We start from the raw sequence: 107637 nt of genomic DNA, 5'->3' as shown, positions 1-107637 counted from the left end.
CTAAATCCAATGAACTATTAGAGAATATCACGCAACGTCTAAGCTGTTAATTGATTGATTATTTATATAATACGAGGTGACTAGGTTGTGAGCATTAACCCAAAAGCCATGACTATTCCTGGGTTGAAGTGAACCCCCGAGATTGGACAACAATCTCGGGGGTTTTACTATGACTAAATTTAATTTAGAGTTACGGATTTCTATTGTGACACAATATTTAACGGGTATTAGTTCCATTCAATTGGCCAGAAAATACCATGTTGCCAACAATGAAACGATTCTCCTATGGGTTCATCGCTTTAATCGTTTTGGCATTGCAGGATTAAAACCGAAACCTATGAATTTGGAATACTCTAGTGAGTTCAAGATAGAAGTATTAAACTGGAAACAACAGCACAAAGCTTCGCTTCCAGAAACAGCACTACATTTCAACCTCTCTTCACCAAGTACTATCTGGCAATGGCAAAGAAAGTTTGATTTAGAGGGGCTCAGTAGACTAAATAGAGTGAGAGGAAATCCAAAGACTATGTCTAAACATAAAAAAGTGACCAAACCCACAACGGCACAAATCCAAGCACGCCACGATAAAGATGAGTTAAAGCAACTCAAGCAAGAAAATAAGATGTTAAGAATCGAGAACGAATTTTTAAAAAAACTCGATGCCTTAGATCACGAAAAATCAGCTCACGAGAAACCGTGACCTTAATTGATGATCTGAGGCGGGTCTTCAAAACGTCGATTAGTTTTATCCTTAAAGCCGTTAAGGTACCACGTAGCACGTACTATTACACTAAGCACAGTCAGGGACGAAAATATGAGGATGACCAGGTTATCCAAGCCATTGATGAAATTCGGCAAACAGATGCCAAGTATACTCAAAAATACGGTTACCGTCGCATAACGTTAGTTATGCATGAACAGGGATTTAAAGTTAATCATAAACGCGTCCTCCGAATTATGAAGGAGCAAGGCTGGACATGTCAGGCCTTTAATAAGCAAACTCGCAAATATAACTCATACAAAGGAACTGTTGGTAGAATCGCCAAAAATAAGTTACACCGTCGATTCAAGACAGATCGACCATATCAAAAACTCGTCGCCGACGTTAGTGAATTTCGATACGGTCAGATGAGTCAAAGCGAGCGAATCTATTTAGAACCCATCATGGATTTATTTTCGGGTGAAATTTTGGCATTTAACATTAGCGCACACCCAACTCTTGAATTTGCGTTGAAACCACTAAAAGAAGCATTAGATGGATTACCTGAGCTTCCTTATAGAACAACGGTACACACAGATCAAGGATTTCAGTATCAACATAAACAGTGGCAAAAAACGCTTAAAACTCATCATACCTTTCAGAGTATGTCCCGTAAGGCGACTTGCTTAGATAACGCCGCCATGGAATCATTTTTTCATCTCATGAAAGCAGAGATGATGTATGAACACTTCGAAAATTCAGAAAGTCTCGCGCAAGCGATGACTGAATGGATTGAATTTTATAATAACCGTAGAATCAGGACCAAACTAAAAGGCAAGTCACCGGTACAATACCGAGAACTTGCCAATCAGTTAGCAGCTTAATTTAGTTGTCCAAACTTGTGGGTTCACTTCAGGTATGGAATAGTCATGGCTTTTGGGTTAAGCGGAGCAAACTGTTTTTTGTCGCCCATTTTAGCTATTAATATAACGACAAAAAGATCGGGATTAGTTGCGCTTGGTACAAGTTGGATATAATTGCCTGGAACGTGGTGGCTGCGGCTGTCAGTCAAAGTACGGTCTCACAAGCGGCTTTATCTAAGTTGCCAAATCACGACGAAGGTAAATAACACCGCTGAGCCAATTCTGGGCCGCCCGGCGTTAATTACTAGCTATCATGTTAATACGTTGTAAAAGGTAGGCGCCGATTTTAATGATTATCCAACGTAGTGGTTGCCTTTTGATTAAGTAGACTAGACTAAATGGTAAAGTTGACCGTAAATGAATAAACTCTTGGCGGTTGCGTTTAAAATCGGAAATACTAGGTTATTAATAATTGCCATCGCGATAGTTAGTAGCGTCGTGGTTATAATCACGACTAATTAAATTCAACCACAAAAAAAAGTCCGTTGTGAGGCAACGGGCTTAGGTTGTTTTAAAAGTACCAATCAACAATGAAACTTCTTAGGTCGCGTCATAATCAATAAGCGCACGTTGCAAGTATTGATTGAAGCCAAGGACTAGCGTGATGACAGTCATGCTAGTCCTTTTGTGTCGTCACACAAACGACCCTATACATATAGTATACGTAAATGTAGCGTTTAGTCAATTAAAGTCATACGGCACTTGGCTAAGTTTAAAACTGGAAACGTTAGGTTAAAAATAACCAGTGTAGTACAATTAAATTGGCAACAATTTCTGTGTGCGATTGCTGGTGGCGCGTCCTAAATATAGGAGGTGTTGCCAGTGGATGAGTATTTGCTTGGCAATTTAGTTAGGAGACGGGTCTTCAGTTTGTTCTTTATCAAGCTGAACGTCGCAAAAGCGTTGAGAGAATTTCGAAAATTAGTACACGACGTTCAGTTAGTATTGATCGTTGCTATGGTTATTGCCATTGCAATTATCGGTACTGTCATCGTGCTAAGCGCGACTAATTAGAGATCCAGCCACAAAAAAAGTCCGTTGTTTGTACCAACGGGCTTAAGTGGTTTTTAGCTTCATTTAGCAAGAAACTTCTTAGGTCGCGTCACAACCAATACGAGCACGAAGCAAGCATTGATTGAAACCAAGGACTAGCGTGATTCCCGTCATGCTAGTCTTTTTGTGTCATTACACAAACGACCCTATACATATAGTATACGTGAATGTAGCGTTTAGTCAATTAAAGTCATACGGTACTTGGCTAAGTTTAAAACTGGAAACGTTAGGTTAAAGATAACCAGTGTAGTACAATTAAATTGGTGGCAATTTCTGTGTGCGATTGCTGGTGGCGCGTCCTAAATATAGGAGGTGTTGCCAGTGGATGAGTATTTGCTTGGCAATTTAGTTAGGAGACGGGTCTTCAGTTTGTTCTTTATCAAGCTGAACGTCGCAAAAGCGTTGAGAGAATTTCGAAAATTAGCACATGACGTTCAGTTAGTATTGATTGTTGCTATGGTTATTGCCATTGCAATTATCGGTACTGTCATCGTGCTAAGCGCAACTAATTAAAGATTCAGCCACAAAAAAAGTCCGTTGTTTGTACCAACGGGCTTAAGTGGCTTTAAAATGTAATAATTATCAGAAGCTTCTTAGGTCGCGTCACAACCAATACGAGCACGAAGCAAGCATTGATTGAAACCAAAGGCTAGCATGAGTCCAAATCATGCTGGTCTTTTTGTGTCGTCACACAAACGATCTTACAGCTTTATTATACTTGATTACGTTTTCCAGTCAACTAAAGCAAAGCAGTATTGACGGTTGAGAAATGGCTTTTGGAGTTTAATGGGATCGCGTGATAAAATAGTGTCCATTAATCAGTGGACATTTAAAAGAAAGCGCTAACAATATTAACTGATATATTTGAAAGCAAGGAGGTCAGCCAGCATGCGCGCAACGACTTATCAAATGATTTTAACTTATTTAGCGAGTCAGTCACAGTACGTTAAAGCCCAGACTGTCGCGGATTATTTTGGGGTTTCTGCCAAAACGATTTATCGGGCTATTCGTTATCTTAATACGTTAATGGCTCAACCGGTAGTTATGACGGTCAAAGGGAAAGGGGTCAAGCTGACGCCTAATCTGGATCAGGCGGCTTTAACCACGCAATTGCAAGCAACGGGGTATCCAGCGGCGCAACGGCGACGATTGTTAGCTTTGGAGCTGCTCTATCGGTCACCTAATCATCAGCGTTTAGCGGACTGTGCGGCACACTTTTTCGTCAGTGAATCGGTTATTAGCATGGATTTGGTTAAGCTGGCGCAACAATTACAATCATTTCAATTGAAGGTCAGTCGTAGTGCGCATCATGTGACCATCCTGGGTAACGAAACGGCGGTACGTAAGGCAATCTTGGCACAAACTGATCAAATGCGTGCAATGCAATTAATGGATGCCAGTAGTTCTAACCGGGTTATGGAACCAGCTAATCAGATTGACGTCTTGTTCATTACGAACGAGATTGAAAAGATTGAACGGCTGCTCCAAATTAAACTACCGCATCCTTACGATATCAATTTGTTTACGCATTTGCATATTTTGGTCCAACGTACGCGTACGACCGGGACCGCCCGGCTTTCACAAGTGCAACTGACCGCCAATGAACAACAGTTGATTACTGCCAATGACACTGTTTATCAAGTGTCAAAAGTGATCAAGCAAGATATTGAACAGTTTTTAAACGTTAGCTTGTCGGCAGTAGAAGCGTTCTATGTGTTTGAGTATTTAATTTCGTCACATTACTATGAACGGCTACCCAAAGGGCAAACGCAATTACCGCTAACGGCGCAAGTGGTCGCGCGCTACCTCCAATTAGTCCCGTTATTTTTAACGCATCCGCTTGATTTTAGTCCGATTCGACCGGCGTTAACCGCGCATATTGGGCCAATGTTGAATCGACTGCAACAACAAATTGTGATGAAGAATAATCTGTTAACGGCTGTTCAAATGGAATATCCGCAACTGTTTGCGGCCGTGCAAAAAGCCTCGCTTAAAATCTCAGCGGAGTACCAGTTAGCACCGGTGCCATTAGATGAAGTTGCGGCGACAACGGTGTACTTTGCCACTGAAATGGAACGGCATCCGTATCAGCTGAAAACGCTAATTATCGGGGATACTCGGATTGGGACAGCCGAGTTATTGCGCAGTAAAGTCACGCGTTTATATCCGGAATTGCAAGTTGTGGGCGTGCAATCCAAGCGAGACTTTGAACAACATCCCGTCCCAGCCGTCGCGTTATTACTGGCGACGACATTGGTTGACAGCGACTTGCCAACGGTCATGATTAGTCCCATCTTGGGTGCTAGTGACCGGGCACAAGTTCGGCAAAAGATTCGTGAACTACGGGTGGCTCGTTAGTGAAGGGGCCACCCGCAACTTAAATGAAGTAAAGGTGGCTCAACAACATGCGATTTGATGAAATTGATCAGTTAGCCGTGAATACGGTGCGAATGTTAGGTATTGATAGTATTGAGGCGGCTAAGTCGGGGCATCCGGGGATTGTCTTGGGGGCTGCACCGATGAGTTATGTCTTGTGGAATTATTACTTAAAAGTTGATCCGAACCAACCGAATTGGGCTGACCGTGACCGCTTCGTCTTATCGGCTGGTCATGGTTCGGCGATGCTCTATAGTCTGTTGCATCTTAGTCATTATGAGGTCAGTTTAGACGATTTGAAACATTTTCGGAAGTTAGGGTCGAAAACACCAGGTCATCCGGAATATGGGGTGACGCCCGGGGTAGAAGCAACGACCGGACCATTGGGCCAAGGCTTCGGGATGGCAGTTGGGATGGCGATGACCGAAAAGCATTTGGCCGCGCAATATAATCGGCCAGGATTACCGATTGTTGATCACTATACCTATGTGGTCGCGGGTGATGGTGACTTGATGGAAGGGGTATCGCATGAGGCCGCTAGTCTGGCTGGCCATTTGAATTTGAATAAGTTAGTTGTTTTGTATGATTCCAATGATGTCGTGCTGGATGGTCCGCTCGGCAAGAGTTTTAGTGAGGATGTGGCAGCACGCTTCAAGGCTTACCATTGGAACGTCTTGCAAGTCGCTGATGGGACCGACTTGGCTGAGATTAGCGATGCCTTGCAAGCCGCTAAATCAAATCAACATGGGCCAACTTTAATTGAAGTTAAGAGTACGTTGGGCTATGGATCACCACAAGCTGGGACGCACAAAGTTCATGGGTCGCCATTAGGTCAGCAAACGACCGCCACTAAGTCAGCATTAGGCTGGGAACAACCGGCTTTTACGGTCCCAAGTGTGGTCGCGGATCGATTTACTAACGAAATTGTGGCTCGCGGCGAAACGGCCCAAGCAACTTGGCAAGCCTTATTCGATCGTTATCAGCAGCAACATCCGGTCTTAGCACAACAGTTCCAAGCAGGACTGATGAGTCAGCTACCAGCTAATTGGCAAACGCCTTTGCAAGCAGTGCCGGCTAAAGGGGATGAGGCTACTAGAGCTAGTAGTTCACGGGTCTTGCAAGCTGCTGCGCAAACAGTACCAAACTTATGGGGCGGCTCGGCCGATTTATCATCATCTAATAAGACATTCATCCAAGGTGAACAATGGTTTAGTAATAATCAGCCGTTGGGACGTAACATTGCGTTTGGCATTCGGGAGTTCGCGGAAGGTACGGTGATGAATGGCATTGCGCTACATGGGGGTACCCGGATTTTTGGCAGTACGTTCTTGGTTTTTGCAGACTATATGAAGCCAGCAATTCGCTTAGCGGCGTTGCAAAAGCTGCCCGTGATTTATATCTTTACGCATGATAGCATTGCGGTTGGTGAAGATGGGCCAACGCACGAACCAATTGAGCAAGTTGAAAATCTGCGTAGTATTCCAGGTCTGACGGTCATTCGACCAGCAGATTTGCGGGAAACCAAAGCCGCTTGGCAATTTGCATTAAGCCAAACGACGGGACCAACCGCCTTGATCTTATCGCGGCAAGCCTTACCACAATTGACGGTTAAGGCACCAGCGGCATTGCAATTGCTGGACGGTTATATTGCCGCGCCAGCCAAGCAGTCAGCGGCGTTGACAATTCTGGCAACTGGGTCAGAAGTCGGTTTGGGCTTACAAGTTCAAGCTGAACTTGCAGCCCAGCAGATTGATAGTCAGGTCGTTTCGGTACCGTCGTATGAACGCTTTAACCAGCAGCGTGAAGCTGATAAGCAAGCGCTGATTGGTGATTCAGGTCATCCGCGGGCGGCGATCGAATTCGGCGTCGGCAATTACTGGCACCGCTATGTTCAACAGCCGGAACTGGTCTTTGGAATTGATCAATTTGGTGCGAGTGGATCAGTGGACGAGGTGTTGCGCAGTTTTGAGATGACCCCAACCGTGATTGCTCAGCAGATTGTCGCGGCGATGGGTTAAAAAGGAAGTTTAAGGGTTAGAAGTCTTGATTCATAATGAATCGAGGCTTCTTTTGTGACTAGCTGAAGATTGGCGTGACTTGGCAAAAGTGTTGAAGCCGTTCGATCGATTAGATCACGACGTTCAGATTGTGCTAATTATCGCAGTGGTTATTGTCATTGCGATAATTAGTAGCGTCGTGGTTATAATCACGACTAATTAAATTCAACCACAAAAAAAGTCCGTTGTGGGACAACGGGCTTAGGTTGTTTTAAAAGCAACAAGATATTATAAAACTTCTTAGGTCGCGTCACAATCAATAAGCGTACGTTGCAAGTATTGATTGAAGCCAAGGACTAGCGTGATGACAGTCATGCTAGTCCTTTTGTGTCGTCACACAAACGACCCTACTCCTACATTATACGTGATTAGGACCACTAGTCAATTAAAAGACGATTCTGTTAAATGGGTTGATAGTCTTATTTCACTGCACCAACGGCATCAATAAAACGGGTAGCAATTTCAAGCGGCCGTGTAATCGCGCCCCCAATGACCATCCCGGCTGGATGCAAGCTAGCAACTTGTTGGGCCTGTTGCGGTGTGTGGATTCGGCCTTCCGCGATGACATCGATGTGATGATCGATTAATTGTTGAATCAGTTGCATATCTGGTCCGGCTAATTGCGGACTTTCAGCTGTATAGCCGCTTAAAGTCGTCCCAACAAAGTCAATGCCACACTGCCAAGCATTCAAACCTTCTTCAAGCGTCGCGGTATCGGCCATGAAGAGTTGGTGTGGGTATTTCGCTTTAACTTGGGCAATGAAGTCATTAATGGTTAAGCCATCATGGCGTGGACGTAAGGTACAATCGAGTGCAATAACGGCCACGCCAGTTGCGGCTAAGGCATCGACTTCCGCCATAGTTGCGGTGATAAAGGGTTTTTCGGGCGGATAGTCTTTTTTAATAATCCCAATAATTGGGAGATCCACTGCGGCTTGAATTTCTTGGATATCGCGAATTGAATTAGCGCGGATCCCAACGGCACCTGCTTGCTGGGCGGCCTTAGCCATTAACGGCATCACGCCCCCGGTTGGGCTATATAGCGGTTCGTTCGGCAGTGCTTGGCAAGAGACGATGACGCCGTGGCTTAGTTGTTTTAAAAGTTGTGGTTTAGTTATCATTCCAAAATCCTCCATTTTTAAAAATATATGGATTTTATCTCCAAAACAACCATAACATGTAATTGCTACTTGGTAAAGCGCTTTCTTGTTATTTTGGAGCAATTATCCAAGAATAGCGTATAATATGACCCAGAAGGATGGTGACGGAGATGCGTTATGATCACTTGATTCAGGAACATTATCCAACCTTAACGCGGTCAGAAAAAAAGGTTGCGGATTACGTCCTCAAGGTCGGCAGTCAGTTGATGTACGCCACGATGAGTGACATTAAAGCCGCCACCAAAGTTGGGGATGCCACGATTATCCGCTTTTGCCAGAAGTTAGGTTATAGCGGCTTTTCGGATTTTAAAATTGAAATTGCCAAGGAAGACTTTACCCAGCAGGAGCAGACGCGGCCGACTGATTATTACGATGAGATTAGCCAACACTTGCAGGAGGCTTTAACTGCGACGGCGAAGCTCATTGAACCGGCCAGATTGAATCAGGCCATCGATTTGTTGAGTCAAGCACACAAGGTCTACATTTTTGGGGTCGGTGGTAGTGGTCAGGTCGGGGCCTCATTTGCCGCGATTCTATTGCGTGTGGGTATTCAGGCAACTCCGGTTGGCGATCCGCATATTCAAGCTCAGATTGCGTCATTACTCGCACCTAGTGACCTAGTGATTGGCTTGTCATTGACGGGACGCACGAAGGACACGTATGATTCGCTGAAGATTGCTAAGGATAATGGTGCGCGGATTATTGCGATAACGAATAATCTAAATAGTCCGGTGGCTAGCTTAGGGGATGTCATTCTACAGACCGCGATTGAAGAGTTCTTAAACGGGGGCTCTGTAGCGGGGCGCATCTCGCAATTGTATATTTGTGACGTCTTGACGCAAGGGTATGAAAATCGCAATCAAGTGGATGCAGTGGCTTTGCGAGAGAAAGTTTTGCGGTCGATTATTGATAAAAGTATTGATTAAAAAGTGGCTAGTCTCAATCTTTATTTGAAGCTAACGCTTTTGTTCAGGTAGAAAGCGAGGCCCAAGATGTCGAAAGAATCAATTATCCCCAAACCAAACGGAACTGTTCAGGTAGATCTAGCTACTTTTCAGCAATGGCAACAAGTGATGACGATGATTAATGCGGCTAGTTGTGGTGCGACGGATCAACAAGTGCAATTCGATACGGCTAAGATCGAAAGCATGCTGACTTATTGTGTTGGGTTAACGCAACCGGGTAAAACGGCGCAGTTAGTGACTCGTGCGGCTAAAGCAACGGCTAAGCTGATTGTGTCGCCAACGGTTGCCGGCGGGGCCGACTTGCTAACTGATGACCAAGCCCATGCCAAGCAAAGCCAACTCTCGGAAGCAACCATGCACCGTTACCACTTACATGCAGGTGACGTGATTACGGTGACGTTGAGCGCCGATGGTCAGGTCGCTGAGCTGCAAAAAGTGGGCCGAGTTGACCTGCACAATGACTTGGATGGCTTAGCGCAAGCCGTCGTCGAAGCTGGTGATGAGCTTGGATTACCAGGCCATTTGGTCGTTAGTCATAATCAAACGACGACGTTAACGGATGGCAGCGGAATGCCATATCCATACGTGATTCCAGCAGCGGTCGTGACAGCGTTCAAGTTAAAAGCAGGTGACCAGGTTGATTTGCGTTGGTATCATGATGAGCTAATGACGATGCAGGTTATTTGGCGATACTAATTGAATAGCTGTACACAAAAACACCCGTATTCCACGCGATTAAGCGCTAAGTACGGGTGTTTCTGGTTAAATATTTAAGAAATTAGCAAAACGTGAGCTAGTTTAATGGTTCCCATTTCCAGTTTTCAACTTCTGGTAAATCCGTACCTTCAGCACGAATGAAGTCATGATGCTTGTCGAGCATGTCGTTCATCTCTTGAACAAGATGAGCACCCTTTTCAGCATAAGCTGGGGTTGCTAAGATAGCAGCCTTAACTAAGTGGAACCGGTCGAGTTCATTACGGACCCGCATATCGAATGGGGTGGTAATGTCGCCTTCTTCACGATAGCCATGAACGTGTAAGTTATGGTTATGACGATCGAAGAAGATCGTCTTTACTAAGTCATCGTAAGCATGGTATGCGAAGATAACTGGTTTGTCTTTAGTAAAGAATGAATCAAATTCAGCATCAGTCAAGCCACGTGGGTCGTCTTTCTTCAACTTCAAGATATCGACAACGTTCACGAAACGAATCTTCATTTCTGGGAAGGCTGCATGCAAGATTGAAACCGCCGCTAAACTTTCAGTGGTTGGTTCGGAACCAGCAGTTGCAAAGACAACGTCAGGTTCTTCACCATTGTCAGTACTTGCCCAGTCAACAACACCAAGACCATCGCGAACTAAGTGTTTAGCTTCGGTCATCGTGAACCATTGTGGACGTGGGTGCTTGCTGGCAATGATTAAGTTAATCAATTGCTTGCTTTGGATCGCCTTGTCGAAGGTGGCAATCAAGGTGTTGGCATCGCCTGGTAGGTAAGCCCGAACGTATTTGGTCTTCTTTTCAGCCAAGTGTGAGATGATACCTGGATCTTGATGAGAGTACCCATTATGATCTTGCTGGAAGGCCGTTGATGAGGCAATCACGTTAAGTGAAGGGACATCAGCCCGCCATGGGGTTTCTTCATGCGAGTTCCGTAACCACTTGAAGTGTTGGGTTAACATTGAATCCACAACGCGTAAGAATGATTCGTAACTTGCAAAGAAACCGTAACGACCAGTTAAGTTGTAAGCTTCCAACATCCCTTCGTCCATGTGTTCTGACAACATGGAGTCGATGATGCGGCCTTCAGGTGCTAATAAAGCATCGTTAGGTTCGTGGATTGGTTCTAGCCATTGACGCTTCGTGTCTTCAAAAGCCGCACCTAACTTGTTAGATAAGGTTTCATCAGGACCCCAACCACGGAAGTTCTTGTTATCTTTGTTTAATTCGATTAAATCACGGATATACTTACCAAGTTCAGTCATATCTGAACCGTCTTCTTTACCGTGATCTTTGTTATCTAAAGCATAGTCATCGATATTTGGTGTAATTAAGTCTTTGGTTAACTTACCACCGTTAGTAACGGGGTTAGCAGCCATCCGAGCATTGCCTGCAGGTACTAATGAAGCAATTTCAGGTTTCAAAGTCCCGTTTTCATCGAATAATTCGTCTGGCTTGTATGATTTGAGCCAAGCGACCAACTTATCGGCATGTTCCATATGGTTACGGTCGACAGGAATTGGAATTTGGTGAGCCCGGAATGACCCTTCGATTGGTTCGCCGTCCCAAGTCTTAGGACCAGTCCAGCCTTTAGGTGCGCGGAAGACGATCATTGGCCATTTAGGACGAGATTCATCATGGTTATCCTTGGCATTCTTACGAATAGCATGGATTTCTTCGATGACTTTGTCCAATTCAGCAGCCATTTCTTTGTGCATCTTAGCAGGGTCAGTACCTTCAACAAAGTGAGGATCCCAGCCTAAGCCCTTAAAGTAGTCTTCAAGTTCTTCATGTGATTCACGTGAAAGGACAGTTGGGTTAGAAATCTTGAAACCATTTAAGTTCAAGATTGGTAAGACAGTCCCATCGGTGATTGGGTTGATGAACTTGTTAACTTGCCAAGAAGTTGCCAATGGGCCAGTTTCGGATTCCCCATCACCAACAACGGTAGCGGCAATTAAGCCAGGGTTATCAAGAATAGCACCGGCACCATGCAAGATTGAGTAGCCAAGTTCACCACCTTCGTGGATCGAACCTGGTGTCTTAGGATCAGCATGGGAAGCCACGCCGCCTGGGAATGAGAATTGCTTGAATAAACGCTTCATCCCGGCAGTATCTTGGGTAATCTTTGGATAGGTTTCAGTATAAGTCCCATCTAAGTAGGAGTTTGAAACCATGACTTGGCCACCATGACCTGGTCCTTCAATGTAGAACATGTTCAAGCCATACTTATTAATGACCCGGTTTAAATGGGCATAAATAAAGTTTTGGCCGGCAATCGTCCCCCAGTGGCCGATTGGATGGACTTTAACGTCCGTAGCCTTAAGTGGTTCTCTTAATAATGGATTATTTAATAGGTAGAGTTGACCAACAGAAACATAGTTGGCAGCCCGCCAGTACGCGTCAACGCGGTTTAAGTATTCATCTGAAGAATAATCAACAGAATTGTCTTTGGTAATTGTTTCACTCATCGTTTTGCAACTCCTTTGCAAATCTTTGTTTTATTTATCATTACGGTTATTATGATAGCGGTTTCAAAAATAAAGTCAAGGCTAAGTGCATAATTTTTATAAATGGAGTGTAAGAATAATATTTCATGTAGTGATTAAAGATACTGAAGCCGCTTTTAATTCGGAAATAAGTTCGGGTTCCAGTTTCGTATCTGAGATTAAGACATCAACATTTTCAACGCTTGTTGTTTTATATAAAGCATTCTTTTTGAATTTTGTGTGATCTGCCAAAACAACTTTAGTTCTACAGTGTGTCATCATTTTTTTTGATACTTCAACTTCTTCAACATAATGGTTAGTAATTCCTGCTTGTATACTAACTCCGCCACAGCCAAAGAATCCAATATCAGCATAAATGTTATGGATGTTGTCTAAGGTAACGGGACCAGATAAAGAGCCTTCACTGGTTCTCATACTTCCACCTAAAACGACCATCTGAATGCTTTTAATGAATTGTAAAGTGTTTACGACAAAAGATGATGTGGTAATGATAGTCAGGTTGTGCAGTTGACTTCTTTTGATTGCTTCGGCCACTTGGAAGGCAGTAGTACCATAGTCGATAAATACAGAATCACCATCATGAATTAAGTTAATGGCTTCGTTTGCAATTTGTAGTTTTTCGGTTGTTTCTTGATGCTGTCGCTTGCCATACCTTGTTTCACTAACACTTTCGGGTAAGGTGGCACCACCTCGGATAGCCTGGACCAATCCTTGCTGGTCTAGGGTATATATATCCTTTCTAATAGTTTCTCTAGATATATTCAAATCCTTACTTATGTCAGCAATTTTAATGATTTGCTGCTTGTTAAGTGAATCTAGAATATACTTTTGCCTTTGCATAACATCCATACAGTATCATCTCCACACATTGATTTTAAAGAAATACTATAACACTTTGCGTTATTTTGCAAAGCATGTGTGTATGTGTTATTGACAAGTTACTATGAAGATAAAAAAATTAACATATAAAAATATATAAATAAATAACGCTTAACAGCGGGGATATTATAGCTAATTAATTGATACGACTGAATTGGCAAAATTAAATTGCAATGCAAAATTAGATAGTGAAGAAAATCACTTGTGAACAAATTTAAGAAAACGCTTGCAAACAAAATGCAAGATGATACAATTTAGTCATGAAAGCGATTACAACACGTACATGAAAGGAGTGAAAGATTTTGGCATCTGATAGCACTGTTGAAGTAAGTGATTATTTAAGAGATCAGCTAATCTTTCTACACACATCATTTAAGACGACGGAGGAACTTTTTACTTCGGTAAATGAAGTCGCCAAAGAAAATGGATTTGTAACGGATGAATTTTTACCGAAGATAATTAAACGTGAGGCAACTTTTCCAACTGGATTACAACTAGAACATCGTGGTGTTGCAATTCCACATACTGATGCGGATACGATCAAAAAAGAATTTGTAGCAGTGGTCGTGAATGATGCACCAGTAAAGTTCAATAGAATGGATGATCCAGAACAGACTGTAGATGCCAAGTTAGCATTCGTATTAGGCTTAAATAAGCCACATGCACAGCTCGAGATGTTGCAAGCATTGATGGCTATTATTCAAGATGATTCGTTAGTTCAACAATTAGAAGAAGTATCAACTGTGGAACAAGTTCATAACTTGCTAAGTAAATAAAAAAATAAGAGGAGTTTTCTATTATGAATAAAAAAGTAAATGTTTTGGTAGCATGTGGCGCTGGTATTGCAACATCAACAGTTGTAATGAGTAAGGTAGAAGAATTATTTAAAGAAAATAATATTGATGTTAATTTAATGCAAATTAAAATTGCTGAAGCAAAGTCAAAGCAAGATGATGCCGATATGCTGATTTCAACTACTGTATTGCCAACTACTTATAGCATCCCAACAATCAAAGCAATGGGGTACTTAACTGGTTTAGGCGTTGATAAGCTTAATAAGGAAGTAATTGATACGGCTAAAAAAATTCAGGATGAAGCAAATTAACGTATATTAGCTTGATGGAGGGATAATGATGCAACAAGTCGGGAATGTCGTTCAATATATTTTGAACATGGGACCATCTGTAATGCTCCCAATCATGATTTTTATTATTGCACTTGTTTTTAGAGTAAAACCTGCTAAAGCATTGCGTTCAGCGTTAACAATTGGTATCGGGATGGTTGGTATTAACTTAGTTATTAACTTGTTAACCACCAATATTGGCCCTGCTGCCAAAGCGATGGTTAAGCGTTTTGGTTTTCATTTAACAATTGTCGATGTTGGCTGGCCGTCAGCAGCAGCTGGTGCATGGGGTCAACCAATATCATCAATTTTGATTCCAATTTTGTTAGTTGTTAACCTTATTTTGATTATGTTAAAAGTTACCAAGACTTTGGATATCGATATTTGGAACTATTGGCACATGGTGGCAGCTGGTTCTGTTGCGTACATCGTAACTAAGAGTTGGGTGTTTAGTATTATTTCAGCAATTTTATATATGACATTCTGTTTAATCATTGCCGATCGTACCGCTCATAGTGTTCAAGATTTCTATGGCTTGGAAGGTATTAGTTTCCCGACGGGTTCTAGTGATGCCTTTGGTTTAATTGGTATTCCTATTGCATGGGTTGTTTCTAAGACGCCTGGTTTGAGAAACTTGCACGCTGACTCAGAAACTATTCAAAGAAAATTCGGTATTTTTGGCGAACCGATGATGATGGGTATTATTATTGGTGCTGCTATTGCAGCCTTAGGTGGCTATGATGTTGCCGGAATTTTGAAGATGGGAATTAACATGGGTGCCGTAATGATGTTAATGCCACGGATGGTTAAGTTACTAATGGAAGGTTTAATTCCAATTTCAGAATCAGCTCGTGATGTCTTGACTAAACGCTATGGTGAAGGGCGAGAAATCTATTTAGGTATGGATGCTGCTCTTTCAACTGGTGCACCTGCTACCTTGGCAACTGGTTTGCTGTTAGTTCCAATTACACTATTCATTGCAGTTATTTTACCTGGTAACCGAGTATTGCCTTTCGGTGACTTAGCAACCATTCCATTCTATGTATCGTTGATTGTTGCTTCACGTAAAGGTAATATTATTCATTCTGTTATTGCTGGTGCTATTGTAATTACTTTGGCATTGTTAATGGCTACTGACTTTGCTACTGTTCACACTGCAATGTTACAAGGGGTTGTTCAATTGCCAGCTGGTTCTGCACAAGTTTCATCACTTGATATGGGTGGGAACTTCTTGAACTGGATTCTGTTGAAATTAGCGTATGTATGGAATGCTGTCTTTTAAATTTAAATATATGTCTTAGAAGAGGTTTTTTAAATGAAAGCGTCATTGTTAACTGATCTAAATAAATTTGAAGTTCGTGAAACTGAGATTAAAGATCCTAAAGCTGGTCAAGTTCAAGTTCAAGTTATGGCTGCTGGGACCTGTGGCTCTGATAGTCATAAGATGAAGTCGGGATGGAAGTATGGCTTTCCTTCAATTATGGGGCATGAATTTGCTGGCAAAGTTGTAAAGCTTGGTTCTGGTGTCGACGATGTATCGTTAAATGAACGAGTTGCGGTTGCACCATTTATGCCTTGTTATCATTGTTATTACTGCAAGGTTGGTATGTTTCAAATGTGTGAAAATTATTCCATGTTAGGTCAGCAAGAAGATGGTGGATTTGAGCAATTTGTTAATGTTCCAGCAGAAAACGTCCTCGATATCGGTAGCATGAGTTATGAAGAAGGTGCTCTGATTGAACCGATGGCTGTGGCAGCTCATGCGGTGTTTGGCATTCATGCTGAAATTGGTGATAGTGTTGCTGTCTTCGGTTTGGGAACTGTTGGTGACTTAGTTGTTCGGCTTTTAAAGGTTGCCGGTGTCAAAGATATTATTGGAATTGATATTGATGATGAAAAACTCAAAAAGGGAACTGAAGAAGGTTGTACCCATGTAATTAATTCAGCCAAGGTTAACTTAGTAGAAGAAATCAATCGAATTACTAATAATCGTGGTGTCAATATTTCGATGGAATGTGCAGGCTCAAAGATTACTGAAGAACAAACTATGCTTGTCACAGCACGCCGTGGAAAGATTGGATATGTTGGTATTGCTTATGCTGATGTTACTTTACATCAACAAGCATTTGAAAGTATCTTTAGACATGAATTGACACTTAAAGGTTTTTGGAATTCCTATTCTGCACCCTTCCCAGGTAAAGAATGGACAACATCAATTGATTTTGTAAATTCTGGCAAAGTTAAGATTGATGATTTAATTACTCATAAGTTTACATTAGATCAGATGCAAGAAGCATTTAATATGATTACAACTCGTTCTGAATCATATAACAAAGTAATGTTCTACCCGAATGGCATTAAAGACGGGGAAAAATAAGTTATAAATATTAACGGAGGCGCTATTAGATTATGGATGATGTAGCAACGAAAACAATGGAAGCGGTTGTAAAAACGGAACCTGGTTACGATAATATGGAACTGAAACAAATTCCAATTCCTGAAGTTACTGGGGATAAGGTTCTGCTGAAAGTAGCATATACTGGGATTTGTGGGACTGATATTCATACTTTTAAGGGTCAATATGCGAATGCTGTGACTCCGCTGGTTTTAGGCCACGAATTTTCTGGTAAAGTTGTTAAAGTTGGACCTGATGTTAAGAATTTGAAGCCCGGTGATCGAGTTACTAGTGAAACAACTTTTGCAACCGATGAAACCTGTGTTTATTGCCAAGATAAAGAATACAACTTATGCCCTAACCGGGTTGGTATCGGGACGAAAGCGAACGGCTCAATGGCTAACTACGTCTTGACCCGTGAAGAAAGTGCTCACGTCTTGCCAGATAATGTTTCTTACAAGATGGCGGCCATGTCTGAACCATTAGCATCATGTGTCCATGCCATGTATCAAAAGACGCCATTTACGTTGCATGATACTTTGTTAATCATGGGACCAGGACCAATGGGCTTGCTCTCATTGCAAATCGCTAAGGAAATCGGGGCTAAAGTCTTCGTTTCTGGGATTACTAAAGATGCTGATCGGCTCCAAATTGCTAAAGAATTAGGTGCAGACTTAATCATCGATACCCAAACTCAAGATTTGGCTAAGATTATCATGGACGCTACTGATGGTGTTGGTGTAACTAAGGTCTATGACTGTTCTGGTGCGACACCAGCAGTTAACGCGGCCTTACCATTAATCCGTAAGGGTGGGACTTTCCAACAAGTCGGCCTCTTTGCAAAGCCAATGAACGAATTGGACGAACGTTCAATTATCCAGCATGAAATCACTTATCGTGGTTCACGTTCACAAAACCCATACGACTGGCCAATTGCGTTACACCTTGAAAGCAAAGGTGCAATCAACCAAGACGCGATGATTACTAAGGTCTTTGACCTCGAACATTGGCGTGATGCCTTTGATGCGATGATGGCTGGTAAGGAATTAAAGGTTGTTATTGCTTCAAATCCAGACGATCCAGATTTAGCCGACTAGTTAATATTTAAACTTTTACGATGACATATTAAGAAATAATTGAATTACAAACCTCCTTAATAAGGTGCTGGGGCCCATTGGTTCTAGCACCTTTTTTAGGAAACTAGTATGAAGAATGAGGAGATTATTTAATGGCATATACAAATGTTTTATTTGATATTGATAATACGTTAGTTAATTCAGCTTTTCTGATTGCTGAAACCTTGCAAAAAAGTACTCTAAAAGAAGGAATAGATATACCGGTCTCTAGATTTAGAAGTTTAATTGGTATGCCTGGTGATGAGATTTTGAAGAGATTTGGAGTCGAAAATTGGCAAAGAGTCTTAGAACGGTACAGTGTTGATTTTTCAAAGAATATGTATAAGCTAAGTTATTTTACAGGAATTAAAGAATTATTAGAAAAATTAATACAAGAAAAAATTAAAATTGGAGTGGTGACGTCAAAAAACAAGAAACAATTTTTTGACGAGACAAAATTGTTCCCAGAAATTGCTGATTTAAAGATTATAACTACTTCAGATGATACTGAGAAGCCTAAGCCGAGTGGAGATCCTCTATTGTTTACTATTCATCATCATGATTTGCGTAAAAAATCAACTTTGTATGTTGGTGATAGTATGTATGATATGCAAGCCGCATATGAAGCTGGTATAGATTTTGCAGCTGCCTCCTGGGGAGCTTTACCTGGGACTAAATTTGAATTTGCTAAGTATGTGCTAAAAAGTCCAGCTGATTTATTAACATTAATATAGTGAAAAGTAAATGGTGATTTATCTTACGTTGGATAAATTGCCATTTATTCATTAATGTAACGCGTTGTGCTAGGTTAATTCACTCAATCATTGATTCTAAGTCCACCGTTTCCTTGCTGTAATTGCTCATGAGTTTTGATCGTGTTCCAAAGAAAGATCGTTGATAGACGGCTATCCAAGTCACTCATTGTATCAGTTCCTGGGTGCTCAAAGTGACCAACAGTATTCAAATTGTTAAAAGCTGTTTCAATATGTCGTCGTTGGCTCTTTAAGAATGCCGGGTTAGTTCGATCATTTGGTCGCATATTTTACACAATGGAAACCAAAGATGAATGCCATAGGTCTGTTTTAGAAATTTTTGCAATGGTCGGCTTAAATAACCGCCATCTGCTAGAACATATTTGGTGGGACTCTTATTTAATAATTCAACGGCTGCCTTATGGTCGTCTATGGAAGTCGATGTTAATTCCCAATTAACAAAGTAACCACCGTTAGTCAAGACGGCGTGTAATTTGAATCCATAATAATAAGTCTGTTTGGTGGCGTTATAGCCTTTATTGACAATATTTCGCAAGCCTTTTGCTTGATTGCTGTGCCGCGCTGAAACTAAAGTAATTGGCGCACTATCAATGATTTCATAAGCTGGCTAATGTACAAATTCATTCAACATCCAAAGTCGAATTAGCTTTTCTGCACCCTTCAATTGACAACAGCGCCGATTGTAGCGACTTCTTTCTGGGATAACGATTCCTGAAGCCACTAACATTTGATGGAAATGCGATTCACTGGATTCGTACAAATCAATTCGAGTCAACATACAAGCCAAAATGATAAGATCACTAACCTTAAGCTCACGATAATTACAACGATACCGGAACTCTTTCGTTAGCTTTTCATAGAAATGTTTGATAATTGACACGGATTTCATGACAGAAATTTGAATTGGATTGAATTTTGCGATAACTTTAGGGAGGCCTAGCATTTACGATTCTTCTTTCTTGGTTTAGATGCCTTAGAAGTTACCGCAAATGCGGGCTTTTTGCATGCTTTAGACCCGAGTTCGCTATTTAATTTTTTGGATTATTACAAACCTAGCACTACGCGGTAATTAATAAAATAATGGTCAAGTTAATGAAAACGTTTTCGTAAAATGCTATACTACACATGCAATTGGTTTATTCAATTATAAAACAGTGTCATGCGAGGTGGGAAGATAATGGAAAAACATACCCTAACGTTAGCAGATGTCGCAACAAAAGAACGGCAATATTTAGAAACAATTTTTGCTATCGGTGATGGTCATTTTGGGGTTCGAGACTCAATTCCGTTTACAGGTAGTCGAGCTAATAAGCTACCAGTCATGCTAGTCAATGGCTTTTTTGAAACAAATCCTATCGTTTATGGGGAATCGGCATATGGCTATGCTAAGGAACATCAGACAATTGTTTCCTTAGCAAGTCCACGTAATTTTGATCTAGCAACTAGTAAAAGTAGTTCGGCTAAAGACGGTGACTGGTCGGTGACGTTAGCGCAAACCGAGCTAGATTTTGAAACAGGAGAGTTGCGAGAACTTTATGATATTACAACAGTTGAGCAAGAAAAATTCCGGTTAGCAGTAGTCTCAATAGTCTCTCTTGATGGATTACATCAGATTAAGCTAAGTTATCAGCTAACTTCGCTTAACTATGAAGGGGAATTGCGGTTTAATCGACCATTATTTGTAACCACTGAAGATGGTGCAAATAGTGATGATGATCCGCGGATTGCCCTACGAAAAGCGCAACTAAAAACGACTAACATGAGTTTGGATAAAGGTACAATAAGTTGGAATTTAACAACAGGTACAACTAATCAGACTATTGCAGAGCGTGATGCGGTGGTCGAGCTACCTAAGAATTTTAAAGAAGCCGAAACTAAGAATGGGTTTAGTGGTCATGGCCAAATTGAAATTGGGCAGACGGTGACGTTTGAATTTGTTAGACAAATTAGTGAAATTGATAATGGACTTAATGAAATTTCAAAACAATATGACTTTGTGTTGACTAATACGGCCATTCTAAAGGAATTTTGGCAGACAGCTCAAATTAAAATTGATGATACTAAATTACAAAAAGGCATCCAATACAATTTGTTCCAGCTATACCAGTCAGCCGGTAAAAATGGTTTGGCTAATATTGCTGCTAAGGGTATTACTGGTCCAGGCTATGAAGGTCATTATTTCTGGGATACTGAGATGTATATGCTACCATTCTTTATCTATACGCAACCCCAAATTGCTAAGCAGTTACTAAGCTATCGTTATCGTGTTTTACCACAAGCACGTAAACGAGCTCGCGAACTAGGTGTGACTGCCGGTGCACTATTTGCTTGGCGAACAATCAATGGTGAAGAAGCCAGTGCCTACTATCCTGCCGGAACCGCACAATATCATATTAATGCTGATATTGCGCATGCTATAAAATTGTATTTTGATGTGACGGGTGATGAAGACTTTTTACAACAAAAAGGTGCCCTTGTTGTGTTAGAGACGGCGCGTTTTTGGTTAGCTTATGGTAGTTGGAGCCTTCGTGATGGTCATCAAAAGTTTTGTCTATATAAAGTGACTGGACCAGATGAATATACGGCCTTGGTAGATAATAATTATTATACGAACCGCTTGGCTAAAGAGAACCTAGCCTTTGCTGCTTGGTTAATTAAGCATGGGTATTTAACAGCTAGCCAAAAAGAAAACGCTTTATTTGAAGAGGCTGCAAATAATATGTATCTTCCATATGACCAGCAACTAATGATTACTGAGCAAGATGATGAGTCGCCGGCGATGCCAACTTGGCCATTCGAAACGACACCAGCGACTAAGTATCCGTTGCTATTGAATTATCATCCGTTAATGATCTATCGGCATAGGGTCAATAAACAAGCCGATACACTTTTAGCCGAGATGCTCTTTCCAAATGATCAGGAGCAAGCTCAATTACAACGTGATTTTGACTATTATGAAAAAATCACCACGCACGATTCATCTTTATCACGTTCAATTTTTAGTATCTTGGCCAGTCGTCTTCGGTTGACTGATAAAGCATATGATTACTATATGGATACAGCGTTGATGGATTTGGTCGATTTACAAGGTAATGCTAAGGATGGTTTGCATGAAGCTAATTTAGGTGGTAGCTGGTTAGGGTTAACATATGGTTTTTCTGGATTATATGTTAGTGACGGTAAATTACATTTGAGCAATCAGCTACCTGAAAAAATCGATGAGTTGGTTTATCGAATCAGATTTCAAAAACGGTTGTTAGAAATACAATTACATTTTAGGGAGATCAAAGTTGTTTTAATTGAAGGTCAGCCGTTAACAGTTGTCATTAATGGAAAAACAAAAAATATTAACTAATGTAGAGGAGAAAAAACAATGGTTAAATTTTCAGATATTAAAGGATTTGTTTTTGATTTAGATGGTGTGATTACTGATACATCAACGTTTCATAGTCAGGCTTGGCACCAGGTGGCTGATAAGGTAGGTGTTAATTGGGATGCTGAATTAGCAGATGCCCTAAAGGGAATTAGTCGGATGGATTCATTGAACTTAATTTTAAAACGGGATAATAGAGAAAATGATTTTTCAGATGACGAAAAAGTCCAACTTGCTACTGAGAAGAATGATAATTATTTAAAACTTGTTAATCAGATGACGCCGGCTAATATCTTGCCAGGAGTAGAAGATTTCTTAATAGATTTGAGTGATAAAGGTTATTTGTTATCTTTAGCGTCAGCGTCCAAAAATTCACCACTAGTATTGAAGCACTTAGGATTAGGGCACTTCTTCTCCAAGTCTGTTGACCCAGCAACCCTGAAAAAGGGTAAGCCCGACCCTGAAATCTTTCGCAGAGGAGCAGAACTGCTAGATCTAGATCCAAGTCAATGTATTGGTGTAGAAGACGCGGCGGCCGGAGTGCAGGCGATAAATAGTGCTGGAGAAGTGTCGATTGGTATCGGTGATCCTAAGGTCTTAGCGTCAGCTGATATCAATTTTGTTGATACGACTAAATTGAATTTGGGTAATATTGCTAAAGCTATGGGTTAGTTAGAATAGTAAGGTCATGTAAGGGATAATTCGTAGAGAATTATCTTTTTTAGTAATTCATTTAATAAGCGAACTTTAAGAATGCAAAGAATTTAAAATTAAAATAACTGTAAGCGCTTGCAAAATTCTGCAATAAGCGGTATATTCACATTGTTAACAAAAACGTTTTTGTAGAAGCTAAGAAGGGGGCAGTTACATGAGAAATAAATACGTGCAGTTACGTATTTTAGCCGGCCTAATTGATGTCATTGTGGTATATGTCCCAACGGTTATTCTAGCAATTCTATTTTTAAAGGCTAATTTTCGAACTGCCGATATTATTGGTCAGTTGGGGTTTGTGGTTTATAACATTGTTTTAATTACCAGCAATCATGGGCAAACGCTTGGAAAGAAGATTGCCCGTGAATATGTGTTAGTGAATGATGAACTACCGGATAAAGCACTGATTGCTGGAATCAGAGAAGTGACTAAAGCAATTTATTTCTTACCATTTGTTGGCTGGATTTTCGGTATTCTCAGTATCACGCTATGTTTCTTTAAAGGGCGGATGTTGCATGATTACTTTGGTAATAGTGAGGTCGTACTAGAGAAGGACATGCTAAGGATGGAGAAGTGAGTTGCAATGAAATTACCATTAACTTCAATTAACACCGGGGGCTTGCTCACGATGCTACTCATAACAGTCATCTATGCAGTTGTTATTGTCTACAAGCATCGTGATCGCAATGATATTCGTCAAATATATAAGTGGTATTTATGGTATTTATTGCCATTTTTAATGCTAGCAATTATTTTGAAATTACAAATTACGTTACAAATAGGAATTTATTTAGCTGGCGCTGGAATTGTATTGCACCGTTCCAATCGCTACTTTTATAGAAACTGAGGGGAGCACGTTAGTATGCAACTTGGAGTTAAAACTGATCCGAAGAATCAATGGTTACTTACTGAGAATAAATTAAATACCCGACAGCTTGGTAAGGCAGAAGCCTTGATGTGTTCAGGAAATGGGTATATGGGGATTCGTGCCACAACTGAGGAACGGTATGTGGGTGAACGTCGGGATATGTTTATCGCTGGCAGCTTTGATTCTTTTGCAGATGAGGTTGCTGAGTTACCTAATTTACCAGATGTCGTTGGGATGCAAATTGAAGTTAATGGTCATCAATTAAATCTAAATCAGGGCGAGGTTAGTGACTATCAACGACAAATCAATTTGAAAAATGGCTTATTAACTCGGACATTCAAATGGACGATCGACGATCAGAGTTATCAATTTAAATTTGAACGCTTTGTTTCGATGGATAACTTACACTTGGTTGTTTCAAGAGTAACGGTAACAGCACTCACTACTAAAATAATTGTTAAAATAAAGTCTGGTATCGATGGGCAACAAACCAATAGCGGAACTCAGCATCTGGTTGAGGGCGCTAAGCGGTTGTTTGATGATCATTATATGCAGTTATTGACTAAAACTGGTGAATCAAATATTAATTTTGCTTTTTCGACTTGTCATAACTTTTTTGATGAATTATCAAATCCTGTTCAGATGAAACAACAAATGGAACTAGGCCGGCGACAAATCTTTTGTAAATATCAAGCAGAATTAGAACAAACTGAGTCGTTAGTAATGGTCAAATATAACACGATTGTGACTGACCGTGATCGTGACTATGATGGTCAACAGCTTGAGGACTTACAACAATTTGGGTTGCGGGAGTTGAAGACTAGCAGTGAGCAATCTTTTGAAACACTTTTAAGTCATTCCGAAGCAGCTTGGCAGGAACGTGTCTGGAAGTACGGCAAGGTCGCTATTAAGTCGTCAGATTCAAACGATCAAGTTGCCATTAATTTTGCACGCTATCAACTAGCGATTTCAACGCCTGAACATGACAATCGAATGAATATTGCGGCTAAAGGACTAACTGGTGAAGGCTATAAAGGCCATGCATTTTGGGACACTGAAATCTTTATGCTTCCTTATTATATTTTCACAAAACCAATAGTTGCCAAGAAACTGATTGAATATCGTTACCTTGGTCTCGCGGGGGCACATCGTAAAGCTAGTGATAATCAGTATGAGGGAGCCCAATTTCCATGGGAAGCGGCTTGGCCATCAGATGGTGAGTCAACACCGGTTTGGGGTGCTGCTGATATTGTCACTGGAAAAGCAATGAAGATTTGGTCTGGATTTATTGAACAGCATATAACTAGTGATGTGGCTTTTGGTGCGTTGGAATACATTCATGCTACCGGTGATCAACAATTTGCCTTAGATAAAGTTAATGAAATAATTTTGGATACAGCTAAATTTTGGCAGAGTCGACTTGAATACAATTCAACCGCTGATCAGTATGAAATTCATGATGTCATTGGTCCGGATGAGTACAAAGAACATGCGAATAATAACTCATTTACGAATTATACGGCACAATGGACAATTCAAACGGCAATCCAAATTACGGATGATTTAAAAGCTAATCATCCAGATAAGTATCACGAACTAGATCAAAAGTTGAATTTGAAAACAACTTATGATAAATGGATTGCCTGTGTTGATAAAGTTTATCTTTTAAAGCCAAACGCACAAGGTATTATTCCACAAGATGATACGTATTTATCAAAGAAGACTATTGATTTGTCGAAGTATCGTAATGCGGAACATGTTGGTGGTATTTTCGATGATTATAATTTGGACCAAGTTAATCAATTACAAGTGACGAAGCAAGCCGATGTACTACTGCTATTATATTTGTTTGAACAAAAATTTGACGCACAAGAGAAACGATTGAACTGGGATTATTACGAACCTAAAACCACGCATGATTCATCGCTATCGCTTTCAACACATGCGATTTTAGCAGCAGATTTGGGTATGCAACAAACAGCTTATGAATTTTTCCAACGTGCTTGTCAGATTGATTTAGGACCAGATATGCAGTCATCAGACGATGGCACACATTCAGCGTCATTAGGTGGTATTTGGAATGCAACTGTTTTTGGATTTGGTGGGGTACGGTTACTAGGTGATCAATTACGGATTGAACCACATTTGCCAGCTAATTGGTCGCAATTGAGTTTTGATATTTATTGGCAACAACAAAAGGTTCATATCGAGATTCAAGCAAATGAATTTACAGTCTCAACGATCGATGCAACGAGACCAATTAGTTTTAATAGTCAGAATCAAACTTATCAATTAGCACAAAATGAAAGCGTAACCATTTCTTTAGCTAATATGGAGGGGACATTATTATGAAAAAATGGATTAAAGGTTTAGGCGTAACGTCAGTTTTGGCACTTTCAGTAGGGTTGTTGGCCGCTTGTGGTAGCAGTAAGTCGTCATCAAGTACTAAGACCACCAATTTTAAAGGGCAAACAGTTAAAGTTGGTATTTGGTATGGTAGTGACCAAGAACGTGAAGGTATTAATAAAATTATTAAGGGTTTTGAAAAGAAAACCGGTGCCAAGGTACAAACCAAAGTATATACCAACTTTAATACGCAAATTCAAGCAGATTTATCTGGGCATACAGCTCCAGATGTCTTCTATATGGATTCTTCCATGTATCCATGGTTTAAGAAGCAAGGGGTACTAGCTAAGCTTGATAAAAAGCAAATGCAATCATCCAAATTCTATCCTAATTTAATTAAGGCTTTTGAAACTAAAGGTGGCCTTTATGGGGTTCCAAAAGATAACTCGACTTTAGGTCTACTAGTAAATAAAAAGATTATGAAGAAGACTGGTGTTAAGGTTTCAAGTATTCCACAAAGTTATAATGGTTTAATTAAATGGTTGCCAGGGTTCCAAGCTAAGCTGGATAAAGCCTATGGAAAAAACAAAGTTAAAGCAATGACATATGATCAAGATATGGCTCGGAATTATACAATTATGGCTACTAATGGCGGTCAACCATTAACGAACGATGGTAAGGCTAACTTAGCTAGTTCCAAAGTGCTTGATAACATGAAGTTATATCAAAACTTAGTTAAAACTGGTGCTGTTGCAACTGCAAAAGAATTAGGCTCGGGAGACAACGGAACGGCTTTCGGGACTGGTAAGGTTGCGCTTACCGAGGAAGGAAATTGGACTTACAACGTTCAAAAGAAACAATATAAGACTGATTTTGAAGTTTTACCAATGCCTAGTTATGAGGGCAAGCGTCGTGGGATGATCTTCACTGTTGGCTGGGGCGAGTATGCTGCAAGTAAAGTGAAACCATTGGCAAGTGCTTGGATTGCTTATGCAACTAGTAAGGAAGGTATGTCGAAGTGGGTTAAATCTACTGGGACAATGCCTAGTCGCTCAGATGTTGCTAAGGACGTTAATTTAACTAAGGATTCAAATATGAAGACTTGGTTAAATGCAACTAATTATTCAACTGTTTGGCAAGATGGGACAACTTTAACTACTGTTAATACATCTTATCAAAACTTTGTTGCTAAAGCTTTAGAAGGTAAAGAATCAATGAAAGCAGCAATGACATCAGCTGATAAGCAAGCAAATGCTGCAATTGAAAAAGCACATTAATAATTGTTAGAACAATAGGACTGTTAACGCAGTCCTATTGTTTCGAAGAAAGGTGAATTATATGGAAATGCAAAAGAAGTCACCTAAGCCAGCTCGTGGACTCAATGGGAAGCACGGTCAAATTTGGCAAGCTTATATATTCTTAGCCCCTGCCTTTGTTATTGCGGCTGTTTTCTTTATTGCAGCCATTGTATTTGCACTATTTATGTCGTTTAACCATGTCAATATGATCTCGCAACAGTTTGAATTTTCAGGATTGAAAAACTATATTGATGTTTTTCAAGATGATGTTGCGATGACGGCACTTAAAAACACAGCTATTTTTTCAGCAATCGTCGTGCCCATGCAAACGATTATTGCATTACTGATTGCCTATGCACTTAGTACCCGTGGGATTAAGGGTAAGAAACTATTCCGATTAGTCTATTTCTTGCCAACACTAACTTCTAGTGCTGCGTTAACCTTAATCTTTATGTTTATTTTTAATGTTACTGGACCATTAAACAATTTCTTGATTTCTATGGGGCTTTACCAACATCCAGTTAACTTTCTGCAAAATCCGGCATATTCTTTAAAGGTCATTATGGTCATGAATATTTGGTCAACGGTGCCCAATTACATGACGGTTTATCTCGCGTCGTTGGTTGATCTGCCAGAGTCGTTCTATGAAGCCGCAGAAATTGATGGTGCTTCGGCATGGCAAAAATTACGTTACATTACGATTCCATATTTGCGCCCAATTACAACCTATGTCTTGTTAACTGGTATTATCGGAACTTTCCAGATGTTTGATCAAGCTTATATCTTCTCAAACGGATCGGGTGGTCCAGATAATTCAACGTTGACAATCGCTTTAATGGTTTATCAATATGCATTTGGATCGATGAATACTATGGGATATGCTTGTGCTTTGGCAGTTGTCTTGACCATTATTATCTTCGTTGTTTCAAGGTTAACTGAACGATTAAATGGTAGTGAAGGCTTGCGATAGGAGGTTATCAAAATGAAAGAAAAGTCTAAAATTTTAAAGGTTATTCTATATGCCGTTTTGATCCTATACGCGGTGATTACGCTTTATCCGTTCTTGTGGGCCTTGGCAGCGTCTTTCAAGCCTTTAAAAGAAATCGTTAGTGGTAATCCTGGATTATTACCACAGCATTTTACGCTTGACAGTTACAAGTATATTACAGGGACGTCATCACTATTTACGAGTTGGTTTATGAACTCGGTCATTGTTTCTTTGATTGGGACGATTGTGAACCTTTTCTTGAATACGATGGCTGGTTATGCACTTGCTCGACTAAATTTCCCAGGGCGGCAAAGAATCTATTATGGCTTTTTAGCCTTAATGATGGTACCAGCCCAAGTGTTATTAATTCCTAATTATCTTATTTTAATGAATTTAGGTATGCTGGATAGCTTTAAGTCTTTGATTCTGCCAGCGGCAATTAACATTGGTAATATATTTATGATGAGACAGTTTTTCCTCTCATTCCCAGCCGATGTTGAAGAAGCTGCCCAAATAGATGGTTTGGGAAGAATTTCAACGTTTTTCCGAATTGTAATGCCGTTAGCTCGGCCATCAATTGCAACGCAAGCTATCTTTGTTTTCATGGGATTTTGGAACAACTTCATGCAACCAATGCTTTATATCTCAACACCAAAGAAGTATACTTTAACATTAGGTTTACAGACATTTACAAATCAACAATCTGGTGTTCGCTGGGATCATTCCATGGCGGCAAGTATTATTTCAATCATTCCAATTATTATCTTGTATATTGTATTCAATGGTTACTTCTTACAAGGTGTACGAATGGATGGTGAGAAGTAAGGTAAAAATAATAAGAAGGTGTCTTTGTGAAAGCGGTTACTATTAAGGACGTTGCTAAACAGGCAGGTGTCTCAATTGGCACAGTTTCTCGAGTTTTTAATGGCTATCCCGATATCAGTGAAAGTACCAGGAAAAGGATATTTAAAATAGCCAAAGATGTGGGTTATTCACCTAATTTAGCAGCAAGGACACTATCATCCAAACGGCAAAAGACCATTGCTTTAATTTTTAATGATTTGGTCTATACACCGAAAACGACAATGCCAATGTCAATTTTGAATGGTGTGTATGATTATACACAATCGAAAGGTATTGAATTTGCTTTTTACGCAGTGACAACACAAAAACAGAAGCAAAAATCATTTGAACAGTTTTGTAGTGAACGGAATGTTAGTGGTGTAATTTTACAAGGATTACACGTGACAGATCCGTATTACGAGCAACTAAAAACAACAAAGATTCCAACGGTCCTAATTGATATGTACGTTGATAATCCGTATGTAGGCTCAGTATCAACTGATAATGTGGCGGCAGCTAAAGACGCCGTTAGTAGTTTAATTAAGTCTGGACGAAAAAATATCGATATGATGAATGGTAGTTATAACGCTACCGTTAGTGTGTGGCGGGAACAAGGTTATCATGAGGCGCTCGAAGCAGCAGAGTTACCCCCTAATTCTAGTTTAATTCAGTACGCCAATTATGATGAACAAATCGCTAGACTAATGGCGAAGCAAGTTATTGAACAAGATTCAACAATTGATGCTTTTTTCTGTGCGAGTGATTTAATGGCTTTAGGTGTCATTAAAGCTGCCCAAGAACTTAATAAACGTATTCCTGAGGATATTGCTGTAATGGGATTTGATGGCATTGAGCTTGGCGAATATGTGACCCCATCTTTATCAACAGTGAGTCAACAACCTTATCAATTCGGTCAGGAAGCAGGCAAATTGGTTATGGAACTAATTGACAAGCCAACGCTGGACCATGTTCTAATCCGTCATGTGCCGTATAAAGTGATTACTCGTGAATCTTCAGATTAGGTTGCTATCAAAATGATTTTTGCTGACTAAAAGGGTGAGCAAATTATGGTAAAAATTAAATTAGACCATATTTATAAAAAATATGCTGGTAATGATGATTATTCAGTAACTGATTTTGATATGGAAATGAAAGATAATGAATTTGTTGTTTTTGTTGGCCCATCAGGTTGTGGTAAGTCTACAACCTTAAGAATGGTCGCTGGTTTGGAGACTATTTCAAAGGGTAATTTATTTATGAACGGGCAACAAGTTAATGAAGTTCAACCTAAGGATCGCGATATTGCGATGGTCTTTCAAAATTATGCGTTGTATCCACAAATGACAGTCGCAGATAATATGGGATTTGGGTTGAAAATTCGAAAAGTACCACATACTGAAATTAAAAAGCGCGTTGACGATGCAGCTGAAATTTTGGGATTGAGTGACTACTTAACTAGAAAGCCAGGTGCTTTATCCGGTGGTCAGCGCCAACGTGTCGCTTTAGGACGAGCGATTGTTAGAGATGCTAGTTTGTTTTTATTAGACGAACCATTATCTAACTTGGATGCCAAATTACGGGTAGAGATGCGTACTCAAATTGCGCAATTACATCAACGGCTAGAGACCAATATGATTTATGTTACGCATGATCAAGTTGAAGCGATGACGATGGCTGATCGAATTGTGATTATGAACGATGGTAAAGTGCAACAAATCGGAACTCCAGATGAATTGTATAATAAGCCAACTAATAAATTCGTAGCTGGTTTTATGGGGTCCCCAGCCATGAACTTCTTTGATGTTCATCTACATGATAATCGAGTTTCTAATGGTAAAGGTTTAGATATCGTTGTACCAGAAGGCCGGTTAAAAGGGCTACGGCAGCAGGGTTATTTAGACAAGGATGTTGTGATGGGTGTTCGTCCAGAAGATATTCACACGGAACAAATTGCCATAGATACATTTACTGATTCTATTGTAAATTCCCAAGTTGTGGTTTCAGAATTTTTAGGAACTGAATCTAATTTGTACTCTAAAGTGGGTACGACTGAATTTGTAGCACAGGTGAATGCGCGTGATTTCCATCGTCCAGGTGAAAATGTAGAAATGGCATTTGAAATGAATAAAGCTCATTTCTTTGATAAAGATAATGGCGTTACTATTGAATAGGAGTAATTAATTTAATGATGAGTAACGCCATAGTATTAAATAGTTTTTTTAAATCATTATCGAATCTTTCAAAGATTCGATAATGATTTTTTCGTGAAAGTATAAATGTTTTTGGATTAAATTAGAAAATAATGATAAAATTATTTTAAATTAAATTTAGATTAGAGGATGAGATATGAAATATGCAATGATTGGTACTTGGCGAATGGCACAGGACGGTGTGGTAGCTGCTTTGCCAAGTTTAGCCCAAGGTGGAATCGCTGGCGATGCGGTTGAACAGGCAATTATGACAATTGAAGATTACCCTTATTTTAAATCAGTTGGATACGGTGGGTTACCTAACGAACATGGAATTGTTGAAATGGATTCAGCTTTTATGAACGGCGATAACTTTCAATTAGGTGCCGTTGGTGGTGTTCGCAATATTGCCAATCCTATAAAGCTTAGTCGTTTGCTTAGCCAGCAACGGGTCAATAATGTGTTAGTTGGTGCGGGTGCAGAAGAATTTGCGGATGAACATTTATTGCCACGTAAAGGTATGTTGTCAGCGCGTGCAAAAAAACGCTGGGATAAAAAAGTTGACCAGGTTAAACAGGGTGGAAGATTAACGCCGTATGATGGCCATGATACGGTTGGTATGTTGGCATTGGACCGATCTGGGTCAATGGCAGTGGGAACTTCGACATCAGGGCTGTTCATGAAGCACGCAGGTCGTGTCGGTGATTCACCTCTAGCAGGCAATGGTTTTTATGTAGATAGCCAAGTTGGTGGTGCAGCGGCGACTGGGTTAGGTGAAGATATGATGAAACGTCCACTTTGTTTTGAGATTGTTCAAGCTATGGAACGTGGTGCTAATGTTCAAACAGCGGTTGATCAGACGGTCTATCCGTTTATTGAAAAATTGGGCCAACGTAATGGGCAAGTTGGTGAATTTTCATATGTGGCTATGGATAATCAAGGAAACTATGCAATTGCTACCAATGTTGAGTTTTCGTTTGCTGTTGGGAATGAGTATTTAAAACCAACAGTCTATGTTGCGATACCAGGAGAACTTGGTAAGGTGGAGATTAAACCGGCTACGCAGGCATGGTTAGATGCTTATTTGGCACGAGTTCAAGCAGAGGTGAAATAAAGGATGTCAGTTTTTAATTTTAAAACAGCATTAAAACAACAAGAGCCAACTTTTCTAAAGATATTAGCGCAGGTGATTGCTGTTCCTAGTGTACAGGGATCAGCTAAACCAGATGCACCATTTGGTGTTGAGCCTAAACGAGTCTTAACGACGGTTTTGAATATTGCTGAGAAGATGGGATTTGAAACTCATAGCGTTAATAATTGTGTTGGTTGGGTCCAATATGGCGAGGCACCTGAATATATAGCAGTATTAGGACATTTAGACGTAGTTGCAGCGGGAACAGGCTGGGATACTGATCCATTTAAACTCACAATTAAAGACGACTATATGTATGGTCGTGGTACATTAGATAATAAAGGACCGATTATGGGTGCATTATTTGCTTTGAAATTAATTAAGGAGCAGTCTCTAAATTTAAAGCACAGCATTCGCCTGATTTTTGGAACGAATGAAGAGTCTGGTAGTGCTGATATTCCGTTTTATAATCAAGCCGAACAAGCTCCTATTGGTGGTTTTACACCTGATTGTAAGTATCCGGTTGTCTATGCAGAGCGTGGCATGCTGGGATTCCGAGTAACGGCTGAAATCACAGATGGATCATTAGCTAATATTCGATCAATTACCGGCGATTTTAATGGCAGCTATATTCCCGATGCCGCTGTGGTGAACTTGTCTGATGGGATGACCAAGAATTATGTTGGTAAAAAAGCACCTAGCAATGCGCCTGATTTGGGAGTTAATGTCATTAAACAGATTGCGGCTGATTTGAAAAAGCAAGCTGGTCAAACAGGAGAATTCTTTAATTGGCTTAATGTGATTTTACAAGATACAACTGGAAAAGCATTTGGTTTTGAGTATCAAGATCAAGCGTCTGGTATGACTCAGTTCTCACTTAGTATTTTGACCAAGACAGCAACAACTTTGGCGGTAGATGTGCGAGTTCGCTATCCTGTTAGCGAAACACGTACTCAGCTAGTAGATGCAATTAAAGCAAAATTACCAGCTGGGTTAATACTAACAATTACACGTGATTTTCCATCAATGTATAAAGATCCCACTTTGCCGATGATTCAAATCATGCAACGGACGTATGAACAAGTTATGCAAACTGATGGGAAACCGGTGACCACTACTGGTATCACCTATGCGCGTAGTTTGCCGAATATTGTTGCATTTGGACCGTCATTTCCAGGACAAAGAGGAATTGCACATAAAGAAAATGAATGGTTAAAATTATCAGATTGGCGCAAGATGATGGAAATTGATTATTTAACAATGATTTCATTAGCAAATGAGTTATAATCTAATTATTTTTAATGAATATTAAAATTAAATTAAAAGGTTATTGTTATTTTCTAACCAAAACTTTAGAATAGACCTAAGCTCATTTCGGGGAGGAAAGGTCTATGAAGAAACAGTGGTTAATTGGTTCAGCTTTAGCTACAACATCGTTTTTACTAGTGGCGTGTGGTAATAATACAAAAACTAGTAACAGTAATGCACAACAAAAGATGAATTTATCTGTAGTTAGTGAAATTGCAACGATGGATCCATCGCATGCTTCGGATACAACGAGTATGCAACAATTGGAAAATACTGGCGAAGGCTTTTTGCAGTTAGGTAAAGATAGTAAGATTGAAAATGAATTAGCAACGAAGATTCAAGAATCAAAGGATGGTAAAACCTACACGTTCACATTGCGGCACGATGGTAAATGGAACGACGGGGCAAAATTAACGGCACGAGACTTTGTTTATGGTTGGCAACGGACGATTAATCCTAAGACTGCTTCTGAATATGCCTATTTGTATTCGGGTATTCAAAATGCGGATGCAATTATGAACAACAAAAAGAATTATCAATCATTAGGGATTAAAGCTGTTGGCAAATATAAAGTAGTTGTTACTTTGGATCATCCTATTTCTTACTTTAAGTTGTTAATGGCGATGCCGGTCTTTTATCCGCAACAGAAATCAGCGGTAGATAAGTTTGGTAAAAAGTATGGTACTAGTTCTAAATATATTGCTTCTAACGGACCTTTTGTTCTAAAAGGGTGGAATGGGACTAACAATACCTGGAAGTTAGTTAAGAATCAAAATTATTGGGATAAAAAGCATGTTAAACTCAGTTCGGTTGGTTTCCAAGTTGTTAAGAGTCCAACGACCTCATTTAACCTCTATCAAACGGGCAAGTTGGATCAGACCCAACTATTTGATCAACAAGTTGCTAATAAGAAGCATGCCTCGGACTTCGTACTTGAAAAGAATGCTTCTATGCTTTATTTACAGATGAATATGAAAGCTCAAAACGCAACCTTGCGGAAGGCTTATAATAATATAAATATTCGAAAAGCTTTGTCGTTAGCATTAAATCGAAAGCAGTTGGTTAATAAGGTCTTGGCAGATGGGTCATTAGCACCCAAAGGTTTTGTAACTGAAGGTCTGTCTAAGAATCCAACAACCGGTGAAGATTTTGCTAAAGAGTCAACTGTTAAAACGAGTGTTAGTTATAATTTAACTGAAGCTAGAAAGTATTGGAAGAAAGGTCTGGCTGAGATTGGTGTCAAGAAGTTATCAATGAATCTATTGTCAGATGATACTGATACGACTAAGCAAGTCGCTGAATATGTCCAAGGACAATGGAAAAAACTGGATGGGATGAATGTGACACTGTCTAACGTGCCTGCTAAGACCCGGATTGATCGTTCTAGCAAGGGTAATTTCCAAGTTGTTATTTCTGGTTGGGGTGCGGATTTCTCGGATCCAGTAACGTTCTTGAACCTCTATGATAAGGGCAATTCTGGTAATGCCGGTAACTGGAATAATGCAACATATGACAAGTTACTTACTAATATTAATGGTATTGATTCAACTAATCCTACGAAGCGTTGGCAAGATATGGTTAAGGCAGAAAAGGTTCTAATGACTGAACAGGTAGCAATCCCTCTGTATCAGAAGTCAAATGCTTTCTTACGCAGTAAAAAGATTAAAGGATTGATTACTAATTCAGCTGGCCCTGCCCATAATTACAAATTTGTTTCTATGAGCAAATAGTGATGAAAGAATAAAGGAGTGAGCTGCATTTTGGCAATCAAAAACTATTTAGCCATAGATATCGGCGGTACGTTTTTAAAATATGCGCTCATTCGAGCTGATGGTCAGATCATCATTAAGGGGAGTCATCCAACTGCTAAACATGGTCAAGAGCCTTTTGTTGCCCAGGTTGTAGACTTGATACAACGCCATCAAGATCAAATTAGTGGGGTGGGTTTTAGTCTACCTGGAGTAGTTGATGCTCAAGCGGGCAAAGTTATTAGTTCTGCTGTATTGCCATTTTTAGAAGGTAGTAATTTTGTTAATTTAATTCAAGCCTTTTTTCCGCGACTAGCAATTACGATTGAAAATGATGGTGATGCTGCAGCATTGGCTGAAAGATGGCTGGGAAATCTAGCTGGCATTGATAATGGTGCGATCTTAGTGCTTGGTAGTGGCGTTGGTGCAGCAGTGTTCATTAATGGTCGATTATTTCAGGGCAGTCATTTTGTGGCTGGTGAACCGAGTTTTATGTTTATTGATCGGACTGAAGGGATAACCCCAGCCAGTACGGCTGCAAACCTTTCAGCAGTAGGAATGGTTAATCAAATTGGTGAAAAATTAAATTTGATTGATCCAACTGATGGATATGCTGTTTTTAGAGCGATTAGTGAACGTCAAGAAGTTGCTATTAAAATATTTCGGCAGTTTTGTCAGGAAGTGGCAGTTGTAATCTTTAATATGCAGTCAATATTAGATCTAGAGCGAATCATTATTGGTGGTGGTATCAGTGCCCAACCGCTGGTAGCCCAACAGATTCGGCATGAATTTGTTCAACTTAAGCAAGTGACGCCATTAGCTGCTCGAACAATTGTTACGCCGGAAATTATGAACGCCCGTTTACAAAATGGTGCGAATCTGATTGGTGCTGTTTATCGATTAAGTCAAATGAGCCGTTGACTGTTGGAATCAAAGATTAAAGAAATTAATTTGGTTTAATTATAGAGGCATGTTTGATTATCGAAAAGATAGTCAAACATGTCTTCTTTATATTAACAAAGCAAAATGCCATTAGGTTACTAGTAGGAGTGAGACTGGTAACCTAATGGCACTTTTGTGGAATTATTATAAAGTGGTTCACTTAAATAACTTTGTCTGGATTCAAAATATGATTAGGATCCAGAGCGGTCTTGACCGCACGCATAGCAACTAAATCGGCATCTAAAGTTGTATTTTTTAAATAGTTGCGTTTGGCATAACCAATTCCGTGTTCCCCAGACACTTTACCATCTAGGGCACTAGCCTTAGCATACAAAGCATTGAAGACCGTGGATAATTTTGCTTTCCAGGTCGTATCGTCATAGTCATCTTGGCAAATATAGAGGTGTAAATTGCCGTCGCCAACGTGACCAAAACCTGGAATACGAATTTGTTCCTTTTTAGCTAAATCATGCGTATATTGCACAAATTCTGCAGTTGCGCTACGTGGTACGACTGCATCCGCTTCGTCCATATCAGGGGTTGAGGCCTTGATAGCTTCCAGGAAGGTATCACGTGCTGACCATACTGCTTTTTTTAGTTCATCAGTATCAAGCACGTAAGCATCAGAAGCACCGTTATCTAAGCACAATTCTGCAATAGCTTCATAGTCGCTTTCAATGATTTCGTCACTCTGTTCATCAAACGTTAAGAGCAAGTATGCTGCAGCACCAGATTGTGGAAATTCTTGTGACGCAAAGTTTTCCCAACATTTGACAGAATCAGCTTCAAAGAACTCCACAGCAGTGGGCTGAATACCAGATTGTAGAATCTTGGGTACGGTCCCTAAGGCAGCTTTGAAGTCATCAAATGGCACCATTAAGCTAGTATTGGCCTTTGGCAGTGGCCGGATACGTAAAGTTGCTTCAGTGATAATCCCAAGGATGCCTTCAGAGCCGATAAATAGGTCCTTCAGGTCCAATCCAGAACTGGTCTTAACAATCTTACCACCAAGTTTTAGGATGTCTCCTTGCGGCGTTACAACGGTCAAGGCACGTACTGACTCACGGGTGACACCGTATTTAACAGCGCGCATACCACCAGCATTGGTAGCAATGTTGCCACCAATTGAAGCTGTCTTTTCACCAGGATCAGGTGCATACAAGAAGCCTTGATCTGAAGCATAGGTGGCAACATCTTTTAGCATTGCTCCAGCTTCAGTAGTTAAGGTTAAGTTATCAGCGTCAAGTTCTAAAATCTGATTCATTGCTGATAGATCAATTAGGATTCCGCCTTCCATTGGAACACAGCCACCAACTAATCCAGTCCCAGTCCCACGAGCAGTTACGGGTATTTGATGCTGATTAGCCAACTTCATAACTAATGCAACTTCTTGCGTTGTCTTAGGCCGGACAACAATGTCTGGTAAATGTTGGAATGATTCCATTTCATCATGACCAAAATCAGGATTGATTTGGTCACCAAATAAAAGTGACTGATTATCGAAACTTTTTTCTAATTGCTGATAAATAGTCTGGTAATCAGTAGTTGTTGTAACTGTCATAATAATCCTTCTTTCTACTTATGCCTCATAAGATTCTTTAGCACCTTTTAAGTAATCAATAAAGTGTTGAACGACCGGTGATAATTGGCGGGTGTGATTATAGGCGATATAGACCATACGAGTATCACTGGGTACATCAAGTGGAATTTTTTTGAGATCAAACGTGTCTAGTAACATCGTATTAGCAACAATTCCAACAGAACCATTTTCGGCAATTTGACCGGCAATGGTAATTTCACTGTCCAATGCTTCGGCAAATGATAAGTTAGGACATTTAGCATTTAATTCCTGATGAACTGCGTTACCGATTGGCGTATTGGTGTCATAGGTGACTAAGTCATAGGGGCGGAGCATATTAGGATCAATCAACTTTTCTTTAGCGAGAGGATGATCAGGTTGAACAATGACCATAATTTTCTCGGAAAAGAATGGGATAAATGAAAGATCCTTGTAGTCGGCATCACGTGAACAGATTCCGACATCATAGTTTCCATTGGTAAGGCCTTCCAAAATTGGTAATGAGAATTCATCATGCAAAATGAAATATGGTGAACTTGTATTATTGGTTTGGAATTGTTTGATTAACTTAGGTAGCCGAGTCCCAATTGAAGTTGGAATACAAGCAATATTAATAATTCCCGCATCACTCTTGATCTTTTGCTGAAGTTCCCGCTTACCTTCATCCAAAATGTTAAGCGTTGAGCATGTCGTATTATAAAACATTCTTCCATATTCGGTTAATTGGACATTTCTTCCTGATTTCTTAAACAACACGCAACCTAATTCTTTTTCCAAAGACTTCATGGCGTTACTCAAACTAGGTTGACTAATGTAGAGTTTCGCAGCAGCTTTTGTATAATGTTGATATTCTGCTAATGTCCGGAAATAATAGAGCTGATTTAAGTTCAACAAAAATCCCTCCTGGTAGCGTACTAATTTATTTAACAATTATTATCTATCTATATAATACAATGAAAACGGTTTCCATTGAAAATAGACTTTGACTATGATTATATAGTCTTTTGCTATGTCAAGCAAAGACACCTAGAGAAACCCGGGTTTTAAAAACACGTTTGATAAAAAAATCACAAAAAAAGTTGATGGTTAAATAGGTCAATCACGCTTTTTAAAGCCGAAATAAAAGGATTATTCAAAAAAGTTATCGATTTCGCATTTTTAAGAATTTTTAATTTGTGAGGTAACACACTACACTAGAACTTGTAAGAAAGCGATACCAATTCACCCCGAAAGGAAGGAGGTTCGTGATGGAAACAACTAATGCAAAAGTAGTTCGACGATCGCATGTGTTTACCGCCGCGTTCCTGATTATCTTTTGTTGTGCAGCATCATCAGCTTTTTCAGTCTTTTCAGTTCCGTTACAACATGCAACAGGAGGCACTGAGTCTCAAGTTGCATTGACGTTAACCTTGTATGAATTTTTCATGGCGTGCTTCGGAGTGGCCTCTGGGCACATAATGGATAAGTTCGGTGCCAAGAAGTTAATGTATTTTGGTGGATTAATCTTCGGGCTGGGCTGGTTGTTAACCGCTTTCGTTCATAATTTATTTTTCCTTTACATCACTGTTGGTTTGATGGCCGGCGCTGGGAATGGGATCATGTATAATCCCGCCCTACTAACTGCCTTGAAATGGTTCCCAGAAAAACGGGGTACGGTTTCAGGTTTCTTGTTAGCCGCCGCATCATTAGGACCGTTAGTTTTGGCTAAAGCTGGCGCAATCCTATGTGACCAATATGGGATGAATGGGTTCATTCCAATCGGATTAGCATATCTCGTCATCTGCTGGGCAGTTGGTTGGATGATGGATACGCCAACGGAGCAAAATCAGGATAAAAGTGCAACGGATCCCGCCGCACCTGTCAATGATTACACTCCTCAAGCGATGCTTAAGACGTGGCAATTCTGGTTATTGTTATTATTGTTCTCAATTGCTTGTACGGCTGGGATTATGTTGATTGGATCGTTATCAATGATTGCGCAAGTGCAACTTAGCATGACGCCGATTGTTGCTGCTAATATGGTTGTTGTTAATACTTTGGCTAATTTTGGTGGTCGGATCTTAACTGGGACGATTACTGATAAGTTGGGTCAAACTAAGACACTAGCAGGTATCTTAGCGTTAACGATTATTGGCTTAGCTGGTTTGAGATTCTCAACCGGTTTGGTTAGCTTCACGATCTTCTTAATCCTTTTAGGAGCTTCGTTCGGTGGTGTTCTAGTGGTCTATCCGACCTTGACTGGGAATGCCTTTGGGACGACTCATTCGGGTATTAATTATGGTTTAATGTTTTTCGGTTATGCAATTGGCTCATTAGTTGGTCCTCAAATTGCAGCTTTGTTCATTAATAAAGGTGCTGGGACCGCAGCTTATTATCCTGCCTACATGGTTGCCATTGGTGTAGCTGTAGTTGGTCTGATTATTGATTTGTTCTTGATGGCTAAAGGCGTCGGAGCATCACAAACTAAGGAGAGTGCAAAATAATGGAAGCAACAGAAAAATTACCTTACGAACCAACCAAAAAATTAGTTCACACAAAACCAGGTACAAAGATGACGAATGAAGAATTCGCATTGTACTTGAAACAAATTAAACATTTAGCAGAAAACGAATTCGATTACTTACAAAAAGAAGTCGAAGTTACGAACCGTTTCCCAAAGAAATTCTTTGAATTAGCAATTGATAATGATCTTTATCGTTTCGCTTTACCATTGAAGTATGGTGGCTTTGGCTTAACTTGCAACCAAATCTTCCAAGTACAAGAAATGTTCTCACGTGGCCCTGGTGGTATGCGGATGCATTTACACTATGCAGCTGATTTGAACTGGCGGATTATGGATGAATTCGGCCAACCAGAATTAAAGGCTGAAGTCATGCCAAAGCTACAAGATAAAACCATCTTCACTTGTTTCGCTTTAACTGAAGAAAGTGGCGGTACTGGTGCTGACTTGCATACGACTGCTGTTAAAGACGGTGATGACTACATTCTTAATGGTGAAAAGACTTTAATTTCACATACTGACTGCAGTGACGCTGCTTATGTAATCGCTGTCACAGATCCAGATGCTGAAGGTGACAAGCGTTTGAGTGCCTTCTATGTACCTGTTGACACCCCAGGATACGAAATTGTACCAATGCCTCATATGATGGGTTGCCGTGGTGCTGGTCATGCCGGCTTGAAGTTTACGAACATGCGAGTTAACAAGAAGTACTTGCTTGGTAAGGAAGGCGACGGTTTACACGTTGCGATTGCTTCATTATCAATTTCACGTGCTCACATTGCCTCAAGTAACTTAGGGATGAGCCAACGGATGCTTGAAATGTCAATTGCACGGGCTAAAGATCGTGTAACCTTTGGCAAACCACTTGTAAAACGTCAAGCTATCCAACAAGAAATTGCTGATATGGGTACTGAAATCTTTGCCTTACGGACTATGCTTCACAACTTAGCAGAACAATATGACCGTGGCGAAGATATTGAAGAAAAGGCTGCAATGTGCAAGCTATTCAGTATTAACACTGTCAAGTTGGTTTCTGACTATTGCCTTGAAATCTTCGGTGGGATTGGCTACTTTGAAGACAACCCTTACGGCCCTGTTGAACGGATGTATCGTGATTGCCGTGCAATGTGGCTTGAAGAAGGTCCACGTTCAGTACAACGTTTAACGGCAGCTCGTAAGCTGATCGCTAACGACGGGATTATCGAATAATAAAAACGCACATAACATGCCGATAGTATAGGTGAGAACCAACACATGCTATCGGCATGTTTACTTAGGAGGAAGTTTTCATGAGTAAAACTTTAGATGGAGTACGTATTGTTGACATGACAACGTTTTTGGCAGCACCAACCGTTACCCGAGTTTTGGGTGAATGGGGCGCTGACGTCATTAAGGTTGAACCTCCAAAGGGCGATGCTGAACGGACACAAGGTGCCGTTTTCAACATGCACTATTCAGATGACGAAAACTTAGGCTTTGATATTTCAAACCTAAACAAACGTTTTGTTACTTTAAATCTGAAAAAAGATGATGGGCGGCAAGCCTTTTACGACTTATTGAAAGATGCCAATGTCTTTGTAACTAACGTTCGGACAAAGTCACTGGAACACTTAGGAATTGATTATGAAACATTAAAACAAAAATTTCCAAAATTGATTTTTGCACAAGTTCTAGGCTATGGCGAACATGGTCCACAAAAGGATGCTGCTGGCTTTGATGCAACGTCTTATATGGCTCGTGGTGGTGTTTTAGGAACAACTTTGGAAGCTGGTCAAAGCCCAATGAACCCTGCTAACGGTTATGGTGACTTCCAAGTCTCCATGTGTTTAGCTGCTGGTATCTGTGGCGCCTTATTAAAGCAAGCTCGCGAAGGTAAAGGCGATAAATTGACCGTCAGCTTACATCACGCGGCAATCTTCATGCAAAATGTTGCCATGGTTTCGGCTCAATATGGTAACGAATATCCAAAGAGTCGTTTGAATGTCGCTAACCCATTCAATGATTGCTTTAAGACTAGTGATGATCGTTGGTTTGTAATGTGTGTTCCAGTCTTTAACCGCGACTATAACAAAGTTATGACGCTAATTGGTCGTAAAGATTTAGTTGATAATAAGCGTTACAACAATATTGACCATATCAATGCTGAGAATTTGAATAAAGAATTTATTGGTATTTTGGATGAGCAGTTCAAGAAGCAACCATTACAGCATTGGGTTGATATCTTTAAAGAAAATGATTTACCACTCGAAGCTTGCTATGTACCAACTGAAATCTATAAAGATGATGAAGCTTTGGATAACGATGAATTACGGAAGATTAAATTCCCATCTGGTAATGATCGTATGATTCCTACGAACCCAGTTCGTTTTGCATCGATGGGAAATCCAGATTTGAAAGTTTCACGGCCACAAGGTGCTGACACTAAGAGTGTCTTGAGTGAAATTGGTTATTCTGATGAAAAGATTAATCAACTATTGGATGATGGGGCAGCTGCCACTACTAGACATATTGGCGACCCTGTTAAATAGAAGGGTGTGAATTAACGATGGCATTGTTATATACGGATGAACAAAAAGATTTTTTGAAAATGGTAAAGGAATTTGCCGATGAAACTTTAACACCAGAAGTTGTTAAAGAATGTGATGAAAAAGGTGAATGTCCAGAAGAATTATTCAAACCAGCTTTTGATATGGGACTTCATATGTTGGAAATCCCTGAAAAGTTTGGTGGGGCTGGCTTATCATATGCAACCACTGCAATGATTTTTGAAAAATTAGCTAGTTATGATCCTGGGTACGCGATTACATTAGTTTCAACTTTCGTGGCACTACGTTCAGTAATGATTGCTGGGACCGATGAACAGGTTCAACATTTTGCTGATATTATTGCACCAGGTAAGTTTGCTGCGTTCGCTTTAAGTGAATCTAACGCAGGTACTGATGCGGGCTCTGTTCAAGCAACAGCGACTCGTGAAGGCGACGATTATATCTTAAATGGTGATAAAACATTTATTACTAATGGTAGTTTAGCAGATGTTTTTGTTGGTATTTTCCGGACCTCTGATGATGGCAATAAGGGCTTGAGTGCCTTTATCGTTGAAAAGTCACGTGGTGGTATTGCAGCTGGTAAGCATGAAGATAAGATGGGCTTGCGGCTCTCTAACACGACTGATGTTACTTTTGACCATGTTAAAGTACCAGCAGCTAACCGGATTGGTGATGAAGGCCATGGATTAAAAGTTGCTTTAAATAGCTTGAACTTATCTCGTGCCTTTGTTGCAACCTTGGCAGTTGGAATTATGCAACGTGCCTTGGATGAATCAGTTAAGTATGCCAAGTTACGTAAACAATTTAATCGGCCAATTATTAAGTTTGAAGCAGTTCAAGAAATGTTAGCCGACATGGCAACTCAAACTGAAGCTTCACGTTTAATGGTTAATAACACCATGAAAATGATGGATGAAGGTAGTCTGGTTCGCAAGGAAGGCGCTATGACCAAGACATTTGTTACTGATGCCGTTCAAAAAGCAACATCAGATGCCGTTCAAATTTTTGGTGGTTATGGTGTTTCGAAAGATTACCCAGTTGAAAAATTGATGCGAGATTGCAAAGTCTTCCAAATCTTTGAAGGTACAAATCAAATCCAACGCGTCACCATCGCGAATGAATTAAATCGTGAATATAGCGATTAGGAGATGAATCTCATGAATAGTCTAGTCTTTATTAAAGGGGTGATTGTCCCCACAACAAAACCAGAATTAGATGATCAAGGGCAACTAACAGCTGAAACTAGTGGTGCAATTTTAAACCCAGCTGATAAGAATGCGATTGAAGCAGCTTTACAATTAGCTGATGGGCAAAACGGTACGGTTACGGTAGCTTCATATGGTAGTGCAGATGCAACTGAAAAAGCACTGAGAGCAGCCTTAGCATTAGGTGCAACCAAAGCCGTAACGGTGAATAGTGATTTATTAAAGGCCGGTGCTGACAATAATAGTGCGGTTGGGGTTATTCTAGCTGAAGCAGCCAAAAAGTTAGGTGATTTTGATGTTATCTTTACAGGTGATCAAGCACTAGATATGCCGCAAGGTTACGTTAGTGCATCGATTGCCAATAGTTTGGGATTACCATACTTTGATGATGTTAATGCTTTAAACGTTGATGGTGATCAATTGTCCTATGTAACCTTATGGGAAAAGGGTGAATTAACCGGAAAAGTGCAAACACCAGCTGTGATCTCTGTTACAGAAGATATCAACAAGCCTCGGCTACCAAGCTTCAAAACTAAGATGGTTGCAAAACGTGCTGAAATAGAAGCAGTTACTGTTGATAGTATCACTGTGATTGACCAGGCTGTTTGGGATCAATTAAACTCTGAAGCGCCAACAAGTCGGTTGGCATTCATTCCAGAACAGAAGAAACAAGCAGTTATTTATAAATTAGCTGATGACGATCAAGCAGTTAACAAGTTAGTCGATCAATTACAGACACAAGGAATTTTATAAAAGGTGGTGTTTACCATGACAAAGCAACCAATTTATTTAGTATTATTAGCTGATCCGAAATTTGAAGATAAAAATTTGAATTTGATTCATTTCGCGCAAGATAATTTTGATGGCAATGATTTAAATGCGGTGGTGATAGCACCATCTGATCAAGGTATCGAAGAAAAGTATGGAACAGCCGGATTAAAAGAGATTGATATTCTGGCGTATGCGCAATTTTCAAAAATTAATCTCGCACAAACCACAAATGCGTTAAGCGAATATTTTGCTGGACAAGCCCACTCTTTGATTTTATTTGCTAATGATAAGGGTGCCACAAGTATTGCAAAACGCGTTGCAGCTGAATTAAAAGAAAACTTCATTATGCAAGTTAATCAGTTGACGGTTACGACAGATAGCATCGTTGCACAAAAGAAAGCTGAAGAGGCAACAATGTTACAGCAAGTAACCTTGGCTAGTGATGCCAATGCCGTTATGACTTGTGATATGACTGGGGTCAATGAGCAAGTTGTAACTGGTTCAGCAGCAAAAGTGGCAGTTAAAGCTGTGGATAATCCAGCGCAAGCTGATCAAGTCGATTATTCTGCTTTACCACTTAAGAAAAATGATTTGGAAACTGCAAAAATTGTTGTATCCGGTGGTCGTGGCATGCAAGGTCCAGAAGGATTTGAATTGTTGCAACAACTAGCTGATAAGTTACATGGTAGTTTAGGGGCTTCACGTGTTGCAGTTAATGCTGGCTGGGTCGATAAGTCGACGATGGTTGGTCAGACTGGCAAAGTTGTTGCGCCTGACGTCTATATCGCAGTTGGTATTTCGGGTGCGTTGCAACACACTGTTGGGATGGATCAGTCAAAATGTATTATTGCCATTAATACTGATCCGGCAGCACCAATCTTTAAGTTAGCAGATTACGGGATTATTGGTGACGGCGAAACCGTGGTTAAGCAATTATTAAGCGAGTTGTCGGCACCGGTACCAAGTTAAAAGGAGGTCCGGCATAATGATTGGTTCATATAAATTACCTACAGCCAGTACCTTTCCTCTAACCATTGCGGAAGTCTGGCAGGAACGTTGTGAAAAGACACCTGATAAAATCTTTTTGGCTCAAGCAGATCGTCAAGTTACTTACCGTGAGTTTGATGAATTAAGTGAACATGCTGCTAAGTTTTTAGATAAATTGCAATTAACAGCAGGTGATGTAGTTGCAGTACAAATGGCAACTTGCATGACTGAAGTGCAATTAATTATTGCTTGCCTGAAACGTAAGATTACGGTGCTCCCATTAAATCCGCATTTGGATCAAGAAGAAGCGGTCGTGTTAATTGGTAGATTTCAACCAGATTTGATTGTTACCCAAGCCGATGGTCGCAATTCATTGAGCTTTGAAAATATCAGTCAGATTGATTATATGACCAATCGAATTAAGCTTAATCAAGTGCCATTAATCCTGTTAGAGCCTACTAATAAATCTAATGAAGAGCATGTTAAACCTGCACCAGCAGTTATCCTATGTACTTCAGGGACGACTAGTTATTCTAAAGGTGTCATGTTATCTAATCAAAACGTATTATATAGTGAGTTACAGTTTAATCGGATGTATGGGATTGAATCAGGAGACGTTCAAATTTTACCTTCTGGTCTGTACCATGCGATTGGGTTCCATCATGGCTTAGTTTCAACTATTTTAGCTGGAAGTACGTTAGTCTTAATGCAACGGTATTCGGTAGAAGGGCTACAACGTTTAATTAATCGTTATTATTGTACCTATTTGGTAACGGTACCAACAGTGATTTATGATATCTTGGGTTGGTTTAAACAACCTAGCACATTGACTCGAGTTATTTCGGGTGGTGCTCGCTTAGGTGATGATATGATGCAGAAAGCTAAAGAAGTTGGCTTACCGGTTTATAATATTTATGGCTTAACCGAAAGTGCACCCTTCTTATGTACGTCACCAGCTTATTTTAAAATGAAGCAAGGTGAGACGACCGCAGGATTTCCAATTGATGGGGTACAAGTAAAGCTAATGGATGAACGTCAACGTCAGATTACAGCGGCTAATCGAATTGGCCAAATTGCGGTACGTGGACCAGTTGTCTTTAGTGGATACTATCATGATGAAGCAGAAACTAAAAAGGCATTGAGTCTTGATGGTTGGTTTCAAACGGGTGACTTGGGGCATTGGAATGATGATGATGCTTTGGAAGTTGATGGTCGGAGTAAGGACATGATTATTCGCGGTGGTGAAAACATCTCAGCTTATATTATTGAGCAGAAGTTGTTGCATCATCCGGGGATCAAAGAAGCCGCAGTAGTTGGTTTGAAGAATTCGCGTTTAGGTGAAATTATTGGGGCATTTGTTGTGATGCAACCAGATTATTTACCGTTAACGTTAACACAAGTTAAACAATTCTTTGAAAAAACTGATGTAGCGAAGAAGTTTTGGCCTGAAAAATTGACTGTTGTTGCAACCTTGCCGAAGACTGGTTCGGGGAAAGTCCGTAAGCATTTGTTGGCCAAGATGGTTGAGCATGGTCATCTTGAGTATGAACAGCCAATGCGACATGTCAGTGGTGATAGCGGCTGGGGTCGGTAAGTCGCGCTGCGATATCCAATAATATGCACATTAAAAGAGGTCGGTAAAGATGGAGAAAAATACGTTTTATCAAGTTGAATCAGGTGACTTTTTTGTAGATGCTGATATGCTCAATCATTTAAATATCTTACATGGCGGGGTGTTGGTTAAGCATTGTGATTCTACGATTGGTTTATTGGCTAATCGGTATACACATTCACGAGTTTTAACGGTGGCTATTAAAGAGTTTAACTTTGCAAAACCAGCCCACGTTGGTGATCATATTAGCTTTAGTGTCACATTACTTAAAACTAGTAGGCATACAATGACGTTTCATGTGGAAGTGCGACGTCAGACTTATGACAGTGACCCAGTAGCAATTGGTAATGGTATCTTCATCTTTATCGCTGTTAATGCAGATTTAAAACCGATTCCGGTACCAGCGTACACTGTTCAAGATCCAGAACAGCAAGCGTTTATTAAGCAGATTCGTGAAGAGTTTGCTGTCTAGATTGTAAAAATGAGCTTGCTGAAGTTTATAACTTTAGTAAGCTCATTTTAGGTTGACGGAGTCGTTACGCATATAAGTTAAGGAGAACGACAAAATGAAATTTGTAACTTCAGATCGAATTACTCTGGATTATACTGATGAAGGAATAGGTCAGCCAATCGTTATTCTAACTGGTTTTGGTGGATCTAAAGAAATCTGGCATGGACAGGTCTCGGTACTTGTTACTGCAGGCTATCGGGTTGTGAACATTGATAGTCGATGCCATGGATTGTCGGAACGTACTGGCAAGGGATTGCGAATGAGTCGTCGAGCTATGGATGCTTATGAGCTGATACAGCAATTAAAGCTAAAACAACCAATTCTATTAGGTAACTCAATGGGAGCAGCAACTTGGTTCGCATATGTTTCATTATTCGGTGATCAATCAATTAAAGCTGTGATTGATGTTGATCAAACACCAAAAATGATTAATACTACGGATTGGCCATATGGATTTAAAGATGTTACTTGGTCGGACTTTCCGGATTACTTTTATAATCCATTAGGTCCGTCAACTCATAAACACATTGACGATACAACTTACAAGTTAGTCAAAAGGGTCGCGAAGCAATCGCCATTTGATGAAAAGGCAACTTTACCATTACTAGTTGATCATGCTTTTCAGGATTGGCGAGATGTCGTTGCAGGTTTAACAATCCCATTTCTAATCATTGCTGGTGAGAACTCGCCTTATTTTGATTCAGCGTTTGCTGCAGTGACTGCTAGGACTGCCATTAAAGGGCAATCGGTTGTGGTTCCAGAAGCTGGTCATATTGTAATGGCAGAACAGTCGCAAGCTTTCAATCAAGCCTTATTAAGATTTTTAGCAACTCTGGAATAGGTTGTTTTACTATTTATTGGTTTTGATTTTGCTAAATTCTTCCGACTGCAATTGACAGCGCTTGCAACAGTTGCTAGCATGAAAGTATTACATATGAACTTAGTTTCTGATAGCTAAGTGCCATGGTGAAAGGAAGAGAGAAAATGTCAGCATTTCCAGAAGGATTCTTATGGGGCGGCGCTACGGCGGCGAACCAACTAGAAGGCGGCTACCAAGAAGGTGGTCGGGGGCTATCCATTGCCGATGCCTTACCAGGTGGCAAGGATCGGTTTAAGATTGTGGCCCAACCAGATTTTGATTGGACGATTGATGAAGATAAGTACACGTATCCTAACCATATGGGGATTGATTTTTATCATCACTATAAGGAAGATATCGCGTTATTCGCTGAGATGGGCTTTAAATGTTACCGTTTCTCGATTGCTTGGTCACGAGTTTACCCTAATGGTGACGAAACGCAGCCAAACGAAGCTGGATTGAAGTTTTATGATGCCGTGATCGATGAATGTTTGGCACACAACATTGAACCAGTTGTCACGATTTCGCATTACGAATTACCATTAAACTTGGCGACAAAGTATGGTGGTTGGAAGAACCGCTACTTGATCGAATTCTATGAAAACTTTGCGCGGACAATCCTAACTCGGTACGCTGATAAAGTTAAGTATTGGATGACTTTTAACGAAATCAATAGTGCGGCGCATTTTCCAGTGATGGGGCAAGGATTGGTACCCTCAACCGGGGCCAACGACAAGCGCAACGTCTTTCAAGCTTGGCATAATCAATTTGTTGCCAGTGCTAAAGCAGTCAAGATTGCCCATAACTTGAAGAAGGGTCTCCGTGTCGGTTGCATGATCTTATACGCCACCAGCTACAGTTACGATGCTAATCCGAAGAATCAATTAGCTAATTTACAAGAGAATCAAGAATTGAATTTCTTCTGCAGTGACGTGCAAGTTCGGGGTGAATATCCCGCTTATACGAAACGGTTGTTAGCCAAGTACGGGCTGACCTTTGATGATCTGGAAACTAATGATGGTGAACTGGCGCTACTCAAGCAATACCCAGTTGACTATATTGGTTTCAGTTATTACATGTCATCTGCCGTTGAAACGACTGGTCAGGTTGAGGACACGGTCAAAGGTAACTTGATGGGTGGGGTTAAGAACCCATTCCTTGAAGCTAGTGACTGGGGTTGGCAGATTGACCCAACTGGTTTACGGATTGCGTTAAACCAGCTCTACGACCGTTACCAAAAACCATTATTCGTGGTTGAAAATGGTCTCGGTGCAATCGATAAGCCCGATGAGAATTTCTATGTTGAAGATGACTATCGAATTGACTACTTGAAGCAGCATATTCAAGCCATGGCTGGGGCTATCGCTGATGGTGTTGACTTGATGGGGTATACGCCATGGGGCTGCATTGACTTAGTTAGTGCCTCAACCGGTGAGATGAGTAAACGCTATGGTTTTATTTACGTTGATCTCGATGATGAAGGTCATGGGACGTTGAAGCGGTATCGGAAGAAGTCATTCTACTGGTACAAAGATGTGATTGAGAACAATGGCTTGGAAAAGAAAAAGCCAAAGGAAGATTCTAAAGATAAACCGATTACGTTAGATTTAGATTGATCAGCATATAAAAAATGGTTCTGAATGTTTGCTAACAAACATTCAGAACCATTTTTAGATGAAGCTAATCTTTACTGTTATAAACGGGATCCTTAACGTGATATTTCCGAATTAACTTGGTTGCGGTCCAGCCAAACAAGGCGTTAAACAAGACGCAGACAACGAGAATCCACATCAACATTTGTGGTGATTTGGCCATGATTGTTGGGGTCACTAGTGAGAATAGCGCGGTAATCGCCCGCACGACCCCATAAGAGAAACCGGTGACACTAGCCCGAGCATCAGTTGGGAAGAACGATTGACTCCAAATCTTATAAACCGATTCCCCACAAAAGAGGTTGACGGATGAATATAAGACGTAAGCGACCGCGAAGACTAGCCAGTACTCGCTAAAGATACCGGATAATGAAAAGGCTAAGAATGAGATGATCAAGCCAACATACATCATCACGTAGCGATACTTGGTATCAGCTAATTTAACGTAAACCAAATATAAAATAACGACATTAGCGATGTTGGCGATTAAGCCTAAGCCAGTTGAAACTGCTTGGGTTTGATGACCGACTGTGACTAAGAAGTAGTTAACAAAAGAACCCCAAGTGTTGGCGGGAATATTCCAAAATAGGTAGAATCCGGTTAACGTCAGCATTGGTAATAAATATTGAGGCATCTTGAACAATGACTTTAAAGAAACTTTCTTAGTTGATTCTTGACTATCAACGGTTGCGTCCGAATCAGTATTAGCAGCGGCTAGGTTAGTTTCAATGTTTTTAAAGGCACCGGAGAAAACCCGGATACCCCAGTTCACCAAGGCAACTAAGGCTAGCCAGCCGAACATATATCGGGGACTCATCGTTCCGGTTCCAGCGGTAATAAAGCCGATCGCTTGTGAGAGAATAATCCCAAAGACCCAGAAAACTTCAGTTGATGAGATGGCTTTCCCATAATTTTTATGCGAAACTCGTTCTGAAATAACGGCTAGTGAGGTTGGTAGATCGGCCCCCGAAGCTAGTCCGGCAACAAGCAATCCTAGTAGGAGCATCGGAAAACTGTTGGCTAAGGTAATAATGCCAGCCCCTAAAACGGTGAATAAAATATCAAGGTTGAAGACGCGAACCCGTCCATAACGATCGGATAAGCGACCACCTAAAAATGAACCAAGCGCGACGGCCAGTGAGAGCATTGTACTAATAATGCCAGTCCACCAAGTATTGACGGCGAATTGGGTTGACCAGATGGTTAAGGCAATCCCGGTACTGACTAGTAGGGCGGCATCTAAGTAGGAGGCAATCCCAGCAACCGCAATCAGAATTTTACTATCGTGACTTAATCCTTCTATTTTTGCCATGGTGATTCAGTCCTTTCTAACGAACAATGACTGTTTGAATTCGCTTACATAAATAGTGCAAATTAAACCCGGTTACCCGGGCTTAATTTAGCACTATTATTGACGATTAGTCGCATCTTCACGTGCATTTTCAGCGGCACCGACCCGATAATGTTTTTGTAAGCGCATCATGATAATCCCTGAGATGCAGGCAACAGCAACGATCCCGGCGAAGCCCCACATCGAAGTCCGAATATGACTTGGTAAGACTAAGTAAGGGGTAACGAAGGCAAATAACCCACAGCAGAGACGTGAGAAGCCATTAATAAAGCCTTGAATAGCTGAACGAGTCTCAACTGGGAAGGATTCTTGGGTCCACACTTTGTAAATGGCTTCCCCAGCGATTGGGTTCCCCATGTTGTAAATGGCAATAGCGATAACGATTGGCCAGAGCGAAGACCCACTAATTGCCATTCCAATCATGGCAAAGAATTGAACCGCAATCCCAAAGAAGAAGGCTTGGTTACGATGTTTCCCGCCGGCAACTGATGTAAAGATCATGGTTGCGACTAAGGAAACCACATTTAAGACAATCCCAGCACCAGTGGCAAAGCTTTGTGAGGCATGTGCTTGTACTAAAGTGAAGGTTTGGAATTGACCCCAAGTGTTAGCCAATAAGTTCCAGCAAACATAGAAAATTAGAATTGCAGCGAAAAACTTCAAGAATTTCTTGTCACTACCAAATAAGACATCTTTAAGCGAAACTTTAGCAGCATCGCTATTAGGGTTAGCGGCTTTTTCAGCTGCCCGCAACTTGTCGCCCTCGACATGGAACCGAGCGAACTTTTTGGAGAATGTCCGCCAGATCCAAGTGATCACGGCACAAACGGCTAAGATGGTGAAGACCACGCGCGCACCAGCTGCACCGGACATGGTCGAAACGATAAATGAACAAATGTATGAGGCGAAGACCCCAACTTGCCAGAATAGTTGTGTTGAAGAAACTAAGTTAGCAGAAGTTGTTTCGTCTGGGGCATCGTGAGAAACAACGGTTAAGGAAATCGGTAAATCAGCACCGGAAGCTAATCCAGTAATGATTACCCCAGCGAGTAGCATGCCAAACCCATTTGCAAAAATACAGATTGCGGCACCAATAGCATAGAATAAATTAATCCAGTTAAATGACCGAATTAAGCCAAAAGTTTTGGTGATTGTGCCGGCGAATAATGACCCAAATGCAATTGCAAAGGTTAGGCCGGCTGAGATGATGCCGACTTGTCCAGTAGTTAAGCCTAAGCCAGCTTGCCAGACCGTAATGGTAGCTGACAAACCAACGATAATACCTGATCCAAGCATAGACCCAATCCCAGCAGCTGTTGCTAACGGCATATACTGTTTGGTCAGTGCTCGATCTGATTCTTGATTACTTGCCATAATAATGACCCTCCATGAAATGAAATAAGAAAACGCTTTAATTTATGATGCAACTCTATTAAACAACGACCTGATAGCGCTAACAATGTCAAAAAAACATGAGTTGTGTAGCTAAAATACAGGTTATGGGGTGCTGTAGAAAAGCTAGTTTTTAAATCTGAATCCTGCGACAAGCTTGATGATTCAAGAGATTGTTCAGAATCAATGACAACCCATACAGGTTAAGAACGGACCTAGGCTACTGTAGAACTACAGCTCTTCTTGAGTCGTCGTTGATCGGATTAATTTTGCCAAGTTCTAATTGTGAGCAGGGTTACGCTTGGTACTAGTTGGATTAAGTTGCCACTCTGGTTGGGTCAGCATCGGCTGGAACGTGGTGGCCACGTTTATGAGCCGAAGTGCGGTCTCATAAGCCGGGCTTTGACTAAGCTGAGCAGACCACTCAACTAAGTCAAACGACACCACTGAGCCAATGCTGACCCGCCCGGCGTTAACTGATTGATTACTTATAAACAGTGTTCAAGTTGTAACTTTAGCCGAGAGGTTGGTTGCTAAAATACTCAGCCGTGTCGTTGGCCTTAGTGCGAGTGGGCTACTCGGACTTAGGCCAAGGTCATTTTTGAAGACCGTTTTTTGGCTTCAAAATGACCCATGGCGTTCCAGCATTTTAGGAACCAACCGGCAGGCGGCAATTTTAACTACTAACACCAAGCACACAGGCTTTAATCCAGTTAATCACTAAATGTATTCGCCTTCATTTTAATGTTTAGTAAATGACCCGCGCGGTACTAATCAATTACAAACAAATGTTAGCTAGTAACCTGTGATGCGGGATTAACTCATTTATTAAAGCGCTATCAATTAATCCCTCAGTACTAATAATAACCGGAATTTTTGATTTGTCTATGATTATTTAGTAAATATTGACAATTTACTAAATAAGAGTTTTAATGATTTTGAAAGCGATACCACATTAGGAGGAAAACTCATGACACAAACACAATGGATTTGGTACCCTGGTGATTTTGAAATCTACCAAGGAATGAAACAAAATTTTGATCGCGAAGAACGCGGCTTTTTCTGGCCGGCTTATTGGTATACGCCAGGCTGGAATCATAACGTGGTCTTCAGTAAGACTTATCAGATTACGGCGCCGACTCATTTTACCGTTCAAGGTCACGGTCGAGGGAACGTGGTGATTAATCTCCCAGTTGCCGGTCAGACGGACCCCCAACAAATTAAGCACCCCTTTAATACCGATATTGTTTGTCCAGTCGGTAATGTCAAGATTGAAGTGATTGTTGGGAATCTTTCTGGTTTACCATCCGCCTTTATTCAAGGCGACGTGATTCACTCAGACGCGAGCTGGCTAGCAACTAATTACTTGGGCGACCCACTACCCGTTGGCGCTAACAAGTACTTTACCCGCGCGGATCAAAACCCAATGACTTTTGAATATAGTCATCGGCTGTTACAACCATTGGCAATTAAAGTCGTTAATGGCGGGACACTGCTCGACTTTGGTCATGACTATACCGCAGTGACACAGGTGGCCTTCAAGCAGGGCTTCAAGCCATTAATAATTTGTTATGGTGAAAGCGAAACTGAAGCGTTGGACGTTGAGATGACCTATATGAAGCAAACTTTAGATCAAGGTCAGTCCGATTTTGGTAGCTATCAGGCGGACACTTATCGGACAAAGTTGCGGGCTTTCCGCTATCTCTTTGTCCCCGGTGAACCTAACTTAGATCAAGTTGCTACGATTACGGCCGATTATCAATATGTTGATTTCCCAGCGATTAGTCACTTTAAGTCTTCTGATCAGGAACTAGATGAGATTTGGAAGATCTCAGATCGGACATTACGGTTATGTTCAGGTCTATTTATTATTGACGGTGCCAAACGTGATCGTTGGATTTGGGCGGGCGATGCTTATCAAAGCTACTATATGAATCAGTATGATTTCTTCGATAAAGGCTTAGTTGAACGAACGATGCTGGCCTTACGTGGCAATCTGGATATTAAGCAACATTTGGATACCATCATTGATTATTCGATGTACTGGATTATTGGCGTCGAACAATATTATCAAACGTTTGCTGACAAGACCTTTTTAAAGGCGATCTATCCGAAAGTAGAATCGTTGATGCGCTACTGCATGGCGCAAACGAATGATTTAGGCTTTATCTACGGGCGTAAAGGTGATTGGGTCTATGTTGATTGGGCTGATATCGATTATGATGGTACGGTTTCTGCGGAACAAATGTTGTTAGCCCGGTCTTACCAAGCGATGAGTCATATTCAAAGTATTCTAGGGATTGAAAGTACGGAGTTTGAATCGAAATTTACAGACTTAAAACGCAATATTTGGCAATATTTCTGGGATGCTGAAAAGGGTGCGTTTATTGACAGCTACGAATCTGGTAAGCACCATGTGACACGGCATGCTAATATCTTTGCCGTCTTGTTTGACTACACGACGACTGCCGAAACTAAACAAATTATTAATAACGTTTTATTAAATGATGAGATTACGGCCATTAATACGCCTTACTTCAAATTCTGGGAACTCGAAGTTTTCGCTAAGCTGGGAATGTTTGATAATTTGAAGGATCAGATTAAGTCATACTGGGGTGGGATGCTTCAACACGGTGCGACGACCTTCTGGGAATATTTCGATCCAAACGAAACCAAGCCAGCGGAATACGCCATGTATGGCGATAAGTTCGGGAAGAGTCTCTGCCATGCTTGGGGTTCTAGTCCGTTGTACTTGTTAGGTCGCTATGTGATGGGCCTCCAGCCGACTAAGCCAGGTTATGCCACCTTTGAAGTTGCGCCCCATACGGACTGGTTTACAGATTTAGACTGTACCTTACCAATTGCAGACGGTACAATTAACATAACGATTAGTGATGGCACGTTAACGGTTCAGGCTACTCAAGCCGGAGGAACGTTGAACTATGCTGGCCAACAGTTAGTATTGCCTGCTAACCAACCAGTTTCAGTACCAGTGGAAGCATAGTGACAGCAATCCTTTCATATGGCTAATGAGAAAATGTGAAGGGATGAGATTTAAATGGCCACAATTCAGGATATTGCTAGTAAGGCTCAGGTGTCACCAAGTACGGTGTCACGGGTATTGAACTATGACAAGAGTTTAGCGGTGACGACTGAGACTCGGCAACGTATCTTTGAGATTGCTGAGGATCTGCACTATCAGAAAAGTAAGAAGAAGCCGAAGAAAAAGGCGGTTAAACGAATTGCGTTGTTGCAATGGCATTCACTTGAGGCTGAGTTAAATGATTTGTTCTATATGCAAGTTCAACATGGGAGTGTTGTTGAAGCAACGGCGCAAAAGTTTGAAACCATCGTAGCGACCACGGATAGTGCGTTACCAGAATTTGACCGCTCTGTTCAGGGGATCGTTGCGATTGGCCGCTTTGATCGCGATGAACTACGCCAGTTCAAAGCGTTAAGGTTGCCATTAGTTGTGGTTGCCACGAATTCATTGACGGAAGCCATTGATTGTGTGAACGGCGATTATGCGACGCCAACTAAAATGATCATTGAACATTTTATTGATCAGGGAATTCAAGATATTGGGTTATTAGTTGGTAGTGAAACGACGAATGGTAATAAACAACCCTTGCATGATGCGCGAACGGGCACGTATATGCGCGAATTAAAGGATTTAGATTTATTCAACGCTGACTTCTTATTCCAAGGTGAATTCACTCCTGAATCTGGATATGCGTTGATGCAACAAGCTATAAAAAAACTGGGCGATCGTTTACCGCATGCTTTTTTGGTTGGCAACGATGCGATGGGAGTGGGTGCTTTGCGAGCTTTGCAGGAAGCCAAGCTTGCAGTGCCCCAACGAGTTAGCATTATTGGTTTCAATGATAGCTTGGTGGCAACCTATACGAATCCACAGTTAAGTACGGTTCATGCCTACAGTGAAGAGATGGGTAAATTAGCCATTGACCAATTAATTCGTCGCATGCAAGATCCGGAGCGTTTACCGCGTATGGTGACGTTACCATCGAAGATTATCTATCGAGAAAGTTCAGTTTAAGGTTAAATAGTGTGTAAAAATCCCAACTAAGATGGTTTTTATCAAATTATCTTAGTTGGGATTTGATTATTGTTAGGTGATTTGTATGTGTAGGAGTTATTGGTTGCTTTAGACTTACTTAGCCAGTAGTATACCTGTTGATACCAAAAAAGATACTGTAAATTTACGTAAATTATATCTAATCGTTACAATTTAATGGTATTCTGAATTTAGAGTTATAACGTTAAAAGGAGGGGTATAATGACGATGCAATATACGGCTGACCAGGTTGCCGATTGGTATTTAGCTCGGGATAGTATGTCACCGAAGAAACTGCAGAAGTTGCTTTACTATGCATATGCATGGGTCTTGACCCTGACGAATGAAGATGATCATCATTTGGATAATCAGTTATTTAATGATCATTTTGAAGCCTGGGTACATGGCCCAGTTTTACCAGAAATTTATCATAAGTATCGCGAATATGGTTATCACAATATTCCCAAACAAGTTAATGTACCGCAATTTTCAGATGAAGTTGAAGATATTTTGCAGCAAGTCTGGGAAGAATATGGTAGTTATACTGCTGATGAATTGGAAAGTATTACGCATCAAGAAAAGCCTTGGCAAATGGCACGTCAGGGAATATCACCTTTAAATGCCAGCTCCAAAGAGCTTAGTGACCAGGCTATTTTTGATTACTATATGGCTCAGTCGGCGGTTTAATGGCAAGAAAAGTTGCGAATCGGAAAAAACCGCATGGAATGGTCAAAAATAACACGGGTAGTGGGTTAGTCGAAAAACTTTTCATTGATTTTAATCACTATCCTAATTGGACCCATGCATATGTTGGACGCAAGTTTACTAATGCATTGTCGAATGAACATGAGGCTGCGCAACATTTTTTCTTCTTGATCAACGAATTTTTTGGTGATATTGAAGCAAATATTAAGCCAATTTTAGCTAATAATCAAAGACATTGCCACCGTTTGACAGATGTAGAGCGTGAACTGGCGTTAAAAGTGATAGGAAAATTACATCCTAATGTCAAGTTAGATGAGGAGTCAAACATTTGGCAATTAGCCGCGAAGCGTAGTTCTGGTATTCGGGTTATTGGTGTCATTGTGACTGAACAGCTCTATTATTTTTATCCATTGTTTATTGATCATCATCACCTCTTGTTGCCATCAAAAAAGTACAATCAACGTGACTATAAGAAATATAACTTTTTACCACAAGAGTCTTGGTAGTTGACCGCTCAAAAGGAACTGATCCTTTTAGCGGTCGATTTTTTGTTGAATTTAAACGGATGCAAAAGTAAAAATTTACTAAATAAGATAAATTTATCTGCTATAATGAAAACGGTTTATTAAACACGGAGGTGTCCTACAGTGGAAACAAAAACAAGTGATTTTGGCGCAGTCGACGGCCAACCGGTGACACGCTATACCTTAATTAATGATCAACAGACTCGTATTTCAGTTCTTAGTTATGGGGGGACTTGGCAAGAATTTGTTGTCAATGAAGATGGCGTTGAAAAGCCGTTAATCTGGAGTCTTGATAGTATGGCCGATTACCAGCGTGTCGGCTTTTGCTTGTGCCAATCGATCGGTCGGGTCGCTGGTCGAATCGGCGGCGCCCAATTCAATATCGATGGACAGACATATCATGTGGATATGAATGAGAAGACACATTCCTTACACGGGGGTGCGCATGGTTTTAATACGTTACATTTTGCGGGTGAATTGAGTCAAACTGCTGATAGTGCTAGTGTGACGTTGCGTCGTCATATTGACCATACTGAGGATAATTACCCGGGAAATTTAGACGTGCAGATTAAGTTCACGTTAACGAATGATAATCGGGTGTCGATTGCCTTTACGGGTGATACGGATGCGGCTACTTTATTTAATCCGACTAATCATGTGTACTGGAACACGACTGATGACCGGACGAGCTTAGCACAACAATGGTTACAGATTCATAGTGCGACTCATTTGGAATTTAATGACACGAAGATCCCGACTGGTAAACGATTTTCTGTTAAAGACACGGCGTATGATTTCAATTATCCGCAACCAGTACAAGATTCACTTAACCAATTAAAAGTGGAAACGGATAAGATCGAATTCGATGATGCTTATGAAGTCACACCAAGCGCTGATCAACCAATTGCGAGTGTTGGTGATTTAGCCGGTAAACGTCGAGTTGATTTGTATTCAGATCGGAATAGTCTGATTATTTATACGGCTAATCCATTTGATCAGGATCAACAAAATCAACATCATTACAATGCCTTAGCAACGGAAGCACAAACGTTGCCCGATGCCATTAATCATACTGGCTTTGGGGATATTGTGTTACGTCCTGGCCAGCCGGTCACGCAGACGATTAGTTATCAATATCAAGCTTTAAAGTAACCGAATAAGGCAAAAAGTTAGGGCCACAGCAATTGCTGTGGCCCTAACTGTACCTAATAATTACTATTATAATAGCACAAATTTCTAATCATGACATTACTTTTGTTCCGATTTCTTATGCGTGGGCAGCTGAGCTTGGGTTTCGTTTTGACTTTGGGTCAAGTTGACGGTCGTCTCAGTTGCTTTAGCGTGATCTTTTGGCCAGAAGAAGGTTTCGATTTCTTCCAAGGTCTTGTCCTTAGTCTCAGGGACGAAGAAGTGGACCCCCACAAAGATAATGATATTCATTATGGCAAAGAAGATGAAGGTGTTGCGACCGCCCCAAGCACTTAACATGACCGGTGTGAATTGACCAACAGCCCAGTTAGCACCCCATAAGAAGACGGTACAAATTCCAGAAGCCCGGGCCCGCAAGTAAGTTGGGAAGAGTTCGGGAATCATGATCCATGGAATCGGACCCATGGAGATGGCAAATGAAATAACGAATCCAAATAGACTGACTAGGAGCAAGGTTCCATTACCGGTCGCAAAAGCATACGCAATAGCGGCGGACCAAGCGGTTAATAAGACCGCGCCAATCATTAAGAGCTTTTTACGCCCAGCGCGATCAATCATTAAGGTTGCGCCAATCGTGGCAACCATATTGACAACGCCAATCCCAGCGGTAGCCATAAATTCAGAGTTACCACCAAAGCCGGCTGTTTGAAAAATCTGGGGACCGTAATACATAATCACGTTCATTCCGGCTGCTTGATTACAGAAAGCTAAGAAAATCCCAATAAGTAAGGCGCGTCGTAAACCTGGTTGGAATAATTTAGCTAGAGTTGAGTTACGGTCACGCCGAATCGCCGTGGCGATTTCAGTCATTTCATGTTGTGCGCCAGTTTGACCGTTGATTTTGACTAAGATGTTAAATCCCTGTTCAACTTTCGTATGTTGAATCAGCCAACGCGGACTTTCAGGGGCAACGACTAAGGCAATGAAGAAGAGTAAAGCCGGAACCGCGCCAATGCCAAGCATCCAGCGCCAACCAGTAACTTCGCCCCAGTGATAGCCACCCTGGTTCACGATTAGAAGATTCACAAAGTAAGTTAAGGCAATCCCAATCGTGGTCAAAAGCTGATATAAGGAAGATAACGTGCCACGAATCGCCGCGGGGGCCACTTCGGAAATGTAAGTGGTGGCTAATGAGGAGGCTAACCCGATCCCAATCCCACCAATGATCCGGGCGCCAACTAATTCGGCTGGAGTATGGGTCATGGCTGAAAGTAAGGCCGCGATAAAGAATAAGCCCGCGCCCCACATTAAGATCATGCGCCGACCAAAGCGATCACTTAAGAACCCTGAAAAGGCAACCCCGATAACCCCGCCAATCATAATACTTGAGGTAATGAAGCCTTGTGCAGCCGGTGAGAGATGATAGAGCGTCTTTAAAAAGCCAATGGCCCCTGAGATACAAGCAGTATCGTAACCATATAGTAAGCCCGCCATCCCGGCGGCGAGTGAGATTAAGATGACGTAGAATTTACGGCGGGTATTTTTCTCCGTTGATGTCATAGTTAAATCCTCCTAAATAAGGTAACTGTTTTTGTTGTTTGTTTACTAAAGTTTACTTAAAGCAGTTTAGTTCAAGGTGTAACGGATTGTCAAGCGCTTTCTTTACGTATTTAACCTGACTCAAGTGACATTAATGATGGAAAATGTTAAGTTGACACGGATTTGGGCCGATAAAAATAAGTTGATAAAATGAAAACGATTAAAACGTATTGACGCGAACCATGAAAAGGCTTATATTTATGTCAGTAAAACTTTTAGTAAAACAGCTAAAAAACAAACGGAGGCTCTATTTATGAAAACCAGCGACTTAAAACAAGAATTTAAAGCAATCTTTGATAGCGAACCAGAACGGGTCTTCTTCTCGCCCGGCCGGATCAACTTAATTGGTGAGCATACGGATTATAATGGTGGGCACGTTTTCCCATGTGCGATTACGATTGGGACTTACGGCGTCTATAAAGCTCGTCAAGATTCGACGGTTCGGATGTATTCCGCTAATATCGCTGATCAAGGGATTGTTACCTTTGATATCAATGATTTAAGTTATGACAAGGCCGCTGGTTGGACTAATTATCCTAAAGGGATGATGGACGAGCTAGTTAAGACGGGTGTGACTTTCGACCATGGCTTTGACTTATACGTCCATGGGAACATGCCTGATGGTGCCGGGTTATCATCGTCAGCGTCGATTGAACTATTAACGGGGATTGTGCTAAAGACCGCCTTTAACTTGAAGGTTAGTCAATTGGATCTCGTCAAAATTGGCCAAAAGTGTGAAAACAACTATGTCGGTGTTAATTCAGGCATCATGGATCAATTTGCAGTTGGTATGGGTAAAAAAGACCAAGCAATTTTACTAGATACCAATACGATGGATTATTCATATGCGCCAGTTAAGCTCGGCAACCACGTTATTGTGATTATGAATACGAATAAACGACGGGAATTAGCTGATTCAAAGTACAACGAACGGCGCTCCGAATGTGAAGAAGCCTTACGTCGGTTACAGACAAAACTGGATATTAAATCATTAGGTGATTTAGATGAACACCAATTTGATGAAGCAGCTTACCTCATTAATGATGAAACCTTAATCAAACGTGCCCGCCATGCTGTTTTCGAGAACCAACGTGCGATTCGCGCAACGAAAGCTTTAGCCGCGGATGATTTGACGACTTTTGGCACGTTAGTTACGGCGTCACATGTGTCGTTACATTTTGACTATGAAGTAACTGGTAAAGAGCTTGATACGTTAGCCGAAAGCGCTTGGCAACAACCAGGGGTCTTAGGTGCCCGGATGACCGGTGCTGGTTTTGGCGGTTGTGCGATTGCGATTGTGCAAAAAGACCAAGTTGACGCTTTTAAGGAAAACGTTGGGCAAGCTTACCGTAATGCGATTGGGTATGACGCTAGCTTTTATATCGCTGAAATTGCGGATGGCCCACGGGAACTCGCTTAGAGTGTGAGGTGAAGCGGGTTGGGGTCGAGCATTGCCTAGTATCTAGAATGACTCGGTGATTTTCCGAGTCGTTCTAGATGCGTAGCAAGCGGAGTCCCCAGCTTTGCCAAGCACGTTTCGGCAAACTAAATAGAAACAAACATGTTTGGTACTAGTTGGATTAGGGTGCCACTCTGGTTGGGCCAGAATCGGCTGGAACGTGGTGGCCACGTTTTCGAGCCATAGTGCGGTCTCGAAAGCCGGGCTTTATCTAAGTCGGAAAACCACGACTAAGATAAACGACACCACTGAGCCAATTCTGGCCCGCCCGGCGTTAGTTAGTCGATATTTATAAAATGTTCAATCAACAAATTTAGCCGAGCCGTTGGGTCCTAAAATGCTCAGCCATGGCGTTCCAGTGTTTTAGGAACCAACCGGCAGGCGGCAATTTCAACTAGCATCAGGTACACCATTGTAGATGGGTTGCGCCTTTGAAACAGAGAGATTTTGCAAAGGTAGCGCAAGTAGCAGTGTAGAAGCCAGCTACTTTAAAAGATAAACATAAAACAAACAAAAAATCAGGAGGAACTAAAAAATGGCAGTTTTAGTACTAGGTGGCGCCGGTTATATTGGGTCACATGCAGTTGATCGATTAATTTCAAAGGGTTATGACGTGGCCGTCGTTGATAATTTGGTTACCGGTCATCGGGCCGCAGTCAATGCTAAAGCGCGGTTTTATGAAGGTGATGTGCGCGATAGTGACTTTTTGAATTCGGTATTCGATCAAGAAGACATTGAAGGGGTAATTCATTTCGCTGCTTTCTCAGTAGTTCCGGAATCAATGAAGAAGCCGTTAAAGTATTTCGATAATAATACGGCTGGGATGATTAACTTGCTAGAAGTGATGCATGCGCATGACGTTAAGCGGATTGTCTTCTCATCAACCGCCGCAACGTATGGCGAACCTAAACAAATTCCGATTAAGGAAACTGATCCGCAAGTGCCAACCAATCCTTACGGTGAAAGTAAATTAGCGATGGAAAAGATCATGCATTGGTCGGATGTCGCCTACGGAATTAAATTCGTGGCCTTACGTTACTTTAACGTTGCTGGTGCCAAGCCGGATGGCAGTATTGGTGAAGATCACCATCCCGAGACCCACTTAGTGCCAATTATCCTTCAAGTGGCGGCTGGTGAACGCGACCAATTGCAAATTTTTGGTGACGACTATCCAACTCCTGATGGTACCAACGTTCGTGACTATGTCCATGTGGTTGACTTAGCCGATGCCCATATCTTAGCGTTGACTTACTTGAAACAAGGTCATGATAGTGATGCCTTTAACTTAGGTTCTTCAACTGGTTTCTCAAACAAACAGATGCTAGATGCGGCCCGTGAAGTCACCGGTCAGCCGATTCCAGCGGTAATGGCCCCACGGCGGGCTGGTGACCCTAGTACGTTAGTGGCGGCTAGTGATAAAGCCCGCACCGTGTTAGGTTGGGACCCACAGTTCGATGATGTTAAAGAAATTATCAAGACTGCTTGGAACTGGAAACAGACTCATCCTAAAGGCTACAACGATCGAGGAGGCCAAGCTTAATGACAACTGTTGATCAATTTGTGCAGGCTGTGTTGGCGTCACCATCGCCCTACACTGGCTTAGATCAAATCTATGTCCACAATCGCATTTTAGCGCTGGTCGGTGACGATAATCCAGTTACTGCTGTCGATGACCAACTGACGAGCTTAACGGATGCGTTAGTCCAAACGGCGCTCACTAATGGCAAGATTGAAGACACGCCATCTGATCGCGATATTTTAGCTGATCAGTTGATGGACTTAGTCACGCCATTGCCATCAGCGTTAAATCAGACGTTTTGGAACAAGTATCAGACAAGTCCGCAAGCGGCGACGGATTATTTCTACCACTTAAGTAAGGCCAATGACTACATCAAGACGCGGGCGATTGCTAAAAACGTGGTCTTCCCAGCGACGACGGACTTTGGTGATTTAGAAATCACCATCAACTTATCGAAGCCAGAAAAGGACCCGAAAGCCATTGCGGCGGCGCGTAATCAACCGCAAGACGGCTATCCACTTTGCCAGCTTTGCATGGAGAATGAAGGTTACTTAGGACGCTTAGGTTATCCTGCCCGCAGTAATCATCGGATTATTCGTTTGACGCTTGGTGGTGAAACTTGGGGGTTCCAATATTCGCCGTATGCTTACTTCAATGAACATTCGATCTTCTTGGACCAAGTTCATCGGCCAATGGTGATCAATCGTCAGACGTTTAGTAACTTGCTCGAAATCGTGAAGCAGTTCCCACATTACTTTGTTGGTAGTAATGCCGATCTCCCGATTGTAGGTGGCTCGATGTTGTCACATGAACATTACCAGGGTGGCCGCCATGTTTTTCCAATGATGAAAGCGCCGATTGCTCGTCAGCTGGATTTAGGGATTGCTGGGGTTGAAGCCGGAATTGTCAAATGGCCGATGTCGACGATTCGCTTGACGAGTACCGACCAAGTTGCCTTGTTGGATGCGGCTACTAAGATCCATAACGTTTGGATGGATTATTCTGATGAAAGCGTGGCTGTCAGAGCTTATACTGATAATGTCCGGCATCACACCACGACCCCGATTGCCCGGAAAGTTGGCGATCAGTATGTCTTAGACCTTGTTTTGCGGGATAATCAAACGTCCACGCAATATCCGGATGGCATCTTCCATCCACATCAGGACGTCCAACATATTAAGAAAGAAAATATCGGCTTGATTGAAGTCATGGGTCGCGCGATTTTACCAGCGCGGTTGAAGACGGAACTTCAAGAGGTTGCAAAATATCTCTTAGGCCGTCATAATCAAATGGTAGCGATGCACCAACCATGGGCAGACGCGATTAAAGCGAAGACTAATATCACCGCGGACAACGTTGATGCGGTGATCGACCGTGAAGTTGGCCAAGTCTTTGCGCGCGTCTTAGCTGATGCCGGGGTCTTCAAGTGGGATGCCGCTGGTGAAGCCGCATTCAACCGGTTTGTGGCCGCGGTTAAAGCAGACTAAATCAAGGGGGCCAAATCAATGGCGACAACTTTAAAAGATATCGCAAAGGAAGTCGGGGTTTCGCTGGCGACGGTCTCGCGCGTCTTAAATTATGATCAATCGTTATCGGTTGGCGATGAGACCCGGCAACGGATCTTCACCGTTGCGGATAACTTACAATATTCAAAGAATAAACGGCATACTAACCCGTCTGTCGCCAAGAAAAAGTTGGCGATTGTGCAATGGTATTCTGAATCCAAAGAACAAGATGACTTGTACTATATGTCGATTCGAATGGGAATTGAACGTCAAGGTCAAGCCAAACAGTTTGAAGTAACGCGGATTTTCCAGAGTGATACGGGTCAGCTGGATGCCGATGTCGATGCAATCATTGCGGTCGGTAAGTTTAGCCCGCAACAAGTCGATGCTATGGCGGCGTTGACGGATAAGTTGGTCTTTGTTGATAACGATCAGTTTGCAGCCGGTTTTGACAGTGTTTTGACGGATTTTAAATTGGCGACGGAACACGTTGTTGACTACTTCTGGCATCAGGGTATTCAAGATATTGGCCTAATTCACGGGATAGAAACGACGACTGACCATGCGTTACAAGTACCGGATCAACGGTTGCTTAGTTTCAAGCTGGCAATGGATAAGCGCCATGCGTATAATCCAAAAGCTGTTTTTCAAGGCGACTATACGAGTCAGTCCGGCTTTTTAATGATGAAGCGCGCGATTGAAACGTTAGGTAAAGATTTACCACGCGCGTTCTTTATTGCCAATGATCCAATGGCCGCTGGAGCGTTAAAAGCGTTGCAGTCCGCAGGTATTAAGGTGCCGGAACAAGTTAAATTGTTTAGCTTTAATAATACTTCGTTAGCAACTTTTGTTTATCCGGAGTTGAGTTCGGTGAATGTCGAAACGGAGTTAATGGGTGAAACGGCGGTCAACCTGATCGTCAATCGCCTACAGACAGGCCGTAAAGCCCCCCAACGCGTGGAATTAGGTACTAGCCTAGTGGAACGTGATAGCACTAAATAACTCGATTAATTACAACTACTGTCAAAATTTGACGGTAGTTTTTTTATTAGTTGCCACTCTGGTTGGGCCAGAATCGGCTGGAACGTGGTGGCCACGTTTGTGAGCCGAAGAGCGGTCTCACAAGCCGGGCTTTGACTAACCCGGAAAAATCACCGGCTAAGTCAAACGACACCACTGAGCCAATTCTGGCCCGCCCGTCGTTAATTAGTCGACATTTATAAAATGTTCAATCAACAAGTCTAGCCGAGCCGTTGGTTCCTAAAATGCTCAGCCGTGTCGTTGGCCTTAGTGCGAGTGGTCTGCTTGGAACTTAGGCCAAGGCCAATTTTGGAGACCGTACTTTGGCTTCAAAATGGCCCATGGCGTTCCAGTGTTTTAGGAACCAACCGGCAGGCGGCAAGTTAGGCTGGTACTAGAAGTTGAAAGATTGTTAGTTCAGCTTACTAAAGTGAGGGCGGTAGTGCTTGAGTTGCGATTGGTGACACTAATTGTTCAAAATGGGCTAGCTGTTATAATTAGTAAGTAAATCGTGCAAGATATACTTTTAGAATGTCGAGGTTTGGTGTTACACTGGAAGATAATTATGACGTAGTGAACGCGTCGTTAAAAGTGTTAGTCATTAATAATTTTTAATGATAACTATACATACTAAAAATAAACGAGGGTTGACTCATGAAGATTGTGATTGTTGGGAGTACGCATGCGGGGACTGCAGCCGCGAAACAAATTTTGAAGCGCCATCCAGAAACGGACGTCACGGTGTATGAGCGTAACGATAATATTTCGTTTGTCTCAAGTGGGATTTATTTGTATTTAACGGGGAAAATTGATCGCTTAGAGGATATGTTCTATGCGTCACCAGAAGACTTAGTCAAGATGGGCGCAACTGTCCGGCTTAAGCATAATGTGCTACGGATCGATACGAAGACGAAAACGTTGCAAGTCGCTGATATGCAGACCGGGAAAGTCTTTAATGATACTTACGACAAGTTGATTATGGCGACCGGTTCATCTGTGGCCGTGCCGCCAATTATTGGGATTGATCAGACGAATGTCCTGTTATGTAAAAACTATAAACAGGCCCAGGCCATCTATGCGAGTGCCAAGGAGCATCACCATATTGCGGTGATTGGTGCGGGTTATATGGGGACGGAATTAGCCGAAAGTTATGCCGAAACTAATCATGAAGTGTCGTTATTTCAGTCGCATGATCAGATCCTAAATAACTATATTGGGCCAGAATTATCTAACAAAGCCACCCAGTTATTGAAAGACCATGGTGTGCATTTACACATGGAAGAGCGGGTTACGAGCTTTGATACGGCGGATGATGGTCAGGTCATCATCGAATCATCGGGTGGTAATTATCGGGCAGACTTGGCAATTGTCTGTACTGGATTTGTCCCGAATACGGACTTGTTGCGCAAACAAGTCAAGATGGACCGACATGGCGCGCTTATTATTAACGATTATGTGCAGACCTCTGACCCTGATATCTATGCGGCTGGCGATGCATGTGTCGTCAACTTCAATCCGACCGGGACGCCGGCCTATACGCCGTTAGCGACGAATGCATTACGGCAAGGAGCGTTGGCCGGTATCAATGTTTTCGGTGATATTCAGCCCTATATGGGGACCCAGGCGACTTCGGCAATGAAGTTATTTGACTACACGTTGGCGACCACGGGATTAACGTACGTTGCCGCCAAGCGCGACAAGATGCCGATTCGCCATGTCGTCTTTGACGGCCCCTATCGGCCAACTTACATGCCGAATCCGACCGAGTTATTGATCGATTTAGTGTATAACTATGAAAATCGGCAGTTGCTGGGGGCACAATTCTGGAGTAAACATGATGTGTCGCAATCTGCAAATACGATGTCGGTCATGATTCAAAATGGTAATACCATTGATGACTTGGCTTATGTCGATATGCTGTTCCAGCCGAATTTCGATGAACCGTTTAATTATTTAAATCAGGTCGGTCAACAGGCGGTGGAGCAAGAATTACAACTAGGCAACGACCAGCCACGGGTCACCGCGACTGGTAATTGGCAAAACTAGCGGAGGGTAATGATGCGACAACTTTATCTCAATCAAAAGGTCTGGTCTGTGCGCGAAAAGTTTGCGGTTTTAGATCATCAAGATCATCCCGTCTATCAGGCGGTTGGTAGCTTGTTTAAGATACCAAAACACTTTGATATCTTAGATTTACATGATCACATTGTGGCCACCGTAATCAAGCAGCCGTTTTCCTGGTTACCACGCTTTTATTTAAAGATTGGAGACCAGCAAGTGGCGACGATTCAAAAACGGTTTACTTTTTTCAAGCCGCGTTATGATTTAGTCGCGGCCGGTTTAACGGTGACGGGAGACTTTTGGGACATGAATTTTGATGTCAGTCGAAAGGGTCAGTTAGTCGGTCGGGTGGCGAAACGCTGGTTCAGTATCGGCGATAAGTATGAGATGACGATTCAGGATTCAGCTGATGAATTGTTGATCGTTGGACTGGTCATTGCGATTGATTATGTCAAACGGGTTGAAGCCGCCGCTGCCAGCAGTTCTGCTAGTAATTGAAATTAAAATTTATGGGTGCTGATAATCAAATCAGTGTCTTTTTTGTACGGTCAGTTAACCAGCTAACGTGGCTTGCTAGACTGAAATCATTAATCCCATGACTAATATTTGGCGTCGCTTATTGTAGTTATGACAGAGTTAGTTTACACTAAAAATTGTAAATGATTTTAGCAACAATCTTTGGAGGAGTTTTTATGATACTTAAAAAACGGTGGTTAGCTGCATTAGTCACGTTACTAGCAGTTGGTAGTTTGGCTGGTTGCGGGTCCAACAATGCGGGTAGTGGTAAGGTGTTGGGTAAGCATGCCAGCAGTAGTCAGACTAGTACTGCAAAATCAACCAGCAACACGGATAACAGTAAGCTGAAAAAGGCGGAAGCCATCTTAAAAGATGCCCAAGCTTTGAATGCAGATGGTAAGTATAAACAATCTAACAAGAAGCTAAGCTCAATTGATTTAGCGGATTTAAATAAAAAGTCATTCAGTGCGTTGAAGACCGAGTTCTTCACGTTGCAAAAGAGTAATGACAAGTTCTTGTTGAAGAAGAGCAAGGACAGCAGCAATAAATCAACAACGACTAAGAGTGGTAGTACGGCCACCACCACGACAGCCAAATCGACGCCCGCCACGAATAATAGTTTTGACAGTTATTCCAAATTTGTCGGCGATTACTCATTCTATAATTATGATGAAGACCGGCTGCAATCTGACTTAACGATCAGTTCTGATGGGACCGTTGTCCAGAATAATACGGACGGGTCGGCTTTCCATGGGGTCGCGACGGTTAAAGCATCCGGCGCTTCCGGCATCTTATCTTACGATGTGACTTCAGATTCCAGTGATACAAAGAGCATCAAAGCTGATGTTGAAATTGACGTCACTTGGAGCGGCGGCGATCATGAAACCTACTATGGGTATACCTCTTATGATAATTACAGTGTCTTAACGGATGGTAAATCATATGACGGCGACTTAGTTAATGAAGTCTGGGTCCAATAATGAACTGAAACCGTGCTAAACCAGCTTGAAATTAGCCGGTTTGGCATGGCTTTTTTAGTTGGATACGAGGAGATTAGAAATGAAAAAATGGGGTATCTTACTTTTAGGGAGTCTCTTAGGTGTTGTCCTGTTGAGTGGTTGCCAGTCAAAATCAACTAAAGTCGCACCTAAAACGAGTTCAGCTAGTCGGCAGTCAGCTAAAACCAGCGCATCTCAGTCAACATCTAAAGCGAAGTCGGCCGTTGCTAAACGAGCAAGTTCAAAGCCTAAAGCGGCAGTAGCTTCACCATTCAAAGGTATTGTTCAACAGACGATGGGTAAGCTAGGTGGTCAGAATTCAGTCTATATTCAGACGACCACGGGGCAAACGTATCAGTGGCATAATCAATCGCAAAAGGCTGCCAGTGATATCAAATTATTCATCTTAGCGACCGTTTATCAACAAGTTGCCGCTGGAAAATTGAATTTGGCGACGACCTATACTTTGAAAGCCACGGATAAGGTTGGCGGTACGGGGAGCTTGCAAGGGATGGCGACTGGCTCGACATTTACAATTCAGGAATTACTCCATTATATGATGACGGTTAGTGACAATACGGCGACCAATATTGTGATTGATGAAGTCGGTGGAATTAGTGCCGTCAATCAGGAAATCAAGCGACTCGGCGCGTCACAAACGGTGTTGCGCCGCAAAATGATGGATCAAAAAGCGTTGACGGCGGGTCGGGATAATGTCACGTCGGTGCGTGATCTGGGTCAATTGTTGATGAAATTATGGCATCATCGGTTAATCTCGACAGCGGCTGATACGGCGATGTTAAAGTTAATGGCGGCGAATACGAACCATACGAAGCTACCGAAGCTACTGCCAGGGACGCGGACCGTTTACAATAAGACCGGTGAGTTTGATACTTATGGCGTTGAAAATGATGCAGCTATTTTCGTACAAGGTCAGCGGGCAGTCGTGCTTGTGGCCTTGTCACAAGGGGGACAGTTATCACAGCAGGTGCCGGCGATGAATCAGTTGGGTAAACAGGTGGATGTGGCGGTATTTAATTAGTAGTGTTGGAAACATGAAATTGGTTGATAAGATAAATTGTAAATTGACCAAGTTGGTCAATTACAGAAGTTAAATTTCTGGGTGGTACTGGCTTGGCTTTTGTTTTAGACTGATAATAGATTACTATACGTGGAGCTACTTAGGTTTTAAATGATAGGAGTTGATGCTTGGTCTTGAAAACTGACCTTGGTCTAAGTCCGAGTAGACCACTCGCATTAAGGCCAACGACATGGTTGAGTATTTTAGTAACCAACTTCTCGGCTAAATAAGTGGATTATGAATAATCAATCGTTGATTTTTCAATCCCCGTTAGTTAACGCCGGGCGGGCCAGAATTGGCTCAGTGGTGTCGTTTATCTTAGTCGGTGATTTTCCGACTTAGATAAAGCCCGGCTTGGAAGACCGCCCTTTGGCTTCCAAACGCGGCCACCACGTTCCAGCCGATTCTGGGTCAACCAGAGTGGCAATTTAAGTCAATTAGCACCAAGCGTAGTAGCTATAATTGTAAGCGAATTCAAGAAAGGATTGTGACTCATAATGAAGAAAATTCTGAATGATCCTAAAGACGTTGTCTCCGAAATGGTCGATGGGCTAGTGCGCGCTTATCCGCAATATTTAACGCAACTACCGGATACCACGGCGATGGTACGCAGCGACCAAGCCTCAATGGTTGGTAAAGTTGGTCTCGTCAGTGGTGGTGGCAGTGGTCATGAACCGAGTCATGCGGGCTTTGTCGGCAAAGGGATGCTGAGTGCGGCCGTGGCTGGTCAAGTCTTTACATCACCAACCCCAGACCAGATCTATGCCGCCATTAAAGCGGTTGACCAAGGTAAGGGCGTGTTTTTAATCATTAAAAATTACTCAGGCGATGTAATGAATTTTGATATGGCGAAAGACATGGCAGAACTGGATGATATTGATGTGAAGTCAGTGGTCGTTGATGATGATATCGCGGTCGAAGATAGTCTGTATACCCAAGGTCGGCGCGGTGTTGCGGGGACGGTACTGATGCATAAAGTCTTAGGGGCAGCCGCAGATCAAGGTGCTAGCTTGGATGAACTCGATCGGTTGGCCCATGCGGTCTTACCGCAGATTAAAACGATTGCGGTTGCCTTATCCGCGGCCACGGTCCCTGAAGTCGGCAAACCTGGTTTTGAGTTGGCCGATGATGAGATTGAATATGGGGTCGGAATTCACAGTGAACCCGGATATCGCCGCGAAAAGATCAAGCCATCCAAAGCCTTAGTGGCAGAATTACTAGGTAAATTAGATGAGTCCGGCCATTTAGACAGCCAGCATCAATACGCCGTTTTAGTGAACGGCATGGGTGCGACACCGTTAATGGAACAATACGTCTTTAGTCATGACCTATTGGATGCTTTAGCTGAAAAAGGGATTAAACCGGCTTTTATGAAAGTTGGTAATTATATGACGTCAATTGAAATGGCGGGTATCTCATTGACCCTATTTGACTTAACCGATGCTAAATGGCTGGATTATTTGAACTATCCCGTTGAAACGATTGCTTGGTAGAAAGGACGGATGGCATGTTAACAACAACGCAAACGATCGCGTGGTTAAACAACTTCGCGGATAAGATTGAGACGAATAAGGCTTATTTGAATGACTTGGATACGCCGATTGGTGATGGTGATCACGGGAGTAACATGGTCCGTGGCTTGACAGCCGTTAAGGCGACTTTAGCTGATAAAAGCAACGCCGATTTAACAACAGTTTTCAAAGCCACTGCGCTGGCGTTAATTAGTAAAGTTGGCGGGGCGGCTGGACCGTTATATGGCACGGCTTTTTTGGAAATGGCTAAGGCCAGCAAAGATGGTGTCACCGACTTAGGCATCTTGCTAGCAACGGCGTTGGCGGGGCTAAAAAAACGTGGCGGGGCCGCGACTGGCGACAAGACATTGGTTGATGTCTGGAGGCCAGTCTTAACAGCTGTTCATGCTGATCGGTTAACATCGACCGTGATTAAAACGGCTGTTGAAAGGACCAAGCCAATGGTAGCTAAAAAAGGCCGCGCATCCTACTTGGGTGACCGGTCAATCGGGCATCTCGATCCGGGTGCCGTCTCCAGCGGATACTTATTTACCGCGTTACTAGAAACGGTGGTCCAATCATGAGTTTAGGCATTGTCGTTGTCTCACATGTGCCAGAAGTGGCGGCTGGTGTGGTTACATTGATCAGACAAGTGGCCGCTAATGTGCCGATAACTTACGCTGGCGGGACTGACGACCAGCTGATTGGGACCAGTATGGCCAAGATTAGTACGGCTTTTGAAGATAATTCAGCTGACGAACTATTGGCCTTTTATGACCTTGGCAGTGCGAAGATGAATCTTGAAATGGCAATTGAGATGAGTGATAAAACGGTGCATTTATACGACACGGCGTTAGTCGAGAGTGCGTACACTGCGGCTTCTTTACTGCAGGCTGGGGTGCCGTTAGCAGCGGTTGAAGCGCAGTTAGCGCCATTAAAAATCAAGTAAGGGTCGGTGAAGTGGGATGCAAGGATTTTTAGGTGAATTTTTAGGAACCATGGTTTTAATCGTTTTTGGGGTTGGTAGTGGTGCGGGGGTTAATCTGAAACGCACGTATGCACACGCGCAGAATTGGACGTTTATCTCCTTAGCTTGGGGATTAGCCGTTACATTTGGCGTTTATGTCGCAGGTCAATTCGGGTCGCAAGGTCATTTGAATCCAGCCGTGACGATCGGGTTCGCGTTGTTTGGGTTCTTCTCTTGGGCACAAGTCTTGCCTTATCTACTCGGACAATTCTTAGGTGCGTTTGTGGGCGCGGCCATTGTGATTGTGCAATATTATCCACATTTTAAAGCTGCTAAGCGCCCAGTAGATGGGAATACGGTCGGTATCTTTGCTACCGGGCCAGCGATTCCCAATCCCGTCTTTAACTTTTTAAGTGAAACGATTGCGACGTTCTTCTTTATCTTCCCATTATTGAACTTAGGGAACTTTACGCAAGGCTTGAAACCATTGATTGTGGGCTTATTGATTGTTGTGGTTGGGTTAACCCTTGGCGGAACGACCGGCTTTGCGATCAATCCGGCCCGGGATTGGGCCCCGCGGTTGGCGTACACGATTTTGCCTGTACCCAATAAATCTAGTGCAAACTGGTCATATGCTTGGGTACCGATGTTTGGCCCCTTATTAGGCGGTATTTTGGCCGCGGGATTGCAAGCTTGGATTGCTTAAGCATGCCTGTGAAGTCTGACGATATTGTCAGGCTTTTTTTGATCGGGTTGCCAAGCATAGTTAGCGATAATGACTTTAAATCAGTCAGAGTTGTAGCCGTATTTGGTAAGTACTTGATGAGTAGTCGTGGTAAGCTCAAGGCAAACATTCACTAGAGGTGGCTATGATGAACGACCGTTTTCGTGTTTATCCAGTGAATATTAGTTATGAACCTGATGATACTGATGTACCATACTTGGTCACGATTCCGCTGTTTGACGGTGTGACGCAAGGGGTGTCGGTCGCCGACAGTATGCGAATGGCGCGTGATTATATTGAGTTAGTAAGTTGTGACTGGGACCCAGATGACCTGCCAGCTGGGACGACCAATCTGCCGGTACCGCTACATCCGGGTGATCTGGTGGTGTTAGTCGGTGTTGATTTAAATCGTTATCGTCAGGGGATTGAAGTATTGTAATCTGAAACTGGCGCCACAAAAACAACCGCTAACGACGAGCAAACTCAGCTGAGCTGGTTTCGTCATTAGCGGTTGTTTTAGGTTTGAAAATAATTAATCGCGATTGCCAACCGTCGTCGTGGCCCGATTACGTGATCGTTGTCGCATCATGTAATGTAAAGTGCCAAAGACCGCGCCAACTAAGGCTGGTACTAACCAGTCCATGCCACTAGCAGCTAATGGCATGAAACTTTGAACGTGCGCCATGGCTTGTCCAAGGGCACTTTGGCTAACGACGGCAGGAAAGGCCGCAACCATGTCGAAGACGGCCGGGACGACAGTGAAGACAACGACCCAGCGGTAAACGACCGCGTCTTGATGGAACAAAGGTGACAAGATTGATAAGAAGATCAATGCCATTGCGAGTGGGTAGAGGAACATTAACACGGGTGTTGACCAGGCGATGATTTGGTTTAAGCCGATGTTAGCAGTCAAAAATGACGCTAAGCAAGTGATCCGTAACCAAGCTTTGTAGCTTAAGAAACTGAAATGCTTATGGAAATCTTGGGCAAAGGCCGCAACTAAGCCAATGGCAGTCGTTAAGCAAGTGGTGATGATTAAGACGGCTAACACGGCTTGGCCGAAAGTGCCCATATAGTGATTGACGATTTGATTAAAGGCGACCCCGCCATTAGCAGAAAGTTTGAACATGCCTAATGATTGGGCACCGACTAAGATTAATAAGACATAGATCAAGCCTTCAAATGACATGGAGAATAACCCAGCGCGGGCAGTGACCCAAGCGGCTTTGTTCGGGTCAGTTTGGCCCATGAATTTAACGGCCGTGACGATGGTAACGCCTAAAGCTAAGCCGGCTAAGGCATCCATTGTGTTATAGCCTTGTAAGAAACCATTTGTAAATCCAGCATTGACGTAAGCGGCGGTCGCAGTCGTATTGCCAGCGTGAGCGAGTGGACTGCTAAAAGCAACGAAGAACACGACGACTAAGAGTAAGAGGAATAGGGGATTAAGTAGCTTCCCGACCCGATTCATGATTTTATGTTGTTCTAGTGATAAAACGTAAGCTAAGCCAAAGAAGACGGCTGAGAAAACGAGTAAGGCAACGGTTTGATATTTAGCTGCGAAGAATGGTGCCAGCCCAACAGTAAAGGAAACTGTGGCGGTCCGTGGTGTCCCGAAGAATGGGCCGATGGTAAAGTGAATCAAGACCATGAAGACGATGGCGAAGGTTGCACCTAAAGGCTTCCCAATATCATAAACGCCTTTGGATTTTGTGACACAGACCGCTAAAACAGATAATAATGGCAATAAAACAGCGGTGACTAAGAATCCAACGGCGGCCATGCCCCAGTGACTACCGGCTAGTTGGCCGAGATGTAAGGGGAAAATCAAGTTGCCAGCCCCGAAGAAGAGCGCGAAGATCATGGAGCTTAACGTGACATAATCACGTTTGGTTAAGTTTCGTTTTTGAACTTTATTTAGCATATATGTAAACCTCCATAATTTTAAATCGGTCAAACAAAAAACGTCCTTGCAAGCTGAGTTTTGACTCAGATTACAAGGACGTTTAAAACGCGTTACCACCTTAGCTTCACGATCACATTACTGTCATCGCCTTAAAGGTACGGTCAGTGACCGGTCACTGACGATACCCTGGCTCGATAATGGGAGCACCCAACGACAACTAGCACCTACGCTTCGTCATCGCCGCTCAAAACTGATTTTCGGTTACGGCTTCTTTATGCCCTTTCACCAAGTCGGCACTCTCTAAAAAAGAAGTCGCAACGTACTGTGTTTATCAACGCGTTTGTTAACCGTTTTTTAATGTGTCTTTAATTTACAACCAGTTTGAGAAATTGTCAACGTTTTTTCTGAAAAAGTTTAAATCGATAGTGCGAACTGGTTGGGAATGATGGATAATGGAGATAATTATTTGTGACTCTGGTTGGGGCTAGAATTGGCCGGAACGTGGTGGCCACGTTTATGAGCCAAAGTGTGGTCTTATCAGCCGGGCTTTGACTAACTCGGAAAATCACCGACTAAGTCAAACGACACCACTGAGCCAATTTTACCCCGCCCGGCGTTAAATGGATTTAAAATTCGTTGGCTGGCTGCTCGATTCATGGAATTTATTTACAGCAGTCTCAAGCAGAATCACAGTAGCACTAAATTTAAGCTAAGAAAGCAGGTGACGGCATGGCGACGACCGATTCAAAACGTATTCCCACTTGGCAGAGTAACCAAAATCGGCATACCCGATTTCGAACGATTGTTAGTGTTTTACGTAAATATAATGTATTGAGCAATTTAGCGCGGCAAAAACACCCGAGTCAAGTTCGGATGGCTTTTGAAGAGCTGGGCCCGACGTTTATTAAGATTGGCCAGATCTTGTCTTCACGGACGGATATCGTCAAGCCGGCATTTGCTAATGAATTTAAGAAACTGCAGGATAATGTTCGCAGCGATGATTTCAGTGTGGTCAAGCAGACTATTGAAACGCAGACCGGTAAGCCGATGACTGACATGTTTGCCGATTTTGATGAGCGGCCATTTGCTTCGGCCTCAATGGGACAAACACATCACGCAACTTTACTGAATGGTCAAAAAGTGGTGGTGAAGGTCCAGCACCCTGGGATTGACGCAGAAGTTGCGCTAGATATTTCATTGTTTGAACGGGCGTTACCTTTGTTGAAGTATATCCCGGAATCATCAGTTGTTGATTTACGTGAGATGGTCGCTGAGATTAAACGGTCATTATTCAATGAATTAGATACGAGCATTGAAGTGCGTAACGGCACCCGTTTCTACCGGTTGAATAATCATGATGATATTATTCAAGTTCCACGAGTTTACGCGGATTACAGCACCCAAAAAGTATTGGTCAATCAATATATGGCGGGGACGAGTATTCAACATTTTCTGGCGAAAGTGACGGCCGCCGATGCGGATGAGAATCATCAGTACGATGACGAACGGCGGTATTTAGCCCATACGTTAGTGACTAATTTCTTAAAACAAGTTTTTGAAGATGGCTTTTTCCATGCTGATCCGCATCCAGGTAATATTTTGTTACGGGAATTGAAGTCGAGTGATATTGGGTACACGGATAAAGCACCGCGCAAGCCCGGCCATTTAGGTCAACGGACGTTACCACCGTATCGGCTAGTTTATTTGGATTTTGGAATGATGGGGGCCATTAGTCCGGCGTTAATGGACGGGATTGCGAACGTGGTCATTGCGGTTACGACTGAAAATACGCGACAAGTGGGGAAGGCCATTCTTGCAATCTCTAATCGCACCGGTACGGTCGATGAAGAAGCGTTTTTCAGCGCGTTAGCCCCATTTTTAGGTCAGTATTATAATTCCGGATTAGGCGATATTGATTTCCAAGGATTACTCTTTGAAATGGTTAAAGTCTGCCGTAATAATAATATTCAAGTTAATCCGGCGGTGACGATGCTCGGTAAGGCGTTTGGGACGATTGAGGGCATTGTTGAGATGCTGGATCCGAGTCTTTCCATGATGGATGTGGCGCGGCCCTTTGCGCGTAAATATATGCGCGAACATTTGAATTTACGCAATGAATTGGAAGACGCGGCTTTAGCGACGTTGCAAGGCCTCCGCGATATGCCTAAGTTGCCATCGCGGTTGTTATCGGCGCTGGATACCTTTGAAAACGGACAGACTCGAGTGAATATCGTGTTCTCACATCGGCAACAATTCATTGATCGGATTGATACGATGGTCAATAAAGTCGTGCTCGCCGTTATTCTGGCTGCCTTGATCGTAGGTTCGTCGTTGCTGGTTCAGAGCCATTCTGACAATAGTTGGATTACCAACATTGGGATATTTGGCTATGTGACAGCGGTGGTCGTGATTATTGGTCTGACGATTGGGACGCTGCATTCTTGGTATCGGCATTGGCGCCGCAAGCCCTAACGATTTTGAACCCGGCAGGACTGGCATCGGCATTGTTGTCATTTGAATAAAGTTGGTAAAAGCCGCAGGACACTGCTTTAGCAGTGACGATGCGGCTTTTTTAGTTAGGGGAGTGATTGGAATTTAATCCCAGTAGGTGAGGCCACGGTTGACTGTTGTGCTTTGTATTGGGCGGGGGTCAAGCCTAAATATTTCGCAAACAGTTTAAACAACGAGGGGGCACTCTGGTACCCAACCCGGGCGGCGATTTCAGCGACTGAATAGTTGGTCTCCAGCAATAGTTCTTGGGCTTCGGCTAAGCGCTTTTTGTCAATTAAGCCTTTAAACGTCCGGCCCGTTTCGGCTTTTAATTTATTGCCAAGGTAGTTTTTGTTATAGCCGAACTTTTCGCCGAGGTCGGCTAGTGTTAGCTGAGTGTAGTGTTTGTCGATATAGCTCAAAAGTTGCATCAAATTATTATCGGCGTCGGCAGCATCTTGAGCGGTCACTTCGATAGCATTAGCGAGTTCGGTCAAAATGAGTGACAGGAGTAGATTCATAGAGCGACTGCGATAGCGGTCATGGCCAAAGCCCTTAATAATCAGTTCATTAAGGAGCGTGGTTGCCATGGTATTTTGGCGGATATCAAAGACGACGAAATTATTATGAATGGCATCAACGCGCGACGCATTTACCATAAATTCAGTTGCTAGGTTTTTAGACTGGGCAAGATTGGTTAGGATATTTGTCAGGATAGAATCATCACGGACTAAAATATTAATCAGAATATCGTCTTGGCCAATGTAGTCGATTTTTTGCACGATGTCTTTATCCATCAAGATAATCTCGTGTTCACGAAGCTCGATTTTTTCGCCGTTAATATATTGGGTACTGTGGCCGGCATACATATAGTTAAGTTCAATAAAGTCATGGGTATGGGCGGGCATGTATGAGTAGCGATGGTGCTTGTTAATGAAGATATTGCCACGCTTGAAAAAGGTGGCTTTGGGCATCTGTGGGGCTTGGTTAGGCACGGCTGTAGTTTGGACATCATGGACGTTACCACCGTGTAACCGTTGTTCTGTTTCGACTGGATCTTCAGCCCGTAAATACTGATCTAATATTTTGAAATCCATGTCACATCCTCCTTGTAATCGCTTTTAAATCTATTATACGCATAAAGTAGTGGCTGAACAGTTAAATGATACTGACCTGTGATTACGCAATCATTTGTGTGTGGTTGTCATATTGAATTCCAGTCTGAGGCGTTGTTTAATTGATGATGAAAGCGATATCAATTAAATGATTAATGATGTTTGAAGCTAGTTAAACTTGCCATTTACTGGTTATTAACGCTGGCTAGCGCCAAACGTCATTAATTAGACTTAAAGGAGCGTTTTAAGATGGCATTTACATTTCAAATTAATCACGATGTTCAATTTAATCATGATGCCGACTTACTGGCAAAGGCCGAAGCCAACCGACCAACGTTGCAACATGCGGTCGTAAAACCGCAGCGGCTAGTCAAAATTGTGGCAGACGACACGGCCTTTAATGGGTTTCGAGCGGAGCCTAGTGATCAGAATATTCAGCAGTTACCCAGTTATTTGTTGAAGAAAGATGATAAGTTAGTTTTGGATTTTGGTGATCATCAAGTGGGCCATTTTGCCATCGACATTGATGCCGTCGGGTCGCCGATGGATGCGCCGTTGACGCTGCATTTAACTTTTGCAGAGACCCCAGCCGAAATTGGGGTCGATGCAGCCAGTTATGATGGTTGGCTCAGTAGTTCTTGGATTGCGGAAGAAACGTTACACTTAGATGTACTACCGACACACCTCGCTTTACCGCGTCGTTATGCGTTCCGGTATGTTGAGATTGATGTGAAAGATACCTCACCGAAGTGGCAGGCCAGCTTCAGTAATCCAACGGTCACCACCAGTAGCGCGGTTAAAATGTCAGCGGTTCCGGCCGTTAAGATTGATGACCCGGAATTAAAACGGATCGATGAAGTCAGCATCAAAACGTTGCATGATTGTATGCAAGACGTCTTCGAAGATGGCCCTAAGCGTGATCGGCGCTTGTGGTTAGGTGATTTACGTTTGCAGGCGCTGGCTAATTACGCCACTTTTGATGATGCGACCCTAGTTAAGCGGTGCTTGTATTTATTTGGCGGGATGACGGCGACGGATGGGAAGATCCCAGCGAATGTCTTTACGTCACCCAAGTTGACCCCGGATGATACGTTTATGTATGACTACGGCTTGTTCTTTATCTCGACGTTGAAAGACTTCAATGATCGCTATCACGATCAACAAGTTTTGACCGACCTTTACCCAATTGCGAAAAAAGAATTAACGGTGGCGCTGACCCAAGTTAACGCTCAAGGGTTATTGGTGCCCAATGAAGACTGGCCAGTCTTTGTTGATTGGTCCAATGATATCGATAAGACGGCTGCCGGGCAGGCTATTTTAATCTACGTCTTGAAACAATTTGTCGTGCTCGCACATGCTATGGCTGACCCGGAAGCTGCTAAGTATGACGAGTTAATTCAGACTTATACTGACGCGGCCATTCAGACTTACTATGATGCTGATCAAGGGCTATTTGTGAGCGGCCCTAAGCGTGAGGTTAATATTGCCAGTCAAGTTTGGATGGTCTTGGCGCACGTGTTAGATGACCAAGCTAATGAGGCGTTAATGACGGCGGCAGTCGCTAAATGTTTCCCAGTAACTGGAATTGCGACACCGTATATGTATCATCATATTGCCGCGGCGTTGTTTGAAGCGCACCACCAAGCTGATGGGATTCAGCTGATTAAAGATTACTGGGGAAAGATGGTTTCGTTAGGGGCGGATACGTTCTTTGAAGCCTTTGAACCAGAAGACCTCCAGTTTTCACCCTATGGCAGTCCAATTCTAAATAGCTATTGTCATGCTTGGAGTTGTACGCCGACGTATTTGATTCGAAAGTATGTCGTGTAATTGTGTTCTAATTAATACGCTTGGTGGCAATTAGAATTGCCGCCTGCCGGTTGGTTCCTAAAATGCTGGAACGCCATGGGTCATTTTGAAGCCAAAGTGCGGTCTTCAAAGCTGACCTTGGCCTAAGTCCGAGTAGACCACTCGCACTAAGGCCAACGACACGGCTGAGCATTTTAGGAACCAACCTCTCGGCTAAATTTGTGGTCGACAATAGATAATCATCGTCAACTAACGCCGGGCGGGCCAGCATTGGCTCAGTGGTGTCGTTTATCTTAGTCGGTGATTTTCCGACTTAGATAAAGCCCGGCTTTCGAGACCGCTCTGTGGCTCGAAAACGTGGCCACCACGTTCCAGCCGATTCTGGCCCAACCAGAGTGGCAATTTATGCCAACTAGCGCTAAGCGTTAATTAACGTAAAAAAGCCAAAATAAAACCACTAACGAAATTCTCGTTAGTGGTTTTATGCGTCTAGATTAATCTTCACTACCCAATAGCCGTGAGCAGTAAGCGGCGAGAACCGCGCCAACTTCGGGGGCCAAGATGTAGACCCATAAGTGTGAAACGGCAGTGCCACCAACAAAGATGGCTGGGCCGATTGAACGGGCGGGGTTCAAGGAACCACCGGTCAAGTTCAACGCAACGATGATTAAGAAGGCCAAAGTGACCCCAATAATCAAACCAGCGAAATCGCTATTGCCATGAGCCGCGCTCGTGACATTTAAGATGACCATTAGGAAGATGAACGTTACTAAAGCTTCAACGAAGAAAGCCATACCACTGTTGATCTTACTAAAGTCGGTCTGACCGAGTGAGTTGGTTGCTAAACCGGCCGCACTCACGAAACTACGGATAGCCGCGGAAGCTACGATTGCGCCCAAAATCTGGCCCACAATGTAGCCAAGGGCATCTCGCATTTCCATCCGACGATTAATAAGCATCGCGGTGGTGACTGCAGGGTTAAAGTGCCCACCTGAAATGCCGCCAAAAGCATAGGCGGAAACGGTGATGGCTAACCCAAAGGCCAACCCAATCGTTAAAACGTCGCCCTTACCGATGACGACGGCGCCAGTCCCAAGAAAGACCAGCATGAAGGTGCCGAGAAATTCGGCGAAATATTTGCGCATAAAAGCCACGCTCCTTTTTTAGAATAGATTGCTGATACAGCCTTATTTTACAATACTTTTGGCTGGGTCGCTTGTAATATACTTATGATATTAATGATTTAGATAAGTTAAATACAATTGTTTTAGTCGACTGACAGCGGCCTGAGCCTTGGAATGGCGGCAAACTGATGATTAGCAGAGACTAGCCCTGGTGGCGAGTATAAAAATGATGTTAGGCCCATGTTGGTTGACGGTAGCCCGCTGAGTTGGTTAACTTAACCAAGAGACATAGAAAAGACGAATTGTAGATGATTGATAACTGTCACTCTGATTGGCCCAGAATCGGCTGGAACGTGGTGGCCACGTTTTCGAGCCACAGAGCGGTCTCGAAAGCCGGGCTTTATCTAAGTCGGAAAATCACCGACCAAGATAAACGACACCACTGAGCCAATTCTGGCCCGCCCGTCGTTAACTAACGGGAAATAAAAAATTAACGATTGATTATTTTTCGTTTCAGCATTTTAGCATCTAACTGGCAGGTGCAATTTCAACGAGCACTACGCGTGAATTATATAATGATGGTACTTTTTAAACCAAAATTGACTCGCAACTGCTTTATAATTAGATAAGCTTGGTTGGACCGAAACCGTTCCAGCATTTTAATAATCAACCTAGTAGGCGACAATTTTAACGAGCACCAAGTGTCATTAGATTAGTTATGCAGTTGATGAGATAAATGATTACAGAAATGAAGACAAAACTTAAAAGGGGGATCACCAGATGCGTTTTTTACATACGGCCGATTGGCATTTGGGTAAAAAGTTACATGGGTTTGATCTGCAGGCGGAGCAGCAGGCCGCGTATGAGCAGATTTTAAAGTTGGCGCTTGATGAACAAGTGGATGCAGTGGTGATTGCTGGCGACTTATACGACCGGGCGATTCCGAACGAAACGGCGGTTAAACAATTAAATAGCATGTTAATGGATATGAACTTAACGCACCAGTTACCCTTATTAGCCATTAGTGGGAATCATGATAGTGCGGCCCGGTTGCGGACTGGGAGTGCGTGGTTTAAGGCGACGAACTTCTATCTCAATACGAAGTTGAGTCAAGCTTTTACACCGATTGTGATGGGGGATACCCAATTTTATTTACTGCCTTATTTTGAACCTTTTGAAGCGCGGCAGTACTTTGAAGATGATGACTTACGTACCGTTCAACAGGCAATGGTCAAGATTGTGGCGGCGATGCAAGCGACTTTTGATCCTGATAAAAAGCACGTTTTAGTGGCGCACTTTTTTGCAGCTGGGAGTGAACATGTTGATTCGGAAACGCAAGTCACAGTTGGTGGCCTGAATGCGATTCCGGTTGACTTGTTAGCACCGTTTGATTACGTGGCACTAGGCCATCTGCATGGTAAAGATGCTTTGCAAGCAGAACGAGTCCGGTATAGTGGGTCACCAGTTAAATTCTCGGTTTCCGAGGCTACGCAGACAAAGGGTGTTTGGATTGTGGATACTGATCCATTCAAATTAACCTTTAAACCGTTAACCCCGATTCGGGATGTACGGGTTTTAACGGGGAGTTTCGAGGAATTAACGACACCGGCTTTTTATCAGCAGCAAGCCCAAGATGATTATCTGGCTGTTCAGCTAACTGACCGACGGGTGATTCCTAATGTGATGCAAGCTTTGAGGGCGGTTTATCCACATATTATTGAGTTAGAACGGGTCAATGGTCCCGTCTTGACGAACAATCCCGCCACTAAGATTGATCCAAACCTTGATCCTATGACGTTGCTAGCAAAGTTCTTTGAGCAGACTACCGATGACGACTTGACTGATCAGCAGCAGCAGTGGGCGCAGACGGCGCTAACGGCGGCGATGAAAGAGGAGGGGTAACGATGCGACCATTAACGTTAAAATTAGACTTTTTCGGTCCATATCGGCATCAAACGATTGATTTTACCAAGTTCAATGATTTCCCCGTCTTTTTGATCAGTGGTAAGACTGGTGCCGGGAAGACGACGATCTTCGATGCAATGTGCTTTGCGCTATTTGGCGGGACTTCCGGTGGTGACCGTGAAGTCCGGCAGATGCGCTCTGATTTTGCGACGATGACGGATACGACCAGCGTCACCTTTACATTTGCCCATGAGGCGCGGACTTATCGGATTGTTCGGGAACCTGAACAGATTGTTGCCAAGAAGCGTGGTGAGGGCACTCATAAGCAACCGGCGGCGGTCACCTTGACCGTTTTTGACGCTGACAATCAAGAAGTCGATGAATATACGAAGGTTAATGCGGTTCAGGGGTACGTGCGGGAATTGCTACAGTTGACGCGTGAGCAGTTTTCACAGATTGTCCTATTACCCCAAGGTCAATTTCGGCAATTCTTGATGGCGAATAGTGATGACAAAGAGAAAGTTTTGCGCGATATTTTCGGGACGAGCTTATATAGTCGTTGGGCCGGCCAGCTTAAACAGCAATTAAAGCAACAGCAAAAAGCTAATGAGGTGGCCACTCAAAAGTTACAGACGTATCAGCAGCAGCTAACCTGGCAGGACTTATCTGCCGAAGATGCGGCTGGGCTTGCACCGCAAGCTGCTGTCGATCAGCAGTTAATTGAACAGCAGGCCCAACAAGCCGCCTATCAAGAACTAGCTAGTCAATTTAAAGCGGCTAAAGCCACTTTAAAACAAGCCCAGACAGCTGAGCAAAGTGGTCAGCTACTGCAACAAAATCATGCAGAATTAACCAAGTTATTAGCTGACCAACAGGCGTTAACCACGCAAGCGGCAGCCATTGACCAACAGCGCCAACAGATTGACGGCTTGGAATGGGTGCAAACGCTGGCAACAGTGGCTAAACAGCTACAAACAGCGCAACAACAAGTCCAAACGCAGACCACACGTCAAGATAAGTTAACGATACGGCAACAGCACTTAACCAGTGAACAGCAAGCTGCCAAAACAGCCGTTCAACAAGTCGCTGCTCAGGCAGCGACTGCTAAAGCGCGACAAGCGACCATGACGACGTTAACTGCCCAAAAAGCTGTTTATGAGCAGGTCGATCAAACCGCAGCCGCACTAAAACAAGCCCGACTGAAGGTGACTGACGCGCAAGCTGCACAATCGGCAGTAGCGGTTAAGTTACAACAAGCTGATGCGACGCAACAACGGTTGAGCGCTACTAGTGACCAGTTGCCGGAATTAATGCAACAACAGGCCAACCTAACCACGCAACGTCACGATTTGGATGCTGTGGCGACGCAAAGTAAGTTAGTAGAAAAGCAGCAACGCTTAGTTGAGCGACAACAGGCGACGATTACTAGTCAGGTAGAAGCTGTGACCCAGCAACAAATGGTAGCCGATCAAACCTTGGCAACGTATCAACAAGTAGATAGCGACTGGGCGAGTGAACAGATTGCGATTTTAAGTCAACATTTGCAACCTGGCACCCCCTGCCCAGTCTGTGGGAGCTTGGGACACCCGGCGCCGGCACCGACTGATACGGTAACGGTGTCCGAAGCAGCTGTTAAAGCGGCCCAAACTAAGCATAATCAGGCGGCCGCTAAGTTGGCTGATCTGCAAGGTCAGCTTAAAAGCTTGCAGACGCAGCAGGCCACGGCGCAACAAGCGTTAACAGAGGCGGAGGCAGCGTTGCAGCAGGTCGTTACTAGCAAACTAACCCTAACTTATACCACGCTAGCGCAATTACAAACTAAGATGACTGAACGTCAAGTTCAACTGGATAGTGACGTGGCTGCTAATCAAAAAGCGCAAGCCGCGGCGCAGTCTGCTAAGACGGCGTTAGCTGAATTGACGGCCACGATGACGGAGTTACAGCGCCAACAACAGCAACAAGCTACGGCAGTTACGACGGCGCAACAAGCCGTCGTCCAATTAGAAACCAAGTTGGGGGATCAGCAACAGCAATTATCACCAGATTACCCGACCCTACAAGCTCTAGAAGCCTATTTGCAACAGTTGACGATGGCTCAGCATAGCTATGAACAAGCCGACACGCAATCCCAACAACGGTTAAGTACCGTCGAAGCTCAATTAACGGCCACAACGGCACAGTTAAAAACTGCTGGTACAGATCTAGCGGCTGCCAAGTCGATGGTGATTGACCAGCAACAGTACTTAACGGCGGCTATGGTGACGCGGTGGGGGGCGGCTGATTTTGACCGCTTAACGGCCCGACTAGCCGCTGTTGAGCAACTGCCAGCATTACGGACGGCCATTAAGACGTATGATCAGCAACAGTCACAACTAACGGGGCGGATTGAAACGGTTAAACAAACGATTGCTGATCGTCCAGTACCTGATGTAGCGGCATTGACGGCGGCTGTCACTGAGGCAACAACGGTCGCGCAACAAGCTGAAACGGCTTATTACCACTTGCAGCAGACGATGCAAGCGAACCAGAAGCTAGTCGAGCAGATGCAGCAGATTCTGACACAAGTCCATGACCAACAGGCAGCCTTGGCTCAGTTGGCCCAATTATCGGCGGTTGCCAATGGGAGCGGCCAACAGAAGTTGAGCTTAGAACGCTTTGTCTTACAAACTTATTTGCAAAAGGTTCTGGCAACTGGCAATACTCGGTTGCGGCAACTGACTGGCGGCCGCTATCAATTCCAACTAGATGAAGCAGTCGGCACGTATCGTAACGGTACTGGTCTTGAAATCAATATCTATGATGACAATGCCGGGAAAGTTCGTAGTGTGCATACGTTGTCTGGTGGTGAGAGCTTTATCGCAGCGTTGTCCTTGGCATTGGCGTTAGCAGAAGTGATCCAGAATCAAGCTGGCGGCATCAAGATTGATGCTTTGTTTATCGATGAAGGGTTTGGATCGCTGGATGAGGATGCTTTAGCGATGGCGATGGAAGCCTTACAGACGGTGGAGGGCCAATCGCGGATGATTGGAATTATTAGCCATGTCAGTGAATTAGAGGAACAATTACCGGCTCAATTACAAGTGATTCCGAATGGCGATGGGGAGAGTCATGTGCAGTATCAATTAGAATTCGACTAAGGTTTAAATCAAGGAAGGTGACAGAATGGCCAAGCAATACGCCATTTTTGACTTGGATGATACCCTTTTAGATTTCACGCGGGGTGAAGCTGAAAGTATCACTAAGTTGTTAAAACAGTGCGGTATTACTGATATTCAGCACGGGTTAGAGACTTATACCCGAGTTAATCTTCAAGTTTGGCAGCAGATTGAACAGGGAGCCGCGCGGGAACCATTACTGGAACAGCGGTTTACCCAAGCATTTAATAAACTGGGCGTAACCGTGAATGGTGCCGCGTTGGAACAGCAATATAGCCAAATGCTTGATCATAATTATTATACGCTCCAAGGGGCTCCGCAGTTATTACGGCAGTTGCAGCAAGCGGGGGTTCATTTAATCGTTGGGACTAATGGGGTTAAGTCTACACAGTTGAGCCGCCTAGCGGGTGCGGGACTGACGCCGTACTTTGAACAAGTGGTAATTTCTGAAGATGTGGGCTATGCAAAGCCGGATGAACGTTTCTTTACGCCGATTTTTAGGCAACATCCAGCACTGACGAAGGCCAATACACTGATGATTGGTGATCGGCTACAGTCGGATATTTTAGGGGCGCGCCATGCTGATCTCGATAATGTGTGGTTTAATCCGCATCATCGCGCCAATCAGGAAGGGTATCAGCCCACGTATGAAGTTGATGATTTTGACGGGCTGAAGCAGCTCTTGTTGGCTGAATAACAAGACTGTTCAGACTAATCAATGTTTCACGTGAAACAAATGAGGAGAGAAATATGGCATTATCTTATCAAGCAATGCTGGCGGCTGTTCCGGTGGTTTTAAAAGCTGGCAATGTGCCCAATATCGTTGGTGAAGCCGGTATTGGTAAGTCCGCTTTAGTGGCAGAAGTAGCGACTCGGTTGCATGCTAAATTATTTACGACGGTAGTGAGTTTAGCCGAAAAAGGAGATCTAGCGATTCCAATTCCACCATTAACGAGTGAGTCGTTCATTGAAACGGCGGATTACGGTCGCTTGGCTGACGTGCAGTTTGGCTATGCGCATACGTTGATTGAAATTATTCGTTATGCTGAAACTCACCCGCAGCAGCCGATTATTTGGTTTTTAGATGAGTTTAATCGTGGCACCCAAGCGGTTCAGAGTGAATTGATGAACTTGGTCTTGCAACGGACAATCAATACATTGACCTTGCCCGATCAAGTTCAATTAATGTTAGCTGAAAATCCGGATGCCAGTATGCGGGGCTTTGAGACTAGTACTTATGGTGTCGTGGCTAGTGATGCGGCGATTAAAGATCGGACGGTCCGGTTAGTGTTGACCAGCGATGCCGATGATTGGCTACAATGGGCAGCACAAACCAATCCCACGACCGGCCAGCCGAATATTCATCCATTAGTTCAACAATTTATTAGTGAAGATGTGACTCGGCTAAACCAAGCCGATGCGGTTGATGATTTAGTAGCGACACCGCGCGCATGGGAGCGAGTCTCAACGAACTTAACCGCCTTGGCGGATTTGCCGACTGCGACGCAAGCGATGATTGCCTTAGATGTTTTTCAAGGCGATGTGGGGACTGATTTGGGCTTAGCATTTGAACAATTCTTAGAACAGCAAGCCATTCATCTTACACCGCAACAATTGTATACTAGTGAACCGCAGGGGGCCGTGGTCCCGGCTGCGCTCTTGACGCAATTCCAAGCGATGAGTGAACCACAGAAGAGTACGGTTTTACGGAGTTGCTTACAGTTAACGACCACCTATCCCTTAACGGTCGATGCACATGCGGGTCGTTTCTTGCAATTATTGCAGACGCTCGGTCAGGATGGTCAGTTTAGTTTAGTGCAACAATTAGGGCAGAATCGGGACTTACTAAAGCAACTGTACACGGCCAATATTGCCCAGCAGAGTCCGTACGTCACGGCACTGTATCAGTATTTACAACAAGTTGCCAGTTGGTCGAATCAATAGGAGGCGGTTAGGGTGATTAATAATGCCATGGCGTACGCTGAATGGCGCCAACAACTGCTGACGACGCCGACAGATGCGACTTTAGCTGCCGGACTGGTGATGGTTGAACGAGCCATTATTGACCTACTGGCTAGCGACCAATTTTATGGCGAACTATTGACCCGTTTGCCTCGCCACCCGTCACGACAGCTAACGGTACCTTTTGCGCTAACTTGGCGGGCGAATCGGCTGGAGTTGACAATGGCGGCGGTACCGTTAGCCCAGACATTTACCCGGTTTGACGAATTACAAGCGGGCTTAAAACACGTGGCGTTGCATGTCCTTTGGCAACATCCATTACGCTATCGTCAGCGAGTAGCCCATCAGCCGGAACTCGTGACCTTGGCAACGGATTTAACAGTGAACCAGTACGTCACCGGATTGCCTAAGTACAGTACCGGCTTGGCCACGGTTCAACCGTTAGTAGCGGCAGCTTTACCGGTGAAAGCCGACTCCAGTGTTTATTTAAAGTTATTACAATCATCAGCGCAACGACAAGCTAGCAGTCAGTCAGCATCCCAGTCACCGCAAACAGCGGGAGACGCAGGCACAAGTACCGGGACGCAACCCCTGTCGGCACCGATTGATGCGGTGGCCGGCTGGCAAGCGGCAACTGGTCAACTGGCGAATCCAAATCTAGCCGCTAGCCGGTTACAACAATTGGCTCGTGATGCTTGGACGCATACCCGTGAAGCTGGGCGAGGATTAGTAGCTGGTCAAGTGCGCGCTCAGCTGGCAATTAAGCGCCATGCTGTGGCGATTGATTGGCGCCGGTTGTTGGTGAAAGGGCTGGGCCAATTACCGACTGGCAAGCAAGCGTCTTATGCCCGCTTCAATCGACGCCAACCCGCACGGATGGAACTTCCTGGACAAATCAGTGATACACAATTGCAATTGCAAGTTTACGTTGATCACTCAGGGTCAATTAGTGATGCTACCTTGCAGTATTTATTGAGTCAAGTTGCATCGTTGACACGGGCGATGACGGCCACGATTATGGTTAGTTCATTTGATGCAGTCGTACGACCAGGCCAAACGTATCAGGCTGACTTGCCGCAACAGATTCGATATACTCGGCAAGGTGGCGGCGGGACTGTCTACCAAAGTATCTTTGATGATTTACGACGCCAACATGCGACTAATCAAACGACCTTAGCGGTGGTCCTAACGGATGGTCGCGGTGAACGGGAGATTGACGCACACCATTTTACCAATGTGATCTGGGTACTAGCGCATCCGCATGATCGACTTTCCATTCAGCCAGTGATCGGACAAGTCGTGACCTTAAAGAAAGGGGCCGATAGTGATGACACAACCACTTAAACCGGCCGATATGCAGTCCTTGTTAACGCATGATCAGCGTTATCACCGTGCCTTGGCCGTGTTAAAAGGCCAGTGGCTGCCAATCATTGCGGAGGAGGACCGGCCATTTCGGCAACAGATTGCAGTAGCTGATTTACAATTTGCCAAAGCGCTGTTGGCGAGTGGTAGTGCGAAGAGTACGTTCGACTTTACCAGTTATGCGGGGGTCCAACAGCTCCGGCAGCATTTTGGTAATCAACTCAATGCCGCTGCCCAACAGTGGTTAATTAAGCCTTATTTATAGGTAAACAAAAATTCCTACCGGTTTTGTGACGGGTAGGAATTTTTATTAGGCTGAAATGCCAAGAAAGGCGGTCCAGCTTTGTTGACGCTGGTCAATATCGGGATGACTACCTTGCCGTAAACGGGTTTGAAGGCCAATCCGTGCTTCAAGCAGGCCTTGCGCTAAGCTCATGCTAGATTGAGTCGTGATGATTGTCTGATTGGCCTGGCCTTTTAGGATAGTTGAGGCCATTAAGGTCAAGTAATCATCGTAGTAACGATCAGTGAGCTGCTTAATGTCGGCGTCGCTACTGGCGAATTCAGCCACGGCATTAGCCATCAAATCGCCGGTTGGTTGTGGCTTGTCGGAAGTTAGCCCTTGAGTAAAGAGCATCATTAAGACGGTCAGTGGCGTGGCACCGGTCTGTTCAAGTTCCTGCATGGCACGGGTAGTCGCTGCCAACATCAATTGATGGTAGTGCTGGAGCGTTTTGAGATAAATCGTGTGCTTGTCACCAAAGGCATTGTATAAGCTTTGCTTTTTAACGCCGCTGAGCGTGACGATTTCATCCATTGAGGTGTGGTAATAACCATGCTGCCAAAACTGACGCATGATTTGGTCGAGCACTTGATCATTATCAAAAGTCTTTTTAGCTGGCAAATGTGATCCCTGCTTTCGTTAAATGGTTTATTTTCTAGTATAGCATAGCGGTTTTGACGGGTGATGACCGCTAATATTAATATTTTTATTTTTAAAGACTATTTTAATGAAAATTAGTTGGGGCTAGTCGTTACTAGCTGAAGTTATGTCATTTATTGACGCACCTATCAGATGTAGAATCGCTGCTTAATTTAATAGCATCAGCAATGTAACCGATATCTTTAGCACGTAAATCATGGCAGATTGTTATGCTTACACCAAATAATAGCTAATGAATGCTCACATTAAAATTTAATCTTAATATAATGTTGAGGCCAATATTAATTAAGTGGCTTAATAAATTTATAAAAAGAAGTTGGCGAAACCGATGAGAACCGTTGTTATTAAACTGATTGGAACAGGTTTTATAAGATAATTTATAACTTTATGAATATGAGGAATTGCCAACAAAACTGTTAGAAAGGCTTCCAGGGTGGATAGTTAAGCCCTATTATCAATTGACGGTGCTTCTAAAAACGTGCTATATTGTTGGTGCTGAAAGGGAGAAAACGTTTTTAAAAGAATGAGTTAACACCGTTCAGTAGCTAATGTTATGTCATTGTAGAAACAAGTGAAAGGCGTGATTGTGATGGATTGGCAGTTTAATGGACTCGCTTGGCTAAGCCCTCTTCAGCTAGGCGATATTCAACAAAGTACTTATCATATTACAGTTACGCCCGCCACTAGCCATGGCGCCACCATTAATCCGGGGCCATTGGCGGGGGTGTTGCCGCAGATGAATGAATTACAACAGTGGGTGTTGTGCGGCATCGCATTATTAATCATTAGTCTAGTCGGGTTATTAATTAAATTTTGGTGGAACGGCCATCAACACACAAAGGAGCAATCGTAATGAAAAAATATGTCGGAACATTTATCGCCAGTGTCGCATTGTTGACCGCACTACCCTTAGCTGCTAATGCTGCGGATGGTAAAACAGATACAGATAACGGTACGGATACCCAAAAGACAACTACGGCCCAAATCGAATTGAAACAAGATGAAACGGATAAGAATATTAAGTTAACCCAAGTACCAGAAATAGATTTTGGTGCTAATACAAACGTGACGGTTAGCAAAAAGTATGATTCAACTGGCACCTTAGCTGATGTTCGGGTTCATAACCCTGGTAATGCTGAAGGTTGGGACGTACAAGTCAAACGTTCAGCCTTTACTTCCGATAAAGGGGAGCTAAAAGCGGCCGTGTTAGCCTTTGAAAATGGGAAAGTCACGCCGGATGATCATACAAATGCGTCAACATTACCAAAAGTCTCGAATATCGAGGTAAATGAGGATACGAAGTCACTATTAACCGCTGGTGCTGGTGAAGGGGTTGGGGCCTTTTCATTGAAGCATAATAATGCCGACGTGACCTTAACGATTCCAGCTGGGAACGTTGCCGGAACATACAAATCGACGTTAACTTGGACGTTAGCCAATGCCCCAACCGGGACAACGCCAACGACGCCAACCACACCTAGTAAATAAGCCTTACTAAAAAATATGAGCTTCGCCGGCAGAACTGAGGTGCAACGATGCCAAAGCTAAGCAAACCGGCGTGGTGGTTATTGGTTTTAAGCTGCGCGGGCTTTAGCGGCGGATGGTTACCTCTGAATGGTCGTGCGGCGGTGCAACAATCGCACGCCGAAGTGGAGATTACCCCGGGTAATGGTGATGATGCGGTCAAGCCGGTTGATCCGAATGACCCTTCAAAACCTTATCCAGGTGATCCAGTCGATCCGGGTAATCCGGGGACTGGTTCTAAAGGTCATTTAACAATTGACTTTATTAGTAACTTAAAGTTTGAAGTTGAGAGCGGTGAACGGGGGCCAGTCACAACGACTGCGAAGAATCAGTTGGCAATGGTCCAGATTTCGGATCGGCGGGCAACTGGTGCTGGCTGGACGTTACAAGTTCGTCCCAGTGTTCCCACGAGCCGTCAATATTCGCTACAGACAACGATTGACCTGGGGGCCGTTAAGATCAAACCGGTAACGGCCAATGTGAGCGCGGCCCCCCAACTTGTCAATCGGGTACTCCGGGCGGGCTTAGTCAATAACGTGCTGGTCGCTAATCGACAAGCCGGGGTTGGCACGTGGTTACTGGTTTTGAATCAAACCAATGCGCCAACGCAATTAGTCATTCACAATCAAATGTTACATGCTGGGAATTACGTGGGTACGATGACGTGGTCATTGACCAACGCCCCCAGTTAACCAACGGAGACGTTTCAGGCGTCTCCATACATAGCCAAGTCACTTACCGTTGAAAAAAGGAAAGGTAAATCATATGAAAACTAAACTCTGGCAATTAGTGTTATTAATGGGCGTCTTTTTGGGTAGTCTGACGATGGTCGCTAAAGCGGACAATCTTAAATATACGGTGACCGCCGATCTCCCGAAAAATCAAATGACAGAAGAAGTGTCCTATTTTGATCTGAAAGTTAAGCCTGGCCAAAAACAGACGTTGACGATCCGGATTAAGAACAGTGATAGCCAGGCGCATCAATACGTGGTATCCCCTAATCGCGCTATTACCAATGACAATGGGGTCATTGATTATAGCCATGCGAATGCCAAAGCGGATTCATCAGCGAAATTTGACTTGAATACCGCCCTATCTGGTAAGCAGACCGTTGAAGTTCCCGCTAAAACAACTAAAAAAGTGGCCATTAAGTTGACAGTGCCTAAGCAGGAATTTAAAGGGATTGCATTAGGGGGGATCAGTGTCACCCAGGCGGTTGGCGCTGCTAAAAAGTCTAGTGGGATGACGATCCAAAACCAATACGCCTATGTCATTGGCTTGCAACTACAAGAGACGGAAGTCATCAAGATTAAACCAGTGATGAAGTTATTGTCAGTCCAAGCTAAGCAAATTAATTATCAAAACTACGTGACTGCGACTTTGCAAAATACACAACCAGTGATTATGCATGGCTTGAAGATCAAGAGTTATGTCACGGCGGTTGATGGGACTAAGAAAGTATTAGCGACCACTAAAGATCATCTAGCGATGGCGCCTAATAGTAGTTTTAATTTTGCCATCGGTGATGGCAAAGAACCGCTAAAAGCTGGGAATTACACCTTGCATTTAGCTGCCAGCGCCAGTGATGGTAAGTATAAGTGGAATTTCACCCGTAACTTTACGATTAGTGAACAAAAGGCCAAACAGCTGAATGATTCAGCAGTCGGTCAAAAGCAACAACCAAACTATTTCTGGTGGTTTGTCGGTTTAGGTGTCGTGATCATTGCCTTATTAGGGGCGGTCATTTGGCTACTGGTTAAGAATCGGCGGCGCAACCACGATTAATTAGCGAGAGGGGTTGGCAACATGCGCAAAAGTCTGAAGAGGTTATTAGTCGGTTTGACTATGCTGGTTAGTCTGTGGGTGGGTGCCGCGCAATCACAAGCGGCAGAAGAGTTAGCTGCAGCTGCGCCGTTAACGACGGCACCGGCTGGGCTGAATCAACTCGAAAAGATTTTTGTGTTGCCAAGTTCGTTTGCTAACGGCGTCGCGAATGCGGCTAGTATTCAAGCTGTTACCAATCCCAATGCACCACATACGCAAGCCATTGAAGTGAATAGTGCGAAGAAACAACTCGGTGGGGCCTGGTCAACCGATGCGAATCGGCTGGACTTAAACAAGAATGCGACCATTAAGTTATGGGCGCATTTTGGTGCATCCAACAGTAAAGCCGGGGACGGTCTGGCTTTAGTCCTGCAAAATGATCCAAATGGGACGCAGGCTGCTTCAAGTTACACTAAGAAGACGATTATTGGTGAAACGATGGGGGTTTGGGGTGTTGATAATGATACCGACCGTACCGAAGCGGCGGCTTTAGCTGCGACCGGGATTCAAAATAGCTGGGCGTTGGAGTTTGATACTTATGCCAATACGTCGATGTCCTTTGGTGATGCTGGTAGCGGGACGTCCTTTGATGCGGGCATTAAGGGCCAGCATATTGCGACTGGTTATCCAGGTTCAGCCAATCAATATATCGCCCAAAAGGCGTCTGGGTTTACCTTGATCGGTATTTGGGGTACACGCCGATTCTTTACGCAGACCCATATTGATCCGAAACCGAGTCAGAACTTGACCGATGGGCAGTGGCACCATTTGACGTTGCAGTGGGATGCTAGCGCCAAAACAATGACTTACATTTACAATGATGTGAATCCAGATGGCACCGAAAACGCGAACCCGGTGACCCATGTAGAAGTGGTCAATACCGATGCGTTTCATAGTGAAGACGGTAAGGTGCGCTGGGGCATTACTGGGACGAATGGGAGTAATGCGGGTAATAGCTTAGTGGTATTCGAGTCAATCCCCAACTTAGTCGACGCACAGGCTGCAGTTAAGGTGACTAACTTAACGAAAGAAAAGCCCGTTACAACGGGGTCGAAAGTTAAGGCTAAAGATGAGTTGCAATATGACTACAACTTGACCTACAACGCTGGTCAACAGGATTGGGAAAATATTCAAGCGAAGCTGGACTTACCAGCACATGTCACGTTTACTAGTGCTAAAGTGACCTATGCCAATGGTGGTGAACAAACGGTCGATATTCTGGCTGATGAGACTAGGACACTCAGCTTTGAACTTGCCCAGGCGTTATCTAAGGACAATCCAACTGCCAAGATAACGCTTAAAGGCAAGGCTGATAATGTAAGCGTTAACGGTAACACGACCGCTACGACGAGTACGTTTACCAGTAATAACTTTGCGACGAAGACCACCGCACCTGACTATACGATCACTGTTGATCAGTTAATTGAAGTTTTCTTAATCAAAGGTGGGATTCAAACGATTGCGAAGGGTGAAGATGCCAAAGTCACCGGGTTAGTGGTGGCCGAAGACTCCGAACAATTAGATAACGATAAAGTGACGGTCTATCCCACACTAAATGGGAAGGCCTTGCCTAAATTTCAAATGAGTAATGCTGATGAATCGGGCCTCTTTACATTTACAGCTAAAGCTGATGAACTGAATGTGGGAAAAAACACGCTAGAATTTTATGTGATTGATGATGATGAAAATGAGTCGGCACCGGCCACCGCTACGATCACGGTTAAAAGTGGCGCACTTGGCTTTAAAACAGTCGCCGAAACGAGTCGTTTTAAGACTGTTACGCTAGATGGCACGGCTCAACTAGCTAATCGTGATGACGATTGGAACTTAGTGGTTGCCGATGAACGTGGCACCGGGTCAAGCTGGCAGCTGCAAGCTAGTGCGACGGATTTTGCTAATGAAGAGGGTCAGCGCTTGCCAGGAAAGCTGGTCTATAAGCAAGGCGGCACAACGACGACAATCAATGGTGAAGGGACTGTGATCGACAGCCATAAGAGTACTAGTGATACGGATAATTATGATGTAACGAAGCAGTGGAATGACGAAGCGGGCATGTTCTTCGAAACTAATGCCGGTGCTGTTCCAGGAGCCTATGCCGGCACGGTGACTTGGACGTTGTCTAATGCGCCGAGTTGAGTTTTAAAGCTGAACGTGTCGCACGTTGCGGCTATAAATAGCTAGCGTCTCAAAATGAGTCTGGGTTTTTGCCCTAGACTCGTTTTTTTGTTTCACCAACGATAACTTTAAGGACTTAAGCCAGCTGATTGCTGAAAGGTTAGCGCGTCGAAGTTATTTTGCACGTCAAAAGTTTCGTTTGGCGGGTTGCTTAATGAATCGTCTAGATATGGTCTGACCCATAAGATGCAGTATCGTACAAATGGTAGTAACGGTTTTGGTCTGGATGACCATCACCGGTAAAGCTAAATAGGGAGTGAGGAAAACTTGAAAACTTAAGTTGTTAGCTAAACGTTTAAATAGAATTGGGGGTAAAAGCGATGCGCAGCAAATTCATGGCAGTGCTACTCGGCCTAGTTGCGTGCTTAGCATTGCTGCTCACCATTGGTGGTACGGCCCAGGCAAAAGTTATTGAGACGTCTGGACTTAACGGCAGTGATGCCACCGTTAAAGACCGGTATGGTAATGTCATTACCGATACGACGACGATGAGTAAGTGGAGTAATTATGATGTTGGTTATAATTGGTCGATTCCAGACGGTGTCAAGATTCAAGCTGGCGATACCGCGATTGTTCAGTTGCCTGAAGGTGGGATGAAGGCGTCAGATTTGACGATGCCGTTAGTTGATTCGACTGGTCAGACGATTGGGACATTTACAATTAAAGCTGGTGAAACGACTGGGACGATCACGTTTAACGATGCGTTCACTCATAATACAACTAATCGTAAAGGGACGTTGAATTTCTATGCGAAAGGCAGTACGACGGGGGATGTGCATTTTAATTGGACAGTCAATAAAGTTGGTTGGGTCGCCGGACGCGATGAGAATGGCATTCCGACGGAGGTCACGTGGAACGTGGCCTTTAACCCAACTGGCAAAGATTTAGGAACGGTCGTTGTTCACGATACGTTGGGACCTAAACAAACCTTTATCTCAGGATCAGTTGTGGCACATACGGGTACCTATGATCAAAATGGTCATTTCAACGCAACTGGGACAATTACCCCAACGGTCGTTCAAAACGGCAACGAGCTAACCTTTACATTTGAGAATGTCAATACCGCCGTTAATATGGTGTATAACGCTAAATTAGGTAATCCCGCCGATAGTGGCGAAGTTGTGAATACGGCGACTATGAACGGGAGTACCGTTAGCGGTCAAGTTACCTGGGGCGGTTCTGGGACCGGTCAAGGTGATCCGTCCGGCGGTTCAGTGAAATTAACCAAGACTGATGCGACTACGTTACAAGCGCTCGCGGGTGCTGTCTTTAAGTTAGTTGATAGTAAAGGCGAAGTGATTAAGACCGATTTAACTACGGATGCCAAAGGTCAATTAGCTTTAGATAAATTAGCACCAGGCAAGTATACGTTTGTTGAAACGAAGGCACCAGATGGCTATGCGCTAAATCCTGAGCCAATTCCGTTCGAGATTATTGAAGATTCGACTGCGGTGGCCAACGTTGAGTTAGCGGATAAAGAAGTGCCACATACTGGGGCAGTCACCCTCACGAAAACAGATAGCACCAGTCATCAAGTCTTAGCAGGTGCCGTTTATGAATTACGCGGTAGCGATGGTGACGTCTTAATTCCTAACTTGATGACCAATGCTGAAGGCCAGTTGCATCTGGATAATTTAGCACCGGGTAAGTATCAATTGGTTGAAGTCAAAGCACCAGACGGGTATGAGTTAGCAACGGAACCAGTCTCATTTACGATTGTGAGTGGGGCAACGGCTACCGTTAACGTCGCTGCAACTGATACGAAGACCCCAACGAATCCAAGTGAACCGGAGAATCCTGAAAATCCAGAGAACCCAGAGAATCCAGAGGAACCAGAAAAGCCAACGGAACCTGAGAACCCAAGTGAACCGGAAAAGCCAGGCGAACCAGGAACACCAACGGAGCCAAGCACCCCAGGTGAACCGGAAAAGCCAGGCGAGCCAGGAACGCCAACGGAACCCGGTAAACCAGGTAAACCGGAAAAGCCAGGCGAACCAGGGACCTCAACGGAACCCGGTAAGCCAGGTGAACCGGAAAAGCCAGGCGAACCAGGGACATCGACGGAACCCGGTAAACCGAGTGAGCCAGCACAACCGACTCATCCAGGAACAACTGGTCAGTCTGATCAGCCAGTAACACCAGGTCAATCTGGGACGACTGGTCGATCAACGACCCCAGCAGTAACGCCGAGCCAAGCTAATCCAGGAACCACTAATGCGACAACAGCCGGTTCAACGACTGGAACGACTAGTGGCATTCCGGTCAACGGTACAACTGGTCATAGCACTGCCGCTACCAGCAGCAATGCAACGACTGGCCGTTTACCACAAACTGATGAATCGGGGACACATCCGATTGTGGCCTTAATTGGGACCATCTTGCTAGTCATTCTTAGCGGTCTTGGTCGCTGGGCATGGCGTCGACAAGCATAGTGCGTCGGCATAAGGTTGAAGAGTCTGGGATTTTTATCCCGGGCTCTTTTACTGTGGTTTCGAATAACTATAGCCGGGAATAAAAAACACCCCAGCAACCGCGCAGTTGCTGGGGTGTTTCATTAACCTAAACGGGGGTTTAGGGTCAAGGACAAGTTTATTCGGTCACGACTTGATCAGCTTGAGCAATTGCTGCTTGACCCAAGATGTTCAAGTAGTTAAATGGCCGGTCGAATTGTGGTTGGAAGAACATGTCGACAAAGCCGAGATCATCAATCGTGTTGTTATTTTGAATCATCACGGAGATCGTGTTGGCAGATTGTGACACATCATATTTACTCATAAATTGTGCACCGAGAATTGCCCGAGTCTCAGGATTATAAACTAGTTGCATCAACACGGGAGTCGTTGTTGGCATAAATTCTGGCCGGTAGTTGTCTTCAACGGTGACGGCAGCAGCGGGGATGTTTTCTAATTTGGCGTGTTCTAACGTCATCCCTGAAGCACAGATCGTCGTATCGAATAACATCAAACCAGAGGTTGATTGAGTACCCATGTATTTGCGGGTTGGCTTGAAGAGGTTAAGGCCAACTAAAGTGCCTTGACGGACCGCGTTAGTTGCTAATGGAATATAAGCGTCCTTGTGGGTTGGGTTATAGTGAACCGCAACCGAATCGCCAGCCCCGTAAATATCAGGGTCAGAAGTCTGCATATAGTCGTTAGTGATGATGGAGCCATTCTTGTTCATATCGACTTTGCCTTTCAGCAAGCCGGTATTTGGGCGGAACCCAACACAGAGAATCGCCATATCGGCGGTATATTCACCTTGGTCCGTGGTAACAGTGACGGTATCGCCATCACCGCTAAAGCCCTTCACCATTTGATTCAAGGCCAGCTTGATGCCGTGGTCAACGAAGTCTTGTTGCACGCGGTCTGTAAATTCGGTATCTAGATATTTGTTTAAAATTCGAGGGAGGCCATCAATTAAGGTGACTTCTTTACCTTGTCGCTGATAAGCTTCAACGAGTTCAGTCCCAATGTAGCCACCACCAATAACGATAATGCGTTTGGCATCTTTGGCGTCTGCCCATAACTTTTGGGCATGTCCCCAGTTTTTGCAAAGATAGACGTTCGGGTTGTCGATGCCATCGATTGGTGGAATGATTGGCCATGAGCCAGTCGTGACAACCAACTTGTCATAATGATCAGTAGTTATTTCACCACTAACTAAGTTCTTGACCGTGACCACGTGTTGGTCGGTATCGATGTCGGTCACGTCGTGTTCCATTTGAACGTTAGCGCCAAGTTCGGCTAATTTTTCGGGGCTTGAATAGAATAAGCCTTGTGGATCCTTAACTTCGCCGCCTAAATATAGCGCGATGCCACAAGATAAAAAGGAAACGTTGTCATTTCTTTCATAAATGGTTACTTCGGTATCGGGATTTGCCGTTAAAATTTGATTAACAGCGGCGGTGCCTGCGTGGGTACAACCAATGACGATAACTTTCATTCTAAAACACTCCTTAGTTAATGTACGAATCTTCACAAGAAAGATTGTATAACGTGAATTTGTTAACAATTATATTGTACTAGATTAAAAAGAAAACGCAACCATAAAGTGGTTAAAAGTTCACATCGTTGACCAATCGTGTGATAAACAATCTTGACTTGGTCAGGACTAGTCATGTTTGAAAGCTTAATTATCATGATGACTGGCAATGACCAGATGCGTTTTGACTAAGGAAATTAAAGTTTGTTAATTAACCGACTAAATCGAAAAAAAGCCCTCACAAGCAGCATGCTTGTCAGGACTGATTAAGTTGAGATTATGGTAATTGATAGGTGATACTGTCGGTGGCAGTTGCGGGGGTTGGCCGGAACTGCAGCGCAGTTAAGACCTGTGCCGCAATGGTATCGGTGACTGGCAGGGTGACCGTTAGCTGGGTGAGCCCCAATTCTTGTGTGCCAAAGTCAGTGAGCCGCGTATATAATTCGGCTAACGCGGCTGGTTGATGGGCAGCCGGAATGACGTGCACTTGAAGTGTTGCCGTCTGTTGGTCAGTATCAATTGGATCAAAGCCGGCTTGGCCGATGAATTGATCGTCTGCGCGCCGACTAATGCCCCAGACCAACTTTTGGTCATGGAAGATGTCGCGCATCGTATGGTTAATCCGGTCGGCGGTTGTCAGCATGGTAGGAACAGTCTCGGTCGCCGGGGTGGCTTGTTGATAAAAGGCCAAGACATCTTTGGCCCGGGCTTTGGTTAGCCAATCGAAAGTATAATGAGGCGTTAAGATTGGATGGTACTTTTCAAATTTCGGCATCAGAGGGTCCTTTCAGTCAATAAGAAGAGCGCGAGAGTTATTCCCGCGCTCCGTTTGTAATTAAGCAGATAATGATTACCAGATTTTAACGCGTTGGTCCGGTGCGAGGTACATCGGATCAGCTGGTTGAATATCGAACGTGGTAAAGAAATCATCGAGATTTTTAACTTGTACGTTGGCCCGTAACTTAGCTGGGGCGTGGACGTCAATGGAAAGCAACAGTTGCATATACTGCTTAGTGGCTTTCATCCGCCAAACCATGGCCCAGTTTTCAAAGAAAGCTGCCAAGTCAACTTGATCTTCGCTCTTCGCGGCTTCTTCAGCACAACTAAGACCGCCAGCATCGGCGATATTTTCTGAAACCGTCAAGGTCCCGTTAACTTTGGCACCAGCAAAGTCTAAGCCATCGAATTCGGTAATCATCGATTTGGCTAGTTCTTTAAAGTGAGCAGAATCATCATCGGTCCACCAATTATGCAAGTTCCCAAATTCATCGAACAAGGCCCCGTTGTTATCGAAGGCATGGGAGATTTCATGGGCAATCACGGCCCCAATCCCACCATAGTTAGCACTAGGGGCTTGTTCAAGACTGTAAAATGGTGCTTGTAAGATGGCAGCTGGGAAGACAATGATGTTCATGAATGGGTGGTAATAGGCATTCACAGTATCGGCACTCATTTCCCACCGGGTCCGATCAGTTGGCTGATTCCACTTAGCGAACATATCCTTGCGGGCGACACGGCCGAAATGCAACACATTGCTTAAGACACTGCCGCCTTCTGCCGCGCTGTGGGTCTTAAACTTAGTGAAGAGTGGGTCGAGCTTGTCAGGATAACCGACTTGGATTCCTAGATTATCTAGCTTAACGATCGCCTTTTTACGAGTGGCGGCACTAAGCCAAGTGTTGGCCTGTAACCGGTTCTTATAAACGCCGATCATCTTTTCGACCATCCGATGAACATCGGCCTTGGCCGTTTCACCGAAGTATTTGTGACCATAGTAGAGGCCAACAACTTGGTCAAACGTACCAGCAGCTAGGTAGTAAGCACTCTTGGCCTGACTACGCGGTTGTTTCTGACCGGATAACGTCCGGGAATAAGTGGTTCCCACTGTCCGCATGTCATCACTAAGATAACCGCTAAGGCGTTGGACTAACTTCGCCTTCATCCAGTTCTTCATCATGTTGAAGTTTTCTGGATTGATGACGTCGTTGAAGTGATCGAAGAAAGCTGGTTCTGGTAAAATAACGGTTTTAGGATTACCCGCAATCACTGAATAGGTGATCGCCGCTAAATCGAGGTAGCGACTAGTATTCGTGAAGTCTTTAAAGCTGCGTGGATTATATATCTTGCTATAATCGGCCGCTTCTTCGGCGCTCTTGACCCATGGCACGATCAGGCGGTCAAACGTCAACGCGTCATCAACGATTTGTTGGGCTTCGGCTTGTTCGTAACCGGTCATTTGCAAAAGCTTGAGCATCATCTGTCCGTAAACAGCTAATAACTTGGGTCCCTGCTGATTACCTTCATCGTAGTATGTCTTATCGGGTAAAATTGTCCCAGGTGCTTGCGCAAATAGGGCATTAACCTTGGTATTCTTCATATCGGCATCGACATCGAGACTGAATGGCAATGGTAAGCCATCGTAGATCCAGTCAGGCATGCGGTGTTGCAAATCAGTCAAGTCACTCAGACTGTCGATTTGCTTTAGACAAGGTTGAATCGGTTGGGCACCTTCCAAGTTGCGCTTGGAGAAGTCCTTCGTTAATTGATAAAATTTAATGAATTCGGCGACTTGCGGGTCGGTCGGGGCGACATTGCCCGCGGCCATCGCGTCAAAATCATGCATAAGCGTTTTTTCGATAGCATCAACAAGGTCCATGAAGCCCCCAGTCGACGCATGGTCGTCCGGAATTTCGGCGGTCTTGAGCCAATCACCGTTGACGGCATCGTACAGATCATTTTTCACTGCTGCTTGACTGATTGTAGCCATTAAATCCACTCCTCGATAAAATTTCTAATTCAACGTTAATTATAACGTAGATTTTGTTTCGTTGCGCTGATTGTGTCGGCGAAAATCCGGCGTATTGACGGTGGTTGTTTTCAGACAGTTACGAACTGTCAAGCAGGCCGTTGAGATGACGAAAAATAGCGGTTCAGAAAGGTGTCATTGCTTTCTGAACCGCTATTTTGATCATTTAAATCTTTATTCGACTAGTAATAATTGATCAGCATCGTTAATTTGAATCACTTTGCCGGGTTTCTGAGTAATTAAGCCCTGTTTTTCGAACCTAGTCAGTTTCCGGCTAATCGTTTCCGGCGTGGTCCCTAAGAAGGTGGCTAGGTCTTTTTTCTTTAGTGGGAGTTTAAAAGCTTGCACGTCAAGTGAAGCCGCGGTTTCGGTTAGATAGTTAGCCAGGCGCGCTTCCACGGATTCGGTGGCCGTACTAGTGGTTTGCTTTTCTAGTTGTGTCAAACGTTTACCGAAGACGTTCAGCACATTAATACTGATACTTGGATATTGTTGCATTAACTGTTGGAAATCGTCCCGGCGAATACTGCAAATATCAGTTGGCACTAGGGCTTCCGCGTAAGACGTTCGTTGTTTGTTTTCAAACAGCGCGGCTTCACCATCGATGTCTCCCGTCTGCAACAAATAGAGTAACTGTTCACGACCGTTGGCAGCTAATTGATAAACTTTGACTTGGCCGCCAGCAACAATCAATAAGGTATCTAAGGAATCTTCAGCGTTGAACAGGGTCTCACCAGTTTGGTAATGATGGTGTTGAACGATTGATTCGATGGTATCTAATTGTGAAGCTTCAAGTTCTTGAAAGATGGGCACGAGTTGAACACATTCATGAGTAGCGTGTGCTGACATGGCAAAAACCTCCTTATAAACCTTCATCATAACTATAACAGATATTTTTCAACATCGACTTTTTATGTCTAGATTATTAATAATTAATATTTCGAGTGATTTTAATGCTGGTTAAGTTTTCCGCCTGCCGGTTGGTTCCTAAAATGCTGGAACGCCATGGGCCATTTTGAAGCCGAAGTGCGGTCTTCAAAGCTGGCCTTGGCCTAAGTCCGAGTAGCCCACTCGCACTAAGGCCAACGACACGGCTGAGCATTTTAGGAACCAACCTTTCGGCTAGATTTGTTGATTGAATATTTTATAAATATCGACTAATTAACGACGGGCGGGCCAGAATTGGCTCAGTGGTGTCGTTTGACTTAGCCGGTGGTTTTTCCGGGTTAGTCAAAGCCCGGCTTGGAAGCCCGAGCTTTGACTTCCAAACGCGGCCACCACGTTCCAGCTAATTCTGGCCCAACCAGAGTGGCAACTAACTATGATTATCATACGCGCAAAAAAGAATTTGTTTCTTGATGGCGGTCAAGTTTTAATTGCCGGATTCTCGTTATGATAGAGCCATCAACTTGAGATAACGATTACGGAGGTAATGATGATGACAAAAGCGATTATGCAATTAGATACGTTAACCTGCCCATCGTGTATGACTAAGATTCAAAAAGCCTTGGCTAATCAAACGGGCGTTACTAACGTCAAAGTGTTATTTAATGCCAGTAAGGTCAAGCTTCAATTTGATGATACCCAAACGACGGCGAATCAATTAGCCGCGGTTGTGACGAGTCTTGGCTACACGGTTAAAAGTATTAAAGTTAAACAACCAAAAGTTGCGTAAGCTTGACGGCGGTCAAGTTTTTTAACGGACTTAGCGGTTATGATAAAGACATCAAGTAAAACAAATCAATTCGGAGGTAATTATTATGGCAAAAGCAACAATGCAATTAGGAACCTTAACCTGCCCATCATGCATGACTAAAATTGAAAAGGCGGTCGCTAATCAAACGGGCGTTGAAAAAGTTAAAGTGTTATTCAATGCCAGCAAGGTGAAAGCTGATTTTGACGACTCAGTAACGAGTGCGGATCAATTATCAGATGTGGTCACTGGCTTGGGGTATGAAGTTGAAAGCATGAAGGTTAAATAGGAGGAATTCGCATGAGTGAACTAACAATTGAAGATCAATACGCCGCAGAATTGAAGCAAAGTGATATCGACCATCATGTCCCAACTGCTGGGGCAATGACGAATCATATCTTATCAAACTTAATGGTCGAATACGTCAAGTTAAATCAAGTAAAATGGTACGTTAAGGGCGCCAATTACTTTGGGTTACAAGCTGAATATGACCGCTTGTTACAAGAGAATACAGCACACTTTGCCGAATTGGGCGACCTGTTATTAGATGAAGCTCAGAAACCTTCTTCAACGACGGCTGAATTAACTAAGTATTCAATGTTGGAAGAAAATGGCGCGTTCAAGTATAACGATGCTGATACGCTGGTGGCAGCAACGATTAAAGATTTTGATACCGAAAATCTATTTGTTGACCGGGCAATCAAGTTGGCTGAAAAAGAAGAACGTCCTGCTTTGGCCGCTTGGTTAGTGGGCTACCGTGGTAGTAATAATCGCAATATTCGTCAGTTACAAGCCTTTGTGGGCAACGAAGCGCGGACTGGTTTGGACGAAGAAGACGATGATGATGACGAAGATTAACCGTTACTGAAATTAAGCACGGCCTGAATCGGTGAAAACTGGTTCAGGCCGTTTTGTCGTCGCCGAACGCCAGCTATTGTTTGTGTAAATTATGGGTCAGGTTAGTGTAAAGTTCCACCTTTAGGTTGGTATAGAT

General features: G+C 43.2%; 89 protein-coding genes, 1 pseudogene and 1 other annotated feature. Of the genes and pseudogenes, 73 read left to right on the top strand and 17 right to left on the bottom strand.

Going from position 1 to position 107637, the window contains the following annotated elements:
* Positions 1 to 169 precede the first annotated feature (169 nt).
* The 6 genes from FFM80_RS14610 to tkt all read left to right on the top strand — a co-directional run bounded on the left by FFM80_RS14610 (position 170) and on the right by tkt (position 7070).
* The gene (locus tag FFM80_RS14610; protein WP_001748115.1) at positions 170 to 700 is read left to right on the top strand and encodes a helix-turn-helix domain-containing protein; all 531 of its coding nucleotides are present in this window, start codon (positions 170 to 172) and stop codon (positions 698 to 700) included.
* Entirely contained in the window at positions 643 to 1584 is a 942-nt protein-coding gene (locus FFM80_RS01460) for an IS3 family transposase (protein WP_223877273.1), read from the top strand. Before FFM80_RS14610 ends, FFM80_RS01460 begins: the two co-directional genes overlap by 58 nt.
* 861 nt (positions 1585 to 2445) lie before the next feature.
* Entirely contained in the window at positions 2446 to 2637 is a 192-nt protein-coding gene (locus FFM80_RS01455; RefSeq protein WP_137639191.1) for a hypothetical protein, read from the top strand.
* Positions 2638 to 2997: 360 nt separating this feature from the next.
* On the top strand, positions 2998 to 3189 hold the full coding sequence (locus FFM80_RS01450; RefSeq protein ID WP_137635154.1) for a hypothetical protein: 192 nt from the start codon (positions 2998 to 3000) through the stop codon (positions 3187 to 3189).
* Positions 3190 to 3564: 375 nt separating this feature from the next.
* On the top strand, positions 3565 to 5034 hold the full coding sequence (locus tag FFM80_RS01445; RefSeq protein ID WP_137639190.1) for a BglG family transcription antiterminator: 1470 nt from the start codon (positions 3565 to 3567) through the stop codon (positions 5032 to 5034).
* 47 nt (positions 5035 to 5081) lie between these two features.
* Entirely contained in the window at positions 5082 to 7070 is a 1989-nt protein-coding gene (tkt, locus tag FFM80_RS01440; protein WP_137639189.1) for a transketolase, read from the top strand.
* A 458-nt stretch (positions 7071 to 7528) separates the two neighbouring features.
* Here tkt and FFM80_RS01435 read toward each other — a convergent pair whose 3' ends face one another.
* Positions 7529 to 8230 (bottom strand): N-acetylmannosamine-6-phosphate 2-epimerase, encoded by a 702-nt coding sequence (locus tag FFM80_RS01435; protein WP_137639188.1) that lies wholly within the window; start codon positions 8228 to 8230, stop codon positions 7529 to 7531.
* A gap of 149 nt (positions 8231 to 8379) precedes the next feature.
* Here FFM80_RS01435 and FFM80_RS01430 point away from each other — a divergent pair, with 149 nt between their 5' ends.
* Together FFM80_RS01430 and FFM80_RS01425 are read left to right on the top strand one after the other, a co-directional pair.
* Positions 8380 to 9195, top strand: a complete 816-nt coding sequence (locus FFM80_RS01430; protein ID WP_137639187.1) for a MurR/RpiR family transcriptional regulator — start codon at positions 8380 to 8382, stop codon at positions 9193 to 9195.
* Positions 9196 to 9261: 66 nt separating this feature from the next.
* Positions 9262 to 9930, top strand: coding sequence for a cupin domain-containing protein (locus FFM80_RS01425; protein WP_137639186.1), 669 nt, complete (start codon positions 9262 to 9264; stop codon positions 9928 to 9930).
* 97 nt (positions 9931 to 10027) lie between these two features.
* Here FFM80_RS01425 and FFM80_RS01420 read toward each other — a convergent pair whose 3' ends face one another.
* The gene (locus FFM80_RS01420) at positions 10028 to 12421 is read right to left on the bottom strand and encodes a phosphoketolase family protein (RefSeq protein WP_137639185.1); all 2394 of its coding nucleotides are present in this window, start codon (positions 12419 to 12421) and stop codon (positions 10028 to 10030) included.
* Positions 12422 to 12544: 123 nt separating this feature from the next.
* Positions 12545 to 13309: a DeoR/GlpR family DNA-binding transcription regulator gene (locus FFM80_RS01415; protein ID WP_137639184.1), complete on the bottom strand. Its 765-nt coding sequence runs from the start codon at positions 13307 to 13309 to the stop codon at positions 12545 to 12547.
* A 332-nt stretch (positions 13310 to 13641) separates the two neighbouring features.
* Here FFM80_RS01415 and FFM80_RS01410 point away from each other — a divergent pair, with 332 nt between their 5' ends.
* From FFM80_RS01410 to FFM80_RS01385, 6 genes are all read left to right on the top strand, one after another.
* Complete coding sequence (locus FFM80_RS01410) at positions 13642 to 14115, top strand: PTS sugar transporter subunit IIA (RefSeq protein ID WP_137639183.1); 474 nt, start codon at positions 13642 to 13644, stop codon at positions 14113 to 14115.
* Positions 14116 to 14138: 23 nt separating this feature from the next.
* Complete coding sequence (locus FFM80_RS01405; protein ID WP_137639182.1) at positions 14139 to 14444, top strand: PTS sugar transporter subunit IIB; 306 nt, start codon at positions 14139 to 14141, stop codon at positions 14442 to 14444.
* 28 nt (positions 14445 to 14472) lie between these two features.
* Positions 14473 to 15744 (top strand): PTS galactitol transporter subunit IIC, encoded by a 1272-nt coding sequence (locus tag FFM80_RS01400; protein WP_137639181.1) that lies wholly within the window; start codon positions 14473 to 14475, stop codon positions 15742 to 15744.
* Between the two features lie 33 nt (positions 15745 to 15777).
* Positions 15778 to 16839, top strand: a complete 1062-nt coding sequence (locus FFM80_RS01395) for a galactitol-1-phosphate 5-dehydrogenase (RefSeq protein ID WP_137639180.1) — start codon at positions 15778 to 15780, stop codon at positions 16837 to 16839.
* A gap of 56 nt (positions 16840 to 16895) precedes the next feature.
* Positions 16896 to 17954, top strand: a complete 1059-nt coding sequence (locus FFM80_RS01390; protein ID WP_137639199.1) for a zinc-binding dehydrogenase — start codon at positions 16896 to 16898, stop codon at positions 17952 to 17954.
* A 131-nt stretch (positions 17955 to 18085) separates the two neighbouring features.
* A complete protein-coding gene (locus tag FFM80_RS01385; RefSeq protein ID WP_137639179.1) occupies positions 18086 to 18706 on the top strand; it encodes an HAD family hydrolase in 621 nt (206 codons plus the stop codon).
* A gap of 83 nt (positions 18707 to 18789) precedes the next feature.
* Here FFM80_RS01385 and FFM80_RS14835 read toward each other — a convergent pair.
* Positions 18790 to 19688, bottom strand: a pseudogene (locus FFM80_RS14835) (IS982 family transposase).
* Positions 19689 to 19922: 234 nt separating this feature from the next.
* Between FFM80_RS14835 and FFM80_RS01375 the strand changes: the two are divergent.
* The 14 genes from FFM80_RS01375 to FFM80_RS01310 all read left to right on the top strand — a co-directional run bounded on the left by FFM80_RS01375 (position 19923) and on the right by FFM80_RS01310 (position 36470).
* Positions 19923 to 22100, top strand: coding sequence for a glycoside hydrolase family 65 protein (locus FFM80_RS01375; protein ID WP_137639178.1), 2178 nt, complete (start codon positions 19923 to 19925; stop codon positions 22098 to 22100).
* 18 nt (positions 22101 to 22118) lie between these two features.
* Positions 22119 to 22790 carry a beta-phosphoglucomutase gene (pgmB, locus tag FFM80_RS01370; protein WP_137639177.1) on the top strand — a complete coding sequence of 224 codons (672 nt, stop codon included), beginning with the start codon at positions 22119 to 22121 and terminating at the stop codon, positions 22788 to 22790.
* Between the two features lie 196 nt (positions 22791 to 22986).
* Positions 22987 to 23406, top strand: a complete 420-nt coding sequence (locus FFM80_RS01365) for an RDD family protein (protein WP_137639176.1) — start codon at positions 22987 to 22989, stop codon at positions 23404 to 23406.
* Positions 23407 to 23412: 6 nt separating this feature from the next.
* Positions 23413 to 23676, top strand: coding sequence for a hypothetical protein (locus tag FFM80_RS01360; RefSeq protein WP_137639175.1), 264 nt, complete (start codon positions 23413 to 23415; stop codon positions 23674 to 23676).
* A 15-nt stretch (positions 23677 to 23691) separates the two neighbouring features.
* Positions 23692 to 26049 carry a glycoside hydrolase family 65 protein gene (locus tag FFM80_RS01355; protein ID WP_137639174.1) on the top strand — a complete coding sequence of 786 codons (2358 nt, stop codon included), beginning with the start codon at positions 23692 to 23694 and terminating at the stop codon, positions 26047 to 26049.
* A complete protein-coding gene (locus FFM80_RS01350; protein ID WP_137639173.1) occupies positions 26046 to 27320 on the top strand; it encodes a sugar ABC transporter substrate-binding protein in 1275 nt (424 codons plus the stop codon). The genes FFM80_RS01355 and FFM80_RS01350 overlap by 4 nt, the downstream gene beginning before the upstream one ends.
* A gap of 67 nt (positions 27321 to 27387) precedes the next feature.
* Positions 27388 to 28311 (top strand): carbohydrate ABC transporter permease, encoded by a 924-nt coding sequence (locus FFM80_RS01345; protein ID WP_379853068.1) that lies wholly within the window; start codon positions 27388 to 27390, stop codon positions 28309 to 28311.
* A gap of 12 nt (positions 28312 to 28323) precedes the next feature.
* Positions 28324 to 29154: a carbohydrate ABC transporter permease gene (locus FFM80_RS01340; RefSeq protein ID WP_137639171.1), complete on the top strand. Its 831-nt coding sequence runs from the start codon at positions 28324 to 28326 to the stop codon at positions 29152 to 29154.
* 26 nt (positions 29155 to 29180) lie between these two features.
* Positions 29181 to 30194 carry a LacI family DNA-binding transcriptional regulator gene (locus FFM80_RS01335; protein WP_137639170.1) on the top strand — a complete coding sequence of 338 codons (1014 nt, stop codon included), beginning with the start codon at positions 29181 to 29183 and terminating at the stop codon, positions 30192 to 30194.
* Positions 30195 to 30239: 45 nt separating this feature from the next.
* Positions 30240 to 31343, top strand: coding sequence for an ABC transporter ATP-binding protein (locus FFM80_RS01330; protein ID WP_137639169.1), 1104 nt, complete (start codon positions 30240 to 30242; stop codon positions 31341 to 31343).
* 175 nt (positions 31344 to 31518) lie between these two features.
* On the top strand, positions 31519 to 32475 hold the full coding sequence (locus tag FFM80_RS01325; RefSeq protein WP_137635138.1) for a glycosylasparaginase: 957 nt from the start codon (positions 31519 to 31521) through the stop codon (positions 32473 to 32475).
* Positions 32476 to 32478: 3 nt separating this feature from the next.
* Positions 32479 to 33780: a Sapep family Mn(2+)-dependent dipeptidase gene (locus tag FFM80_RS01320; RefSeq protein WP_137639168.1), complete on the top strand. Its 1302-nt coding sequence runs from the start codon at positions 32479 to 32481 to the stop codon at positions 33778 to 33780.
* A gap of 104 nt (positions 33781 to 33884) precedes the next feature.
* Complete coding sequence (locus FFM80_RS01315) at positions 33885 to 35531, top strand: peptide ABC transporter substrate-binding protein (RefSeq protein WP_137639167.1); 1647 nt, start codon at positions 33885 to 33887, stop codon at positions 35529 to 35531.
* 30 nt (positions 35532 to 35561) lie between these two features.
* Positions 35562 to 36470 (top strand): ROK family protein, encoded by a 909-nt coding sequence (locus FFM80_RS01310; RefSeq protein WP_223877270.1) that lies wholly within the window; start codon positions 35562 to 35564, stop codon positions 36468 to 36470.
* A 181-nt stretch (positions 36471 to 36651) separates the two neighbouring features.
* Here FFM80_RS01310 and FFM80_RS01305 read toward each other — a convergent pair whose 3' ends face one another.
* Positions 36652 to 38052, bottom strand: coding sequence for an FAD-binding oxidoreductase (locus FFM80_RS01305; RefSeq protein ID WP_137639166.1), 1401 nt, complete (start codon positions 38050 to 38052; stop codon positions 36652 to 36654).
* Between the two features lie 18 nt (positions 38053 to 38070).
* Complete coding sequence (locus FFM80_RS01300; RefSeq protein ID WP_171001009.1) at positions 38071 to 38961, bottom strand: LysR family transcriptional regulator; 891 nt, start codon at positions 38959 to 38961, stop codon at positions 38071 to 38073.
* 356 nt (positions 38962 to 39317) lie between these two features.
* Between FFM80_RS01300 and FFM80_RS01295 the strand changes: the two genes are divergently transcribed.
* The 10 genes from FFM80_RS01295 to FFM80_RS01250 all read left to right on the top strand — a co-directional run bounded on the left by FFM80_RS01295 (position 39318) and on the right by FFM80_RS01250 (position 50677).
* On the top strand, positions 39318 to 40553 hold the full coding sequence (locus tag FFM80_RS01295; RefSeq protein WP_137635133.1) for an OFA family MFS transporter: 1236 nt from the start codon (positions 39318 to 39320) through the stop codon (positions 40551 to 40553).
* Positions 40553 to 41779, top strand: a complete 1227-nt coding sequence (locus tag FFM80_RS01290) for an acyl-CoA dehydrogenase family protein (protein ID WP_137635132.1) — start codon at positions 40553 to 40555, stop codon at positions 41777 to 41779. The genes FFM80_RS01295 and FFM80_RS01290 overlap by 1 nt, the downstream gene beginning before the upstream one ends.
* A gap of 80 nt (positions 41780 to 41859) precedes the next feature.
* Positions 41860 to 43098, top strand: coding sequence for a CaiB/BaiF CoA transferase family protein (locus FFM80_RS01285; protein ID WP_137635131.1), 1239 nt, complete (start codon positions 41860 to 41862; stop codon positions 43096 to 43098).
* 17 nt (positions 43099 to 43115) lie between these two features.
* Positions 43116 to 44261, top strand: a complete 1146-nt coding sequence (locus FFM80_RS01280) for an acyl-CoA dehydrogenase family protein (RefSeq protein ID WP_137635130.1) — start codon at positions 43116 to 43118, stop codon at positions 44259 to 44261.
* 12 nt (positions 44262 to 44273) lie between these two features.
* Positions 44274 to 45074 (top strand): electron transfer flavoprotein subunit beta/FixA family protein, encoded by an 801-nt coding sequence (locus FFM80_RS01275; RefSeq protein WP_171001008.1) that lies wholly within the window; start codon positions 44274 to 44276, stop codon positions 45072 to 45074.
* A 15-nt stretch (positions 45075 to 45089) separates the two neighbouring features.
* Entirely contained in the window at positions 45090 to 46061 is a 972-nt protein-coding gene (locus tag FFM80_RS14745) for an electron transfer flavoprotein subunit alpha/FixB family protein (protein WP_137639163.1), read from the top strand.
* A 16-nt stretch (positions 46062 to 46077) separates the two neighbouring features.
* A complete protein-coding gene (locus tag FFM80_RS01265) occupies positions 46078 to 47673 on the top strand; it encodes a class I adenylate-forming enzyme family protein (RefSeq protein ID WP_137639162.1) in 1596 nt (531 codons plus the stop codon).
* 49 nt (positions 47674 to 47722) lie between these two features.
* On the top strand, positions 47723 to 48163 hold the full coding sequence (locus FFM80_RS01260; RefSeq protein WP_137639161.1) for an acyl-CoA thioesterase: 441 nt from the start codon (positions 47723 to 47725) through the stop codon (positions 48161 to 48163).
* 94 nt (positions 48164 to 48257) lie between these two features.
* Positions 48258 to 49043, top strand: coding sequence for an alpha/beta fold hydrolase (locus tag FFM80_RS01255; RefSeq protein ID WP_137639160.1), 786 nt, complete (start codon positions 48258 to 48260; stop codon positions 49041 to 49043).
* Positions 49044 to 49186: 143 nt separating this feature from the next.
* Complete coding sequence (locus FFM80_RS01250; protein ID WP_137639159.1) at positions 49187 to 50677, top strand: glycoside hydrolase family 1 protein; 1491 nt, start codon at positions 49187 to 49189, stop codon at positions 50675 to 50677.
* 64 nt (positions 50678 to 50741) lie between these two features.
* Here the strand turns inward: FFM80_RS01250 and FFM80_RS01245 are convergent, their stop codons facing one another.
* Positions 50742 to 52025, bottom strand: a complete 1284-nt coding sequence (locus FFM80_RS01245; protein WP_223877269.1) for an MFS transporter — start codon at positions 52023 to 52025, stop codon at positions 50742 to 50744.
* A gap of 96 nt (positions 52026 to 52121) precedes the next feature.
* On the bottom strand, positions 52122 to 53438 hold the full coding sequence (locus FFM80_RS01240; RefSeq protein WP_137639157.1) for an MFS transporter: 1317 nt from the start codon (positions 53436 to 53438) through the stop codon (positions 52122 to 52124).
* Between the two features lie 988 nt (positions 53439 to 54426).
* Between FFM80_RS01240 and FFM80_RS01235 the strand changes: the two genes are divergently transcribed.
* The 5 genes from FFM80_RS01235 (at position 54427) to FFM80_RS01215 (ending at position 59912) form a co-directional block, all read left to right on the top strand.
* Complete coding sequence (locus tag FFM80_RS01235; protein ID WP_137639156.1) at positions 54427 to 56460, top strand: alpha-L-rhamnosidase-related protein; 2034 nt, start codon at positions 54427 to 54429, stop codon at positions 56458 to 56460.
* 54 nt (positions 56461 to 56514) lie between these two features.
* Complete coding sequence (locus FFM80_RS01230) at positions 56515 to 57513, top strand: LacI family DNA-binding transcriptional regulator (RefSeq protein ID WP_137639155.1); 999 nt, start codon at positions 56515 to 56517, stop codon at positions 57511 to 57513.
* 240 nt (positions 57514 to 57753) lie between these two features.
* Entirely contained in the window at positions 57754 to 58218 is a 465-nt protein-coding gene (locus FFM80_RS01225; RefSeq protein ID WP_307722447.1) for a Panacea domain-containing protein, read from the top strand.
* Positions 58218 to 58742: a hypothetical protein gene (locus FFM80_RS01220; protein ID WP_137639154.1), complete on the top strand. Its 525-nt coding sequence runs from the start codon at positions 58218 to 58220 to the stop codon at positions 58740 to 58742. The genes FFM80_RS01225 and FFM80_RS01220 overlap by 1 nt, the downstream gene beginning before the upstream one ends.
* 141 nt (positions 58743 to 58883) lie before the next feature.
* Positions 58884 to 59912, top strand: a complete 1029-nt coding sequence (locus FFM80_RS01215) for an aldose epimerase family protein (RefSeq protein ID WP_137639153.1) — start codon at positions 58884 to 58886, stop codon at positions 59910 to 59912.
* A gap of 96 nt (positions 59913 to 60008) precedes the next feature.
* On the opposite strand, the gene FFM80_RS01210 is transcribed toward FFM80_RS01215, so the two are convergent.
* The gene (locus FFM80_RS01210; protein ID WP_137639152.1) at positions 60009 to 61469 is read right to left on the bottom strand and encodes a sugar porter family MFS transporter; all 1461 of its coding nucleotides are present in this window, start codon (positions 61467 to 61469) and stop codon (positions 60009 to 60011) included.
* Positions 61470 to 61761: 292 nt separating this feature from the next.
* Here FFM80_RS01210 and FFM80_RS01205 point away from each other — a divergent pair, with 292 nt between their 5' ends.
* The 13 genes from FFM80_RS01205 (at position 61762) to FFM80_RS01145 (ending at position 75308) form a co-directional block, all read left to right on the top strand.
* A complete protein-coding gene (locus FFM80_RS01205) occupies positions 61762 to 62928 on the top strand; it encodes a galactokinase (RefSeq protein ID WP_137639151.1) in 1167 nt (388 codons plus the stop codon).
* A gap of 574 nt (positions 62929 to 63502) precedes the next feature.
* The gene (gene galE / locus FFM80_RS01200; RefSeq protein ID WP_137639150.1) at positions 63503 to 64507 is read left to right on the top strand and encodes a UDP-glucose 4-epimerase GalE; all 1005 of its coding nucleotides are present in this window, start codon (positions 63503 to 63505) and stop codon (positions 64505 to 64507) included.
* Complete coding sequence (locus FFM80_RS01195; RefSeq protein ID WP_137639149.1) at positions 64507 to 65973, top strand: UDP-glucose--hexose-1-phosphate uridylyltransferase; 1467 nt, start codon at positions 64507 to 64509, stop codon at positions 65971 to 65973. The genes galE and FFM80_RS01195 overlap by 1 nt, the downstream gene beginning before the upstream one ends.
* Positions 65974 to 65991: 18 nt before the next feature.
* On the top strand, positions 65992 to 66993 hold the full coding sequence (locus FFM80_RS01190; RefSeq protein WP_137639148.1) for a LacI family DNA-binding transcriptional regulator: 1002 nt from the start codon (positions 65992 to 65994) through the stop codon (positions 66991 to 66993).
* Positions 66994 to 67665: 672 nt separating this feature from the next.
* On the top strand, positions 67666 to 69057 hold the full coding sequence (locus FFM80_RS01185) for an FAD-dependent oxidoreductase (RefSeq protein WP_137639147.1): 1392 nt from the start codon (positions 67666 to 67668) through the stop codon (positions 69055 to 69057).
* A 12-nt stretch (positions 69058 to 69069) separates the two neighbouring features.
* A complete protein-coding gene (locus FFM80_RS01180) occupies positions 69070 to 69570 on the top strand; it encodes an LURP-one-related/scramblase family protein (RefSeq protein ID WP_171001007.1) in 501 nt (166 codons plus the stop codon).
* A gap of 194 nt (positions 69571 to 69764) precedes the next feature.
* Complete coding sequence (locus FFM80_RS01175; protein ID WP_137639145.1) at positions 69765 to 70568, top strand: hypothetical protein; 804 nt, start codon at positions 69765 to 69767, stop codon at positions 70566 to 70568.
* A 79-nt stretch (positions 70569 to 70647) separates the two neighbouring features.
* The gene (locus FFM80_RS01170) at positions 70648 to 71628 is read left to right on the top strand and encodes a serine hydrolase (RefSeq protein ID WP_137639144.1); all 981 of its coding nucleotides are present in this window, start codon (positions 70648 to 70650) and stop codon (positions 71626 to 71628) included.
* A 536-nt stretch (positions 71629 to 72164) separates the two neighbouring features.
* The gene (dhaK, locus tag FFM80_RS01165) at positions 72165 to 73160 is read left to right on the top strand and encodes a dihydroxyacetone kinase subunit DhaK (protein ID WP_137639143.1); all 996 of its coding nucleotides are present in this window, start codon (positions 72165 to 72167) and stop codon (positions 73158 to 73160) included.
* 14 nt (positions 73161 to 73174) lie between these two features.
* Positions 73175 to 73762, top strand: coding sequence for a dihydroxyacetone kinase subunit DhaL (gene dhaL / locus FFM80_RS01160; protein WP_137639142.1), 588 nt, complete (start codon positions 73175 to 73177; stop codon positions 73760 to 73762).
* A complete protein-coding gene (dhaM, locus tag FFM80_RS01155; RefSeq protein WP_137639141.1) occupies positions 73759 to 74127 on the top strand; it encodes a dihydroxyacetone kinase phosphoryl donor subunit DhaM in 369 nt (122 codons plus the stop codon). The genes dhaL and dhaM overlap by 4 nt, the downstream gene beginning before the upstream one ends.
* Before the next feature lie 16 nt (positions 74128 to 74143).
* Complete coding sequence (locus FFM80_RS01150; RefSeq protein ID WP_137639140.1) at positions 74144 to 74851, top strand: MIP/aquaporin family protein; 708 nt, start codon at positions 74144 to 74146, stop codon at positions 74849 to 74851.
* Between the two features lie 166 nt (positions 74852 to 75017).
* Positions 75018 to 75308 (top strand): type II toxin-antitoxin system HicB family antitoxin, encoded by a 291-nt coding sequence (locus FFM80_RS01145; protein ID WP_137639139.1) that lies wholly within the window; start codon positions 75018 to 75020, stop codon positions 75306 to 75308.
* Between the two features lie 93 nt (positions 75309 to 75401).
* Here FFM80_RS01145 and brnQ read toward each other — a convergent pair whose 3' ends face one another.
* Positions 75402 to 76793, bottom strand: a complete 1392-nt coding sequence (brnQ, locus tag FFM80_RS01140; RefSeq protein ID WP_137639138.1) for a branched-chain amino acid transport system II carrier protein — start codon at positions 76791 to 76793, stop codon at positions 75402 to 75404.
* A 71-nt stretch (positions 76794 to 76864) separates the two neighbouring features.
* Positions 76865 to 77119 (bottom strand) — a binding site (T-box leader).
* A gap of 385 nt (positions 77120 to 77504) precedes the next feature.
* Between brnQ and FFM80_RS01135 the strand changes: the two genes are divergently transcribed.
* Positions 77505 to 79247: an ABC1 kinase family protein gene (locus tag FFM80_RS01135; protein WP_137639137.1), complete on the top strand. Its 1743-nt coding sequence runs from the start codon at positions 77505 to 77507 to the stop codon at positions 79245 to 79247.
* A 104-nt stretch (positions 79248 to 79351) separates the two neighbouring features.
* Here the strand turns inward: FFM80_RS01135 and FFM80_RS01130 are convergent, their stop codons facing one another.
* Complete coding sequence (locus FFM80_RS01130; protein WP_137639136.1) at positions 79352 to 80362, bottom strand: AraC family transcriptional regulator; 1011 nt, start codon at positions 80360 to 80362, stop codon at positions 79352 to 79354.
* 267 nt (positions 80363 to 80629) lie between these two features.
* Here FFM80_RS01130 and FFM80_RS01125 point away from each other — a divergent pair, with 267 nt between their 5' ends.
* The gene (locus tag FFM80_RS01125) at positions 80630 to 82210 is read left to right on the top strand and encodes an alpha-L-rhamnosidase-related protein (protein ID WP_137639135.1); all 1581 of its coding nucleotides are present in this window, start codon (positions 80630 to 80632) and stop codon (positions 82208 to 82210) included.
* A 473-nt stretch (positions 82211 to 82683) separates the two neighbouring features.
* Here the strand turns inward: FFM80_RS01125 and FFM80_RS01120 are convergent, their stop codons facing one another.
* Positions 82684 to 83343 carry an MIP/aquaporin family protein gene (locus tag FFM80_RS01120; RefSeq protein ID WP_307722446.1) on the bottom strand — a complete coding sequence of 220 codons (660 nt, stop codon included), beginning with the start codon at positions 83341 to 83343 and terminating at the stop codon, positions 82684 to 82686.
* A 750-nt stretch (positions 83344 to 84093) separates the two neighbouring features.
* On the opposite strand from FFM80_RS01120, the gene FFM80_RS01115 reads away from it, so the two are divergent.
* From FFM80_RS01115 to FFM80_RS01090, 6 genes are read left to right on the top strand one after another with little or no spacing between them, the layout of a single operon-like run.
* A complete protein-coding gene (locus FFM80_RS01115; protein ID WP_137639133.1) occupies positions 84094 to 85215 on the top strand; it encodes an exonuclease SbcCD subunit D in 1122 nt (373 codons plus the stop codon).
* 2 nt (positions 85216 to 85217) lie between these two features.
* Entirely contained in the window at positions 85218 to 88355 is a 3138-nt protein-coding gene (locus FFM80_RS01110; protein ID WP_137639132.1) for an AAA family ATPase, read from the top strand.
* Positions 88356 to 88380: 25 nt separating this feature from the next.
* Positions 88381 to 89070 (top strand): YjjG family noncanonical pyrimidine nucleotidase, encoded by a 690-nt coding sequence (locus tag FFM80_RS01105; RefSeq protein WP_137639131.1) that lies wholly within the window; start codon positions 88381 to 88383, stop codon positions 89068 to 89070.
* Positions 89071 to 89123: 53 nt separating this feature from the next.
* Positions 89124 to 90317 carry an AAA family ATPase gene (locus FFM80_RS01100; RefSeq protein WP_137639130.1) on the top strand — a complete coding sequence of 398 codons (1194 nt, stop codon included), beginning with the start codon at positions 89124 to 89126 and terminating at the stop codon, positions 90315 to 90317.
* A gap of 12 nt (positions 90318 to 90329) precedes the next feature.
* Complete coding sequence (locus FFM80_RS01095; RefSeq protein ID WP_137639129.1) at positions 90330 to 91679, top strand: vWA domain-containing protein; 1350 nt, start codon at positions 90330 to 90332, stop codon at positions 91677 to 91679.
* Complete coding sequence (locus FFM80_RS01090; protein WP_137639128.1) at positions 91663 to 91962, top strand: hypothetical protein; 300 nt, start codon at positions 91663 to 91665, stop codon at positions 91960 to 91962. The genes FFM80_RS01095 and FFM80_RS01090 overlap by 17 nt, the downstream gene beginning before the upstream one ends.
* 45 nt (positions 91963 to 92007) lie before the next feature.
* On the opposite strand, the gene FFM80_RS01085 is transcribed toward FFM80_RS01090, so the two are convergent.
* A complete protein-coding gene (locus FFM80_RS01085) occupies positions 92008 to 92601 on the bottom strand; it encodes a TetR/AcrR family transcriptional regulator (RefSeq protein WP_137639127.1) in 594 nt (197 codons plus the stop codon).
* 628 nt (positions 92602 to 93229) lie between these two features.
* Here FFM80_RS01085 and FFM80_RS01080 point away from each other — a divergent pair.
* The 6 genes from FFM80_RS01080 (at position 93230) to FFM80_RS14680 (ending at position 100595) form a co-directional block, all read left to right on the top strand.
* Entirely contained in the window at positions 93230 to 93493 is a 264-nt protein-coding gene (locus tag FFM80_RS01080) for a cell surface protein (RefSeq protein ID WP_137639126.1), read from the top strand.
* Positions 93493 to 94128 carry a WxL domain-containing protein gene (locus FFM80_RS01075; protein WP_137639125.1) on the top strand — a complete coding sequence of 212 codons (636 nt, stop codon included), beginning with the start codon at positions 93493 to 93495 and terminating at the stop codon, positions 94126 to 94128. Before FFM80_RS01080 ends, FFM80_RS01075 begins: the two co-directional genes overlap by 1 nt.
* A gap of 47 nt (positions 94129 to 94175) precedes the next feature.
* Positions 94176 to 94856, top strand: coding sequence for a WxL domain-containing protein (locus tag FFM80_RS01070; RefSeq protein WP_137639124.1), 681 nt, complete (start codon positions 94176 to 94178; stop codon positions 94854 to 94856).
* Positions 94857 to 94929: 73 nt separating this feature from the next.
* Positions 94930 to 95949: a WxLIP family cell surface protein gene (locus FFM80_RS01065; RefSeq protein WP_137639123.1), complete on the top strand. Its 1020-nt coding sequence runs from the start codon at positions 94930 to 94932 to the stop codon at positions 95947 to 95949.
* A gap of 21 nt (positions 95950 to 95970) precedes the next feature.
* A complete protein-coding gene (locus FFM80_RS01060) occupies positions 95971 to 98124 on the top strand; it encodes a lectin-like domain-containing protein (protein WP_137639122.1) in 2154 nt (717 codons plus the stop codon).
* A gap of 359 nt (positions 98125 to 98483) precedes the next feature.
* Complete coding sequence (locus FFM80_RS14680; protein ID WP_137639121.1) at positions 98484 to 100595, top strand: MSCRAMM family protein; 2112 nt, start codon at positions 98484 to 98486, stop codon at positions 100593 to 100595.
* 157 nt (positions 100596 to 100752) lie between these two features.
* Here FFM80_RS14680 and FFM80_RS01050 read toward each other — a convergent pair whose 3' ends face one another.
* From FFM80_RS01050 to FFM80_RS01035, 4 genes are all read right to left on the bottom strand, one after another.
* Positions 100753 to 102105 (bottom strand): FAD-dependent oxidoreductase, encoded by a 1353-nt coding sequence (locus tag FFM80_RS01050; RefSeq protein WP_137639120.1) that lies wholly within the window; start codon positions 102103 to 102105, stop codon positions 100753 to 100755.
* Positions 102106 to 102421: 316 nt separating this feature from the next.
* On the bottom strand, positions 102422 to 102919 hold the full coding sequence (locus FFM80_RS01045) for a GNAT family N-acetyltransferase (protein WP_137639119.1): 498 nt from the start codon (positions 102917 to 102919) through the stop codon (positions 102422 to 102424).
* A 75-nt stretch (positions 102920 to 102994) separates the two neighbouring features.
* Positions 102995 to 104911, bottom strand: coding sequence for a M13 family metallopeptidase (locus FFM80_RS01040; RefSeq protein WP_137639118.1), 1917 nt, complete (start codon positions 104909 to 104911; stop codon positions 102995 to 102997).
* 213 nt (positions 104912 to 105124) lie between these two features.
* Positions 105125 to 105799 (bottom strand): Crp/Fnr family transcriptional regulator, encoded by a 675-nt coding sequence (locus FFM80_RS01035; RefSeq protein ID WP_137635084.1) that lies wholly within the window; start codon positions 105797 to 105799, stop codon positions 105125 to 105127.
* Positions 105800 to 106388: 589 nt separating this feature from the next.
* Here FFM80_RS01035 and FFM80_RS01030 point away from each other — a divergent pair.
* From FFM80_RS01030 to FFM80_RS01020, 3 genes are all read left to right on the top strand, one after another.
* On the top strand, positions 106389 to 106625 hold the full coding sequence (locus FFM80_RS01030; RefSeq protein WP_137639117.1) for a heavy-metal-associated domain-containing protein: 237 nt from the start codon (positions 106389 to 106391) through the stop codon (positions 106623 to 106625).
* An 85-nt stretch (positions 106626 to 106710) separates the two neighbouring features.
* On the top strand, positions 106711 to 106932 hold the full coding sequence (locus FFM80_RS01025; protein WP_171001006.1) for a heavy-metal-associated domain-containing protein: 222 nt from the start codon (positions 106711 to 106713) through the stop codon (positions 106930 to 106932).
* An 11-nt stretch (positions 106933 to 106943) separates the two neighbouring features.
* Positions 106944 to 107501 (top strand): Dps family protein, encoded by a 558-nt coding sequence (locus tag FFM80_RS01020; protein WP_137639116.1) that lies wholly within the window; start codon positions 106944 to 106946, stop codon positions 107499 to 107501.
* Positions 107502 to 107637: the final 136 nt, after the last annotated feature.

The sequence above is a fragment of the Lactiplantibacillus dongliensis genome, assembly GCF_005405105.1.
In the GTDB taxonomy this organism is placed as follows: Bacteria; Bacillota; Bacilli; order Lactobacillales; family Lactobacillaceae; genus Lactiplantibacillus; species Lactiplantibacillus dongliensis.
This window is presented reverse-complemented; position numbering and strand designations above follow the sequence as displayed.

Coding starts and splice junctions, on each gene's coding strand:
- FFM80_RS14610 (WP_001748115.1), top strand. CDS start 170: ATGACTAAATTTAATTTAGAGTTACGGATTTCTATTGTGACACAATAT.
- FFM80_RS01445 (WP_137639190.1), top strand. CDS start 3,565: ATGCGCGCAACGACTTATCAAATGATTTTAACTTATTTAGCGAGTCAG.
- tkt (WP_137639189.1), top strand. CDS start 5,082: ATGCGATTTGATGAAATTGATCAGTTAGCCGTGAATACGGTGCGAATG.
- FFM80_RS01435 (WP_137639188.1), bottom strand. CDS start 8,230: ATGATAACTAAACCACAACTTTTAAAACAACTAAGCCACGGCGTCATC.
- FFM80_RS01430 (WP_137639187.1), top strand. CDS start 8,380: ATGCGTTATGATCACTTGATTCAGGAACATTATCCAACCTTAACGCGG.
- FFM80_RS01425 (WP_137639186.1), top strand. CDS start 9,262: ATGTCGAAAGAATCAATTATCCCCAAACCAAACGGAACTGTTCAGGTA.
- FFM80_RS01420 (WP_137639185.1), bottom strand. CDS start 12,421: ATGAGTGAAACAATTACCAAAGACAATTCTGTTGATTATTCTTCAGAT.
- FFM80_RS01415 (WP_137639184.1), bottom strand. CDS start 13,309: ATGGATGTTATGCAAAGGCAAAAGTATATTCTAGATTCACTTAACAAG.
- FFM80_RS01405 (WP_137639182.1), top strand. CDS start 14,139: ATGAATAAAAAAGTAAATGTTTTGGTAGCATGTGGCGCTGGTATTGCA.
- FFM80_RS01400 (WP_137639181.1), top strand. CDS start 14,473: ATGCAACAAGTCGGGAATGTCGTTCAATATATTTTGAACATGGGACCA.
- FFM80_RS01395 (WP_137639180.1), top strand. CDS start 15,778: ATGAAAGCGTCATTGTTAACTGATCTAAATAAATTTGAAGTTCGTGAA.
- FFM80_RS01390 (WP_137639199.1), top strand. CDS start 16,896: ATGGAAGCGGTTGTAAAAACGGAACCTGGTTACGATAATATGGAACTG.
- FFM80_RS01385 (WP_137639179.1), top strand. CDS start 18,086: ATGGCATATACAAATGTTTTATTTGATATTGATAATACGTTAGTTAAT.
- FFM80_RS01375 (WP_137639178.1), top strand. CDS start 19,923: ATGGAAAAACATACCCTAACGTTAGCAGATGTCGCAACAAAAGAACGG.
- pgmB (WP_137639177.1), top strand. CDS start 22,119: ATGGTTAAATTTTCAGATATTAAAGGATTTGTTTTTGATTTAGATGGT.
- FFM80_RS01365 (WP_137639176.1), top strand. CDS start 22,987: ATGAGAAATAAATACGTGCAGTTACGTATTTTAGCCGGCCTAATTGAT.
- FFM80_RS01360 (WP_137639175.1), top strand. CDS start 23,413: ATGAAATTACCATTAACTTCAATTAACACCGGGGGCTTGCTCACGATG.
- FFM80_RS01355 (WP_137639174.1), top strand. CDS start 23,692: ATGCAACTTGGAGTTAAAACTGATCCGAAGAATCAATGGTTACTTACT.
- FFM80_RS01350 (WP_137639173.1), top strand. CDS start 26,046: ATGAAAAAATGGATTAAAGGTTTAGGCGTAACGTCAGTTTTGGCACTT.
- FFM80_RS01345 (WP_379853068.1), top strand. CDS start 27,388: ATGCAAAAGAAGTCACCTAAGCCAGCTCGTGGACTCAATGGGAAGCAC.
- FFM80_RS01340 (WP_137639171.1), top strand. CDS start 28,324: ATGAAAGAAAAGTCTAAAATTTTAAAGGTTATTCTATATGCCGTTTTG.
- FFM80_RS01330 (WP_137639169.1), top strand. CDS start 30,240: ATGGTAAAAATTAAATTAGACCATATTTATAAAAAATATGCTGGTAAT.
- FFM80_RS01325 (WP_137635138.1), top strand. CDS start 31,519: ATGAAATATGCAATGATTGGTACTTGGCGAATGGCACAGGACGGTGTG.
- FFM80_RS01320 (WP_137639168.1), top strand. CDS start 32,479: ATGTCAGTTTTTAATTTTAAAACAGCATTAAAACAACAAGAGCCAACT.
- FFM80_RS01315 (WP_137639167.1), top strand. CDS start 33,885: ATGAAGAAACAGTGGTTAATTGGTTCAGCTTTAGCTACAACATCGTTT.
- FFM80_RS01305 (WP_137639166.1), bottom strand. CDS start 38,052: ATGACAGTTACAACAACTACTGATTACCAGACTATTTATCAGCAATTA.
- FFM80_RS01295 (WP_137635133.1), top strand. CDS start 39,318: ATGGAAACAACTAATGCAAAAGTAGTTCGACGATCGCATGTGTTTACC.
- FFM80_RS01290 (WP_137635132.1), top strand. CDS start 40,553: ATGGAAGCAACAGAAAAATTACCTTACGAACCAACCAAAAAATTAGTT.
- FFM80_RS01285 (WP_137635131.1), top strand. CDS start 41,860: ATGAGTAAAACTTTAGATGGAGTACGTATTGTTGACATGACAACGTTT.
- FFM80_RS01280 (WP_137635130.1), top strand. CDS start 43,116: ATGGCATTGTTATATACGGATGAACAAAAAGATTTTTTGAAAATGGTA.
- FFM80_RS01275 (WP_171001008.1), top strand. CDS start 44,274: ATGAATAGTCTAGTCTTTATTAAAGGGGTGATTGTCCCCACAACAAAA.
- FFM80_RS14745 (WP_137639163.1), top strand. CDS start 45,090: ATGACAAAGCAACCAATTTATTTAGTATTATTAGCTGATCCGAAATTT.
- FFM80_RS01265 (WP_137639162.1), top strand. CDS start 46,078: ATGATTGGTTCATATAAATTACCTACAGCCAGTACCTTTCCTCTAACC.
- FFM80_RS01260 (WP_137639161.1), top strand. CDS start 47,723: ATGGAGAAAAATACGTTTTATCAAGTTGAATCAGGTGACTTTTTTGTA.
- FFM80_RS01255 (WP_137639160.1), top strand. CDS start 48,258: ATGAAATTTGTAACTTCAGATCGAATTACTCTGGATTATACTGATGAA.
- FFM80_RS01250 (WP_137639159.1), top strand. CDS start 49,187: ATGTCAGCATTTCCAGAAGGATTCTTATGGGGCGGCGCTACGGCGGCG.
- FFM80_RS01245 (WP_223877269.1), bottom strand. CDS start 52,025: ATGGCAAAAATAGAAGGATTAAGTCACGATAGTAAAATTCTGATTGCG.
- FFM80_RS01240 (WP_137639157.1), bottom strand. CDS start 53,438: ATGGCAAGTAATCAAGAATCAGATCGAGCACTGACCAAACAGTATATG.
- FFM80_RS01235 (WP_137639156.1), top strand. CDS start 54,427: ATGACACAAACACAATGGATTTGGTACCCTGGTGATTTTGAAATCTAC.
- FFM80_RS01230 (WP_137639155.1), top strand. CDS start 56,515: ATGGCCACAATTCAGGATATTGCTAGTAAGGCTCAGGTGTCACCAAGT.
- FFM80_RS01225 (WP_307722447.1), top strand. CDS start 57,754: ATGACGATGCAATATACGGCTGACCAGGTTGCCGATTGGTATTTAGCT.
- FFM80_RS01220 (WP_137639154.1), top strand. CDS start 58,218: ATGGCAAGAAAAGTTGCGAATCGGAAAAAACCGCATGGAATGGTCAAA.
- FFM80_RS01210 (WP_137639152.1), bottom strand. CDS start 61,469: ATGACATCAACGGAGAAAAATACCCGCCGTAAATTCTACGTCATCTTA.
- FFM80_RS01205 (WP_137639151.1), top strand. CDS start 61,762: ATGAAAACCAGCGACTTAAAACAAGAATTTAAAGCAATCTTTGATAGC.
- galE (WP_137639150.1), top strand. CDS start 63,503: ATGGCAGTTTTAGTACTAGGTGGCGCCGGTTATATTGGGTCACATGCA.
- FFM80_RS01195 (WP_137639149.1), top strand. CDS start 64,507: ATGACAACTGTTGATCAATTTGTGCAGGCTGTGTTGGCGTCACCATCG.
- FFM80_RS01190 (WP_137639148.1), top strand. CDS start 65,992: ATGGCGACAACTTTAAAAGATATCGCAAAGGAAGTCGGGGTTTCGCTG.
- FFM80_RS01185 (WP_137639147.1), top strand. CDS start 67,666: ATGAAGATTGTGATTGTTGGGAGTACGCATGCGGGGACTGCAGCCGCG.
- FFM80_RS01180 (WP_171001007.1), top strand. CDS start 69,070: ATGCGACAACTTTATCTCAATCAAAAGGTCTGGTCTGTGCGCGAAAAG.
- FFM80_RS01175 (WP_137639145.1), top strand. CDS start 69,765: ATGATACTTAAAAAACGGTGGTTAGCTGCATTAGTCACGTTACTAGCA.
- FFM80_RS01170 (WP_137639144.1), top strand. CDS start 70,648: ATGAAAAAATGGGGTATCTTACTTTTAGGGAGTCTCTTAGGTGTTGTC.
- dhaK (WP_137639143.1), top strand. CDS start 72,165: ATGAAGAAAATTCTGAATGATCCTAAAGACGTTGTCTCCGAAATGGTC.
- dhaL (WP_137639142.1), top strand. CDS start 73,175: ATGTTAACAACAACGCAAACGATCGCGTGGTTAAACAACTTCGCGGAT.
- dhaM (WP_137639141.1), top strand. CDS start 73,759: ATGAGTTTAGGCATTGTCGTTGTCTCACATGTGCCAGAAGTGGCGGCT.
- FFM80_RS01150 (WP_137639140.1), top strand. CDS start 74,144: ATGCAAGGATTTTTAGGTGAATTTTTAGGAACCATGGTTTTAATCGTT.
- FFM80_RS01145 (WP_137639139.1), top strand. CDS start 75,018: ATGAACGACCGTTTTCGTGTTTATCCAGTGAATATTAGTTATGAACCT.
- brnQ (WP_137639138.1), bottom strand. CDS start 76,793: ATGCTAAATAAAGTTCAAAAACGAAACTTAACCAAACGTGATTATGTC.
- FFM80_RS01135 (WP_137639137.1), top strand. CDS start 77,505: ATGGCGACGACCGATTCAAAACGTATTCCCACTTGGCAGAGTAACCAA.
- FFM80_RS01130 (WP_137639136.1), bottom strand. CDS start 80,362: ATGGATTTCAAAATATTAGATCAGTATTTACGGGCTGAAGATCCAGTC.
- FFM80_RS01125 (WP_137639135.1), top strand. CDS start 80,630: ATGGCATTTACATTTCAAATTAATCACGATGTTCAATTTAATCATGAT.
- FFM80_RS01115 (WP_137639133.1), top strand. CDS start 84,094: ATGCGTTTTTTACATACGGCCGATTGGCATTTGGGTAAAAAGTTACAT.
- FFM80_RS01110 (WP_137639132.1), top strand. CDS start 85,218: ATGCGACCATTAACGTTAAAATTAGACTTTTTCGGTCCATATCGGCAT.
- FFM80_RS01105 (WP_137639131.1), top strand. CDS start 88,381: ATGGCCAAGCAATACGCCATTTTTGACTTGGATGATACCCTTTTAGAT.
- FFM80_RS01100 (WP_137639130.1), top strand. CDS start 89,124: ATGGCATTATCTTATCAAGCAATGCTGGCGGCTGTTCCGGTGGTTTTA.
- FFM80_RS01090 (WP_137639128.1), top strand. CDS start 91,663: ATGACACAACCACTTAAACCGGCCGATATGCAGTCCTTGTTAACGCAT.
- FFM80_RS01080 (WP_137639126.1), top strand. CDS start 93,230: ATGGATTGGCAGTTTAATGGACTCGCTTGGCTAAGCCCTCTTCAGCTA.
- FFM80_RS01075 (WP_137639125.1), top strand. CDS start 93,493: ATGAAAAAATATGTCGGAACATTTATCGCCAGTGTCGCATTGTTGACC.
- FFM80_RS01070 (WP_137639124.1), top strand. CDS start 94,176: ATGCCAAAGCTAAGCAAACCGGCGTGGTGGTTATTGGTTTTAAGCTGC.
- FFM80_RS01065 (WP_137639123.1), top strand. CDS start 94,930: ATGAAAACTAAACTCTGGCAATTAGTGTTATTAATGGGCGTCTTTTTG.
- FFM80_RS01060 (WP_137639122.1), top strand. CDS start 95,971: ATGCGCAAAAGTCTGAAGAGGTTATTAGTCGGTTTGACTATGCTGGTT.
- FFM80_RS14680 (WP_137639121.1), top strand. CDS start 98,484: ATGCGCAGCAAATTCATGGCAGTGCTACTCGGCCTAGTTGCGTGCTTA.
- FFM80_RS01050 (WP_137639120.1), bottom strand. CDS start 102,105: ATGAAAGTTATCGTCATTGGTTGTACCCACGCAGGCACCGCCGCTGTT.
- FFM80_RS01045 (WP_137639119.1), bottom strand. CDS start 102,919: ATGCCGAAATTTGAAAAGTACCATCCAATCTTAACGCCTCATTATACT.
- FFM80_RS01040 (WP_137639118.1), bottom strand. CDS start 104,911: ATGGCTACAATCAGTCAAGCAGCAGTGAAAAATGATCTGTACGATGCC.
- FFM80_RS01035 (WP_137635084.1), bottom strand. CDS start 105,799: ATGTCAGCACACGCTACTCATGAATGTGTTCAACTCGTGCCCATCTTT.
- FFM80_RS01030 (WP_137639117.1), top strand. CDS start 106,389: ATGACAAAAGCGATTATGCAATTAGATACGTTAACCTGCCCATCGTGT.
- FFM80_RS01025 (WP_171001006.1), top strand. CDS start 106,711: ATGGCAAAAGCAACAATGCAATTAGGAACCTTAACCTGCCCATCATGC.
- FFM80_RS01020 (WP_137639116.1), top strand. CDS start 106,944: ATGAGTGAACTAACAATTGAAGATCAATACGCCGCAGAATTGAAGCAA.